Source organism: Actinoplanes sp. NPDC049598 (genome assembly GCF_040675435.1).
In the GTDB taxonomy this organism is placed as follows: domain Bacteria; phylum Actinomycetota; class Actinomycetes; order Mycobacteriales; family Micromonosporaceae; genus Actinoplanes.
In genome coordinates this window covers 1-110,200 of the sequence record NZ_JBFAOX010000003.1, presented here as the reverse complement: position 1 = coordinate 110,200, position 110,200 = coordinate 1, and the positions used below count along the sequence as shown (strand labels likewise).

General features: G+C 70.7%; 117 protein-coding genes and 1 tRNA gene (1 of these 118 cut by a window edge). 62 read left to right on the top strand and 56 right to left on the bottom strand.

Annotated elements, in window-relative coordinates; all coding sequences use genetic code 11:
- On the bottom strand, positions 1-982 hold the 5' portion of the coding sequence (locus tag AB0J66_RS09155) for a HAMP domain-containing sensor histidine kinase (protein WP_364657649.1). Its footprint begins 776 nt before the window's first position; 982 of the gene's 1,758 nt are visible here — the first part of the coding sequence; the start codon lies at positions 980-982; its stop codon lies off the left edge, out of view.
- Positions 983-1,085: 103 nt separating this feature from the next.
- Here AB0J66_RS09155 and AB0J66_RS09150 point away from each other — a divergent pair.
- The 6 genes from AB0J66_RS09150 (at position 1,086) to AB0J66_RS09125 (ending at position 4,264) form a co-directional block, all read left to right on the top strand.
- Positions 1,086-1,159 (top strand) — tRNA-Met (locus tag AB0J66_RS09150).
- Between the two features lie 383 nt (positions 1,160-1,542).
- A complete protein-coding gene (locus tag AB0J66_RS09145) occupies positions 1,543-2,694 on the top strand; it encodes a histidine kinase (protein WP_364657646.1) in 1,152 nt (383 codons plus the stop codon).
- Positions 2,691-3,362: a response regulator transcription factor gene (locus AB0J66_RS09140; protein ID WP_364657643.1), complete on the top strand. Its 672-nt coding sequence runs from the start codon at positions 2,691-2,693 to the stop codon at positions 3,360-3,362. Before AB0J66_RS09145 ends, AB0J66_RS09140 begins: the two co-directional genes overlap by 4 nt.
- Positions 3,355-3,582 (top strand): hypothetical protein, encoded by a 228-nt coding sequence (locus AB0J66_RS09135; RefSeq protein WP_364657640.1) that lies wholly within the window; start codon positions 3,355-3,357, stop codon positions 3,580-3,582. Before AB0J66_RS09140 ends, AB0J66_RS09135 begins: the two co-directional genes overlap by 8 nt.
- Before the next feature lie 156 nt (positions 3,583-3,738).
- Positions 3,739-3,939 carry a DUF5708 family protein gene (locus AB0J66_RS09130; protein WP_364657638.1) on the top strand — a complete coding sequence of 67 codons (201 nt, stop codon included), beginning with the start codon at positions 3,739-3,741 and terminating at the stop codon, positions 3,937-3,939.
- A 13-nt stretch (positions 3,940-3,952) separates the two neighbouring features.
- A complete protein-coding gene (locus AB0J66_RS09125; protein ID WP_364657636.1) occupies positions 3,953-4,264 on the top strand; it encodes an SDR family NAD(P)-dependent oxidoreductase in 312 nt (103 codons plus the stop codon).
- A 98-nt stretch (positions 4,265-4,362) separates the two neighbouring features.
- On the opposite strand, the gene AB0J66_RS09120 is transcribed toward AB0J66_RS09125, so the two are convergent.
- The gene (locus AB0J66_RS09120) at positions 4,363-5,064 is read right to left on the bottom strand and encodes an SDR family oxidoreductase (RefSeq protein ID WP_364657634.1); all 702 of its coding nucleotides are present in this window, start codon (positions 5,062-5,064) and stop codon (positions 4,363-4,365) included.
- 124 nt (positions 5,065-5,188) lie between these two features.
- On the opposite strand from AB0J66_RS09120, the gene AB0J66_RS09115 reads away from it, so the two are divergent.
- Positions 5,189-5,740: a TetR/AcrR family transcriptional regulator gene (locus tag AB0J66_RS09115; RefSeq protein ID WP_364657632.1), complete on the top strand. Its 552-nt coding sequence runs from the start codon at positions 5,189-5,191 to the stop codon at positions 5,738-5,740.
- Positions 5,741-5,796: 56 nt separating this feature from the next.
- Here the strand turns inward: AB0J66_RS09115 and AB0J66_RS09110 are convergent, their stop codons facing one another.
- From AB0J66_RS09110 to AB0J66_RS09100, 3 genes are all read right to left on the bottom strand, one after another.
- The gene (locus tag AB0J66_RS09110; RefSeq protein ID WP_364657630.1) at positions 5,797-6,861 is read right to left on the bottom strand and encodes a lamin tail domain-containing protein; all 1,065 of its coding nucleotides are present in this window, start codon (positions 6,859-6,861) and stop codon (positions 5,797-5,799) included.
- 64 nt (positions 6,862-6,925) lie between these two features.
- Positions 6,926-8,485: a signal peptidase I gene (locus tag AB0J66_RS09105; RefSeq protein WP_364657627.1), complete on the bottom strand. Its 1,560-nt coding sequence runs from the start codon at positions 8,483-8,485 to the stop codon at positions 6,926-6,928.
- Positions 8,486-8,575: 90 nt separating this feature from the next.
- A complete protein-coding gene (locus tag AB0J66_RS09100; RefSeq protein ID WP_364657625.1) occupies positions 8,576-9,046 on the bottom strand; it encodes a hypothetical protein in 471 nt (156 codons plus the stop codon).
- A gap of 383 nt (positions 9,047-9,429) precedes the next feature.
- Between AB0J66_RS09100 and AB0J66_RS09095 the strand changes: the two genes are divergently transcribed.
- Together AB0J66_RS09095 and AB0J66_RS09090 are read left to right on the top strand one after the other, a co-directional pair.
- Positions 9,430-9,987 (top strand): pentapeptide repeat-containing protein, encoded by a 558-nt coding sequence (locus AB0J66_RS09095; protein WP_364657622.1) that lies wholly within the window; start codon positions 9,430-9,432, stop codon positions 9,985-9,987.
- An 18-nt stretch (positions 9,988-10,005) separates the two neighbouring features.
- A complete protein-coding gene (locus tag AB0J66_RS09090) occupies positions 10,006-11,241 on the top strand; it encodes a TerC family protein (protein WP_364657621.1) in 1,236 nt (411 codons plus the stop codon).
- Positions 11,242-11,278: 37 nt separating this feature from the next.
- Here AB0J66_RS09090 and AB0J66_RS09085 read toward each other — a convergent pair whose 3' ends face one another.
- A complete protein-coding gene (locus AB0J66_RS09085; RefSeq protein ID WP_364657618.1) occupies positions 11,279-12,469 on the bottom strand; it encodes a translation initiation factor 2 in 1,191 nt (396 codons plus the stop codon).
- 272 nt (positions 12,470-12,741) lie between these two features.
- On the bottom strand, positions 12,742-13,593 hold the full coding sequence (locus tag AB0J66_RS09080; RefSeq protein WP_364657616.1) for a fused MFS/spermidine synthase: 852 nt from the start codon (positions 13,591-13,593) through the stop codon (positions 12,742-12,744).
- Positions 13,594-13,701: 108 nt separating this feature from the next.
- Between AB0J66_RS09080 and AB0J66_RS09075 the strand changes: the two genes are divergently transcribed.
- The gene (locus tag AB0J66_RS09075) at positions 13,702-14,082 is read left to right on the top strand and encodes a hypothetical protein (RefSeq protein ID WP_364657613.1); all 381 of its coding nucleotides are present in this window, start codon (positions 13,702-13,704) and stop codon (positions 14,080-14,082) included.
- A 7-nt stretch (positions 14,083-14,089) separates the two neighbouring features.
- Here AB0J66_RS09075 and AB0J66_RS09070 read toward each other — a convergent pair whose 3' ends face one another.
- From AB0J66_RS09070 to malQ, 3 genes are all read right to left on the bottom strand, one after another.
- Complete coding sequence (locus AB0J66_RS09070; RefSeq protein ID WP_364657610.1) at positions 14,090-14,269, bottom strand: antitoxin; 180 nt, start codon at positions 14,267-14,269, stop codon at positions 14,090-14,092.
- Between the two features lie 61 nt (positions 14,270-14,330).
- Complete coding sequence (locus tag AB0J66_RS09065) at positions 14,331-14,510, bottom strand: antitoxin (protein WP_364657608.1); 180 nt, start codon at positions 14,508-14,510, stop codon at positions 14,331-14,333.
- Complete coding sequence (gene malQ / locus AB0J66_RS09060; protein WP_364657605.1) at positions 14,507-16,438, bottom strand: 4-alpha-glucanotransferase; 1,932 nt, start codon at positions 16,436-16,438, stop codon at positions 14,507-14,509. The genes AB0J66_RS09065 and malQ overlap by 4 nt, the downstream gene beginning before the upstream one ends.
- A gap of 105 nt (positions 16,439-16,543) precedes the next feature.
- Here malQ and AB0J66_RS09055 point away from each other — a divergent pair, with 105 nt between their 5' ends.
- Positions 16,544-16,798 carry a hypothetical protein gene (locus AB0J66_RS09055; RefSeq protein WP_364657603.1) on the top strand — a complete coding sequence of 85 codons (255 nt, stop codon included), beginning with the start codon at positions 16,544-16,546 and terminating at the stop codon, positions 16,796-16,798.
- Between the two features lie 54 nt (positions 16,799-16,852).
- Positions 16,853-18,094, top strand: coding sequence for a chitosanase (locus AB0J66_RS09050; RefSeq protein WP_364657600.1), 1,242 nt, complete (start codon positions 16,853-16,855; stop codon positions 18,092-18,094).
- Here AB0J66_RS09050 and AB0J66_RS09045 read toward each other — a convergent pair.
- Together AB0J66_RS09045 and AB0J66_RS09040 are read right to left on the bottom strand one after the other, a co-directional pair.
- Positions 18,084-18,944: a carbohydrate-binding protein gene (locus tag AB0J66_RS09045; RefSeq protein ID WP_364657597.1), complete on the bottom strand. Its 861-nt coding sequence runs from the start codon at positions 18,942-18,944 to the stop codon at positions 18,084-18,086. The genes AB0J66_RS09050 and AB0J66_RS09045 overlap by 11 nt on opposite strands.
- A 173-nt stretch (positions 18,945-19,117) precedes the next feature.
- Positions 19,118-19,522 carry an ATP-binding protein gene (locus AB0J66_RS09040; protein WP_364658657.1) on the bottom strand — a complete coding sequence of 135 codons (405 nt, stop codon included), beginning with the start codon at positions 19,520-19,522 and terminating at the stop codon, positions 19,118-19,120.
- A 77-nt stretch (positions 19,523-19,599) separates the two neighbouring features.
- Here AB0J66_RS09040 and AB0J66_RS09035 point away from each other — a divergent pair, with 77 nt between their 5' ends.
- Together AB0J66_RS09035 and AB0J66_RS09030 are read left to right on the top strand one after the other, a co-directional pair.
- Positions 19,600-20,733 carry a DUF5931 domain-containing protein gene (locus AB0J66_RS09035; protein ID WP_364657594.1) on the top strand — a complete coding sequence of 378 codons (1,134 nt, stop codon included), beginning with the start codon at positions 19,600-19,602 and terminating at the stop codon, positions 20,731-20,733.
- A gap of 25 nt (positions 20,734-20,758) precedes the next feature.
- Positions 20,759-21,400, top strand: coding sequence for a response regulator transcription factor (locus AB0J66_RS09030; RefSeq protein WP_364658654.1), 642 nt, complete (start codon positions 20,759-20,761; stop codon positions 21,398-21,400).
- On the opposite strand, the gene AB0J66_RS09025 is transcribed toward AB0J66_RS09030, so the two are convergent.
- From AB0J66_RS09025 to aroA, 6 genes are all read right to left on the bottom strand, one after another.
- On the bottom strand, positions 21,391-21,948 hold the full coding sequence (locus AB0J66_RS09025; RefSeq protein WP_364657591.1) for a DUF5709 domain-containing protein: 558 nt from the start codon (positions 21,946-21,948) through the stop codon (positions 21,391-21,393). The two genes, AB0J66_RS09030 and AB0J66_RS09025, sit on opposite strands and share 10 nt — an antisense overlap.
- A gap of 9 nt (positions 21,949-21,957) precedes the next feature.
- Complete coding sequence (locus tag AB0J66_RS09020) at positions 21,958-22,737, bottom strand: ATP-binding protein (RefSeq protein ID WP_364657588.1); 780 nt, start codon at positions 22,735-22,737, stop codon at positions 21,958-21,960.
- 690 nt (positions 22,738-23,427) lie between these two features.
- The gene (locus AB0J66_RS09015) at positions 23,428-24,294 is read right to left on the bottom strand and encodes a hypothetical protein (protein WP_364658651.1); all 867 of its coding nucleotides are present in this window, start codon (positions 24,292-24,294) and stop codon (positions 23,428-23,430) included.
- A 125-nt stretch (positions 24,295-24,419) separates the two neighbouring features.
- On the bottom strand, positions 24,420-25,223 hold the full coding sequence (gene hisN, locus AB0J66_RS09010; RefSeq protein ID WP_364657586.1) for a histidinol-phosphatase: 804 nt from the start codon (positions 25,221-25,223) through the stop codon (positions 24,420-24,422).
- A gap of 9 nt (positions 25,224-25,232) precedes the next feature.
- The gene (gene rsgA / locus AB0J66_RS09005) at positions 25,233-26,309 is read right to left on the bottom strand and encodes a ribosome small subunit-dependent GTPase A (RefSeq protein ID WP_364658648.1); all 1,077 of its coding nucleotides are present in this window, start codon (positions 26,307-26,309) and stop codon (positions 25,233-25,235) included.
- Positions 26,310-26,311: 2 nt separating this feature from the next.
- Complete coding sequence (gene aroA / locus AB0J66_RS09000) at positions 26,312-27,604, bottom strand: 3-phosphoshikimate 1-carboxyvinyltransferase (protein WP_364658645.1); 1,293 nt, start codon at positions 27,602-27,604, stop codon at positions 26,312-26,314.
- Positions 27,605-27,690: 86 nt separating this feature from the next.
- Here aroA and AB0J66_RS08995 point away from each other — a divergent pair, with 86 nt between their 5' ends.
- From AB0J66_RS08995 to AB0J66_RS08970, 6 genes are all read left to right on the top strand, one after another.
- Positions 27,691-28,368: an SOS response-associated peptidase gene (locus tag AB0J66_RS08995; RefSeq protein WP_364657583.1), complete on the top strand. Its 678-nt coding sequence runs from the start codon at positions 27,691-27,693 to the stop codon at positions 28,366-28,368.
- 246 nt (positions 28,369-28,614) lie between these two features.
- Complete coding sequence (locus AB0J66_RS08990; protein WP_364657580.1) at positions 28,615-29,010, top strand: WhiB family transcriptional regulator; 396 nt, start codon at positions 28,615-28,617, stop codon at positions 29,008-29,010.
- Between the two features lie 4 nt (positions 29,011-29,014).
- Positions 29,015-29,635 (top strand): alpha/beta family hydrolase, encoded by a 621-nt coding sequence (locus AB0J66_RS08985; protein WP_364658643.1) that lies wholly within the window; start codon positions 29,015-29,017, stop codon positions 29,633-29,635.
- Between the two features lie 204 nt (positions 29,636-29,839).
- Positions 29,840-30,634, top strand: coding sequence for a sigma-70 family RNA polymerase sigma factor (locus AB0J66_RS08980; protein WP_364657577.1), 795 nt, complete (start codon positions 29,840-29,842; stop codon positions 30,632-30,634).
- 4 nt (positions 30,635-30,638) lie between these two features.
- Positions 30,639-30,929 carry a mycothiol system anti-sigma-R factor gene (rsrA, locus tag AB0J66_RS08975; protein ID WP_364657575.1) on the top strand — a complete coding sequence of 97 codons (291 nt, stop codon included), beginning with the start codon at positions 30,639-30,641 and terminating at the stop codon, positions 30,927-30,929.
- Positions 30,930-31,151: 222 nt separating this feature from the next.
- Complete coding sequence (locus tag AB0J66_RS08970) at positions 31,152-31,370, top strand: biotin/lipoyl-binding carrier protein (RefSeq protein WP_364657572.1); 219 nt, start codon at positions 31,152-31,154, stop codon at positions 31,368-31,370.
- Here AB0J66_RS08970 and AB0J66_RS08965 read toward each other — a convergent pair.
- Positions 31,357-32,880, bottom strand: a complete 1,524-nt coding sequence (locus AB0J66_RS08965) for a tetratricopeptide repeat protein (protein WP_364657570.1) — start codon at positions 32,878-32,880, stop codon at positions 31,357-31,359. The two genes, AB0J66_RS08970 and AB0J66_RS08965, sit on opposite strands and share 14 nt — an antisense overlap.
- A gap of 153 nt (positions 32,881-33,033) precedes the next feature.
- On the opposite strand from AB0J66_RS08965, the gene AB0J66_RS08960 reads away from it, so the two are divergent.
- The 5 genes from AB0J66_RS08960 to AB0J66_RS08940 all read left to right on the top strand — a co-directional run bounded on the left by AB0J66_RS08960 (position 33,034) and on the right by AB0J66_RS08940 (position 39,453).
- Entirely contained in the window at positions 33,034-34,071 is a 1,038-nt protein-coding gene (locus tag AB0J66_RS08960; RefSeq protein WP_364658640.1) for an SIS domain-containing protein, read from the top strand.
- 34 nt (positions 34,072-34,105) lie between these two features.
- Positions 34,106-35,653, top strand: a complete 1,548-nt coding sequence (locus AB0J66_RS08955; protein WP_364657567.1) for a histidine kinase N-terminal domain-containing protein — start codon at positions 34,106-34,108, stop codon at positions 35,651-35,653.
- A gap of 284 nt (positions 35,654-35,937) precedes the next feature.
- Complete coding sequence (locus tag AB0J66_RS08950) at positions 35,938-37,632, top strand: nitrite/sulfite reductase (RefSeq protein WP_364657564.1); 1,695 nt, start codon at positions 35,938-35,940, stop codon at positions 37,630-37,632.
- A 151-nt stretch (positions 37,633-37,783) separates the two neighbouring features.
- Positions 37,784-38,548, top strand: a complete 765-nt coding sequence (locus tag AB0J66_RS08945) for a phosphoadenylyl-sulfate reductase (protein ID WP_364657562.1) — start codon at positions 37,784-37,786, stop codon at positions 38,546-38,548.
- Positions 38,530-39,453, top strand: a complete 924-nt coding sequence (locus tag AB0J66_RS08940; protein WP_364657560.1) for a CbiX/SirB N-terminal domain-containing protein — start codon at positions 38,530-38,532, stop codon at positions 39,451-39,453. Before AB0J66_RS08945 ends, AB0J66_RS08940 begins: the two co-directional genes overlap by 19 nt.
- A gap of 222 nt (positions 39,454-39,675) precedes the next feature.
- On the opposite strand, the gene AB0J66_RS08935 is transcribed toward AB0J66_RS08940, so the two are convergent.
- Together AB0J66_RS08935 and AB0J66_RS08930 are read right to left on the bottom strand one after the other, a co-directional pair.
- On the bottom strand, positions 39,676-39,930 hold the full coding sequence (locus AB0J66_RS08935) for a WhiB family transcriptional regulator (protein WP_364657558.1): 255 nt from the start codon (positions 39,928-39,930) through the stop codon (positions 39,676-39,678).
- A 402-nt stretch (positions 39,931-40,332) separates the two neighbouring features.
- Entirely contained in the window at positions 40,333-41,280 is a 948-nt protein-coding gene (locus tag AB0J66_RS08930; RefSeq protein ID WP_364657556.1) for a diacylglycerol kinase family protein, read from the bottom strand.
- 52 nt (positions 41,281-41,332) lie between these two features.
- Here AB0J66_RS08930 and AB0J66_RS08925 point away from each other — a divergent pair, with 52 nt between their 5' ends.
- Together AB0J66_RS08925 and AB0J66_RS08920 are read left to right on the top strand one after the other, a co-directional pair.
- The gene (locus AB0J66_RS08925; protein WP_364657553.1) at positions 41,333-41,728 is read left to right on the top strand and encodes a hypothetical protein; all 396 of its coding nucleotides are present in this window, start codon (positions 41,333-41,335) and stop codon (positions 41,726-41,728) included.
- Between the two features lie 38 nt (positions 41,729-41,766).
- Positions 41,767-42,459, top strand: coding sequence for a FadR/GntR family transcriptional regulator (locus AB0J66_RS08920; RefSeq protein WP_364657551.1), 693 nt, complete (start codon positions 41,767-41,769; stop codon positions 42,457-42,459).
- Here AB0J66_RS08920 and AB0J66_RS08915 read toward each other — a convergent pair.
- Entirely contained in the window at positions 42,456-42,851 is a 396-nt protein-coding gene (locus tag AB0J66_RS08915; RefSeq protein WP_364658637.1) for an ATP-binding protein, read from the bottom strand. The genes AB0J66_RS08920 and AB0J66_RS08915 overlap by 4 nt on opposite strands.
- Positions 42,852-42,968: 117 nt before the next feature.
- Entirely contained in the window at positions 42,969-43,373 is a 405-nt protein-coding gene (sodN, locus tag AB0J66_RS08910) for a superoxide dismutase, Ni (protein WP_364657548.1), read from the bottom strand.
- 81 nt (positions 43,374-43,454) lie between these two features.
- Between sodN and AB0J66_RS08905 the strand changes: the two genes are divergently transcribed.
- The 3 genes from AB0J66_RS08905 to AB0J66_RS08895 all read left to right on the top strand — a co-directional run bounded on the left by AB0J66_RS08905 (position 43,455) and on the right by AB0J66_RS08895 (position 46,174).
- Complete coding sequence (locus AB0J66_RS08905) at positions 43,455-43,760, top strand: S24/S26 family peptidase (protein ID WP_364657545.1); 306 nt, start codon at positions 43,455-43,457, stop codon at positions 43,758-43,760.
- 121 nt (positions 43,761-43,881) lie between these two features.
- Positions 43,882-45,138 (top strand): NADP-dependent malic enzyme, encoded by a 1,257-nt coding sequence (locus AB0J66_RS08900; protein WP_364657542.1) that lies wholly within the window; start codon positions 43,882-43,884, stop codon positions 45,136-45,138.
- A gap of 85 nt (positions 45,139-45,223) precedes the next feature.
- The gene (locus tag AB0J66_RS08895) at positions 45,224-46,174 is read left to right on the top strand and encodes a zinc-binding dehydrogenase (protein ID WP_364657540.1); all 951 of its coding nucleotides are present in this window, start codon (positions 45,224-45,226) and stop codon (positions 46,172-46,174) included.
- On the opposite strand, the gene AB0J66_RS08890 is transcribed toward AB0J66_RS08895, so the two are convergent.
- Both AB0J66_RS08890 and AB0J66_RS08885 read right to left on the bottom strand, forming a co-directional pair.
- A complete protein-coding gene (locus AB0J66_RS08890; protein ID WP_364657537.1) occupies positions 46,171-46,770 on the bottom strand; it encodes a lipoprotein in 600 nt (199 codons plus the stop codon). The genes AB0J66_RS08895 and AB0J66_RS08890 overlap by 4 nt on opposite strands.
- Positions 46,771-46,991: 221 nt before the next feature.
- Positions 46,992-47,708, bottom strand: a complete 717-nt coding sequence (locus AB0J66_RS08885; RefSeq protein ID WP_364657534.1) for a chlorophyllase — start codon at positions 47,706-47,708, stop codon at positions 46,992-46,994.
- A 532-nt stretch (positions 47,709-48,240) separates the two neighbouring features.
- Here AB0J66_RS08885 and AB0J66_RS08880 point away from each other — a divergent pair.
- On the top strand, positions 48,241-48,408 hold the full coding sequence (locus tag AB0J66_RS08880; protein ID WP_364657532.1) for a hypothetical protein: 168 nt from the start codon (positions 48,241-48,243) through the stop codon (positions 48,406-48,408).
- 117 nt (positions 48,409-48,525) lie between these two features.
- Here AB0J66_RS08880 and AB0J66_RS08875 read toward each other — a convergent pair whose 3' ends face one another.
- From AB0J66_RS08875 to AB0J66_RS08840, 8 genes are all read right to left on the bottom strand, one after another.
- Positions 48,526-49,641, bottom strand: a complete 1,116-nt coding sequence (locus tag AB0J66_RS08875; protein ID WP_364657529.1) for an acetate kinase — start codon at positions 49,639-49,641, stop codon at positions 48,526-48,528.
- Positions 49,638-51,746 carry a phosphate acetyltransferase gene (gene pta, locus AB0J66_RS08870; protein ID WP_364657526.1) on the bottom strand — a complete coding sequence of 703 codons (2,109 nt, stop codon included), beginning with the start codon at positions 51,744-51,746 and terminating at the stop codon, positions 49,638-49,640. The genes AB0J66_RS08875 and pta overlap by 4 nt, the downstream gene beginning before the upstream one ends.
- A gap of 82 nt (positions 51,747-51,828) precedes the next feature.
- The gene (locus AB0J66_RS08865) at positions 51,829-52,572 is read right to left on the bottom strand and encodes an AAA family ATPase (protein WP_364657523.1); all 744 of its coding nucleotides are present in this window, start codon (positions 52,570-52,572) and stop codon (positions 51,829-51,831) included.
- Positions 52,547-52,726 (bottom strand): DUF6104 family protein, encoded by a 180-nt coding sequence (locus AB0J66_RS08860; RefSeq protein WP_364657521.1) that lies wholly within the window; start codon positions 52,724-52,726, stop codon positions 52,547-52,549. Before AB0J66_RS08860 ends, AB0J66_RS08865 begins: the two co-directional genes overlap by 26 nt.
- A gap of 58 nt (positions 52,727-52,784) precedes the next feature.
- Positions 52,785-56,501, bottom strand: a complete 3,717-nt coding sequence (locus tag AB0J66_RS08855) for a multifunctional oxoglutarate decarboxylase/oxoglutarate dehydrogenase thiamine pyrophosphate-binding subunit/dihydrolipoyllysine-residue succinyltransferase subunit (protein ID WP_364658635.1) — start codon at positions 56,499-56,501, stop codon at positions 52,785-52,787.
- A gap of 135 nt (positions 56,502-56,636) precedes the next feature.
- Positions 56,637-57,467 (bottom strand): ABC transporter permease, encoded by an 831-nt coding sequence (locus AB0J66_RS08850; RefSeq protein WP_364657519.1) that lies wholly within the window; start codon positions 57,465-57,467, stop codon positions 56,637-56,639.
- Positions 57,464-58,375, bottom strand: coding sequence for an ABC transporter ATP-binding protein (locus tag AB0J66_RS08845; RefSeq protein WP_364657517.1), 912 nt, complete (start codon positions 58,373-58,375; stop codon positions 57,464-57,466). The genes AB0J66_RS08850 and AB0J66_RS08845 overlap by 4 nt, the downstream gene beginning before the upstream one ends.
- Positions 58,376-58,410: 35 nt before the next feature.
- Entirely contained in the window at positions 58,411-59,067 is a 657-nt protein-coding gene (locus tag AB0J66_RS08840) for a hypothetical protein (protein ID WP_364657514.1), read from the bottom strand.
- 94 nt (positions 59,068-59,161) lie between these two features.
- On the opposite strand from AB0J66_RS08840, the gene AB0J66_RS08835 reads away from it, so the two are divergent.
- The 8 genes from AB0J66_RS08835 (at position 59,162) to AB0J66_RS08800 (ending at position 68,830) form a co-directional block, all read left to right on the top strand.
- Entirely contained in the window at positions 59,162-59,923 is a 762-nt protein-coding gene (locus tag AB0J66_RS08835) for a GNAT family N-acyltransferase (protein WP_364657512.1), read from the top strand.
- Positions 59,920-60,687: a lysophospholipid acyltransferase family protein gene (locus AB0J66_RS08830; protein ID WP_364657509.1), complete on the top strand. Its 768-nt coding sequence runs from the start codon at positions 59,920-59,922 to the stop codon at positions 60,685-60,687. The genes AB0J66_RS08835 and AB0J66_RS08830 overlap by 4 nt, the downstream gene beginning before the upstream one ends.
- A gap of 68 nt (positions 60,688-60,755) precedes the next feature.
- Entirely contained in the window at positions 60,756-61,469 is a 714-nt protein-coding gene (locus AB0J66_RS08825) for a response regulator transcription factor (protein ID WP_360242911.1), read from the top strand.
- An 8-nt stretch (positions 61,470-61,477) separates the two neighbouring features.
- Complete coding sequence (locus tag AB0J66_RS08820; RefSeq protein ID WP_364657505.1) at positions 61,478-63,061, top strand: HAMP domain-containing sensor histidine kinase; 1,584 nt, start codon at positions 61,478-61,480, stop codon at positions 63,059-63,061.
- Positions 63,062-63,100: 39 nt separating this feature from the next.
- On the top strand, positions 63,101-64,702 hold the full coding sequence (locus tag AB0J66_RS08815) for a trypsin-like peptidase domain-containing protein (RefSeq protein WP_364657503.1): 1,602 nt from the start codon (positions 63,101-63,103) through the stop codon (positions 64,700-64,702).
- A 208-nt stretch (positions 64,703-64,910) separates the two neighbouring features.
- Entirely contained in the window at positions 64,911-68,054 is a 3,144-nt protein-coding gene (locus AB0J66_RS08810; protein WP_364657500.1) for a cyclic nucleotide-binding protein, read from the top strand.
- 35 nt (positions 68,055-68,089) lie between these two features.
- Positions 68,090-68,305 (top strand): hypothetical protein, encoded by a 216-nt coding sequence (locus AB0J66_RS08805; RefSeq protein ID WP_364657497.1) that lies wholly within the window; start codon positions 68,090-68,092, stop codon positions 68,303-68,305.
- 18 nt (positions 68,306-68,323) lie between these two features.
- Complete coding sequence (locus tag AB0J66_RS08800; protein ID WP_364657494.1) at positions 68,324-68,830, top strand: hypothetical protein; 507 nt, start codon at positions 68,324-68,326, stop codon at positions 68,828-68,830.
- Between the two features lie 25 nt (positions 68,831-68,855).
- Here AB0J66_RS08800 and AB0J66_RS08795 read toward each other — a convergent pair whose 3' ends face one another.
- Complete coding sequence (locus AB0J66_RS08795; RefSeq protein ID WP_364657491.1) at positions 68,856-69,038, bottom strand: hypothetical protein; 183 nt, start codon at positions 69,036-69,038, stop codon at positions 68,856-68,858.
- Between the two features lie 131 nt (positions 69,039-69,169).
- Here AB0J66_RS08795 and AB0J66_RS08790 point away from each other — a divergent pair, with 131 nt between their 5' ends.
- A complete protein-coding gene (locus AB0J66_RS08790; protein ID WP_364657489.1) occupies positions 69,170-70,345 on the top strand; it encodes a hypothetical protein in 1,176 nt (391 codons plus the stop codon).
- 201 nt (positions 70,346-70,546) lie between these two features.
- Complete coding sequence (locus AB0J66_RS08785) at positions 70,547-70,999, top strand: lamin tail domain-containing protein (protein WP_364657487.1); 453 nt, start codon at positions 70,547-70,549, stop codon at positions 70,997-70,999.
- Between the two features lie 50 nt (positions 71,000-71,049).
- Here AB0J66_RS08785 and AB0J66_RS08780 read toward each other — a convergent pair whose 3' ends face one another.
- Entirely contained in the window at positions 71,050-71,274 is a 225-nt protein-coding gene (locus AB0J66_RS08780; RefSeq protein ID WP_364657484.1) for a hypothetical protein, read from the bottom strand.
- 364 nt (positions 71,275-71,638) lie between these two features.
- Here AB0J66_RS08780 and AB0J66_RS08775 point away from each other — a divergent pair, with 364 nt between their 5' ends.
- The 4 genes from AB0J66_RS08775 to AB0J66_RS08760 all read left to right on the top strand — a co-directional run bounded on the left by AB0J66_RS08775 (position 71,639) and on the right by AB0J66_RS08760 (position 75,755).
- Positions 71,639-72,259, top strand: coding sequence for a VOC family protein (locus AB0J66_RS08775; protein ID WP_364657482.1), 621 nt, complete (start codon positions 71,639-71,641; stop codon positions 72,257-72,259).
- 42 nt (positions 72,260-72,301) lie between these two features.
- Positions 72,302-73,714, top strand: a complete 1,413-nt coding sequence (locus tag AB0J66_RS08770) for a glycosyl hydrolase family 18 protein (RefSeq protein ID WP_364657480.1) — start codon at positions 72,302-72,304, stop codon at positions 73,712-73,714.
- 101 nt (positions 73,715-73,815) lie between these two features.
- Positions 73,816-74,691 (top strand): patatin-like phospholipase family protein, encoded by an 876-nt coding sequence (locus AB0J66_RS08765; RefSeq protein ID WP_364657477.1) that lies wholly within the window; start codon positions 73,816-73,818, stop codon positions 74,689-74,691.
- Positions 74,691-75,755: a 1-acyl-sn-glycerol-3-phosphate acyltransferase gene (locus AB0J66_RS08760; RefSeq protein WP_364657474.1), complete on the top strand. Its 1,065-nt coding sequence runs from the start codon at positions 74,691-74,693 to the stop codon at positions 75,753-75,755. Before AB0J66_RS08765 ends, AB0J66_RS08760 begins: the two co-directional genes overlap by 1 nt.
- On the opposite strand, the gene AB0J66_RS08755 is transcribed toward AB0J66_RS08760, so the two are convergent.
- The gene (locus tag AB0J66_RS08755) at positions 75,741-76,529 is read right to left on the bottom strand and encodes a hypothetical protein (RefSeq protein ID WP_364657471.1); all 789 of its coding nucleotides are present in this window, start codon (positions 76,527-76,529) and stop codon (positions 75,741-75,743) included. The two genes, AB0J66_RS08760 and AB0J66_RS08755, sit on opposite strands and share 15 nt — an antisense overlap.
- Positions 76,530-76,616: 87 nt before the next feature.
- Positions 76,617-77,402, bottom strand: coding sequence for a hypothetical protein (locus AB0J66_RS08750; protein ID WP_364657469.1), 786 nt, complete (start codon positions 77,400-77,402; stop codon positions 76,617-76,619).
- Between the two features lie 148 nt (positions 77,403-77,550).
- On the opposite strand from AB0J66_RS08750, the gene AB0J66_RS08745 reads away from it, so the two are divergent.
- Complete coding sequence (locus AB0J66_RS08745) at positions 77,551-78,702, top strand: FHA domain-containing protein (protein WP_364657466.1); 1,152 nt, start codon at positions 77,551-77,553, stop codon at positions 78,700-78,702.
- Here AB0J66_RS08745 and rocD read toward each other — a convergent pair.
- The 4 genes from rocD to AB0J66_RS08725 all read right to left on the bottom strand — a co-directional run bounded on the left by rocD (position 78,699) and on the right by AB0J66_RS08725 (position 82,434).
- Complete coding sequence (rocD, locus tag AB0J66_RS08740; RefSeq protein WP_364657463.1) at positions 78,699-79,919, bottom strand: ornithine--oxo-acid transaminase; 1,221 nt, start codon at positions 79,917-79,919, stop codon at positions 78,699-78,701. The two genes, AB0J66_RS08745 and rocD, sit on opposite strands and share 4 nt — an antisense overlap.
- Before the next feature lie 46 nt (positions 79,920-79,965).
- Positions 79,966-80,772 (bottom strand): dimethylargininase, encoded by an 807-nt coding sequence (gene ddaH, locus AB0J66_RS08735; RefSeq protein WP_364657460.1) that lies wholly within the window; start codon positions 80,770-80,772, stop codon positions 79,966-79,968.
- Positions 80,773-81,040: 268 nt separating this feature from the next.
- The gene (locus tag AB0J66_RS08730) at positions 81,041-81,715 is read right to left on the bottom strand and encodes a thrombospondin (RefSeq protein ID WP_364657458.1); all 675 of its coding nucleotides are present in this window, start codon (positions 81,713-81,715) and stop codon (positions 81,041-81,043) included.
- Between the two features lie 107 nt (positions 81,716-81,822).
- Complete coding sequence (locus AB0J66_RS08725) at positions 81,823-82,434, bottom strand: ATP-dependent Clp protease proteolytic subunit (protein ID WP_364657456.1); 612 nt, start codon at positions 82,432-82,434, stop codon at positions 81,823-81,825.
- Positions 82,435-82,720: 286 nt separating this feature from the next.
- On the opposite strand from AB0J66_RS08725, the gene AB0J66_RS08720 reads away from it, so the two are divergent.
- Positions 82,721-83,146, top strand: coding sequence for a hypothetical protein (locus AB0J66_RS08720; RefSeq protein ID WP_364657454.1), 426 nt, complete (start codon positions 82,721-82,723; stop codon positions 83,144-83,146).
- Here AB0J66_RS08720 and AB0J66_RS08715 read toward each other — a convergent pair.
- Both AB0J66_RS08715 and AB0J66_RS08710 read right to left on the bottom strand, forming a co-directional pair.
- Positions 83,118-83,351, bottom strand: a complete 234-nt coding sequence (locus tag AB0J66_RS08715; RefSeq protein WP_364657451.1) for a hypothetical protein — start codon at positions 83,349-83,351, stop codon at positions 83,118-83,120. The two genes, AB0J66_RS08720 and AB0J66_RS08715, sit on opposite strands and share 29 nt — an antisense overlap.
- A gap of 19 nt (positions 83,352-83,370) precedes the next feature.
- A complete protein-coding gene (locus AB0J66_RS08710; RefSeq protein WP_364657448.1) occupies positions 83,371-84,216 on the bottom strand; it encodes a helix-turn-helix transcriptional regulator in 846 nt (281 codons plus the stop codon).
- Between the two features lie 103 nt (positions 84,217-84,319).
- Here AB0J66_RS08710 and AB0J66_RS08705 point away from each other — a divergent pair, with 103 nt between their 5' ends.
- Both AB0J66_RS08705 and AB0J66_RS08700 read left to right on the top strand, forming a co-directional pair.
- Positions 84,320-85,120: an NAD(P)H-binding protein gene (locus AB0J66_RS08705; protein ID WP_364657446.1), complete on the top strand. Its 801-nt coding sequence runs from the start codon at positions 84,320-84,322 to the stop codon at positions 85,118-85,120.
- A gap of 18 nt (positions 85,121-85,138) precedes the next feature.
- Entirely contained in the window at positions 85,139-85,957 is an 819-nt protein-coding gene (locus AB0J66_RS08700) for a DNA-formamidopyrimidine glycosylase family protein (RefSeq protein WP_364657443.1), read from the top strand.
- On the opposite strand, the gene AB0J66_RS08695 is transcribed toward AB0J66_RS08700, so the two are convergent.
- From AB0J66_RS08695 to AB0J66_RS08685, 3 genes are all read right to left on the bottom strand, one after another.
- Entirely contained in the window at positions 85,929-87,404 is a 1,476-nt protein-coding gene (locus AB0J66_RS08695) for a polysaccharide deacetylase family protein (protein WP_364657437.1), read from the bottom strand. The two genes, AB0J66_RS08700 and AB0J66_RS08695, sit on opposite strands and share 29 nt — an antisense overlap.
- Before the next feature lie 109 nt (positions 87,405-87,513).
- Positions 87,514-88,875 carry an FAD-dependent oxidoreductase gene (locus AB0J66_RS08690; RefSeq protein ID WP_364657434.1) on the bottom strand — a complete coding sequence of 454 codons (1,362 nt, stop codon included), beginning with the start codon at positions 88,873-88,875 and terminating at the stop codon, positions 87,514-87,516.
- 9 nt (positions 88,876-88,884) lie between these two features.
- A complete protein-coding gene (locus tag AB0J66_RS08685; RefSeq protein WP_364657431.1) occupies positions 88,885-90,045 on the bottom strand; it encodes a glutamate--cysteine ligase in 1,161 nt (386 codons plus the stop codon).
- A 138-nt stretch (positions 90,046-90,183) separates the two neighbouring features.
- Between AB0J66_RS08685 and AB0J66_RS08680 the strand changes: the two genes are divergently transcribed.
- From AB0J66_RS08680 to AB0J66_RS08670, 3 genes are all read left to right on the top strand, one after another.
- Positions 90,184-91,557, top strand: coding sequence for a carbohydrate-binding protein (locus AB0J66_RS08680; RefSeq protein WP_364657428.1), 1,374 nt, complete (start codon positions 90,184-90,186; stop codon positions 91,555-91,557).
- A gap of 95 nt (positions 91,558-91,652) precedes the next feature.
- Positions 91,653-92,897, top strand: coding sequence for a glycosyl hydrolase family 18 protein (locus tag AB0J66_RS08675; RefSeq protein ID WP_364657425.1), 1,245 nt, complete (start codon positions 91,653-91,655; stop codon positions 92,895-92,897).
- A gap of 23 nt (positions 92,898-92,920) precedes the next feature.
- A complete protein-coding gene (locus tag AB0J66_RS08670) occupies positions 92,921-94,114 on the top strand; it encodes a carbohydrate-binding protein (protein WP_364657422.1) in 1,194 nt (397 codons plus the stop codon).
- A 10-nt stretch (positions 94,115-94,124) separates the two neighbouring features.
- Here the strand turns inward: AB0J66_RS08670 and AB0J66_RS08665 are convergent, their stop codons facing one another.
- On the bottom strand, positions 94,125-94,778 hold the full coding sequence (locus AB0J66_RS08665; protein ID WP_364657419.1) for a DedA family protein: 654 nt from the start codon (positions 94,776-94,778) through the stop codon (positions 94,125-94,127).
- Between the two features lie 78 nt (positions 94,779-94,856).
- Between AB0J66_RS08665 and AB0J66_RS08660 the strand changes: the two genes are divergently transcribed.
- Genes AB0J66_RS08660 through AB0J66_RS08645 form a run of 4 tightly spaced genes read left to right on the top strand, consistent with a single transcriptional unit; the run spans position 94,857 to position 99,228 of the window.
- On the top strand, positions 94,857-96,503 hold the full coding sequence (locus AB0J66_RS08660) for an alpha-amylase family protein (protein ID WP_364657416.1): 1,647 nt from the start codon (positions 94,857-94,859) through the stop codon (positions 96,501-96,503).
- A 42-nt stretch (positions 96,504-96,545) separates the two neighbouring features.
- Positions 96,546-97,310, top strand: coding sequence for a 3-oxoacyl-ACP reductase FabG (gene fabG, locus AB0J66_RS08655; protein ID WP_364657413.1), 765 nt, complete (start codon positions 96,546-96,548; stop codon positions 97,308-97,310).
- 44 nt (positions 97,311-97,354) lie between these two features.
- Entirely contained in the window at positions 97,355-97,762 is a 408-nt protein-coding gene (locus AB0J66_RS08650) for a hypothetical protein (RefSeq protein ID WP_364657410.1), read from the top strand.
- Between the two features lie 2 nt (positions 97,763-97,764).
- The gene (locus AB0J66_RS08645) at positions 97,765-99,228 is read left to right on the top strand and encodes a glutathionylspermidine synthase family protein (RefSeq protein WP_364657407.1); all 1,464 of its coding nucleotides are present in this window, start codon (positions 97,765-97,767) and stop codon (positions 99,226-99,228) included.
- Here AB0J66_RS08645 and AB0J66_RS08640 read toward each other — a convergent pair.
- Both AB0J66_RS08640 and AB0J66_RS08635 read right to left on the bottom strand, forming a co-directional pair.
- Positions 99,209-99,640, bottom strand: coding sequence for a hypothetical protein (locus tag AB0J66_RS08640; protein ID WP_364657404.1), 432 nt, complete (start codon positions 99,638-99,640; stop codon positions 99,209-99,211). The genes AB0J66_RS08645 and AB0J66_RS08640 overlap by 20 nt on opposite strands.
- Positions 99,633-100,001: a hypothetical protein gene (locus AB0J66_RS08635; RefSeq protein ID WP_364657401.1), complete on the bottom strand. Its 369-nt coding sequence runs from the start codon at positions 99,999-100,001 to the stop codon at positions 99,633-99,635. The genes AB0J66_RS08640 and AB0J66_RS08635 overlap by 8 nt, the downstream gene beginning before the upstream one ends.
- Positions 100,002-100,072: 71 nt before the next feature.
- Here AB0J66_RS08635 and AB0J66_RS08630 point away from each other — a divergent pair, with 71 nt between their 5' ends.
- The gene (locus AB0J66_RS08630; RefSeq protein WP_364657398.1) at positions 100,073-100,978 is read left to right on the top strand and encodes a Gfo/Idh/MocA family oxidoreductase; all 906 of its coding nucleotides are present in this window, start codon (positions 100,073-100,075) and stop codon (positions 100,976-100,978) included.
- Here AB0J66_RS08630 and AB0J66_RS08625 read toward each other — a convergent pair.
- Positions 100,959-102,227 carry a hypothetical protein gene (locus tag AB0J66_RS08625; RefSeq protein ID WP_364657395.1) on the bottom strand — a complete coding sequence of 423 codons (1,269 nt, stop codon included), beginning with the start codon at positions 102,225-102,227 and terminating at the stop codon, positions 100,959-100,961. The genes AB0J66_RS08630 and AB0J66_RS08625 overlap by 20 nt on opposite strands.
- Positions 102,224-102,724, bottom strand: a complete 501-nt coding sequence (locus AB0J66_RS08620; RefSeq protein ID WP_364657393.1) for a SigE family RNA polymerase sigma factor — start codon at positions 102,722-102,724, stop codon at positions 102,224-102,226. Before AB0J66_RS08620 ends, AB0J66_RS08625 begins: the two co-directional genes overlap by 4 nt.
- A gap of 108 nt (positions 102,725-102,832) precedes the next feature.
- Between AB0J66_RS08620 and sigK the strand changes: the two genes are divergently transcribed.
- Positions 102,833-103,474: an ECF RNA polymerase sigma factor SigK gene (sigK, locus tag AB0J66_RS08615; protein ID WP_364657391.1), complete on the top strand. Its 642-nt coding sequence runs from the start codon at positions 102,833-102,835 to the stop codon at positions 103,472-103,474.
- The gene (locus tag AB0J66_RS08610; RefSeq protein WP_364657389.1) at positions 103,471-104,199 is read left to right on the top strand and encodes an anti-sigma factor; all 729 of its coding nucleotides are present in this window, start codon (positions 103,471-103,473) and stop codon (positions 104,197-104,199) included. The genes sigK and AB0J66_RS08610 overlap by 4 nt, the downstream gene beginning before the upstream one ends.
- A 10-nt stretch (positions 104,200-104,209) precedes the next feature.
- Here the strand turns inward: AB0J66_RS08610 and AB0J66_RS08605 are convergent, their stop codons facing one another.
- Complete coding sequence (locus AB0J66_RS08605) at positions 104,210-104,500, bottom strand: hypothetical protein (protein ID WP_364657387.1); 291 nt, start codon at positions 104,498-104,500, stop codon at positions 104,210-104,212.
- 247 nt (positions 104,501-104,747) lie between these two features.
- Here AB0J66_RS08605 and AB0J66_RS08600 point away from each other — a divergent pair, with 247 nt between their 5' ends.
- Entirely contained in the window at positions 104,748-105,116 is a 369-nt protein-coding gene (locus AB0J66_RS08600; protein ID WP_364657385.1) for a hypothetical protein, read from the top strand.
- A gap of 3 nt (positions 105,117-105,119) precedes the next feature.
- On the opposite strand, the gene AB0J66_RS08595 is transcribed toward AB0J66_RS08600, so the two are convergent.
- A complete protein-coding gene (locus AB0J66_RS08595) occupies positions 105,120-106,049 on the bottom strand; it encodes an AraC family transcriptional regulator (RefSeq protein ID WP_364657383.1) in 930 nt (309 codons plus the stop codon).
- 365 nt (positions 106,050-106,414) lie between these two features.
- On the opposite strand from AB0J66_RS08595, the gene AB0J66_RS08590 reads away from it, so the two are divergent.
- Positions 106,415-106,771 carry an STAS domain-containing protein gene (locus AB0J66_RS08590; RefSeq protein WP_097318103.1) on the top strand — a complete coding sequence of 119 codons (357 nt, stop codon included), beginning with the start codon at positions 106,415-106,417 and terminating at the stop codon, positions 106,769-106,771.
- Between the two features lie 23 nt (positions 106,772-106,794).
- Positions 106,795-107,124, top strand: coding sequence for a YnfA family protein (locus AB0J66_RS08585; protein ID WP_364657380.1), 330 nt, complete (start codon positions 106,795-106,797; stop codon positions 107,122-107,124).
- Between the two features lie 4 nt (positions 107,125-107,128).
- On the opposite strand, the gene AB0J66_RS08580 is transcribed toward AB0J66_RS08585, so the two are convergent.
- The 3 genes from AB0J66_RS08580 to AB0J66_RS08570 all read right to left on the bottom strand — a co-directional run bounded on the left by AB0J66_RS08580 (position 107,129) and on the right by AB0J66_RS08570 (position 109,940).
- Positions 107,129-108,691: an MDR family MFS transporter gene (locus AB0J66_RS08580; RefSeq protein WP_364657377.1), complete on the bottom strand. Its 1,563-nt coding sequence runs from the start codon at positions 108,689-108,691 to the stop codon at positions 107,129-107,131.
- Positions 108,691-109,305: a TetR family transcriptional regulator gene (locus AB0J66_RS08575; RefSeq protein WP_364657375.1), complete on the bottom strand. Its 615-nt coding sequence runs from the start codon at positions 109,303-109,305 to the stop codon at positions 108,691-108,693. The genes AB0J66_RS08580 and AB0J66_RS08575 overlap by 1 nt, the downstream gene beginning before the upstream one ends.
- A gap of 68 nt (positions 109,306-109,373) precedes the next feature.
- The gene (locus tag AB0J66_RS08570; RefSeq protein WP_364657373.1) at positions 109,374-109,940 is read right to left on the bottom strand and encodes a dienelactone hydrolase family protein; all 567 of its coding nucleotides are present in this window, start codon (positions 109,938-109,940) and stop codon (positions 109,374-109,376) included.
- Positions 109,941-110,200: the final 260 nt, after the last annotated feature.

The window sequence follows — 110,200 nt, the reverse complement described above, 5'->3', positions numbered from 1 at the left end:
AGGTCACCACGATGGCGGTCAGCAGCGCCAACAGCAGCGTGATCACGCTACCTATGGCCGCCGCGGCCCGGGCCAGCCAGGACTCCGACGCCGGCAGCAGCCGGACCGTGGGGCGGACGGTGACCTGCCACTGTTTCTCCGGAAGCGGGATCGCGACCACCCGGGCCGGCATACTCCCGTCGACCTTGGCGTCCGGCTGCCAGGTGGCGATCGTCACCGGCGGCCCGCCCGAAACGTCGGCGAAGTCGATGCTGACCTGATCGCCGCCGACCACCCCCGGCGTCGGGCCGAGAAAATCACGCCCGTTGAAGGTCATCGCGATCCAGCCCCGGAACCGGCCGGCGTCGGCCGCCGGCGCGGACGCGACCACCGGCGCGGTCATGATGAAGAACCGGCCGTCGAAGCCGGGCGCCTCGAAAGTGGGGCTGGTCGACACCCCGCCCATGGTCCGGGCGGATTGCAGCGCCCTGACCGCCTCGGCCGTACCCCGCAGATCGGCCCCTACCGTCGCGGTCCCACCGATCAGTGACCGGTCGAGCACGGCGAAGTAGTGCTCCCCACTGCCGGCCGCCCCAGTGCCCAAGGTCAAACCGGTGCTTCCCCGCCGGCGCCACTCGGCCTGGGTGGCGGCCGTCGTGGCATCCGTGGCGCTGACGATGAAAGACAGTTCGGCCGCGCCCGGAAGCCGCTGCCCGTTGATCGGCGCGGTGATCGCCCCGAACGAGCCGGCCGTGAGCTCGGCCTGCGCCCCGAGCGCAGCCGACAGGTCGGACAGGGCCAGCCCGTACTGGATCAGCTCGGCCGTGACGACCTCGACGACCACGGCCTGGCGCTGCTCGAAAGCGCGCTTGCTCCAGCTCTGCGCCGTGCTGTGCAAGGCGAAGGTCGCCAGGCCGGTACCGAGCACCCCGAGCAACACGACCACGCCGACGACCAGGCCGGAACGCCGCCCCAGCCGGCGGTCGCCAACGGCAGCGGTCATGAACACGACGCTAGCCCGGCGGCGGGAAATACAGGGCGGTTTGCCCGGTGCGTACCCCGGATTGGGCAAGCCGGCCGCCCTCAGGGTAGGGTTAAGGAGCCGACGCGGGGTGGAGCAGCTCGGTAGCTCGCTGGGCTCATAACCCAGAGGTCGCAGGTTCAAATCCTGTCCCCGCTACAAATTGGGAATCCCCTGTCCGCAGAGTGCGCGGACAGGGGATTTTTCGCATGCCTGCCTGGGGGCCGAGCCCCCAGACCCCCACGGTGCGGTCGGTTGCGGTGGGTGGGTGGTTGCGGTGGGTGGGTGGTTGCGGTGGGTGGGTGGGTGCGGTGGGGCTGGAGCCACTCGCCGGACTTCTGGCACTTCGAGCATCTAGGGCTTTGAGGCGGTTGATGCCGCCGGTTCCCGCGGATCAGCCCGGCCGGCCCGGTCGTGCGGCGCGACCGCTTGAGGTTGCGGGGGTTGTCGTCACTGCCGATCACTGTCGCCTGAGCGGCCCGCCCGGGCTCCTGCCTCACGGCGGGACGCCGGCGGAACGGGACATCCCGCATGATGAGGGGATGATCCCGGCCGGCCTGAACCGCCGCGACCTGCTCGTCGCCGCCGCGTGCATCAGCGGCGCGGCGGTCCTGACCGTGCTCGGCGCCAACGACAACCACGACAACTCCGGGTGGCTGCTGTGCACCGGGATCGCCGCCGGGATCGCCGCCGGGCTGACTCGCAGCCGGCCGATCGCCGGTCTCGGGCTGGGCACCGTCGCGGCGATGACCGACGTGGCTCTGGGACCGTCGCTGGCGACCGTGGTGATCTTCAGCCAGATTTTGCACGACGCCGCGGTGCACGGGCCCCGGCGGTTGCCCAAGCTGCTGCTGTGGATCGGCGGCATGCTCACCATCGGCGTGATGATCGCGTCGATGCTGACCTACCAGACGACGGGCGCGGCGGTAACCGGGGTGTTGCTGGCCATCGTGCTGGTACTCCCGGTGTGGAGCGGCATCTCGATCCGTGAGCACCGCGAGGAGTCCGAGGCCGAGCGGCGCAACGCCGAGCAGGTGGCCCGGCTCGCCGAGCTGGACAACCGGCAGGCGGTGGCGTCCGAACGCACCCGGATGGCCCGCGAGTTGCACGACGTGGTCGCCAACCACATGGGCATCATCGCCATTCATTCCACCGGCGCCCTGTCGCTGTCCGAGGAGCGGCACGAGCAGATGCGCCAGGCGCTGACGGTCATCCGGGAGAGTGCGGTGCGCGGGCTGGCTGAGCTGCGCGAGTCGATCAACCTGTTGCGGATGAACGACACCGGCGTGCTGACCGGCGCGCTCGGTATCGACGACGTGCCGGCCCTGGTCCGGCAGGTGGAGCAGACCGGTGTGACGGTACGGATGACGACGTTGGGAGTGCCGCGGCTGTTGCCGGTGGCCGTGGACATGGCGGCGTACCGGATCGCCCAGGAGAGTCTCACCAATGTGATCAAACACGGCGACGGTGAGGTGGACATGCGCATCAAGTACGAGGCGGAGCAATTGGTGATCGCGGTGTCCAATCCGGTACGGACGGCGTCCGGTGGTGGCCTCGAGACCTACGGTGCCAAAGCGGGTCTGATCGGGATGCGCGAACGCGCGTCGCTGCTGGGCGGAACGTTCTCCGCCGAGGCGGCCGGTGGCGTGTTCCGGGTCCGGGTCAGCCTGCCGGTGGAGGAGACGAGTCAGTGACGACGAAGGTCCTGGTAGCCGATGACCACGGGGCGGTCCGGGCCGGACTGGTGCTGGTGCTCAGCGCCGCGCCGGACATCGAGGTGGTCGGCGAGGCCAGCAACGGCGAGGAGGCCATCGCACTGGCCCGCAGCCTGCAACCGGACGTGGTGCTGATGGACATCCGGATGCCCCGGATGGACGGCATCGCGGCCACTCGGCAGCTGGCGGAGTTCACCGACGTGCTGATCCTGACCACCTTCGACCTCGACGAGTACGTGTACGGCGCGCTGCGGGCCGGTGCGGCCGGTTTCCTGCTCAAGGACACTGACGCCGACATGCTGATCGAGGGAGTCCGGGTGATCGCCCGGGGGGAGGGGATGATCTCCCCCGAGGTGACCCGCCGGGTGATCACCGCGTTCGCTCAGCAGCACGTCCCACCAGCTGCCGGCTCGGCGGCCGGGGTGGACGAACTGACCACCCGCGAGCGTGAGGTGCTGGCCCACATCGGGGCCGGACTGTCCAATCGGGAGATCGCCGAAGTGCTCGGGATGGCCAGCACCACCACCAAGACCCACGTGAGCCGGATCCTGACCAAGCTGAACCTGCGCAGCCGGGTGGAGGCGGCGGTGCTGGCCCGGGAACTGCGACTGCACACCGACCAGCCGGAGCCGTGGAACCGTGACTGAACCGGAACGCGGTGGCGGCGCGCCGCTGCCGGCGCCGCGCCGCGGCTTTCCGCGAGGCGACCGGAAACCCCTTCTCGACGGGTACGTCAGCACCGAACTCGGCAACGTCGCCCTGGCCGTCGGTGACCAGCCGGTGGGGTGCGGCCGTCCGCTGCCCCGGGTCGAGGTCCGCATCATCGGTGCGGACGGCACGCCGGTGCCGGACGGCGTGGTCAGGTGAGGTCCTGGTGCGCTCGCCCGGGCAGCCCGACACGCTACTTCCTTTGGAGTACCGGCTGCTGCAACTTCCGCCGGACGCCCCGGCGCGCATTTCTGGATAGCTTCGAGGAAAGGCCCTGGAATGCATCTGAATCCCGCCGATCCAAAGGTGAAAGCAATGGGTGCGATGAGCAAGAACCTCGTGATCGGCTCCGCCACATTCGTGGTCGGACTGCTGTTGTGGATGTTCGCCGGGGACATCGAGATCCCGGTGTTCACGCTGACGAAGGTCGGCGTGGTACTGATGGTGATCGGGGCCCTGGAGTTCTGCTACGGCCTCTACCTGGCGATGCGCGGGCGCGACGCCACGAGACACTGAGGACGGCGTACAGGTGGTGGTGACCTACCGGAAGGACCCGCCACCGCCCGGCCTGCTCGCCGTCACCTGCGACGTCCGCGACTCCGAATCGGTCGACAACTGTTTCACAGCCGCCGAGGAACTGCTCGGCGGACCGGTCGGAATTCTGATCTCCAATGCCGGTGCGGTGGCCGACTCATTGTTGTTGCCAATGACTGAGGAATGTTTTCTCGAGGTCGTCGACGCCAATTTGGCCGGCGCCTACCGGGTGGCCCGGCGGGCGACCTGGGGGATGCTGCGAGCCCGCGGGGACGGTTGGTGTTCGTCTCCTCGGTGGTGGCGATGACCGGCGCGATCGGCCAGTCGAACTCCCGGACTGATCCCGGACAGCGGCCGTGGGCGTGCACCTGCCATCACAGTGCGCCGCCCCGGACCGCCGGGCCCTCAGGCCGCGATCTGCGGGTAGAGGGCGGTCAGGTCGCCGGCGAGGGCCGCCTTGACGTTGCGGCTGATCTCGTCGACGAGGACCTCGGAGGCGTCGGACTCGATGCCGTCGAGGGCGGCGACGGCCACGTCGCGGGGCGCGGTCTTCGGCGCGTCGATCGTGGCCGCCATGTCGGTGTCGACGTAGCCGACGTGCAGGCCGGTGACGCTGATGCCGCGCGGCTTGAGCAGCAGGCGCAGGGAGTTGGACTGCGACCACAGGGCGGCCTTGGAGGCGCTGTACGGGCCGCCGTCGGCGAACCAGGAGAGCGCCGAGTGGACGTTGAGGAGGTGGCCGCCGCCGTTGCGCTCGATGATCGGGACGAAGGCGCGGGTCAGCAGGAGCGGGCCGTAGAAGTTGGCCTCCATGTCGCGGCGGACCTCACTCAGAGGAGAGTCCAGGTACGAGGCGCCGGACGACAGGCCGGCGTTGTTGATCAGGATGGTGACGTCAGGGGCCTGGGCGGCCGCGGCGGCGATCGAGGCCTCGTCGGTGACTTCCAGGGCCAGGGGTACGGCGTGGGGGGTGGTCACGGTGCGCGGATCGCGGGCCGTGGCGTAGACCTTGGCCGCGCCTCGGGCGTACAGCTCCTCGACCAGGGCCTTGCCGATGCCGCGGCTGCCGCCGGTGACTAGCACTACCGAGTTCTTGATGTCGGTCATGTCGTGTCCCCTCGAAGAAAACTGATCGGTTTCCACCACCGTAAACCGATCGGTTTCCGATGGGCAAGGTCGTCGTGTGTGATGTAGGAAACCGATCGGTTTTTAGGCGAGGTACAGTGGCGCCATGACTGGGGAAGCCACGCGGGACAGGTTGCTCGACGCTGCGGCGGATCTCTTCTACCGCGAGGGCGTCGGCGTCGGGGTCGAGGCGCTCAGCCGGGCCGCCGGCGTGTCCAAGCGCTCCATGTACCAGCTGTTCGGCAGCAAGGACGAGATCCTCGCGGCCGGGCTCGAACGCGTCGGGCCGGCCTTCACCGCGTACCTCCTGCCGGAGGACGACGACGGTGAGACGCCCCGCGAGCGGATGTTGCACGTCTTCCGGCGGCTCGAAGAGACGGCGACCGAGCCGGGGTTTCAGGGCTGCCCGTTCGTCGCCGTCTCGGTCGAGGTCAAGAGCCCGGAGCATCCCGCGCGGCTGGTCGCCCGGCGCTACAAGGACATGCTGACCGCGTTCTTCCGCGAGGAGGCCGAGAAGGCCGGCGCCGCCGACCCGGCCAAGCTGGCCCGGCAGCTCACGATGACCTTCGACGGGGCCAGCGCCTGGGCCGTGATGCACGGCGAGGCGCCGGACGCGGTCGACATGGCGGCGGCGCTGATCGGCGCCGCCGGGGTCTGAGAACGCGAAAAGGCCCGGTTCCGTACGGAACCGGGCCCCTCAAGAAGCCGTACAGGTCAGCAGTTGGTCTCGCCCGTGCCGACGATCGCCCACTTGCAGGCGTCGATCGTCAGACCCGTGGGGGTACGCAGCTGGGCCGTGTCCCCGCCGTTGTTCCAGACGTAGCCGTTCTTGCCGGCGCGGCCCCAGAACCGGTGGGTCGCGGTGTTGGTGCCCTTGCCGGTCTGCACGAAGATCGAGGCGCCGGCGTTCAGGTAGATGTTGCCGTTGAACTTGTAGATGATGCTCTGCGCGTCCCGGACGTGCCAGCCGTTCAGGTTCACCCGGGTCTTGGTCTTGTTGGTGAGCTTGACCCACTCCGAGTTCAGGCTCGCGTTGGTGCCGGTGTCGGCGCCCGTCGAGTCGTACCGGATCTTGGTGAACTGCACCGAGCCGACACCGGGTCCGGTCGGCTTGGCCGCCGCCTTCACGGTGACCTTCAGCTCCTTGGAGTAGTTGCCCTGCAGGCCCTGGCTCGTGTCGCCGCCGACGTACGCCCGGAACGTCTGCACGCTGCCCGGAGCGAGCCCGCTGATCTTCGCGTCGAGGAAGGCGCCCTCGTCGTCGCTCGAACCCTTGCCGGTGGCGACGGTCTTCCAGGTGCCGTTCGACTGCTTCAGCTGGAACTGGTACGGCAGTTTGCCCTGCCCGGGAACGTTCCAGGCGGTCAGGTCGGCCCGGCCGGCGACCGTGGACGAGCCGTCGAGACCGACCTCCAGCTTCGAGTAGACGGTCACCTTGTTGGAGACGACGGTGCCCTGGTGCACCTCGAAGTAGAAGCCCGAGTCGATGTACCGGCTGAACTCGTACCGGCCCTGAGCGTCGGCCGTGGCCACGACCGGGCCCTCACCGGCGGTCCAGTCCTTGGCCGGCTGCATGTCGTTCCAGCCGATGGCGGTCTCGTACAGCTGCACCTGCGCGCCCGGGTCGGCCGTGCCCGACAGGGTGACGGGGTTGTAGCCGACGATGACCGAGGCGCTGGCCTTCAGAACGGGGGTGCCGGCCGCGGACGCCGGAGCCGCAACGGCCAACGCCGCGGCGATCCCGACGACGGCGGCCGTGGACGTAAGCCTGGAGATCATTTGCAGCAGTGTAGTGATCAATAGCCACTCCGGCATGGCCCGCCAGGACAATTACCGGCGACCGTCAGGTCACCGGCGACGAGGCCTTCCGACGATGATTCCCGGCCGTTGTGGGCCGATTTTGGTGCTCGATATCCAAAAGCTCCGGTTGACCGATGGGCACGCGATAGCGGTACGTGATTCCTTCGTCACGCACAACGAAGTCGTCCGAGTCCTCACGCCGCCACGTCAGGATCATCTGCCCATACTTTTCGGCCAGTTTGACCAGTGCCGGGAAGTTGTCGACGTTGACGACGGGCTTACCCGGAGGGCTGGGCATCGGCTCGACGTGGACGAGAAGCTGGGGGTATCGGCGCTCGATTTGTGCTCGTGTCCGCAGCGGCATGGCGCGCCGAGACAACAAGAACACAATGGCCGTTATCGCGCCCGCTGCGATCAACGAGAGAATTGCGTAGGACCGGGCTTGTGATGCCGTTAGACCAAGAATTCCGATTTCTCGCGGTACGACGGCCGTGCTCGCCGACCCGGAGCTGCTCGTCGTCAACTTTGAATTTCCGCTGAGCATCATCTGCATCGGGGTCACCTCGAAGGTGAGCGGCGCCGCGATGCTTCCGATGCCGGGAGAGACGACCCGTGCGGTGAGGGCGACGGAGACCGTACCGGTACTCGCCATGCCGATCGCCTTGGACGCGGCGTCGGCTCGTGCTACCAGGGACTTGAGGTCGAACTTCGCCGTCGCTTCATAGACCGAGTCGGTGAAGGCTCGCTTATCAACCAGCTGGAGGGTTGTGTGCCAGCCGGTGCCGTTGGTGAGCCGGGCGCTCAGGTCGAAGATGCCGGCAGGGCCCTTGTACGTGGTGAGCAGATCGACGTTGTCGGCCAGTCGGCGGAAGACGGGCTCGGGCGATGTGACGGTGGTGTCGTCATAGGCTGCCGACTTAGGCACTTTCGCCGAGTACGAGTAGGTGATTGATTGGCTGGGCGGAGCAGCGATCCGTCGATTTTCAACGATCGGCTTCATCCAGCCCAGGATGCCGAGAAGGAGTGCCAGGAGGGTCAGGGCGGCCGCGATGTATGAGGCTCCGCGCAGGAGCGGCGAAAGGCGATGCACTGCTTTGAGGACCGCCGCGGCGGTCTCCAGCGAGCCTCCCTGCCGCGACATCGCCTTCACCTTCTTCTTCCGGCGACCTCGCGGGATCTCCCGCCGGTTTCGCGCCGCGGCGGCTCCGCCGCTGATGACCAGAAAGCTGAGCGTCCCGAGCCCGCTGGGGCTGAGAAGGGGTTTCAACCAGATGCCGCCGTGGGGCACGTGCAGGGCGGCGCGGCCGATCATCTCCTCCGTGGTAGGGGTCGGAGTGTCGACCGACTGGTTGTTATCCCCTTTCAGAACGAATCCGGAGGAACCGTCGCCACCGATGATGCGGTGGAGCACGCGCTGCCCCGGACTGGATCCATGATAAGCGGCAATTTCCCCAACATGGTACGAATCGGCCTTCGTGACGAAGACTAGATCACCCTGGTAGTAGACCGGGTTCATGCTGATGCCTTCGGTAACCACGTAGGTCAATCGCTCAGTGATGACCGCCCAAGCACCGATGGCCGCCATCCCGAGGATGACGGCCACGACGGCGGTGCGAAGAGGCTTCTGGATCGGTGCTCCCGGGGATACGCGACTACAGGTAGCCTCGCACCCCGGATAGCCATGCGGAGCGGATTAGGAGACCGTGACCTCGAGGCTGCTGAGGTTGTTCTGATAACCAGCGGCCAGGTGGCCGGAGTCAGCGGTGATGCATGCGAGCGTTCCGGTGCCGACGCCACCCACAACGGTGATGGTCTTGGCGGTGCCGTCCCACGTCGAGGATCCGACGCCGGTGCCCGTGCAGACCCACTCGACCGCGGTGGTGAGCGTGCCCGGCGTTCCGACGGGCTTGAGCACGATGGTCTTGCTCGCCGCGCCGGTCAGAGTAAGGTTGAAACCGGTCAGCTGCTGCTTGGCGTCGTCCTGGAAGGTGTAGGTGACGGCGTCCAACGACGCGCCGTTCACGGCCTGGACGACCTTACCGCCGATCCACTGGTCAGCGCCGGTGCCGGTCCGGACCAGACCTGCGCCGGTCAGGGCGGTGGCACTGGCAGCGATGACACCAGCAGCGGCGACGCCGCCGACGACCTGAAGCATGTTCCGCATCTATTGACTCCCCTGGTTTCGGTTATCCGTGGCTTCCCGGTTTCGGTCCGGGGTGTCTGTCGTCAGCTGCTTGCTGTCTCGGACACAAGATGTTTCGACTGGGGGAGCGGCCCTCATGAAGAGGAAGGGGTTGCATCTCGGGTGCCGCTGACTCCGGGAAACGGGCGCGCGGGACTGTCTGCGACAGTTAGGGCCGTATGACTGATCGAGAGCTTCACGCCGACTGCGCCAACTGCGCGGGTCTCTGCTGCGTCGCGCCCGCGTTCGTCAAATCCTCAGACTTTGCCGTGACCAAAGCGGCCGGCCAAGCCTGTCTCAACCTCGCCGATGACTTCCGGTGCAAGATTCATGACCGGTTGGAGCCGAGCGGCTTTCACGGGTGTGTGGTCTTCGACTGTTTCGGGGCCGGGCAGCGGATCACGCAGGAGACCTTCGGCGGGCGGACGTGGCGGGACGACCCGGCGCTGTCCGGGCCGATGTTCGCCAGCCTGCCGGTGATGCGGCAGCTGCACGAGATCATGTGGTATCTGAGTGAGGCTCGGAAGCTGGACGAGGCTCGGCGCGTACATCTCAAGCTGGATCAGGCCCTGGCCGAGACCGATCGGCTGGCCGGCGGGACGCCGGCGGAACTGAGGAAGCTGGACCTCGACGCGCATCGGGGCCGGGTCAACCCGCTTCTGCGGAAGGCGAGCGAGCTGGCCCGGGGGCGTAACCGGCCCGATCACAGCGGGGCCGACCTGATCGGGCGGCGGCTGCGTAAGGCCGATCTGCGCGGGGCGAGCTTCCGGGGGGCGCTGCTGATCGGCGCCGATCTGCGGGAGGCCGATCTGCGCCGGGCCGATTTCACCGGGGCCGACCTGCGCGGTACGGATCTTCGGGGGGCCGATCTGACCGGCGTGCTCTTCCTCACCGCCTCGCAACGTCGCGCCGCGGTCACATAGTCGCCCTAGGATGTGCCCATGCAGGATGTGTCGGGTGTGGTGTGGGTGGCGACCGTGCTCGGCATCGTCGGGCTGTTGCTCTTCGACTTCTTCTTCCACGTGCGTAAGGCGCACATCCCGACGATCGGCGAGGCGGCCCGCTGGACGTCGATCTACGTGTCGATCGCGATCCTCTTCGGGCTCGGGGTGTGGGTCTTCGGCGGCAGCCAGATGGGCGCGGAGTACTTCGCCGGCTACGTGACCGAGGAGGCGCTGTCGGTCGACAACCTCTTCGTCTTCCTGTTGTTGCTGGGCAGTTTCAAGGTGCCCCGGGCCGACCAGCAGAAGGTGCTGCTCGTCGGCATCGTGGTGTCGCTGATCGCGCGGACCGGGTTCATCTTCCTGGGCTCGGCGCTGATCAACTCGTTCGCCTGGATCTTCTATCTGTTCGGCCTGATCCTGCTGATCACCTCGGGCAACCTGTTGCGGGAGCAGCGCGGCGAGCAGGAGGAGAAGCCGGACAACTTCGTGATCCGCATCGCCCGGCGGGTCCTGCGCACCTCCGACGAGTACGACGGCGACAAGCTGTTCACCGTCCAGGACGGCAAGCGGGTCCTGACGCCGATGGTGCTGGTCATGGTGGCCATCGGCGGCACCGACATCCTGTTCGCGCTCGACTCGATCCCGGCCATCTTCGGCCTGACCCAGAACGTGTACCTGGTCTTCACCGCGACCGCGTTCTCCCTGCTCGGCCTGCGCCAGCTGTACTTCCTGATCGACGGCCTGCTCGACCGGCTCGTCTACCTGTCGTACGGGCTGGCCGCGATCCTGGCCCTGATCGGGGTGAAGCTGATCCTGCACGCCATGCACGAGAACAACGTGCCGTTCATCAACGACGGCGAGTCGATCCACGTCGTGGAGATCTCGACCGCGCTGTCGCTGGCGCTGATCGTCTCGATCCTGCTGATCACCGTGGTGGCGTCGCTGCTGAGCCCCAAGGGCCGGGCCCAGACGTACGTGGCGGCGGCCCGCCGGCACGCGACGGAGTTCCTCGACATCGAGACCGACCCCGCCTACTGCGACGAGATCTTCCACAAGCTGCTCGTCGAGGAGGCCCGGCTCAAGGGGCTGCCCGAGAAGTACCGGGCCCGGATCCGCTCCGAGGACGAGCTGATGGAGCTGCTCCGGCGGGCCCACCGGCTGCACGACGAGCGCGTCGCCGCCGGAACGTGTTACGTCCCGGCGGCGACGCAGGCCGGCCCGGCCCGGAGCTGATCCGGGGGCCGGCTCGGCCCGGCGGGGCCCGGGTGACTCAGCCCTGGCGGTGGCTACCCGGGCTGGGCACGTCGCCGGTGTCCTGACGGGGGATCGAGCCGCGGCTGCGGGCCGCGTTGCCGGCGAAGCGGGCGGCCGTGCGGCGCACCGACTCGGCCCGCTCGGACGTGTCCCACCCGGCGCCCGAGGTCGGGCTGGGGGTCGGGGTGTCCCAGCCGGCGCCCGAGGTCGGGGCGGAGGCGCCACCGTACGGCGGCGGCTCGGGGGAGCGCGGCACCGGCCTCTCGAGGAAGGCCGACAGGTTGGTCTCGCCGGTCGGGCGGGTGCTGCTCGTCTCGGCCCCGCCGGCCACGAGGTCGGCCACCCGCGCGGCCAGGCTGGCGGCGCGGGAGTCGAGGTCGTCGCGGCCGCGCTGGTCGGTGTCGTCGGCCATCGCGGGGCGCCGGCCCTCGGCGGTCGACCGCCCACGGGCGACCGGCACCTGGGGCGGTGTCATGGGCACCGCGGGCGGCCGGGGCGCGGGGGCGGGCACGATCGGCGCCGCCGGGGCGGGGGACGCCGGGCGGATCACGGCCGCCGAGCCGGCCGCGGGCGGGCCGGAGACGACGGGCGGCGTGGACGCATAGCCGTACGAGGAGGAGCGCGCGGGCCGCGCGTAGGTGTCGGCCGCGGGCGGGGCGTAGGCGGCGGCGACCCAGGGGTTCTGCGGGGCCTGGGGCTCGGCCGCCAGCTGCTGCACCGACACCGCGCCGATCAACGTCACCGTCTGGCCGTCGCCGCCCTGGAAGTTGTTGAACTCCGGGCCGATGACCAGGCGCGACAGCATGCGGGTCTGCAGTACCGGGATGCCGAGCTCTCCGGCGTGCTCGACCCGGTAGCGGGCGATGGCCTGGCGCAGCGTGTTGGCCAGGCGGTCGGCGTCGCTGACGGCGGTCAGGTCGCCGCCGGCGAAGACCAGGGCCGGGAACGACCCGTGCGGCCCGGCGCAGACGAGCTGGATCTGGGTGACGGTGGCCGAGCGGCCGGCGTCGCGGTTGCCGGGCTGCACCCGCAGGTGCTGCGGCCAGGGCCAGCGCAGCTCGCCGGTGCTCTGGGTGACCGGGTCGCGGTAGACCACCCGCTCCTCGGTGACCACGACCTCGGTCTCCTCGGGCAGCGTCCAGCGCGGCATCGAGGCCGGCTCGTCGAACGCGTACTCGGCGACGGCGCACTGTCCGCTCCAGAGCACTCGCTCCGTTGCGCTCTGTATCGAGTCACGCAGTGACGATGAGGCGGGGGCCGCGCTTGTCGGCGCGGCGCCCGGCCCTGTATCTGCGGACGCGAAGTACTTGTCCGGCATGCGCGGCTATCCCCCCAGTCGTGCCGCGCCCCCACACGCGGCCGTAACCGATTACAGCGGGGCGCCGAGAGTCAAACAAGTGGGCAAGCGCGAATCACACCGGATTTCCTGACGAGTACACGACAGGCCGGAAAACCTTCAACCCTTTGGCCGGAAAGTGGTTACTTACGGTTACCGAAGAGGCCCGCTGGCGGAAGCGGTGACGCTACGGCGACACCGTCCGTCACGGCCGGCGCTCCACCGGTGAACCGGTCGAGGTCGGTCTCGACCCGGCCGGGGAACCAGTCGCCGGCCGCCCTTCGGGACAGTTCGGCGATCGGGGGCGGAGTCCGGCCGGCCAGCAGCACCAGATTGCCGAAGCGGCGGCCGCGCAGCACGGCCGCGTCGGCCACCAGGCACGCCTCGGGCAGCGCGGCCCGGATCGTGGCGACCTGGGCCTTGGCGTGGCGCAGGGGTGGGCCGTCGGCGATGTTCGCGATCAGCCAGCCGGCCGGGTCGAGCACGCGGGCCACCTCCCGCATGAACTCCAGCGAGGCGAGGTGGGCCGGCGTGCGGGCGCCGGCGAAGACGTCCAGCACGATCAGGTCGTACCCGCCGTCACGCATGCCCTCCAGGGCGGCCCGGGCGTCGGCGACCCGGACCCGGATGTTCGCCTTGGCCGGCAACGGCAGGACCCGGCGGACGAGCTCGACCAGCGGCCCGTCGATCTCGACCACCCGCTGGGCCGAGCCGGGCCGGGTGACCGCGAGGTAGCGGGGCAGGGTCAGCGCCCCGCCGCCGAGGTGCAGCGCGCGTAGCGGCTGACCGGGCGGGGCGATCAGGTCGATCGCCGCGGCCATCCGCCGGATGTACTCGAACTCGAGGTGGGCCGGGTCGGCCAGATCGACGTGTGACTGCGGTGCGCCGTCGAGCACCAGCGTGAAGGCGCTGTCGCGGTCGGGGTCCGGAATCACCTCGGCCACACCGGAGGCGACCGTCTCGACGATCCGCTCCGATTTTCTGCGCTGTGCCACGCAGCAAGTATCCCGATCGGGTCAGCCATTCCGAAATCACGCCCAAAAGCGCCCTTTTATGGCCAGACTTCTCGGCGTCGTCTCTCTTTTTCTGTACGGAGGTGAGCCGTGTCGACTAGCAATGTGCTGGCGCAGATCATCGGCGAGCAAGCGCGCCGCCCCGCGGGCCCGCCCCCGGCCGGCTCCATGCCCGCCATCCTCGCCGCGGCCCAGGAGGAAGCCGGCCCACCGCTGAAGATCCGGCGGTACCCGTCGGACGAGGGGCCCGCGTTCTGGCGCTGGGACTGCGGCAACTGCGGCGAGTACGGCGGCGGGCGGCACCACAGCGACGCGGTGACCCGGGCCATGCGGCATTGTGCCGAGCACCCGGAGCACCGCTCGTCGCTGCTGCCGCCGCTGTTGTGCCGGCAGCGGGACAATTTCGTCCCGCTGCACCCGATGCTGCACGCGGTCGACGACGATCCGCCGCCTCCGCCGCTGGCGGTCTGAGGCTCGCTCAGCCGTTGGTGTCGCCGTCGCCGGTGCGCTTCTGCGCCTCGTCCACGCCCTTGTCGATCTGGGACGAGTACTTGTCACCGGTGCGGCTGTCGACCTGGTCGCCGGCCTTCTCGAGGCCCTGGTCGACCTGCTTGTCGTGGTCGTCCGCGAAGTCCTTGGCCTTGTCCAGGAAGCTCATCGCCTTCTCCTTCTTGCTCGGGGAACGTCTTAGTGCTTCCCGAGCAAGAAGGAGGGAAACGTCAGGGACGGGTGTCGCCGTCGCCGGTGCGCTTCTGGGCCTCGTTGACGCCCTTGTCGATCTGCGACGAGTACTTGCCCTTGGTGCGCTTGTCGACCTGCTCGCCGACCTTCTCGAGGGCCTGGTCGACCTGCTTGTCGTGCTTGTCGAGGAAGTCCTTGGCCTTGTTCAGGAAACTCATCGGCTTGCCTTTCTCTCTCCGAGGATCCGTGCGATCGCGGCGACCCGCGGGTCCTCGGCTATTTTCTCCAGCCCCGTCTTGAGCGGCATCCGCCAGTTCGGGTACTCGTCCATCGTGCCGGGCAGGTTCGGCTGGTCGAGCTCGCCCAGCACGTCGTAGAGCGAGGCCGTCACGAACCGGCACGGCGTCCGGGCCAGGAACTCGTGCATGGCCACGACGACCTCGTCGTCGGTGCTGTCCGCGGTGATCAGACCCTCGGCCCGCAGCGCGGCCAGCAGCTGGCCGCGGTCCTTGTCGGCGTTCTTCCGCTCCTGCTCGACCGGCCCGGCCAGCTGGCCCAGCTCGGCCCGCACCTTCACCTGTTCGCCGGCCAGGAAACCGGCCGCGGTGGGCAGGTCGTGGGTCGAGATGGAGGCCAGGGCGTTGCGCGGGTACTTCGCGGCGGGCAGGTAACCGCCGTCCGGATCGTCGTCGTCGCGGGTGAACCACAGCACGGCCGAGCCGAGCATGTTCATCCGCTCCAGGCCCTCGGTGACCTCGGGCAGCACGGTTCCCAGGTCCTCGCCGATCACCACGGCGCCGGCCCGCTGGGCCTCCAGGGCCAGGATGCCCAGCATCGCGGCCGGGTCGTAGTGCACGTACGTGCCGCCGTCGGCCCCCATGCCCGGCGGCACCCACCAGAGCCGCCAGAGCCCGGCCACGTGGTCGACCCGCAGCCCACCGGCGTACCGGAAGATCCGCCGCAGCATGTCCCGGTAGGCCGCGTAGCCGGTCTCGATGAGCCGGTCGGGCCGCCAGGCGGCCAGGCCCCAGTCCTGGCCGAGCTGGTTGAACGCGTCCGGCGGGGCCCCCGCGTGGACACCGGCCGCGAGCACGTCCTGCAGCAGCCAGCCGTCGGCCCCGCTCGGGTCGATGCCGACCGCGAGGTCGTGCACCACCCCGGCCGGCATGCCCCGGCGCCGGGCCTCGTCGTTGGCCGCCTCCAGCTGCGCCAGCAGCAGCCGTTGGAGCCAGGCGTGGAAGGCGATCCGGTCGCTCTCGAAGGCCTTCACGGCGGGCGCGTCCGGCCGCTGGTACTCCGACGGCCAGGCCTGCCAGTTCGGGCCGTGCACCTCGGCCAGGGCGCAGAACCGGGCGAAGTCGATCAGGCCCTCGTCGGGCTCGTCCACCTTGTCGGCCAGCGGCCAGAGCAGCTCCAGGGCGGCCCGCTTGGCCGTCCAGACGGCGCTGTAGTCGATCAGATCGGTCGTCTCCGGCCGCAGCGCGTCGATCCGCTCGCGCAGCGCGGGCTCGGCCCGCTGGTACTCCGGGATGTCCTCGATGCGCAGGTAGAGCGGGTTGACGAAGCGGCGGCTGGACGGCGAGTACGGCGAGGCCGGCACCGGCAGCGTCGGGGTGATCGCGTGCAGCGGGTTGAGCAGCACCAGACCCGGCGAGCCGGAGACGCCGAGGAACTCCCGCAGGTCGCCCAGGTCGCCCATGCCCCACGAACGGGCCGAGTGCAGCGCGTACAGCTGCAGCATCCAGCCCCAGGTCTGCGGCGGCTCGGGCAGCTCGGTCGGCACCACGACCAGCGTGACGGTCTGCCCGCCGACGGCCAGTCGATGCCAGCCCAGGGGCAGATCGGCCGGCACCTCGCGCACGTCGCGGGTGGCGCCGTCCTCGAGCTCGATCGTGGCCGGGCCGGGCAGCTCGCGGCCCTCGCCCTCCCGGACGACCACGGTGCCGGGCATCCGGCCGAGCCGGTCGCGCTCGCGCACCGCGGCGAGCCCGGCGCTGATCGCGGCCGGTGTGGTGGCGTCCACCCCCAGCAGGCCGAGCACCCCGACGACGGATTCGGCGGAGACGTCCTTGCGCTCGCGGTGCCAGTCCTCGTACCAGGTGGCCACCCCGTGAGCCGTCGCCAATGCCGCCAGGTCGGCGTCCATCCGCACCCCTTTCAGTTCGGTCCTGCTGGTCATACCCTGCCGGATCGGGCGTAGTCCGTCTCCCGCTGTCCCACCTTCTTGCGGATGTGAGTCAAGATGGGTGGCATGTCTGCTGTGGTGAAGTGGTGGTCCCGGATGGCCGCGGCGGTGACCGGCGCGGTGCTGACGCTGGTCGTGCCGGTGCACGCGTGGGCGGCGAGCAACGGGGTGGCCGATCTCGCCATCGAGGCGGCCAAGGCCCGGCGCGGTCGTCGTGGCTTCGGATTCTTCGGCATCTTCGGCGCCCTGTGCTGCCTTTTCGTGGTCGCGGCGATCGTTCTGGTGATTGTTCTGGTGTCCCGGAACCGCAAGCGGAAGTAGTCGTTTTTGGCCGAACCCCAGGGATCATGACGAATCCCGGCCTAGCGTTGAAGGATGCGTTTCCGAGCAGGATCGATCAGATCGGTGGCGCTGGGCTCAGGGGTGGCGGTGGTCGCCTGCGTCCCGTTGGCCATCTCCGTCACGGCCGGCGCCGACAACAACGTGCTCATCTCCCGTGGCCGCCCCGCCACCGCCTCGTCGGTGGAACGGGGCGCGACCGCGGGCCAGGCGACGGACACGAGCACGGTCACGCGGTGGGCCAGCGCCAACGGCCCGGGTAGCCAGTGGCTGCGGATCGACCTCGGCGCGGTCAAGCGGATCGAGCGGGTCTCGCTGCGCTGGGCCGCCACGTACGCCAAGACCTACCGTGTGCAGACGTCGACCGACGGCGCGAACTGGACGTCGGTCTACGCGACGGTGGCCGGCAACGGCGGCACGGACGATTTGAAGCGCCTCAACGGCGTGGGGCGGTTCGTCCGGGTGCTGGCGACGCAGCGGGCGGTGCGGTCCGGCGGCTACTCGCTCGGCGACGTCCGGGTCTACGGGCCGGCGTCGAAGGTGCTGCCGGCGGCCGCCCCGCCGACCGGCTCGCTCGCCTCCGGGCTGGAGGACGGCCGGAAGAAGGAGGCCGCGCTGCAGCTGGTCTCGAGCGCCGAGAACTCGACCGTGAGCTGGCGCAACTCGTTCGCCTACATCGAGGACATCGACGACGGCCGGGGGTACACGGCGGGCATCGTGGGCTTCTGCTCGGGCACGTCCGACATGCTCGAGGTGGTCCGCGAGTACACCAGGCGCAAGCCGGTCAATGTGCTCGCCCGCTACCTGCCGGCGCTGCGCACGGTGGACGGCTCCGACTCGCACGCGGGTCTCGACCCGGGGTTCCCGGCGGCCTGGCGCACGGCGGCCAAGGACCCGATCTTCCAGAAGGTCCAGGAGGACGCCCGCGACTGGATGTACTTCAACCCGTCGGTCCGCATGGCCCGCCTCGACGGTCTACGGGCGCTGGGGCAGTTCGCGTACTTCGACGCTGCCGTCATGCACGGGGTGTCCGGGCTGCAGGGCATCCGGGCGGCCGCGATGCGTACGGTCAAGACCCCGGCCCAGGGCGGCGACGAGCTGGCCTATCTCAACGCATTCCTCAATGCCCGCGTCGCGGAGATGCGCTCCGAGCAGGCGCACAGCGACACGACCCGGATCGATACCGCCCAGCGCCGGTTCCTCGGCCGTAGCAACCTCGACCTGACGGCCCCGCTGAGCTGGAGCGTCTACGGCGACACCTATCAGATCAGCCGCTGACCTTCTGGAACAGGTTGGGCAGGGCCGTCGGCTCCCAGCCGGGCAGGGAGGTGTGCGCCTCCTTGACCCGGTAGGTGGCGCCGCCGTACGTCACCAGGTCACCGGCCTTGTAATCGGTGAACGTCTTCCATGCCGGCGCGGCCGGCGGCTTGCTGGTGGGCGCCTTGCTGGTGGGCGCCTTGCTGGTGGGCGCCGAACTGGCCGGGGCCGAGCTCGGAGGCGCCGAACTGGTCGGAGCGGCGCTCGGCGGCTCGGAAGTGGCGGAGACGGACGGCGTCGGCACGGGCTTCGAGCCGGCTGTCACCGTCACGAAGTCGACGACCATCCGGCCGGGGCGGCGGCCGTCGGTGGCCAGGTTGAGCACCAGCGCGATGGGCAGGCCGGGCTCGTCCGGCACGAGCCGCAGGGCCGGCTTGCCGTCCACGGACCAGACGATCGCCTCCGGCGACCAGTCGATGACGTACGTGTGGAAGTCGTCGCCCGAGGTCGGATCCGCGTCTTCGTCGAGGGTCTCGAGCGTGCCGCGCAGCACCCGGCCGTACTTGTCGACCACGCCGAAGGCCCGCCACGGGCCGCTCTCGCGGTCCACCTTGATCCGCGCCTCGGCGTGCCCGAACGGCTGGGCGAAGGCCTTGCGGGTGCTCATCAGGCGGTCGACGACGAGCTGACCGTCGCGCTGGCGGCCGTTCTCCCGGTCATCGCCGTCGATCAGCCACTTCGCGGCGTCGAGCCGGTGGCCGTCGAAGTTGTCGGAGAAGCTGGAGCGCCGTTCCGAGGCGTCGGCCACGTCGTTGCGGCCGGGCAGGTAGATCGCCGCCGCGAGCCCGACGCCGGCCACCGCGAGGGCCACGACCGCGCGCGGACGGATCGGCCATCTCGACGTGTCAGTACGGTGACGTGCCCCCACCACTAACCCCCGGTCCAACCGCCCCGCCGCCGCCCTTGAGCGGACTGAAGGCCCTCCATAACAGCGAGCACGACATTAAACGTGAGTAGGGCTCACGCAAGCTCAGGGGGCGCGGTTTAAGGTTCTCTTAAGGATGATCGGCTGGATATCCGGACAGTCGTACCGCCCCGGCCGGTCCGGAGATCGAAAGTGTCCGTCAGCTCCTCGGCCAGCCACAGGCCCCATCCGCCGGGCTGATCGGCCGCGGGGCGTACGGCCGGCTCCGCCCGATGGGCCGACAGGCCCCCGCCGGTGTCACTCACCTCGCACACGACCGAGCCGTCGGCATGCCACACGGCGACCCGGCCCAGACCGCCGCCGTGCCGGACCGCGTTGGTGAGCAGCTCGTTGACCGCCACCACGAAGTCGTCCAGGCGGTCGCCGCGCAGACCGGCCTCGGCGGCGCAGGACGCGACGGCGTGCCGCAGCGCGGTGATCGAGCTGTGGTCGAAGGTTTCGGAGAGCAGAATCTCGGTGCTGATCCTTCGACGTTAGGCCACGCCCGATCTTCCCGCATCGCCGCCTGCCGGTCACCGGTGTCATATGGGAGGGTCGGCGCATGCCGGACGGACGCACGAGCGGGTTCGCGGCCCCCCTGTGGCGGGCCATCGCGGTCTACCGGATCGCCGCCCTGACGTACGCGACGATCCTGGTGATCAGCAACGTGGGCGACTACCGGCGGCCGGTGCTGGCCTGGCCGGTGCTGGCCGTGATGGCGGCGTGGACCGTCGTCACCACCTACGCGTACGCCGACCCGGCCCGCCGCCGTCCACCGCTGCTGGCCACCGACCTGGTGATCACCATGGCCGCGCTGGCCGCCAGCATCGTGGTCGTCGGCCGCGGCGGGCTCGAGGCCGGCCTGCCCACGCTGGCCGTCGCCTGGCACGTCGCACCCGTGCTGTGCTGGGCGGTCGCCGGTGGGCGCCGGGCCGGCATCGCGGCCGCCCTCGCCATGGGGGCCACCGACCTGATCGTGCGGGCCCACTACGACCAGGCGGCGCTGACCGGCGCGGTGCTGATGCTGCTGGCCGCGATCGCGGTCGGCTACCTGGTCCGGATCGCCGAGGTGGCCCAGGAACGGCTCGAACGGGCGGTCGAGCTGGAGGCGGCCACCCGTGAGCGGGAGCGGCTGGCCCGGGAGGTGCACGACTCCGTGCTGCAAGTGCTCGCCCTGGTCAAGCGGCGCGGCGTGGGCCTCGACGGGGAGGCCGGTGAGCTGGCCCGGCTGGCCGGGGAGCAGGAGACGGCGCTGCGCAGCCTGATGGCGGGCCGGGCGCTGAGCGACCCGCAGGGGGAGGACCTCGACCTGATGGCGCTGCTGGAGGCGTACGCCTCGCCCGTCGTGACGATCTCCGGACCGGCCGGGCCCGTCCGGCTGCCGGCGGCCACGGCGCGCGAACTGCGGCTGGCCGTGGCGGCGGCGCTGGACAACGTGGCCAAGCACTGTGCCCCCGGCACCAAGGCGTACGTCTTCGTGGAGGACGAGCCGGGCGAGGTCGTCGTCAGCGTCCGCGACGACGGCTGCGGCATCGCCCCCGACCGGTTGGCCCAGGCGCAGGCGCAGGGGCGGCTCGGGGTGGCCCAGTCGATCCGGGGCCGGGTGGAGGACCTGGGCGGCCGGGTCGAGATCGGCTCGGCGGCCCGTCAGGGAACCGAGGTGGAGATGGCCGTGCCACGGGCCCCGATATCGTGAGCCGGTGAGCGCTGCGATCCGGGTGATGGTGGTCGACGACCACCCGATGTGGCGCGAAGGCGTCAGCCGTGACCTGACCACCGCCGGCTACGACGTGGTGGCGGCGAGCGGGGAGGGGCGTCAGGCGGTACGCATCGCCGCCGCGGCCCGCCCCGACGTCGTCGTGCTCGACCTGCAGCTGCCGGACATCTCCGGCGTCGAGGTCATCAACGGCCTGCTGGGTGCGGTCCCGGGCGTACGGATCCTCATGCTCTCGGCCAGCGGCGAGCAGCAGGACGTGCTCGACGCGATGAAGGCCGGCGCCACCGGATATCTGCTCAAGTCGGCCGGCCTGCAAGAGTTCCTCGACGCGGTGAGCCGCACGGCGGCCGGCGACACCGTCTTCACTCCCGGCCTGGCCGGGCTGGTGCTCGGCGAGTTCCGCCGGCTCGCGGTCAGCGGCGAGCCGGCCGGCCCAGGAGAGGGCGCGCCGAAGCTCACCGAGCGCGAGACCGAGGTGCTGCGCCTGGTGGCGAAGGGCCTGTCGTACCGGCAGATCGCCGAGCGGCTGGTGCTGAGCCACCGCACGGTGCAGAACCACGTCCAGAACACGCTCGGCAAGCTCCAGCTGCACAACCGCGTGGAGCTCACCCGTTACGTGATCGAGCAGGGCCTCGATCAGTCGTAGTCGGGGGCGTTGGTCTCGTGCATGGCCAGCTCCTCGGCCGACGCGCCACCGCCCGAGGCGCCCGCGTCGTAGGCCACGCTGTCGGTCTCGTTGTCGAAGCCGTAGCCCTCGTCCGGGGCGACCAGGCGGCCGACCGGCTGCGGGTCGTCGTCGTCGAGCTGACCGTCGTCGTAGAGCGACACCTGCGACTTCGGGTCCGAGGTCGGGCTCGCGCCCCACACGTCGGCGTCGAAGTCACGCTGCTCGGAGCTGTCCACGGTCTCGTCGACCGGGTCGCGGCGCTGCGGGATGGCCTCCTCGGCGCCGAAGTCCGGCTCCTCCTGGCTCAGCCGGTAGTCGAGGGACTCGCCCTCGCGCTGCTCCTCCGCGGTGTCGCCGAAGCGGTTGGAGCCGCCCGGGCCGACACCCGCCAGCGCGGCCGGGTCGGCGCCGTCGGCCCAGCGGCCGCTCTCGACCTCGTCGTACGCGGTCGAATCGTCATCCGCGGTGTCCGGCAGGCCCGAAGCCTCCGGGTCGGACACCTCGGCGGGGTAGTCGTTGTCTCGCATGAGCGCAATCTACCCGCGTGCGGGGTCCGTCATGCTCGCGCCGTTCGGTTTCCGCGGCGTGGCCTTGGCCGCTTCCTCATCACTGAGCAGCGCCCACACGACCTTGCCGGCATCCAGCTGAAGACTGCCCCACCGGCTCGACACCGAATCGATCAAAAGCATTCCCCGCCCGCCGTACGCGGTGACGGGCACCGGGGCGCCGTCGAAGCTCGGAATATGAGCGGAACGATCGCGCACCGCCACACTCATTCCCTCGCTGTGCGTGGCCAGCAGCACGTTCATCGGCGTACGGGCGTGCGCCACCACGTTGTTGACCATCTCGGTGACCACGATGCACGCCGGCCCCGCCAGCTCCGGGCACTCCCAGCGCCCACATGACTCGGTGATCAGCTCCCGCGAGCGCCGGGCCGCCCCCGGGGCCGGCTCCAGCTCCAGGCTCACCCGGTGACCGTGATCGGGCTCGCCCAGCGCGGCGAACGCCTGCGCGCTGTCCGGCCAGACCGGCCAGCCGGCGTCCTGCCAGGCCGCGGCCTCGGAGGCGGAGAGCACCAGATGGGCGCTGGGCCAGTCGGCGGTCTCCCGGCGCAGCTCACGCAGCATGCCGGTGGCCTTCGGCCCCTCCGCCCGCAGCCCCGCCACATCGACGACGACCGCCTCCGGCTGCTCGGCCAGCAGGTCGAGAATCAGGGACCGGACGGTGGGAGCGCTCCCGGCGTCCAGCACCCCGGACAGTTGGACCAGGGGGTAAGCCTGCCCCCGGTCCACAAGGTGCCGCACCTCGCTCGCCATGATCGCTCCATTGTGCCTAACGCAAGCCCGTTTCGCATTTCAGCGCCACCCCGACCCAAGATCCGCCGGCCGGCCACCCCACAAGCCAGGTCAATCGGGACATAAGCCCCGCCGGGTCGATCTGAGCTTTTTACCCGCGCCGCGCTGTCTCATGCACAGCCACCTCACAGACCCTGCCTACCCACCTCGGCCCACCTCGGCCCGCATCGGCCCACGCTGGCCCACCCGGCCAACCCCGACGTGCCACCGCCGTGACCTCCCGCGGCAACCGTTGGCTCCCTATGGCGACCGTTGGCGGGTCCTAGCGGTGACCAGTGGCGTCCCGCGGGAACCGGCAATACCTCTGCGTGGGGACTAGCGGTACCTCTGCGCGGCGAGCAGCGGTACCTCCACGGGCAGCAGCGACACCTCTGTGGGGGGAGCGGCGCGCTACCTCTGTGCGGGGACGGGTGCTACCTCGGCGGGGAGCGGGGATACCTCTGCGCGGGGACGGGCGCTTCCTCGGTGGGGAGCGGCGACATCTCCGTGCGGGGGTAGCGCTACCTCCGCGGGGCCAGCGTCACTTCTGCGCGGCTAACAGCGCCACCCCTTTGCCCAACTGCCGCGACCGGAGGCGTTCCTGCGGAGCCGGCTGATCGCTTGAGCCAACAGAGCCCGCTGAGCGCCTGAGCCAGCGGGACCCCTCGGCGGCTAGCGGCTGGGCGCTGGGGTGCGCAGCGGAGCCTTCTTCGGGCGGGGCGCTTCCGGAGTGCTGTGGTGATGATGCTGGGGCTCGGCGTAGCGGGTCAGGCCGATCACGGCGATCAGGGTGACCACGAAGCCGAGGGCGCCCAGCCAGCCGCGGCCGGGGTGGATCTGGTCGCCCAGCAGGAGGAGGCCGACTACTGCGGCCGGGATGGCGCCGCCGGCGTCCATGGCGGCGACGGCGGCGGTGGTGGAGCCGCGCTGCATGGCCAGGCCCAGCAGCAACTGGCCGACCAGGGAGTGCACGACCAGCAGGTAGAGCAGGGGGTTGGCGAAGAAGCCGGCCACCGAGTGTTCGTTGGCCAGCGGCCGGGCGGCGATCGCGGCGGCCGAGAAGCCCACGCCGGCCAGTGAGCCCAGCACGACGGAGCCGAGCGCCCCTTGCAGGCGTACGGCATAGAAGCCCAACCCTGCGATGACCAGGACCGACAGGGCCAGCATGCAGACGGCGAAAGCGCCCAGGGGGCGCGCCGGCGCCGGTTTGGCCGAGTGCACGAGGCCGGCGATGCCGATCAGCAGGAGGGCGAGCAGGCCGATCTCGGCCACCGGGAGGGACCACTTCAGGACCACCACGCCGAGCAGGGCCGTCACGCCCAGGCCGGCGGCGACGCTGGCCTGCACCAGGAAGAGCGGGAGGTCTTCGCGGGCCAGGAAGGCCAGGACGAAGCCGAGGACCTGGCAGCCGAGGCCGATCAGGTAGGTCCGCTGACCGGCGAGCCGCACGAGCAGGCCCGGGTCGAAGGTGTGGTGCACGGTCGTCTTGGCCGCAGCCGCCGACTGCAGCAGGTTAGCGACCCCGTACGCCAGAATCATGGCGGCGAGGAAGAGCCAGCCCGAGGACACCACCTGACGCACGATAGACCAGGAGCGGGCCGGGTTCAGCGCTTCGGGGAGCATTGTCCGGCTCGGTGCCCGGCCTGTCACGCAGTGCTACAGGTTTACCGCATTTTCGGGGTGAGGGCGGTCAGCACGGTCTCGTGCAGGGGGCCGTTGGTGGCGATCACCGAGGACTTGTCGGCCGGCGGGCGGCCGGCCAGGTCGGTGATCGTGCCGCCGGCCTCGGTGATGATCGGGATGAGGGCGGCCATGTCCCACAGCGACAGCTCGGGCTCGACCATGATGTCGAGTGCGCCCTCGGCCAGCAGCATGTATCCGTAGAAGTCGCCGTAGGCCCGGCTGCGCCACGAGGCCAGGCTCAGATCGACGACGTTCTGCAGCAGGCCGACGTCGGACCAGCCGGAGAGGCTCGCGAAGCAGAAGCTGGCGTCGGCCACCCGGCGCACCCCCGAGACTTTGATCGGGGTGGCCGCGTGCTGGTGCTTGCCGGCGTACGCCCCGAGGCCGCGCCCGCCCCACCAGCGGCGGCCGAGCGCCGGGGCCGAGACGAGCCCGGCGACCGGCGTGTCGCCCTCGAGCAGTGCGATCAGCGTGCCCCAGATGGGCACGCCGCGCACGAAGTTCTTGGTGCCGTCGATCGGGTCGATCACCCAGCGGCGGGTGCCGGGGCCGGCGGCCGCCTCCGTACGCCCGAACTCCTCACCCAGCACCGAGTCGCGCGGCCGGGCCCGGGCCAGCGTGGATCGGATCGCCTGCTCGACCGCGGTGTCGGCGTCGGACACCGGGGTCAGGTCGGGCTTCGACTCGACCCGCAGATCGAGGGCCCGGAAGCGGCCCATCGAGATCGAGTCGGCGGTGTCCGCCAGCATGTGGGCGAGGGAGAGGTCGTCGGCGTAGCCAGCCATGCTGGCACGCTAGCCGATCCCCGGTTCTTCGTCCGGCGGGGCGTCACGGGAGTCGGTGTCGCCGGCCCGGGAGGCCAGCAGGCGGCGGTAGGAGGCCAGCCGGCGGGGGTCGGCCTTGCCCTCGGCGACCCACGCGTCCAGCCGGCAGTCGACGTCGTTCGCCGTGTGGCCGCAGTTGGGCTGGTCGTCGAGGGTGCCCTCGACCAGGTCGGGGAAGCCGTGCAGGAGGCTCTCGGCGCTGACGTGGGCCAGCCCGAAGCTGCGGATGCCGGGGGTGTCGATGATCCAGCCCGGGTCCTGGCGTGACTTGCCGACCGGGGGGAGGCGCAGCGCGACGGCGCTGGTCGAGGTGTGCCGGCCCTTGCCGATGGCGCTGACCACCCCGACGGCGCGCAACGCCTCCGGGACGAGGCGGTTGACCAGGGTGGATTTGCCCACCCCGGAGTGGCCGACCAGGACCGAGATGGTCCCGGCGAGCCGCTGGCGGACCTCGGTGAGGTCGCTGTCCGGGCGGACCAGGACGTACGGGAGGTCGAGCTCGGCGTAGTAGTCGAGCACCGCCTCCGGCCCGGCCAGGTCGGCCTTGGTCAGGCAGAGCAGCGGCTCGATGTCGGCGTCGTACGCGGCCACCAGGCACCGGTCGATGAAGCCGGTCCGCGGCGGCGGGTCGGACAGCGCGCTGACGATCACGAGTTGATCGGCGTTGGCCACCACGACCCGTTCCAGACGGCCCTCGGGCGTGGTGTCGTCGTCGTCCGCGGTGCGGCGCAGCACGGAGGTGCGCTCCTCGATGCGGACGATGCGGGCCAGCGCGCCCGCCGCCCCGGTGACGTCGCCGACCAGGGCCACCCGGTCGCCGACGACCACGGATTTGCGGCCCAGCTCGCGGGCGCGCATCGCGGTGATGACGGGGCTTTCCGGGGTGGCGTCGGTGAGCACGCAGCCGTAGCGGCCACGGTCCACCGTGATCACCAGCGCCTCGATGGCGTCGTCGTGTTTGGGCCGGGTCCGGGTACGCGGGCGCGACGAACGGCCCGGACGGATCCGGACGTCGTCCTCGTCGTACTCCCGCTTGCGCGCAGGCAGATTCAGCTCCTCGCCACGAGTCCCGCCCAGAGTTCGGGGAACTCGGGCAACGTCTTCGACGTACACGCTACGTCGGTGAGGGCTATGCCCGGCACAGCGAGACCCATAACCGCCGCGGCGTGCGCCATTCGGTGATCCGCGTAGGTTTCGAAGCTCGCGGAGCGCGGCGCGCCGGGCACGATGCGCAGACCGTCGGGGAACTCGGTGACCTCGGCCCCGGTCTTGCCCAGCTCGGTGGCGAGCGCGGCCAGGCGGTCGGTCTCGTGGCCGCGGATGTGGGCCACCCCGCGCAGCTCGGACGGGCTGCCGGCCAGCGTGGCCAGGGCCGCGACGACCGGGGTGAGCTCGCTGACCTCGGACAGGTCGGCCGTGATGCCGTGCAGCGAGCCGGTGCCACGCACGGTCAGGCCCTCGGCCGACTGGGTCACCTCGGCCCCGAGCGAGACGAGCAGCGCGGTCACGGCGCCGACGGGCTGCCAGCTCTCGGCCGGCCAGCCGGCCAGCGTGACCTCGCCGCCGGTGACCATGGCGGCGGCGAAGAACGGCGCCGCGCCGGACAGGTCGGGCTCGATCACCCAGGTACGCCCGTGGAGCGGGCCGGGCTCGACCGTCCACACGTCGGCCACGCTCTCGTCGACCACGGCCCCGGCCGCGCGCAGCATGTGGGTCGTCATGCGCAGGTGGGGCGCGGACGGCACCGGCGGGCCCTCGTGGCGCAGCCGCAGGCCCTTGGTGAAGCGCGGCGCGGAGAGCAACAGGCCGGAGACGAACTGACTGGAGGCGGACGCGTCGATCACGGCCTCGCCGCCCTCGACCAGGCCGGCCCCGTGCACGGTCAGCGGCAGCCCGCCCGCCGGGGACGCGTCGATCGACGCGCCGAGCGCCCGCAGCGCCTCGATGATCGGCCGCAGCGGCCGGTTGCGCGCGTGCGGGTCGCCGTCGAACTCGACCGTCCCCTCGGCCAGCGCGGCCGCCGGCGGCAGGAACCGCATGATCGTGCCGGCCAGGCCGACGTCGACCCGGGCCGGACCGCGCAGCGGCCCCGGCTCGACCACCCACCGCTCGTCGGCGCTCGTGTCGACCCCCACGCCGAGCGCGCGCAGGCCCGCGGCCATCAGCTCGGTGTCGCGGGCGCGCAACGGCCGCTCGATCACCGACGGCTCGCCGGCCAGCGCGGCCAGCACCAGCGCCCGGGCCGTCATCGACTTGGAACCGGGCAGGCGGACGACACCGCGGACCGGGCCGGACGCGGTCGGGGCGAGCCAGGGGCGAGCTTCTGCTGTCACACCCGCCATTCTGCCCGGCGCCACTGGCATTCCCCGGGAGGCTTCCCGCCCGCCGGGACACATCTGGACGGCCGACGGGCGTACCGTTGCCCCTCATGTGCGGGCGGTACGCGACGACGCGGAGCGAGGCCGACCTCAGCGATCTCTTCGAGGCCGTCACCGTGGCCGAGACGCCGGGGCCGAGCTGGAACGTCGCCCCGACCGACCCGGTGCCGGTCGTCCGGGTCTCGCAGAGTCACGCGGCCCGGGTGGTCGACACGGCGCGCTGGGGCTTCGTGCCGCCCTGGGCGCCCGACCTGCGGGCCGGCTCGCGGATGATCAACGCTCGGTCCGAGACGGTGGCCACCTCCCCCGCCTTCGCCTCGTCGTTCGCCAAGCGGCGGTGTCTGGTGCCGGCCGACGGCTGGTTCGAGTGGGTCCGCGACGGCAAGCAGCGCCGGGCTTTCTACATGACCCCGGCCGACTCCTCGCCGCTCGCCTTCGCCGGCATCTGGACCGCGTGGGGCCCGGAGTCGATCGTGACCTGCAGCGTTCTGACGACGGCGGCGCTCGGTGGCCTGGCTCAGGTGCATGACCGGATGCCGCTGATCCTGCCCCGTGAGCGCTGGGGCGACTGGCTGGCCGGTGGTGGTGACGCGGCCGCGCTTCTGACGCCGCTGCCGCTGAGCGAGCTGGACGCGATCGACGTCCGGCCGGTGCGCCCAGATGTCGGGAATGTCCGCAACAACGGCCCCCATCTGCTCGAGCCGCCGGCGGAGACGACGCTCTTCTGACGGCGGCGGCAGGACCGTGGGAGCGCTCCCGAATCAGATAACGATTGCCTGAGAGCAAGCAAGATCAACAGAGTGTTTGATCAGGGATTGTCAGCATTTTTTACTGGCAACTTTGTTTCAAGATAGATAAGCCCCTTGTTCTGATCTCTTCCGCTGCGATACAAAACTGCGCCGGAGTGGTGCTGGTTCGCACGGTGCGGACGAGTTCGCCACATGCACGACCGGTCCCACGGGGGAGGTGGGCTCATGACACGGGCACGTATGCCGCGTCCACATGAGGTAGCCATCGCGCGCCGCGATCCGCGGCTGCTCGAAGCTATCCAGGAGCGACGCACCGACGAAGCCTGGCGGACACGCGGCGCATGCCGTTCCGTCGATCCGGAGACGTTTTTTCCAGCGCCGAACGAACCGTCGGAGGGCGCCGTCTCGCTCTGCGGCACCTGCACGGTCCAGGGCCCTTGCCTGGCCTGGGCGCTGCAGGTCGGCGACTGTCACGGCGTCTGGGGCGGCACCACGCCGCGCGAGCGCCGGGCCATGCTGGTGGCCTGGCGGGAGCGGGTCGGGCCGAACGGCGAGACCGTCGACGACGAGACGGATGAGGAAGACCGCCGGTTGCTCACCCTCTTACCGGTGAGCCGCTGATTTCATAGGAGCCGTGACCAGCTCCGAGACACAGATCGAGACACCGCGCGGGCCGGCCGGCCTTCGGATCACCGAACCGGCCGGTCCGCCGGTCAGTCTGCTCGTCCTGGGCCATGGCGCGGGCGGCGGCGTCGACGCGCCCGACCTGCGGGCCGTGCACGATGCGGCTGTCACTTCGGGCGTACGGGTGGCGCTCGTCACCCAGCCCTACCGGGTGGCCGGCCGTCGCGCGCCCGCACCCGCCGGCCACCTCGACGAGGCGTGGACGGCCGTCGTGCGGAAGCTGCGCGCTGACGAAGGCGTACCTCTGGTGGTCGGCGGTCGTTCCAGCGGAGCGCGAGTCGCCTGCCGCACCGCAACCGACCTCGGCGCCGCGGCCGTACTGTGCCTGGCCTTTCCCCTGCACCCACCCGGCAAGCCCGAGAAGACCCGCGCCGACGAACTGCCCATCGGCCTGCCCACTCTGATCCTCAACGGCGACCGCGACCCCTTCGGCGTTCCCCGGCCCACCGCCGACGTCGAGGTCATCGTCCGCTCCGGCGCCACCCACGACCTCCGCAAAGACGTCCAAACTACAGCCGCCCTGGCCGTCGCCTGGCTAAGGGCCCACGGCTGGTGCCACTAACCGCGACCAAAGTCGCGTTGCGCCCGTCGGTGTCGAGGGCGCCGAAAACGGCAAGGCGCAGCCGAGGGCGTTTTCGGTGACCTCGACACGGACCCCTTGGGGCGCATCGCCCGCCGAGCGGAGCGAGGCCATCAGGCAGGGAATGCAAGTTGCGGGTTGGTGGTTGTACCGGCCGGAGCTTGTACGTCGGAAGGGGTAAATGAGGTGCGAGCCGGGACCGACTTCCTCGAGCGCGAGGGCCCGGAGGTCACGAGGGTGCGGGATCTTCTCGATTCCCCCGAGTGGCCGGCCGTGGAGTCCGCGCCACCATCGGTGAGTGTCAGCACACCGGCGGTTTTCGAAGCCGCTAGTGGGGCACTACCCGTATCCTCGGCGGGGCGGTCGAGGGGAGAGCAAAGGGTGGCCCAGACAGAACGGACAGAGGAGCGCCGTGCGCGCTTCGAGCGGGATGCGTTGCCTTTCGTGGACCAGCTGTACGCAGCCGGTCTGCGGATGACGCGTAACCCCGCGGACGCCGAGGACCTCGTTCAGGAAACGTACCTGAAGGCGTTCTCCGCGTTCCACCAGTTCGAGGAGGGGACCAACCTCAAGGCTTGGCTGTACCGCATCCTCACGAACACGTATATCAACTCGTATCGGCGCAAGCAGCGTCAGCCTGTGCAGGCGCCGACCGAGGAGATCACCGACTGGCAGCTCGCCTCGTCGGAGTCGCACACGTCGGCGGGCCTGCGGTCGGCCGAGACCGAGGCGCTGGACCGGCTGCCGGACAGCGACATCAAGGAGGCCCTCCAGGCGCTGCCGGAGGATTTCCGACTGGCCGTCTACCTCGCTGATGTCGAGGGTTTCTCGTACAAGGAGATCGCCGACATCATGGGCACGCCGATCGGCACCGTCATGTCGCGTCTGCACCGTGGGCGCCGCAACCTGCGCAAGACCCTGGAGTCGTACGCCGTCGACCGTGGCATCACCCGGTCCGCTTCGGAACCGCAGGAGGCGTGAGGCGATGAGCGGCCACGACGACGAGCACGAGCACGACACCGATTGCGGGATCGTTCTGTCCGAGGTGTACCTCTACCTCGACCTGGAGTGCAGCGAGGACCGGCGGACGCTGATCCAGAAGCACCTGGACGACTGCGACGGCTGCCTGCGTGAGTACGGCATCGAGCACGAGGTGAAGGCCCTGGTCTCGCGCTGCTGCGGCGACGAGAAGGCGCCGCGCGAGCTGCGCGACCGCCTGCGGGTCAAGCTCGACCAGCTCGAGGTGCAGGTGGAGACCCGGGAGTACCTTCCGTAGAGCCCCACGAAAAGCCCGGCGGATTTCCGCCGGGCTTTTTGCGTTTCAGCTGTTGGGGCGCTTGCCGTGGTTCGCGCTGCTCTTCTTGCGGGCCTTCTTCTTACGGGCCTTCTTCGCCATGATCGACTCCTGTTCGTGCGGTGTTTCCCGCGTCGATCGTAGTCGGGCCGCATCCGTGGTTTGATGACGGCACCTAAGCCCACGAAGCGAGGAGGATTACCGATGGCCGACGAGATCCGGGCCGAGATGGTGGCGAACGTGTGGAAGGTCGTGGCCTCCGCCGGTGACACCGTGGCCGAGGGTGACACCCTGGTGATCCTCGAGTCGATGAAGATGGAGATCCCGGTCGTGGCCGAGTCCGAGGGCACGGTGGCGGAGCTCGCCGTCCACGAGGGTGACGTCGTTCAGGAAGGCGATCTGATCGCGGTTATCGCTGCCTGAACGACCATCGGAGAAGCAGGCGGTTGCGGCCGCGGGGGCGCGGCACCACCGGTACGCGGGTCATCGCGGCCGCCAGCTGACGCGTCGGCCGGTCGAGGGCCGGCGTGGCCAGGGCCAGCTCGGCCACCGAGCGCGCGCCGGGCCGGGAGGCGACCTCGCTGAGCCGGGCGGTGACGATCTCGGCCACGTCTTCGCGCGCGGCCGGGTCGACCCAGGCCGCCACGATCATCGCGAACAAAGCGGCCTCGGTCACCCGGTCGAGGCCGCCGTCGAGCAGCTCGAGCAGCCGCCGGCGGCGGGCCGAGTCGAGCCAGGGCTCCTCGGTGCCGTGGTGCAGCAGGCCGAGGCAGGCCCAGATCTCGGCCGCGGCGACGTCGGCCGGCGGGTGGGCCAGCAGCGCGGTCAGGTCGGCCGGGGTCAGCATGATCAGCGGGACGGCCGCGTCGTAGGCCGCCGACGGGTGGCTCCAGGAGAGGGTGGCCACCTGGCGCAGGCGGCGGACCGCCTCGGCCGAGGGTTCGCCGGCCGACGGCGCGTGCCCCCGCGGCAGCGGGGCGGTGGCCGGGGCGCCGCCCAGCCATGGGGTGTCGCGGCAGCAGTCGCCGAGGTCGGTGTGCTCGTGCGACTCGTCGGGGTGGTCGCGGATGTAGTCGGCCAGCCGGACCAGGTGCATCAGGTCGCCGTCGGCGCGGTAGCGCAGCCGGTGAGCAGTGTGCACCGCGCAGTCGTACTCGGGGTCGCGTTCGAGGGCCCGGTCGACCCAGCTCAGCGCGTCCTCCAGGCGGCCGTTGTCGGCCAGGGTGCCGGCGATGTCGGCGTAGATCGAGAGGTCGTCGGGGTCGTGGGCGACCGCGCGGCGCAGGGCGGCCAGCGCCTCGGGCAGGCGGCCGGCGCTGCGGTGGGCGTACCCGAGCCAGATCTCGCCGAGCTTGGACGGGCGCACCCGGGCCCCGCGGGCGGCCCAGTCGACGGCCAGCTCGTGCTCGCCGACCCGGCGGGCCAGGGCGGAGCCCGCGCCGAGCAGCATCGCGTGCTCGGGGTGGGCGGCGATGGCGTGCCGGACGACGGTCAGGTAGGGGCGCAGGGTGGGCGGGGCCGGTTCGCCCACCCGGGTGCAGAGACGCATGAGAATCTGGGCGAGCAGGCCGGGCTCGATGCGCACGCCGAGGGCGGGCTCGGCCACCCACGGCACACCGGCCCAGTCGGCCGCGGGCGCGTGCCCGCTCGCGGCGGTCAGCAGGGGCAGGCCGTCCTCGGGGCGGCCGGCGGCGGCGAGCAGGTGGGCGCGGGCGGCGAGCCGGCCGGCGGACGCGTGCGGCCCGACCTGGAAGAGGTCCAGTCCGCCGCCGGGCCGGGCGGCCAGCTTGCTGAGTAGCTCGTGCGCCTCGGGGAGGACCGGCGCGTGGGCCAGCGCCCCGGCGAGGTGATCGGCGGCTTTCTCTGGCTCCTCGCGCGCTAGAGCGGATCTTGCCTGCTCAAGTGCGCGGTCGGCGGCGCGGCGTACATCCACGGTGCAGAACAGTAGGCGATATGGGCGAGGATGTCAGCAGGCGTTTGCTGCGCATTAGTGCTCGAAACCTTGACTATCTAAGCTGTTTCTTGCAAAACTGCGCAGCAAATGCGCGAAGATGGGGAGGAACACGTGACACAGCGAGGCCAGGGCATGGCGGCGGACATCGCGGAACAACCGGGCGGATTCGCTCGGCTGCTCGACGCCGGCCACGCCGACGGGATCGCCGCGGTCGCCGCCGAGGTGGCCCGCCGCAAGCCGCGCAACGTGGTGTTCGTGGGCCGCGGCACCTCCGACCACGCGGCGCTCTACGGGGCGTACCTCACCGAGATCCGCCTCGGCCTGCCCGTGGCGAGCGCCTCACCGAGCGCGATCACTCTCTACGGCGCCCGGCCCGACTTCGCCGGCACGCTCGTGATCGGCGTGAGCCAGAGCGGTGGGTCGCCCGACCTCACCGGCGTGCTGAAGACCGCCCGCGAAACCGGTGGGCTGACCCTCGCGGTGACCAACAACCCGGAGTCGCCGCTGGCCCAGGCGGCCGAGCTGTCGATCGACGTCGCGGCCGGGCACGAGCGGGCGGTCGCGGCCACCAAGACCTACACGGCCGAGCTGCTGGCCCTGCTGATGCTGATCGAGGGGATCCGGGCCGGTGACGGCCGGCTGCCCGACGAGGAGCGGGCCGCCCTGGACAAGCTGCCCCAGCTGGCCGAGGACGCGCTGAGCGACCCGGCCGCGGACGACCTGGCCCAGCGCTACCGGTTCGCGTCCCGGATGGTCACGACCGCGCGGGGGTACGCGTACCCGACCGCCCGCGAGGCCGCGCTGAAGCTGATGGAGACGTCGTACCTGCCGGCGCTCGCGTTCTCGGGGGCCGACCTGCTGCACGGCCCACTGGCCATGACCGACCCCGACGTGCCGGTGCTGGCCGTGGTCGGCGACGGCCCGGGCGGCCGGTCGATGCGTGACGTGGTCACCCGGCTGGCCGAGCGCCGGGCCGACGTGGTGACGGTCGGCGCGACCGACGTGACCGGCGCCGCGGGGCGGCTGGCGGTACCGGCGGTGGCCGACGAGCGCTACAGCGCCCTGCTCGACATCCTGCCGCTGCAGAAGCTCGCTCTCGCTCTGGCCCTGGCCCGCGGCGAGGACCCGGACGCGCCCCGCGGCTTAAAGAAGGTCACCACCACTCTTTAGGCGGGAGGAAACACGAACGTGGAAAGCTTGCTGCGTGTCCACGTTGCGTGAACTGGCCGAAGAGCACACCTCTCTCGGCGCGGCCGACATCGACCACCTGCACCGGCTGGCCGGCGACTGGCAGCTGCTGTCCGACCTCTCCTTCGCCGACCTGCTCCTCTGGGTGCCGGTGAAGCGGGAGGACGGGCAGCCGCGGGAGTACCTGTGCGTGGCCCAGGTGCGGCCGAACAGCGCGCCCACCGCGTACCAGGACGACCAGGTCGGCAAGATCGTCGGCGGGCCCGAGGTGGCCCACCTGGACATCGCCTTCACCCAGGAGCGGATCTGGCGCGAGGGCGATCCGGTCTGGTACGGCGACACCCCGGCCCGGCACGAGGCGATTCCCGTCCGGCTGCGTGACGAGGACGGCCGGGAGGAGGGCTGGAGCCAGGTCATCGCGGTGATCGGCCGGGACACCAACCTCTCCACCGCCCGCACGCCCAGCCAGCTCGAGCTCAACTACCTGACCACCGCCGACGACCTGGCCCAGATGGTGGCCGACGGCACGTTCCCGCCGCCGCGGCACCCGGGGGAGACCACTTCGGCTCCGCGCGTCGGTGACGGCTTGGCGCGGCTCGACGCCGGGGGCAAGGTGACGTACGCGTCGCCCAACGCGCAGTCGGCCTTCCGGCGCCTCGGCTTCAACGCCCACCTGGTCGGCGAGGAGCTCTCGATGCTGATCAGCCGGCTCGCGGCCGATCCGCTGGAGGGCAACGACGTGGCCGAGCGGATCCTGTCCGCCCTGCGCGGCGAGTTCCCGCCCCGGCAGGAGGTGGAGGCGCGCGGCGCGACCGTGCTCACCCGGGCCCTGCCGCTGCTGCCGGCCGGCGTGCCGATCGGCGCGCTGGTGCTGGTGCGCGACGTGACCGAGGTGCGCCGCCGGGACCGGGCGCTGATGACCAAGGACGCGACCATCCGCGAGATCCACCACCGGGTCAAGAACAACCTGCAGACGGTGGCCGCCCTGCTGCGCCTGCAGGCCCGCCGGGTGGACGCGCCGGAGGCCAAGATGGCGCTGCAGGAGTCGGTGCGCCGGGTCGCCTCGATCGCCCTGGTACACGAGACGCTGTCGATGTCGAGCGACGAGGCGGTCGAGTTCGACGGCATCGTCGACCGGGTGGCGACCGCCGCGGCCGAGGTGGCGGCGACCAGCATCCAGGTCAAGATGCGCCGCGAGGGCACGTTCGGCGTGCTCCCCGCCGAGATCGCCACGTCGCTGGTCATGGTGCTCAACGAGTTGCTGATCAACGCGGTCGAGCACGGCTTCCCGGCCGACGAGGACGAGAACGGCGAGCCCGAGCCGCCCTCGCCGAGCGAGGTCGGCGAGGTGGTTGTGTCGGCCCACCGCTTCCGCAAGCAGCTGCATGTCACGGTGGCCGACAACGGGCAGGGCCTGCCCGAGGGCTTCGACGCCGGGGGCCGGCTCGGCCTGCAGATCGTCCGGGCGCTGGCCACGGGCGAGCTACGCGGCAGCATTGAGCTGCGCAATCGGGCCGGCGGGGGCACCGAGGCGGTGCTCGTGGTGCCGCTCGGCAAGAGGTGATCTATGCGGCGTGACACATTCTCGAAATCTGGACCACACTGGCCGAGAATGGTCGGGCGTGAGAGGCTAACCCACATGACCGCTGCAGTTGACCGCCGCTTCGTGGCTCGCCGCCACGTTGATTACGGGCGTGTCCGCAGCGCGATGTGTCCGGGTTCCTGACGCCGCCCGATTCTGTGTACCGGGTGCGCGAGACGCCCGGCCACTCCTGACACTGAAGTCGCGAGTCCGCTAAACGGCCGAAGCGTCCTCCCGCGCCCACCCTAGCCCGGAGGACCGCCGACATGGCGCCCAGCAGCACACCCGCAGGCCCGGCCGCTCGCCCCCGCAAGGCGCGTGGCGAGGGCCAGTGGGCGCTCGGACACCGTGAGCCGCTCAACCCCAACGAGCGGATCAAGAAGGACGACAACCCGCTCAACGTTCGCGCCCGCATCGAGAACATCTACGCCCACAGCGGCTTCGCCTCGATCGACCCGCAGGACCTGCGCGGCCGTTTTCGCTGGTGGGGGCTGTACACCCAGCGCAAGGCGGGCATCGACGGCGGCCGTACGGCCGTGCTCGAGCCGCACGAGCTGGAGGACGAGTTCTTCATGCTCCGGGTCCGGGTCGACGGCGGCGCGCTGAGCCTGGCCCAGCTGCGGGTCATCGCCGACATCTCCCGCGAGTTCGGCCGCGACAGCGCCGACATCACCGACCGGCAGAACATCCAGCTGCACTGGATCCGGGTCGAGGACGTGCCGGAGATCTGGCGCCGGCTCGAGGCGGTCGGCCTGCAGACCACCGAGGCCTGCGGCGACTGCCCGCGCGTGGTGCTCGGCTCGCCGGTCGCCGGCATCGCCCGCGACGAGGTCATCGACGGCACGCCGGCGATCGACGAGATCCTCGAGCGCTACATCGGCGACCCGCAATACTCCAACCTGCCGCGCAAGTTCAAGTCGCAGATCTCGTGGCTGGCCGACGGGCCGTACGAGACCAACGACATCTCCTTCGTCGGCGTCGTCCACCCGCAGCACGGCCCCGGCTTCGACCTCTGGGTCGGCGGCGGCCTGTCCACCAACCCGCGGCTGGCCGAGCGCCTCGGCGTCTGGGTCCCGCTGGCTGAGATCCCGGACGTCTGGGAGGGCGTGGTCGGCATCTTCCGCGACTACGGCTACCGGCGGCTGCGCAACCGCGCCCGGCTGAAGTTCCTGCTGGCCGACTGGGGTGTGGCCAAGTTCCGCGAGATCCTCGAGAAGGAATACCTGGGCCGGGCCCTGATCGACGGCCCGCCGCCGGAGCTGCCGGCCAAGCCGATCGACCACATCGGCGTGCACAAGCAGAACGACGGGCTCAACTACATCGGCGCCGCCCCCGTGGTGGGCCGTACGTCCGGGACTCAGCTCGCCCGGCTGGCCGACGCCGCCGAGGAGCACGGCTCGGACCGGGTGCGCCTCACCGCGTACCAGAAGCTTCTGGTCCTTGACGTGGCCGACGACAAGGTCGAGTCGCTGATCGAGAAGCTGCGCGCGATCGGGCTGGAAGCCCGCCCCTCGGCCTGGCGGCGCGGCACGATGGCCTGCACCGGCATCGAGTACTGCAAGCTCGCCATCGTCGAGACCAAGGCCCGCGGCGAGGAGCTGGTGGCCCGGCTCGAGGAGCGGCTCAAGGACTTCGACGCCGACATCTCGATCCACATCAACGGCTGCCCCAACGCCTGCGCCCGTACCCAGGTGGCCGACATCGGCCTCAAGGGCCAGCTCGTCATGAACGCCCACGGCGAGCAGGTCGAGGGCTTCCAGGTGCACCTCGGCGGCGGCCTCGGCATGGCCCAGGGCCAGACCTCCGGTTTCGGCCGCAAGCTGCGCGGCCTCAAGGCCACGGCCGAGGAGCTCCCGCTGTACGTGGAGAAGCTCGCCCGCAACTACCTCGGTGACCGGTCGTCGTCCGACGAGACGTTCGCCCACTGGGTGCTCCGCGCCGACGAGGAGCTCCTGAAATGAGTGACGCCCGATCCACCCCGCTGTACTGCCCCTACTGCGGCGATGAGGACCTTTACCCCAACGAGGCTTCGCACGGCGCCTGGGAGTGCCACTCCTGCGCCCGAGTTTTCACGGTGAAGTTCAACGGCTTGCTATCCCGGGGAGTCAAGAAATGACCATCGTGGCCGCCACCTCTCTCAACCTGGTCACCCTCGGCGCGCCCGCCGCGCCCCAGGACCCGACCCGCCACACCCGCGACGAGCTCGAGGCGCTCGCCCGCGACGCCGGCCGCGAGCTCGAGGGCGCGCCGGCCGAGGTGATCGCCAAGTGGGCGACCGACACCTTCGGCGACCGCTTCTGCGTGACCAGCTCGATGGCCGACGCGGTGGTGGCGAGCCTCTTCTCCCGGGTCTCGCCCGGCGTCGACGTGGTCTTCCTCGACACCGGCCTGCACTTCCCGGAGACGCTCAAGGTGCGCGACATCGTCGCCGCCACCATGAACGTCAACGTCCGCTCGATCCGCCCGCGGATGACGGTCGGCCAGCAGGACGGCGAGTACGGTCCGCGGCTGTTCGCCCGCAGCCCCGACGAGTGCTGCTTCCTGCGCAAGGTCGAGCCGCTGGAGCGCGCCCTGTCCGACTACGACGCCTGGGCCACCGGGCTGCGCCGCGACGAGTCGCCGACCCGGGCCAACACGCCGGTGGTGGCCTTCGACGCCAAGAAGGGCAAGGTCAAGGTCAACCCGATCGCGGCCTGGACCCAGGCCGACGTGGACCGCTACATCAGCCGGTGGAACGTGCCGGTGAACGAGCTCTTCAAGAAGGGCTACGGCTCGATCGGCTGCTGGCCCTGCACCCGGCGCACCAAGGCCGGCGAGGACCCGCGCGCGGGCCGCTGGGCGATGTTCGAGAAGACCGAATGCGGTCTGCACGTCTGACCGTCCTGCTGGTCGCGCACGGCAGCCGGGACCCACGGGCCGCCGCCTCGACCGAGGCGCTGGCCCGGGCCGTGGGCCGGGCCCGCCCCGGCTGGAGCGTGCGCGCGTCCTATCTGGACCACGCCGGGCCGCGGCCGCTGGACGTCCTCGCCTCCCTCCCGGCCGGCTCCGACGTCGTCGTGGTGCCGCTGCTGCTCACCGCGGCCTACCACGGCCGCGTCGACCTGCCGGCGGTCATCTCGGCGGCGGCCGCCCTCCCGATCCGGGTGTCGCTGGCCGACGTCCTGGGCCCGGCCTCGCGAGCGGATCTCGGCCTTCCCGCCCGCGCCGATCTCAGCCCCGCCCGCGCCGATCTCAGCCCTGCGCGCGCTGACCTCAGCCCTGCGCGCGCCGATCTCAGCCCTGCGCGCGCCGATCTCAGCCCTGCGCGCGCTGACCCCAGCCCTGCGCGCGCCGATCTTGGCCCTTCCGCGTTCGGAGGCTTCAGCCGCCTCTCTCGCGCGGACATTTCGGGCGGGTTGCTGGATGGGCTCGTCCGGCGGCTGCCGACGCTGGACCTCGACGGGGTCGTGCTGGCCGCGGCGGGCACGCGGGACGCGGCCGCGCGGGAAACGATCACGTGGGTCGGCGAGGCCCTCAGCGCCCGCCTGAGCCTGCCGTGCGCCGTCGCCTATGCCTCGGGTGCCCTGCCGCGTCCCGGCGACGCTGTGAGCGGTCTGCGGGGCAAGGTCGGGATGTCGGCCTACTTCCTGGCGCCCGGTTTCCTCTACGACCTCGCGGTGCGCTCGGCGCTCGACGCGGGGGCGGTGGCGATCGCCGAACCGCTGGGCGACGCATCGGATCTTGTACGCGTCGTGACCGCCCGTGTCGCCCTGACGCAGAGTCACTATCCCGTTGCGGCATAAGGCCGTCACGCGCCGGATGGAGAATGTGGACCATTGGTGATCGCGGCCCGCAATTTCGAGATCATTTCGTGGATTCTCGATGGAACCCAACGTGATCGAATTAGCGCGGTGGGCGAACCCCCAAGGAACCTCTCAGGAATCGACGCGGTGAGTAATCGACCGGAAACAGCAAGACGCCCCGGTGCCGATAGGCCCGGGGCGCAAATGCTGTGGGGGATTGGTTCAGGCGGTGGGAGCGCCGACCCGCAGGCCGCCGCGACGCTTCACGGCGCGCCGCTCGTCTTCGCTCATCCCGCCCCAAACGCCGGCATCCTGACCGGACTCGAGGGCCCACGCGAGGCAGCTCTCGGTCACCGGACACCGCCGGCACACGGCCTTGGCCTGCTCGACCTGCAGGAGCGCGGGGCCGGACGTCCCGATCGGGAAGAACAGCTCCGGGTCCTCGTCGCGGCAGATCGCATCGTGACGCCAGTCCATGGCGGCAACACTCCTTGTTTCGGATGGGGTAATGAATCGCGTTACTGGTTTACCTATGCATGCGCGTCGGCGGCCGGTGGGGCAGAGCCCTCCGCTCGCCATGCGTAGCAAGCTTTTGTGTTTCTGGCGGGCTGTTCGGCGCTTCTGAATTAGGAACGCGCACAAGCAGCAGCCGGTTACTTCATATCGCTTGTGAATGCTTTCACGAACTCTGGCGATGTCAAGGGTAGCGCCAGAAGTTTCTCCCGGCGGGTGAGCTGGCTCACGACCCCTTTGTCCGGTTCTGGGGTGACTGCCAGGACCCGGTGACGAACGCTCCCATCAATGTAGTACGGTCACGGCCCTTCTGCCGACCTTTTGACCGAGTTTCTGTAACGGATCGTGAGGTTCACTACCCCGTGATCAGCAGATCACACGTAGTGCCTCGGGAACGGACACGAAGTGCACCTTCTGACGTTCCCCTAAGTAATCGCCGTCCAGCTGGAAAGGCTGCGGACGGGAGGCCACCACGGTGAACTCGTCCTGATCGTGCAGCTGCAGCACCTGCTTGCCGCTGGGGTCGCTTTTACGGGTGGCGAGCTGGGCCATGGTCCGGGTCGTGCTGGTGATCGCGAGACCACGCAGCGCCAGCACATCGAGGCCGCGGTCGAAGGAGGCGTTCGGGTTCGGGTTGATGGCGCGGTCACCCAGATAGGTCCAGGGCGCAGTGTTCTGCACGATCACCGTGCCGAGGTCGGCCTCGGCCGGCTCGCCGGGGCGCTCGATGCTCAGCGGCGGGGTCTTGCGGTCATCGCCGAAGAACTGGCCGACGATCGAGCGGAAGTAGAGACCGGGAGTGGAGGTACGCCCGCGCAGGCGGGCCTGCTCGACACGGCGTACCACCGCGGCGTCGAAGCCCACGCCGGCCGCGAAGGTGAAGTAGCGGTCGTCGGCCCGGCCGAGCCCGATCACCCGGTGCCGGCCGTCGCGCAGTCCGTCGAGGATGACGCTGGTGCCCTCGGCCCAGTCGCGGGGCAGGCCGAGCGCGCGGGCGAAGACGTTGGTCGAGCCGCCGGGCACCACCGCGAGGGCGGGCAGCGCGTCGCAGCGCGAACCGGTCACGCCGCTCAGCGCGGCCTCGGCGGTCATCAGCCCGTTGACCGCCTCGTTCACCGTCCCGTCGCCGCCGAGCGTGACCACCACATCGACGCCGCTCTCGGCGGCGGTGCGCGCCAGCGCCGAGGCGTGCCCGCGGCGGGTCGTGTACTCCACCGTCAGGTCAACCGCGCTGCGCAGAGCGCGGACAAGCACATCTCGGCTGCGCTCGCTGGTGGTCGTAGCCTTGGGGTTGACCAGCAGTAACGCTCGCATGCGCGGCACTGTACCCAACAACGGCCCGAAACACTGTCGGTATGGTGCTGCTGTGACCGGTGAGAAGTCAGTCGTTGACAACCCCGCGACGCTGGTTTGGGCGGTGCGGCTGCTCTACCTGGAGAGCGCGGCGCTGGCCGCGCTCACGGTGTGGCTGCTCGTCCTCGATCTGACCAGTGATGAGGTGAACGTCGGCGTGGCCGCCGCGCTCACCGTCCTCGCCCTGATCGGCGTCGTCCTCATCTTCTTCGTGGCCCGCTTCCTGGGTCAGCGCCGGCGCGGCAGCCGGGGCCCGGCGATCGGCGTCCAGCTGTTCGTCATCGCCACCGGCGGCTTCCTCATCCAGGTGAATCCACTCTGGCTGGGTGTTGTGCTGATGGCCCTCGGTGTGCTGGTGGGGCTGCTGATCGTCCTTCCGGCCAGCACGAAAGCTCTCGGCATCGATTAACCGGACTTATTCCGAGCAAGAGGGCCTACCCTGTGGGAGTGACCGGATCAACGGTGCGGCCGCCCGCATACCAACTGCTGGCGGACGAGTTACGGGCTGACATCACTTCGGGGCGCCTGCAACCCGGCGAGCGGCTGCCTCCCGAACCGGAGCTGTGCGTCAAGACCGGCGTCAGCCGTAGCACGGTCCGCGAGGCCTTACGCCTGCTGGCCAGCCAGCATCTGATCGTGACGACCCGCGGGGTGACCGGCGGCAGCTTCGTCGCCCACCCCGACGCCGAGCAGTTGGCCGACGGCCTGGCCACCGGCTTCACGCTGCTGACCAACTCGGCCGACGTCGGGCTGGCCGACCTGCTCGAGCTGCGGCGGGCGCTGGAGGTGCCGGCGGCCGGGCTGGCCGCGGTGCGCCGCGACGACGAGCACCTCATCGAGATCCACGGCGCGCTCTTCGACCCGGCGGTCGACGACCTCGACACCATGCTGGCCGCGCACGCGGCGTTCCACATGGCGGTGGCCAAGGCGACCGGCAATCCGCTGTTCGAGCTGGTGGTGCGGCCGCTTTACCACGCGTCGTTCGGTGAGGACGTCACCGCCGACCTGCCGCCCAACTACTGGCGCCAGATCGACGCGGACCACCGCCTGCTGCTGGACTGCCTGACCATGCGGGACGCGGAGTCGGCGACCAAGGCCGCGGCGCGCCACCTCGATTACATCGCGGCGGTCGTGCGCTAGAAATTGACGCGGCGCGTCACGAGGCGGATCGTGGCGCGCTGACCAGTCGCCTCGGCGGTGGCCGACGTGGTCAGGGCGGTCAGCACCTTCCACGCGAAGGACGACTCGGCCGGCAGCTTGGCGCCGCGCACGGTCGTCACGGTGACCTCGACAGTCAGCGCATCCTCGGTGACGGCGAAGCGGCAGTCGAGCTCGGCGCCGCGGGTCGCGATGGCCAGCAGCATCGCGCACGCCTCGTCGACGGCGATGCGCAGATCCTCGATCTCGTCGAGGGCGAAATGGAGCCGGGCGGCCAGGCCGGCCGTCGCCGTGCGGAGCACACCGAGGTAGCCGCCGTCGGCGGGCACGGTGAGCATGACGACGTCGTCGCCGATCGCCGGGTCCGGGTGCATGTCCGTCAGAGTCACCGTGTCATCCTCCCAACGCCAGGCACTCTAGCCGCCGGCCGGTGGTAACGCGACGACGGCAGGCCCCGTCCGATGGACGCCGCCTGCCGTCGAACGCGGAACTCATGCCTGCTTGGTCTCCCAGAAGATCTTCGAGATCTCCTCGATCTTGCCGAGCAGCTGGTCGGCCACGGCCGGGTCGACCGAGCCCTTGGCGCCGGAGGCGCCGGCCAGCTTGGTGGCCTCGTTGAACAGGCCGTGCAGCTGCGGGTACTTCTCGAAGTGCGGGGCCTTGAAGTAGTCGGTCCACAGCACCCACAGGTGGTGCTTGACCAGCTCGGCCCGCTGCTCCTTGATCAGGATGGCGCGGGTGCGGAACTCCGGGTCGGTGTTCGCCTGGTACTTCTCGGCGATGGCCTTGACCGACTCGGCCTCGATCCGGGCCTGGGCCGGGTCGTAGACGCCACAAGGCAGGTCGCAGTGGGCGCTGACCTCGGTCTTAGGCATGAGGAAACGCGGAAGTCGCATCAGGACTCCTCCATACGGGTTTGCGATGATCCGTGGTTGACACTACCCCTTACACCTGGCCGGTAACGCGACGGAGGACGGATGCCTTCACCACTGTTCGCAGTTCTGGTCCGTGGGCCCTCGATGGCGCCGACTCTGCGCTCCGGTGACGCGCTGATCGTGCGGCGTGGAGCCCGGGGCGTACGGCCGGGCCGGATCGTCGTCGCCCGCTTCCGCTCCCGCCCCGACCTGCTCGTGATCAAGCGGGCGGTCCGTGAGCAGGACGGCGGCTGGTGGATCGAGGGGGACAACTCCCTGGTGGAGGACGATTCACGAGCGTACGGGGTGGCGGATGTCATCGGCCGTGCCTTAATTCGCTACTACCCGCGCCCAGGTCGGCTACGTTAGGGTCCTCGGTGTGGCAGCGCACACTCGCGCTGCCTCATTCTGTTACGGGTGATCCCCGCATCGCGTCCCGGTCCGGCGCACAACTCGCCGTGCGATCGGTGAGCGCCACGACAACGTCCTGATGCCGGTTGGAGTCACCGTGTCCTACTTCAGTTTCGAGCTCGATCCCGCCCTCGCCGCCGACCCCGTCTTCGACCTGCATCAGCGGGGCAAGATGGAGATCAAGGCGACGGTCCCCCTGACGAGCCGGGACCATCTCTCGCTCGCGTACACCCCCGGGGTGGCCCGGGTCTGCGAGGCCATCGCCGACGACGAGTCGCTCTACTCCGACTACACATGGACGGCCAACACGGTCGCCGTCGTCACCGACGGCTCGGCCGTGCTCGGCCTCGGCAACATCGGGCCCAAGGCCGCGATGCCGGTCATGGAGGGCAAGGCGATCCTGTTCAAGCAGTTCGGCGGGGTCGACTCGATCCCGATCTGCCTGGACACGCAGGACGTCGAGGGCATCATCACGGCGGTCAAGGCGATCGCCCCGTCCTTCGGCGGCATCAACCTCGAGGACATCAGCGCCCCGCGCTGCTTCGAGATCGAGCGCCGCCTCGACGCCGAGCTCGACATCCCGGTCTTCCACGACGACCAGCACGGCACCGCGGTCGTCACGCTGGCCGCCCTGCGCAACGCCACCAAGCTGCTCGGCCGCCGCTTCGCGGACCTGCGCGTCGTGATCAGCGGCGCCGGCGCGGCCGGGGTCGCGATCACCCAGACCCTGATCGCGGCCGGCGTCACCGGGGCCAACGTCATCGTCTGCGACTCGCGCGGCATCATCCACGCCGAGCGCGGCGACCTCACCCCGGTCAAGGCCGAGCTGGCCGCCACCACCAACCAGTCGGGCCGTACGGGCGGGATCAAAGAGGCCCTGATCGGGGCCGACGTGCTGATCGGGGTCTCCGGCGGGGCGATCGCCGAGAGCGCGCTCGAGGGCATGGCGCCCGGCGGCATCATCTTCGCCCTGGCCAACCCGACGCCCGAGGTGGCGCCGGAGATCGCCCACAAGTACGCGGCGATCGTGGCCACCGGCCGCAGCGACTTCCCCAACCAGATCAACAACGTGCTGGCCTTCCCGGGCATCTTCCGCGGCACGCTCGACGTGCGGGCGTCCACGGTCACCGAGCGGATGAAGGTGGCCGCGGCCGACGCGATCGCCGAGGTGGTCTCGGACGACCTGCGACCCGAGGCGATCGTGCCGTCGCCGCTCGACCCGCGGGTCGCCCCCGCCGTCGCGTCAGCGGTGGCCGCCGCCGCGATCGCCGACGGCGTGGCCCGTCGTACCGCGCCGGTCCCGGCCCCGGAAGCCCGCCCGATCGCCGCTTCCTGACGGTCTGCAGCTCTCGCCTCCTGGCGTCCTACACGGTGGCCCGCTGTGCTCGACAAAGCGCCGCGGGCCACTACTGTTTTCGGCTATGCGCGCCGCCTACGCCATCGCCGCCGATCCCGACGACCCCCGCTCCGCGCTCCGCGTGGGCGACCGGCCCGAGCCGACCCCGCCCGACGGCTGGGTGACGGTCGACGTGCGGGCCGCCTCGCTCAACCAGCACGACCTCTGGTCGTTGCGCGGGGTGGGGCTGCCCGCCGACCGCCTCCCGATGATCCTGGGCTGCGACGCGGCCGGCGTCGACCCGGACGGCAACGAGGTCGTCATCTACCCGGTCGTGGCCGACGAGCGCGATCCGCGCGGTCTGTCGCTGCTCTCCGAGCGGCACCCGGGCACGCTGGCCGAGCGGGTCGCCGTGCCGCCGGAGAGCCTGGTCGCCAAGCCCGCCGGGCTGTCCTTCGTGGACGCGGCCTGCCTGCCCACGGCCTGGCTGACCGCCTACCACATGCTGACCACGCGGGGCCGGGTCGAGGAAGCTTCCTCCGTCCTTGTCCAGGGCGCCGGCGGTGGGGTGGCCACGGCCGCGGTCGCCCTGGCGGTGGCGATGGGCAAGCGGGTGTACGCGACCAGCCGCGACCCGGAGAAACGGGCCCGCATCGCCGAGCTCGGGGCGACGGCGGTCGAGCCCGGCGCGCGGCTGCCCGAGCGGGTCGAGGTGGTGATCGAGTCGGTCGGCGCGCCCACCTTCGACCACTCGATGAAATGCTGCAGCCCCGGCGCCCGGATCGTCGTCTGCGGGGCCACCGGCGGCCATCTGGCCACCGTGGACCTGCGACGCCTGTTCGCCATGCGGCTCGACGTGCTGGGCAGCACCATGGGCACCCGGGACGACCTCGAGTCGCTGCTGGAACTGTTGGTGACCACGGGGGTACGGCCGGTGGTCGACTCCACGTACGGCTTCAGCGCGGTCGGCGACGCCTTCGCCCGCCTCGAGTCGGGCGAGATCTTCGGCAAGGTCGTGGTCGACCTCCTGCACTAACTCTTGCTGATCGTCTGCCGGGCCAGGACGTACGCGGGAAGCATGGCCTTGTGCTCGCCGGTGTCCACGCCGGCGAGCGTGAGGATGACGATGCCGTCCCCGGCCGCGACGGCCAGGACGCGCTCGGGGCGCTCGTTCTCGGTGTCGAGGTAGGTCGTCTCCACGGCCGGCAGGTCACCGAGCCGGGTCGTCCGGGTGCGGCGGTCGGTGATCGGCGCCGTACCGGCCTCGGCCTTGACGAAGGTCTCCAGGGCGGCCGCCGGGTCGGTGCCCGGACCGGTCCAGACCCGCAGGAAGCCGAGGTGGCCGGCCGGCTTGGCGTCGATCTCGCAGCGCAGGTCGAAGCCACCCTGGTCGAACAGGCCGTCCTCGACACCCTCGGGCGCCCACTCGCCGGCCAGGTCGAAGGTGACCGGCAGCGGGCAGGCGGCCCCGATCTTCCCGGCCGACGCCGCCGCCGGCGGATCACCCCAGGCGTCGGCCTCGGCGGCCTGCTGGGCGCCCTTCGAGTCGTCCGCGTCCTTCGCCGCCGAACATCCGCCGGTCAGCGCCGCGAGGACGACCGCGACGGTCACTACGTGCTTCCCCGTTCTCACGCGGCATATTGGATCTTCCACAGCCACGCCTGTCAATGCGCATCCGGTCGGGCCACGCGCGCCCTGCCGGTTCCGGCCGGGCATGGCGCTTGCCCCGGTCCCCTTCTGGCAAGCATGCCGGTCAGCACTGGTCCCCTGTTGGAAGGCATGCCGGTCAGCGCCGGTCCCGTCTTGGGAGGCACGTCGATCAGCGCCGGTCCCCATTTCAGCAGCCGCGCCGCTCAGCGCAGTTTGTCGTCCAAAGTGGCCACGCCGCCCCGCTTGGCGTCCGCGGCCAGCCGCCGGCGGGCGGTGGGGTCGCCGTACAGGCTCCACCGCCAGAAGTCGGTGGTCGTCGCCGCCACCACGTCGAACGCCGGGCCGGTGGCGATGTGCCCGCCCCGGGTGACGCTGAGGAACGCCTTGGGCCACGGCACCGCGTCGTAGGCCGCGCGCCCGTCGCTGTAGCCCACCACCCGGTCCTGCCGCCCGTGCACGAACAGCAGCGGCGCCTCGGCCCCACCGAACGGCGAGGCGAGCACCTGCCGCCCGGCCAGCACCACGCCGGAGATCAGCCGCTCGTCCCGGGCCGAGCTGAACATCCCGATCGTGGTGATCCCACCCGCCGAATGCCCCGCCGCAGCCACCCGCCCGGCGTCCACGCGACCCTTGAGCCGGCTCAGAACCTCGGTGACGACGTACGAGGCGTCGGCCGGCTGATTGAGCACGTCGAGCACGTTCACCTGCCCCGACTCGGCCGACGTGTGCGGATAGGCCGGCGCCGCCACCACAAACCCGGCCCGCGCCCAGGAACTCAGCAGGTCGGCATAAGTGTTCGGGCTCGCCGTCAGCCCATGACTGAACAGAATGAGGGGAAAGACGCCATCCCCTTCAGGAACCCACACCGTCGTCGGCAGTGGCCGATCCGCCCCGCGTTCGAGCGCCAGCCGCCGAGTCACCACCCGAAACCGCTGACCCGGCGCACTTTTCGCCACCGGCTTGCTCGCCGCCGGCGCCGGACTGCTCGCGCTGGGCGCCCGCGTAGCACTCGGCAGGCTGCCCACCGGCCCCGGCTCGGCTTGATCGGCCCCCGGAGAGCACCCCGCAAGCACCGCAGACCCGAGACCCAGAAGAACAGTTCGCCGACGCATCCCACCCATTGTGACGCGCCGTCTCGCCCCACCGATCAACCCGCACCCGCAGCGGCGGTCCGGGCGTTGTGGGGCGGGGGCCACCGGGACGGGGGTTCAGCGCCGCGGCCGGCGTGGGGGTTCGGGACGCTCGGGCTCGGGGCGCGACCCGGTCGGCCGGAATCCCGCCGCGTCGCGCTACCCCGATGGGGTGAACCCGATGTAACCCTGCCCGTGCTGCGCCCCTGCCTGTTCGACCTGCCGATCGGGCACCCCGAGCGCAGGTGTTTGTCCTGCTGGGTACGCCGCGCGACGGGCGGGTGACTCGGCGGGCGTGCGTTGTTTCGCTAAGGTCTTCCGCATGTCTGACAACAGAGTCGACCCGAGCGGCAACACCGAGGCGTTCCGCGCCTTCACCAAGGACACTCCGCAGGAGCAGCCGGCCGCGGCGTCCAAGACCCCGCTGATCATCGGCGGCGTCGCCGTCGCCGTGGTCCTCATCGCCCTGATCGTCTGGCTCGTGGCCTGACATCCGGCCCGGCGCGGGGGCATCCCCGCGCCACCGCCGGCCCGGCCTCGCGCCGCCGGCCCGGCCTCGCGCCGCCAGCCCGACCTCGCGCCGCCGGACTGAGTGCGCGGGTGCCGGTCAGCGGGGCAGGGACAGGGCCGTGCGGGACTGGTCGGCGATTTCGAGCTCCTCGTCGGTGGGGACTACGCAGACCGGGATGCGGGTGCCGTCGGGGGAGATGAGCTGGTCGTTGGCCTGGTTGCGGGTGGGGTCGATCTCGATGCCGAGGGGCTCCAGGCCGGAGAGTGAGGCGGCCCGGACGGGGGCCGAGTTCTCGCCGACGCCGGCGGTGAAGGTGATGGCGTCGACGCGGCCCAGGACGGCCAGGTAGGCGCCCACGTACTCGCGGATGCGGCGGCAGTAGACGTCGAAGGCGAGGGTGGCCGCCTCGTCGCCGGCGTCGCGTTTCTTGATGACCGAGCGCAGGTCGTTCTCGCCGGTCAGGCCGAGCAGGCCGGCGTGGCGGGTCAGCGAGTTCTCGATCTCGTCGAGGGGCAGGCCGGCCTCGCGGTGCAGGTGGAAGACCACGGTGGGGTCGATGTCGCCGCTGCGGGTGCCCATCACCAGGCCGCCCTGCGGTGACATGCCCATCGAGGTGGCCACGCTCCGGCCGCCGCGGACCGCGCAGGCGCTGGCGCCGTTGCCGAGATGCAGCGTGATCACGTTGGTGTCCTCGGGGGCGCGGCCCAGCAGCGACGCCGTCCGGCGGGCCACATAGGCGTGTGAGGTGCCGTGGAACCCGTACCGCCGGATCTGCCACCGCGAAGCCAGGGACGCGTCGATGGCCCAGGTGACGCCCTCGGGCGGGATGGTGGCGTGGAAGGCCGTGTCGAAGACCGCCACCTGGGGCACGTCGGGCAGCAGCTTGCGGGCCACCTCGATTCCGGTCAGGGCGGCCGGGTTGTGCAGCGGCGCGAGCGGCACCAAGGCGTCGATGCGGGCGACGACCTCGTCGTCGACGACCGTGGGCTCGCTGAACTCGGGGCCGCCGTGCACCACCCGGTGGCCGACCGCGGCCAGGCCGGACAGGTCGACCGAATCCATGATGTGCTGCAGCGCCGCCCGATGGTCGGCGGTGTCGCCGCCGGCCTCGCCGATCCGCTCGATCAGGCCCTTGGCCACGGTGTCGGGGCCGTCGAAGAGCCGGTACTTCACCGAGGAGGAGCCGGAGTTGAGAACGAGAACCCGGGTCATGGAGTCACCGCCGCCTGGATCGCTGTGATCGCCACCGTGTTGACGATGTCTTTGACGGTCGCGCCGCGGGACAGGTCGTTGACCGGGCGCCGCAGGCCCTGCATGACCGGGCCGACCGCGACCGCGCCGGCCGAGCGCTGAACCGCTTTGTACGTGTTGTTGCCGGTGTTGAGGTCGGGGAAGATGAAGACCGTCGCCTTGCCCGCGACCGTGCTGTCGGGCAGCTTGGTCGCCGCCACGGCCGGGTCGATGGCCGCGTCGTACTGGATCGGGCCCTCGACCGGCAGCTCGGGTGAGCGTTCCCGCACGAGCGCGGTGGCCGCCGCGACCTTCTCCACGTCGGCGCCGGCCCCGGAGCTGCCGGTGGAGTACGACAGCATGGCCACCCGCGGCTCGATGCCGAACGCGGCCGCCGTCCGGGCCGAGGAGAGCGCGATGTCGGCCAGCTGGGGCGCGTCGGGGTCGGGGTTGACCGCGCAGTCGCCGTAGACCAGCACCCGGTCGGCCAGCAGCATGAAGAAGACGCTGGAGGCGACCGACACGTCCGGCACCGTCTTGATGATCTCGAAGGCGGGCCGGATGGTGGCCGCCGTCGTGTGGTTGGCCCCGGAGACCATGCCGTCGGCCTTGCCGGTCTGCACCATCAGGGTGCCGAAGTAGTTGACGTCGCGCACCACGTCATACGCCAGGTCGAGCGGGACGTTCTTGTGTTTGCGCAGCTCCGCATAGGTCGCGGCGAACTCGTCGCGCCACTCGCTGGTTTCCGGGTCGACCAGCTGGGCCCCGCCGATCTCGAGCCCCAGCTCGCGGGCCCGGCGGGTGATCTCGCCGGGGTCGCCGAGCAGGGTCAGGTCGGCCACGCCGCGGCGCAGCAGCGTCTCGGTGGCCCGCAGGATGCGCTCCTCGGCGCCCTCGGGCAGCACGAGGTGGCGGCGCTCGGCCCGGGCCCGGTCGATCAGATCGTTCTCGAACATCAGCGGGGTGACCCGGCTGGAGCGGGCCACGTCGAGCAGCCGGGTCAGCTCGGCGGTGTCGACGCTCTCCTCGAAGGCGCCCAGGGCGGCCTCGATCTTGCGGGGCGTGCCCGTGCCGAGGCGGGCCTCGATCCGGCCGGCGGCCGAGATCGTGTGGTAGCTGTCGGAGTCGACCACCAGCATGGCCAGGCCGGTGTTGAGCCGCTCGATGACCCGGACCGCGCGCTCGTCGGGCCGCTCGCCCAGGGTCAGCACCAGGCCGGAGAGGGTCACGTTGCCCGCGGCGTGGGCGGCGCTGGCCGCCACCAGCAGGTCGGCCCGGTCGCCGGGGGTGATCAGCAGCGCCCCGTCGGTCAGGTGGTCGAGCAGGGCCGGCACGTGGGCGGCGCCGACCACATAGTCGAGCACGTCCCGGTCGAGCGCGCCGCTCGAGCCGGAGATGACCGTCGCTTCGAGCGCCGCGGCCACCTCGGCCACTGTCGGCGCGGCCACCGCGGCCACCTCGGGGATGGCCCAGAACGGCACCGGCAGCCCGCTGTCGGGCACGCTGCCGGAGGTGGCAACCGTAGCTGTCGTCGTGCGGGCTTCGGCCGGCACGCGGTTGGCGATCACGGCGAGAACGGTCGCGTCGAGGTCGGTCAACGAGTGATAGGCGCTGCGGGCGGCGGCAGTCAGCGACTCCGCCCCACGCCCGGCGCCGCTGATCACCGGGATCACGACGCTGCCGAACTCGGTGGCCAGCCGGGCGTTGAAGCCGAGCTCCCGCGGGATCTCGTCGCGCTCCTTGGCGGGGCCGGCGAAGTCGCTGCCGATCACCACCACCGAGCCGGCCAGCCGCTCGACCTCGCGGTAGCGCTCGACGATGCGGGAGATGAGCTCCTCCCACTTGCCGTCGGCGACCAGCGCGCTCGCCTCGGCGGTGGTCACGCCGTAGGACTCGGCATAAGGAGCGACGACCGGGTAGCGCTTGGTCAGCAGGGTGAGCAGCGGATCGTCCTCGGGGCCGGCGACCAGCGGCCGGAACACCCCGATCCGCGCGACCTGCCGGGAGAGCAGCTCGACCAGCCCGAGCGCGACGGTGCCCTTGCCGACGCTCGGCCCCAGACCGGTCACATAAACGCTTCTTGCCACGGGCCAAACCTACCGGCCGGGCCGTCCGGTCGCCGGGCCGAAAGTCCTAACTGTGGATGACGAGAGTCTCTGTGGATAACTGTCACGTTCTCAGGTGACGGAGGTATGCGGCGGGGGAGGACAGGAAGCCCCGCCAGTTCGCCACGATCTCCAGGTCGTCCCACTTGATCTTGCGCAGGCCAAAGGGCCCGAGTTCGAGAATGGTCGCCCCCGGTAGCGCCGTCAGCAGCGGCGAATGCGTGGCGATCACGACCTGGCCCCCGTCCGCCCGCAGGTCCTCCAGCTTGGCCAGCAGCCCCAGCGTCGACGTGAAGGAGAGCGGCGCCTCCGGCTCGTCCATCAGATAGAACCCGTACCCCCGGAACTTGCGGGTCAGGAGCTCGAGGAACCCCTCGCCGTGGGACTGCTCGTGGAGCCTGGTGTCGGGGTTGCCCGACAGATCCGGCAGCGATTCGAGATACGTGTACAGGCCGTGGGTGGTCTCGGCCCGCAGGAAGTACGAGTTCACCCGCTTGCCCGGCGTGCGAATCAGGCGAAGCGCCGCCCCGAGCGGCGATTCCGTCTCCCGGGTCGAGTGGCGGGCCGAGCGCGACCCGCCCTCCGGGTTGAGCCCGGTCGCCACGGCCAGCGCCTCGATCAGCGTGGACTTGCCCGACCCGTTCTCGCCGACCAGGAACGTCACCCCGGCCGGGATGTTCAGCCCATGCTCGAGCACGGCGCGGACCGCCGGGATCCGCGCCCACCACTGCGTACGGTCGATCTCGGCGTCGGCGGCCAGCTCCACCCGCCGGATCGGCGGATTATTCGTCGTCTTCCTCGTCGTCACGGGCCAGCCAGGTGGCCAGGCGCTCGATCGGGGTCTCGAACTCCGGGTTCAGGTCGACGAAGGTCCGCAGCTGCTCGCCCAGCCACTCCAGCGTGACGGTCTCCTGGCCACGCCGTTCGACCAGCTCCTCGATGCCGCGATCAGTGAAGTACATGCCCGGATAGTAAGAGGGGGCGCCCCGCCGCAGCGGAGCGCCCCCTCTCAAGCAACCGTCACGGGCGAGGCAGCGAGGCCTCGATCAGCGCCGTCTGCTCGGCGTCGTGCATCTTGGCCGAGCCGACCGCGGGGGCGGCGGCGGCCGGGCGGGAGATCCGCCGCAGCCGGACGCCCTCGAGGTGCTCGAGCAGGTTGAGCGCGACGAACGACCAGGCGCCCTGGTTGGCCGGCTCCTCCTGCACCCAGGCGTAGTCCTCGGCGTTGGGGAACTGGGCCAGGATCGCCTTGAGCTCGGCCACCGGCAGCGGGTAGATCTGCTCCATCCGGATGATCGCCGTGTCGGTGATCCCGCGCTCGGCCCGGGCCTGGAACAGGTCGTAGTAGACCTTGCCCGAGCAGAGCAGCACGCGCTTGACCGAGCCCGCGTCGAGCGGCGTGCCGTTGACGCCGGCGTCGCCGATGACCGGCTGGAACGTGCCCTGGGTGAAGTCGGCGACCGACGACACCGCGAGCTTGTGGCGCAGCAGCGATTTCGGCGAGAAGACCACCAGCGGCTTGCGCTTGCTGGACAGGGCCTGCCGGCGCAGCAGGTGGAAGTAGTTGGCCGGGGTGGTCGGGTTGGCCACCCGCATGTTGTCCTGCGCGCACAGCTGCAGGAACCGCTCGGGACGGCCGGACGAGTGGTCCGGGCCCTGGCCCTCCTGGCCGTGTGGCAGCAGCAGCACCAGCGACGACTTCTGGCCCCACTTCACCTCGCCGGACGAGATGAACTCGTCGACGATCGACTGGGCGCCGTTGACGAAGTCACCGAACTGGGCCTCCCAGAGGACCAGCGCCTCCGGGTTCTCCACCGAGTAGCCGTACTCGAAGCCCATCGCCGCGTACTCGCTGAGCAGCGAGTCGTGCACGAAGAAGCGGGCGTTGCCGGTGGCCAGCGTGGACAGCGGCAGGAAGTCCTTGCCGGTCTTGGCGTCGACGACCGAGGCGTGCCGGGAGACGAACGTGCCACGGCGCGAGTCCTGACCGGCCAGCCGAACGGTGACGCCCTGGCTGAGCAGCGAGCCGAACGCGACCAGCTCGCCGAAGCCCCAGTCGATGCCGCCGTCGTTGCCCATCTTGGCCCGGCGCTCCAGCAGCTGCTGGACCCGCTTGTGCGGGGTGAAGCCCTCGGGCAGCTCGATGTGGGCCTGGCCGACCGAGCGGACCACGGCCGCGTCGACCGCGGTCTCGACCTCGGGCTCGGCCTCCTCGGAGATCACCCGGGGCCGCGGCGGCGAGCCGGCCGAGTCGCGGGTGGCCTTGAAGACCTGCTCGAGCTGGGACTGGTAGTCGCGCAGCTGCTCCTGGGCGCCGTCCACGGTGATGTCACCCCGGCCGATCAGCTCCTCGGTGTACAGCTTGCGCACCGAGCGCTTGGTGTCGATGATCTCGTACATCCGGGGGTTGGTCATCGACGGGTCGTCGCCCTCGTTGTGACCGCGGCGGCGGTAGCAGACCAGGTCGATCACGACGTCCTTGTTGAACGCCTGGCGGTACTCGAAGGCCAGCTTGGCCACCCGGACGACGGCCTCGGGGTCGTCGCCGTTCACGTGGAAGATCGGAGCCTGGATCATCCGGGCGACGTCGGTCGAGTAGAGCGACGAGCGGCTGTACTCCGGCGCGGTGGTGAAGCCGACCTGGTTGTTGACGACCACGTGGACCGTGCCACCGGTGCGGTAGCCGCGCAGCTGGGAGAGGTTGAGCGTCTCGGCCACCACGCCCTGGCCGGCGAACGCGGCGTCGCCGTGCACCAGCACCGGCAGCACCGTATAGCCGTGCAGGCCGAGGTCGAGCCGGTCCTGCTTGGCCCGGACGATGCCCTCCAGCACCGGGTCGACCGCCTCCAGGTGGGAGGGGTTGGCGACCACGCTGACGGTGGTCGCGTGCTCGCCGTCGGGCGTGGAGTACTTGCCGGTCTGGCCCAGGTGGTACTTGACGTCACCGGAGCCGTGGGCCGACTTCGGGTCCATCTGACCCTCGAACTCGTTGAAGATCTTCTCGTACGGCTTGCCGACGATGTTGGCCAGCACGTTCAGCCGGCCGCGGTGGGCCATGCCGATGACCATCTCGTCCAGGCCGGCCTCGGCCGACGACTCGAGCACGGCGTCGAGCAGCGGGATCAGCGACTCGCCGCCCTCGAGGGAGAACCGCTTCTGCCCGACGAACTTGGTCTGCAGGAAGGTCTCGAAGGCCTCGGCCGCGTTCAGCCGGTTGAGGATGTGCTTCTGCTCGTCCGCGTCGGGCTTGGTGTACTTGATCTCGATGCGGTCCTGGATCCAGCGCCGCTCCTCGGGCCCCTGGATGTGCATGTACTCGATGCCGACCCGGCGGCAGTAGGTGTCACGCAGGACGCCGAGGACGTCGCGCAGCTTCATCTTCTGCTTGCCGGCGAAGCCGCCGACCGGGAAGGTCCGGTCGAGGTCCCACAGGGTCAGGCCGTGCTGCAGCACGTCGAGGTCGGGGTGGCGGCGGATCTCGAACTCGAGCGGGTCGGTGTCGGCCATCAGGTGGCCGCGCACGCGGTACGCGTGGATCAGCTCGACGACCCGGGCCGCCTTGTCGATCTGGCCCTCGGAGGTGTGCGCGACGTCGCGGACCCAGCGGACCGGCTCGTACGGGATGCGCAGCGAGGTGAAGATCTCGTCGTAGAAGCCGTGCTCGCCGAGCAGGAACTCGTGCATGGCCTTGAGGAACTCGCCGGACTGTGCGCCCTGGATCACCCGGTGGTCGTACGTGCTGGTCAGCGTGGTGACCTTGCTGACGCCGAGGTCGGTCAGGGTCTCGTCGCTCATGCCGGAGTAGGGCGCGGGGTACTCCATGGCGCCGACGCCGATGATCGCGCTCTGGCCGGTCATCAGGCGGGGGATGGAGTGCACCGTGCCGATGCCGCCCGGGTTGGTCAGCGAGATCGTCGTGCCGGCGTAGTCGTCCATGGTCAGCTCGTTGCGGCGGGCGCGCCGGACCACGTCCTCGTACGCCTGCCAGAACTTGCGGAAGTCCATCTGCTCGCAGTTCTTGATGGACGGCACGACCAGCGTGCGGGAGCCGTCCTTCTTCGCGAGGTCGATGGCGATGCCGAGGTTGATGTGCTCCGGCTGCACCAGGGCGGGCTTGCCGTCGACCTCGGCGAACGAGTTGTTCATCTCCGGGTGCTTCACGACCGCCTGGACCAGCGCCCAGCCGATCAGATGGGTGAAGCTGACCTTGCCGCCCCGGCCGCGCTGGAGGTGGTTGTTGACGACGATGCGGTTGTCGACCATGAGCTTGGCCGGGACCGTACGCACGGATGTGGCGGTCGGCACCTCCAGGGAGGCCGACATGTTCTGTACGATCTTGGCAGCGACACCGCGCAGCGGAGTGGTCTTGGGACCCTCGGAGGCCTTGCCGTTGGTCTCCGGCTTGGGCGCGGGCTTCGGGGCCGGCTTGGGGGCCGGCTTCTCCTGAGCCGGAGCGGCGGCGGGAACAGTCGGCTTGACAGGCGCCACGGTGGTCGCGGCGGGCGCATCCGTGCCGGCGCGCTTCGCGCTGGCGGTGGCGTTCGCCGCGGTCGCCTCGTCGGGCGTCACGATCGAACCGGTCGCCATCGCCGGCTTGTAGTCGGCGAAGAAGTCGTGCCAGGCGGGGTCGACGCTGGTGGGGTCGGCCAGGTATCGCTGGTACATCTCGTCGACGATCCACTCGTTGGGACCGAAGTCCGCGAGTGGGTTCTCATGCGAAGTCTGCTGGGTCGACACTTTCGTGTTCGCCTCTTTCACCATGTTGTCAGCACGCGACTGTTTCCGTCACATGGGACGGGACGGATTCGGCATCCAGGTTACGCCGTCCAATGGGGCGAACTCTCCGCACGTCGGTTGTGTGACGCCCGGGGATCAGGAGATGTCGCGGCGCTTGGTGATCAATGTGCCGAGGATGCCGCAGATCGCCGCGTAGCCGATCAGCACGGCGGCGCCGACCCATCGCGGAGGGTTACCGGGGAGTTCGGTGCCCGAGACCATCAGCTGCGACGCGGTGGTCGGCACGATGACCTGGAGCTTGTTGAACCACTCGGCCACCCACTGGCTGAGCAGGAAGAAGATCAGCCCGATGGCCTGGGTGCCGACCACGTAGGTGATCGCCAGGACCAGCGTCGCCGCGATCTGGCTGCGGATCAGCACGCCCACGCCGACGCCGAGGATCGCCCACAGCACGAAGGCCAGCGCGTTGAGCGCGATCGCCCGCCACACGTGGCCCGTGCCGAGCTGCACCGCCACGTCGAGCTGATTCATGATCAGCGGCACCACGATCAGGTTGATCAGCGTGGTCAGCAGCCAGACGATCAGGCTGATGACGATGGCGGCGCCGAACTTGGCCAGGATGACCGATTCCCGCCGTGGCGTGGTCAGGAATGTGGTAGTGGCCGTCAGGTGGAAGAACTCGCTGGTCACGATGATCGCGCTGAGCAGCACCACGATCAGGACGCCGAAGTACTGACCGCTGGTGTACATCGTGGTGGCCACGTTGACCGGATCCAGCGCGGCCTGGATCTGCTGGGTCTGCGTGTCGGTCGCGCCCTCGGTGGTGCCCGGGTCGGTGACCGCGAACTGGGCCCAGTTGGCCAGCACGCTCGCCGCGTACAGCGGGACCAGGACGATCCCGAGGATCCACCAGATCGAGGTGGTACGGACCTTGAACAGCTCCGCGTTGACCAGGCTCAGACTCATCGGATGCCCGCCTTTCCGGCCGTCAGCTGCAGGAAGACCTGTTCGAGATCGCCGCGCTCGGTGGTCAGCTCGTGCAGCTCGACCGAGGCGGTGAAGGCGGCGTGGCCGATCGCCGCGGCCTCCACCCCGATGATCAGCAGCGAGCCGTCGCTCTGCTCGGTCGCGGTCGCCTCCAGCTCCGACAGCGCGGCCTTGAGCTCGGCCGGCTGCGGGGTGCGGACCCGGACGTGGGCGCCGGTGCCCATCGAGCCCAGCACCTCGTCGACCGGGCCCTGCCGGATCAGTTTGCCGGCCGCCACGATCACGACGTCGTCGGCCAGCAGCTGCATCTCGCCCAGCAGGTGGCTGGAGACCAGCACCGTGCGCCCCTCGGCGGCGAGCGCCTTGAGCAGATCGCGCATCCAGCGGATGCCCTCGGGGTCGAGGCCGTTGGCCGGCTCGTCCAGGATCAGCACCCGCGGGTCGCCCAGCAGCGCCGCCGCGATGCCGAGCCGCTGCCGCATGCCGAGCGAGTAGCCCTTGAACTTGCGGTTGGCGGCCGGGGTGAGCCCGACGATGTTGAGCACCTCGTCGGCCCGGGTGTCCGGCAGGCCGGCCGCGCGGCAGATCATCCGCAGGTGGTTGCGGCCGGTGCGGCCCCGGTGGGCGCTGGACGCCTCGAGCACGGCGCCCACCTGGCGGATCGGGTCGGGCAGGTCGACGTACTTCGTACCGCCGAAGGTGGCCTGACCCCCGGTGGGCGTGACCAGGCCGAGCAGCATCCGCAGGGTGGTGGTCTTGCCGGCGCCGTTGGGGCCGAGGAATCCGGTCACCGCTCCAGTGCGCACGCTGAACGACAGGTCGTCCACCGCCCGCAGACGTTTGTATTGCTTCGTGAGGTGCTCGACGACGATCTCGTCGGTGCTCATCGAAGATCCTTTCCGAGGCCTGGGAGGTCAACCTACTAAACGGCGGCTATCCATGTGGCCCGTGCCGTCGCGAGCCGCTCCCCACCCGGGGCGTACACCGTGGAGTTGACCTTGGCCTTGCGGCCGCTGAACTCCACCGCCTCACCCATGACCACGCAGGTGGTGCCGGGTTCGGGCAGGTGGGCGACGTCCGCCGCGATCCGGCCGAGCACGTACGTACGCCCGTTGATCAGAGCCGCCCATCCGCCGGGACAGTCGAGCGCGGCCCACACCACGGCCAGATCCACCCCTTCGGGCACAACCCAGGGAGCGGCCGTACGCCCGTCCGGCAGCGGCCCGGAGAAGATGCGCAACCCGTCCGGCCGTTCCGGACCGCATACGTAACAGGTGGGGAAGGGGTGCGCCGTGAAACCGGGGTACGCCCGCGCGGCCTCCACCGCTTTCCCGATCCCGACTCCCTCCACCGCCGGCAGCGCCTCCTCCACCCCGGTCAGGGTGGCGACCAGCGTGTCACCGTCGAGCACCGAGCCGCCGTCGAGCCGCAGCTCCGTCTCCAGGGGCGGGGGCACCCGCAGGGTCACCTCGTACGCCGGGCCGCCCGGCCGCGCACCCGCCTCGACGGCGAACGCGCCCGCCGACCAACCGCCGTTCCCCGTGCCCGGAGGACCGTTGAAACGCGCATGAACAAACATGGGAGGAAGGCTCGCACAAGCCGTTCATTTTGCGGCCATGAATCGCCTCCTGCGGCGACATTCCATCGGCAGCTGTCACCCTTACACAAGTGCCATGGCCGTATTACTGACCGCCGCCGCCCCCACCGGGACCAGCGGCTACTCCCTGCTCATCGCCGATGATCCCGAGCAGGTCGCCGCCGCCCAGCGGCTGCGACGCGATGTTTTCGCGGGCGAGCTCGGCGCCCGTCTCCCCGAGTCGCCCGACGGGCGCGACGTCGACGAGTTCGACGAGTTCTGCGACCACCTGATCGTGCGCGACGACGCGACCGGCGCGGTGGTCGGGACGTACCGGATGCTTCCGCCCAAGGCCGCCGAGCGCGCCGGTCGCCGGTACGGCGACAGCGAGTTCAACCTGGCCGGCCTGGCGCCCCTCCGGGACCAGCTGGTCGAGACGGGCCGCTCGTGTGTGCACCCCGATCACCGCAGCGGCGCGGTGGTGAACCTGATGTGGGCCGGTCTCGCCCGCTACCTGCACCTGAACAACCTGCGCTGGCTGGGCGGCTGCGCCTCGGTCCCGCTCGGCGACGGCGGCGTCACGGCGGCCGGTGTCTGGGCCCGCGTCCAGGGCAGGCATCTCTCCCCGCCGGCGATGCGGGTGACCCCGCGTCGCAGCTGGCTGGCCGGGAACGACGTCCCCGGCGATCCCAAGGTGCAGCCGCCGGCCCTGCTCAAGGGCTATCTGCGGCTCGGCAGCTGGGTGTGCGGGGAGCCGGCCTACGACCCCGATTTCGACTGCGCCGACTTCTACGTGCTGTTCTCCCTGGACCGGATGGACCCGCGGTACCGCCGCCACTTCCTCGGGGCGACCCGATGATCGCGCTCTGGCAGCCGGTGTCCGGGTGCTCCGCGGTGTGCCGTGACGGGCTCGACCGGCGGGTGCGGCCCGGGGCCGGATTCCTGCGGATGGTGTCGCTCGCGGGCGTACTGCTCGGTGGTCTTCTCCTGGTGCCGCTCCTGCGGGGAGTCGCCCTGCGGACCCTGGCCCGCACCATGCTCGCGGTCCTGGGCATCAAGGTCCGCCGGCAGGGCCCGCTCGTGCGGCCGGGCAGCCTGCTGGTGGCCAACCACGTCTCCTGGCTGGACATCCTGGTGCTGACGGCGTTCGCGCCGGTCCGCCTGGTGGCCAAGGGCGAGGTGGGCTCGTGGCCGGGGATCGGCGTGCTGGCCGGCCTCTCCGGGGCGATCTTCATCGACCGCTCGCGGCCCAAGGCGCTGCCGGGCACGGTGGCCGAGGTGGCGGCGGCGCTGCGTGCGGGCCGGACGGTCGCGGCGTTCCCCGAGGGCACCACCTACTGCGGGGCCAACCAGGGAACGTTCCGGCCGGCGCTGTTCCAGGCGGCGATCGACGCGGGCGCGCCGGTGGTCCCGGCCTCGATCGTCTACGACTCGACCGCGGCGGCCTTCATCGGCGATGACACCCTCTGGGACTCGGTACGCCGAGTGGCGGCGCTCCGGAGGCTGAGCGTTACCCTCGTGACCGCGCCCGCGCTGCGACCGGCGGACGGCGCCGACCGCAGGACGCTGGCCCGGGCCGCGCAGTCCTCGCTCCGCGTCACCGGCTACCGCCTGGCGGCCTAAGCCGTCTTTCAGAAAACTTTCAGCCACCGTGCAGGCCAGTCGCAGCGGACTGATAAATACTGGCTGTCATGGCCGTCCAGACCCAGCCCAAGCAGGCCGAGGCGAAACTCCTAGTCGTCGAGGACGACGCGAACATCCTCGAGCTGCTTTCCGCCAGCCTTCGATTCGCCGGCTTCGACGTGAGCACCGCGACGAGCGGCAGCGCGGCGGTCTCCGCGGCGAAGAACTCCACCCCCGACCTCGTCGTGCTCGACGTGATGCTGCCCGACCTCGACGGCTTCGAGGTCATCCGGCTCATGCGCGAGGGCGGCCAGCGCACCCCCGTGGTCTTCCTGACCGCCCGGGACGGCACGGATGACAAGATCCGCGGCCTCACCCTGGGCGGCGACGACTACGTGACCAAGCCGTTCAGCCTCGAGGAGCTCACCGCCCGCATCCGGGCGGTGCTGCGCCGCACCACGCAGGGCGACGAGGAGCCGTCGCGCCTGGTCTTCGCCGATCTCGAGCTCGACGAGGAGACCCACGAGGTCTACCGGGCCGGCCAGCGCGTGCAGCTGTCGCCGACCGAGTTCAAGCTGCTGCGCTACCTGATGCTCAACGCGAACCGCGTGCTCTCCAAGGCGCAGATCCTCGACCACGTCTGGAAATACGACTTCCGCGGCGACGACAACATCGTGGAGTCCTACATCTCGTACCTCCGCCGCAAGGTCGACAACGTGCAGCCGCGGCTGATCCACACCCTGCGCGGCGTGGGTTACGTGCTTCGCAAACCCGCCGTCTGAGTCGCGCCGTGACCCTCACCGAGCGGGTGCGCACGACGCTTCCTCTGCAGGGAAGCCTGCGCACGGTGCCGCTACGGGTCAAGCTCGTGGCCTCCGTGCTGACACTGGTGTTCGCCGCGCTCGTCGCGATAAGCGCCGCGAGCACTTATGCGCTGCACAACTATCTGCTCAAGCGCGTCGACGCGTCGATCGGTGTCTACGCGGACACCATCTTGAAGCTCCGGTACACCACCAAGATCCCGCTGCCGGAGGACTTCTTCGTCGCGTTCAGCTCGGTCAGCGGCGTGCGCGCCCCCGACGAGGTCGTGGCCGGCGATCAGGACCTGAGCGATCAGGACTTCCCGCCCGCACCCCAGGGCGTCGACAACATCAACGCTGTGCTCGGCCGGCCGTACACGGTGAAGTCGCCGAATGGCAAGGTGGCGTGGCGGTCGCTCGTAGTGGTCGACAACAGCGGCGCGGTGCTCCAGGTGGCCGAGAAGCTGTCGGTGATCGAGCAGGCCGTCGGCCAGCTGCTCTGGGTCGACCTGCTGGTCGGCGTGGGTGTTCTCATCGCGCTCGCCTCGGTCGGCGCCGCCCTCGTGCGGCAGAGCCTGATCCCGCTGCATCAGATCGAGCGCACTGCGGCCGCGATCGGCGCCGGCGATCTCACCCAGCGGGTGCCCGACCCGGAGGGGCACGGCGGCCCGCCCACGACCGAGCTGGGGAGGCTCTCCCGCGCCCTGAACGCGATGCTGGCCCAGATCGAGGCGGCCTTCACCGCCCGCGCCGAGTCCGAGGGGGCGGCCCGGGCCGCCGAGGCGGTCGCGCGCGAGGCGGCCGAGGCGGCCCAGCACTCCGAGGCCCGAGCCGTGCGCTCCGAGGGCAAGATGCGGCAGTTCGTGGCGGACGCGTCGCACGAGCTGCGGACGCCGTTGACCACCATCCGCGGCTTCGCCGAGCTCTACCGCCAGGGCGCCGTGACCGACCCCGAGGACGTCGCCAAACTGGTCCGCCGGATCGAGGACGAGGCGGCCCGGATGGGCCTGCTCGTCGAGGACCTGCTGCTGCTGGCCCGCCTCGACCGGGAACGGCCGCTCAACCTGGCCCCGGTCGAGCTGCCCGTGCTGGCGCTCGACGCGGTCGAAGCGGCCCAGGCGACCGCCCCCGACCGCACGATCGAGCTCGAGGTGCGCGACAGCGCGGAGAGCCTCGTGGTCAACGGCGACGACGCCCGGCTGCGCCAGGTGATCGGCAACCTGATGACCAACGCCCTGGTGCACACGCCGCCGGAGGCCACGGTGACCCTGCGGGTGTACGCCGAGCCGGGCGACCGGGCCGTCTTCGAGGTGGCCGACACCGGGCCGGGGCTGTCCGACGCGCAGAAATCCCATATCTTCGAGCGGTTCTACCGGGTGGACGAGGCCCGCACCCGCAACACGCAACGGGCGGCCACCGGCACCGGTCTGGGGCTCGCAATCGTGGCGGCGATCGTCCGGTCGCACCAAGGAACCGTCGAGGTGATCTCGGAACCGGGGCAGGGGGCGACGTTCCGCGTGTCTTTGCCTACCCTAAATCCGGATAAAGGCTTCACAGAAAACATCCAGGGCTAACACAGGTCAGTACGAGCGCGACGGGGCAAGGTTGTGGGCATGAACGAGAACGAGACCGACCCGCGACCCGCGGACGCCTCCTCTGAGAGCAGCAGCCCGGAGCGGGGACAGTCTGAGGAGCCGACGGCCGCGCAGCCCGTCGTTCCCCCGGCCGCGCCGCACGCCCCGCAGTGGGGCCCGCCGGCTTCCACGGCTGCCCCGCAGTCGGGCGTTCCCCAGTCCGGCGTTCCCCAGTCCGGTGCGCCGCAGTCCGCCGCTCCCCATTCCGGTGCTCCCCAGTGGCAGCAGCCTTCGCCCTGGCAGCAGCACGCCGGCCACCCCGGCTACCACCAGCCGCAGTACCCGTACGGGCCGCCGCAGCAGCCCCAGTCGCCGTACGCGCCGCAGCAGCCCGCCTATGCCGCGGGCTGGGCGCCCGCCGGCAGCACCACCCAGACGCAGCCCCAGATCGGCGCCGCCGAGGGTCAGACCTGGGGCGAGGGCCAGGCCTGGGCCACCGACGGCCAGCCCGCCTGGGCCGCCCCGGTCGAGGGGCAGCAGCCGCCGCGCAACCCGCGGGGTCGCAAGATCCTGATCGCCGGGGCCGCGGCCGTGCTGATCGCGCTCGGCGCCGGCGGCGTCGGGGCCGCGACCGCGCTGGCCTTCGACGACGACAATTCGTCGCCGTCCGTGCAGACGGCCAACTCGTCGGTCACCCGCGTGGTCGACCGGTCGTCGCTGGCCTCGATCGCCTCCGCCGTGCAGGACAGCGTCGTCTCGATCACCACCGGGACCGGCGAGGGCTCCGGCGTGGTGCTCAACAAGGACGGCTACATCGTCACGAACAACCACGTGGTCGCCACCGCCCAGGGCGACACGGTCACCGTGATCTTCCGGGACGGCAACAAGGCGTCGGCCTCGATCGTCGGCACCGACGAGCGCACCGACCTGGCCGTGATCAAGGTGTCCGGCGTGTCCGACCTCAAGCCGGCCACCTTCGGCAGCAGCGCCAAGATGCAGGTCGGCGACACCGTGCTGGCCATCGGCAGCCCGCTCGGCCTGGAGGGCTCGGTCACCGCCGGCATCATCAGCGCCAAGGACCGCACCATCCAGTCCAGCAGCGAGGACGACCAGCAGCAGCAGAGCCCGTTCGGCAGCAACCCGCAGCAACAGCAGTCCGGCTCCAGCACCACGATGTCGGGCCTGCTGCAGACCGACGCGCCGATCAACCCCGGCAACTCCGGCGGCGCCCTGGTCAACACCAACGGCGAGATCATCGGCATCAACTCGGCGATCGCCACCCAGGGCAGCAGCAGCGGCAACATCGGCCTGGGCTTCGCCATCCCGAGCGACAAGGCCAACCAGGTCGCCCAGGACCTGATGGCCGGCAAGAAGGTCAGCCACCCGGCGCTCGGCGTCAGCGTGGCCGACGCCGAGAACGGCGGCGCGCTGGTCAACCAGGTCACCGCGGACAGCGCGGCGGCCAAGGCCGGCCTCCAGCAGGGCGACGTGATCACCTCGGCCGACGGCAAGAACATCGGCGACTCCGACGACCTGGTGGCCGCGGTGCAGGGCGGCGCGGTCGGCCAGCAGATGACGATCGAGTACACCCGGGACGGCGCCAAGAAGACGGTCACGGTCACCTTGACCGAGTCCAAGTAAGGCCGGCAGTCCCTCCCCGCTGCGGCGGGCGGTGCGACGAGGGGGTCGTCGCACCGCCCGCCGTACGTTTGTACGGCGTCATTCTCCGAAATCGGGGGAACCGGCACAAAAGGGCACGGTGCTCTCGCCATCGGCCACGTCGACGGCCTAATCTGCCATTCGCCATCGCCCATGGGCGACACCGAGGCAGTGAGAGGCGCGCCCTTCCGTGACGTCCTACGTCGAAAGCCGGACCAATGTCTGGGAGGCCGTGGCCGGTCGCGCTCCGGGCGAGTCCGGCGACCCGGGCCTCTGGGGCGCCGTCGTCGACCGCCTCAACCCGGCCCGGGCCCGCCCGGTGCTCCGGGCCGGCATCGAGGCAGTGCAGCTCGCCAACGCCCGCGGCGCCGAGTACATCCTGCTCCGCTCGCCCGACGACGGCGCCCGCGCCGGCTACCTGCGGCTGACCGTCGAGGAGTGGCAGCTCGCCCTGCTCATGGACGGCGAGAACACGGTCACCCGGCTCGTCGCCGAGTTCGCCCGCATCGCCGGGCGGCTCGCCCCCGACCAGGTCCGCCGGGTCGTGGCCGACCTGGCCGCCCACCGCATGCTCGACGAGCTGCCGATGGACGCCTTCCGGCCGCTCGAGGAGATCGGGCGCAAGCCGCTGCCGTCGCCGGCCGCCACCGGGCCCCGGCGGCTCGCCTTCGACGCCGACGGCCTGTTCCTCACCCTCTACCGGGCCGGCGGCCGCTTCTTCTTCGGCCGGGGCGCCGGGATCGCCATCGGTGTGCTGGCCGCGATCGGCCTGATCCTGTTCGGCGTCACCTGGGCCCGCGGCAGCCGGTCGCTGTTCCTGGCCGGCGACTCGTACCTGCTCGGCGCGATCGTGCTCCTGCTGCTTCACCTGGTCGTCGCCGGTTTCCGCGAGCTCGCCCGGGCCATGGCGGTCAAGGCCACCGGGCGCGAGGTGCCGGCCGCCGGCCTGCTCGTCGCGCCGGGCCTGCCCTCGTTCTTCGTCGAGACCAGCGACGTGTGGATGGCCGGGCGCCGCGCCCGTCTGCTGGTCGCCGTGGCCGGCCCGGCCGGCACGCTGCTGCTGGCCGCGGTGGCCCAGCTGGCCGGCCTGGCCGCGCCCCCGCTGGCCGGTCTCGCCTTCAAGCTGGCCTTCCTCTGCTACCTGAGCCTGTTCTTCCAGCTCAGCCCGCTGCTGCGGCTCGACGGCCAGCAACTGCTGACCGACTGGACCGAGATCCCGCAGCTGCGCGACCGGGCCCTGGCCTGGCTCGGCAGCCGGCTGCGCGGGCGCGCGCCGGGGTGGAAGACGCTCGACCGGGAAGGCCGGCTGATCGCCCTCTACGGGTACCTCGCCGCCGCGTGGATCCTGCTCGCGCTCGTCCTGGCGTACCGCCTCTGGATCGACCGGATCTCCGGGGCCGCCACCGGGCTGTGGCACTCGGGGCCGCTCGGCCCCGTCCTGCTCCTGCTGATCATGCTGGGCGTCGCCGCGCCGGTCGTGCTTCCCCTGGCCGGCAGGGCGGCCCGATGGCTGGCCGATTCCCGGCTGCGCCGGGCCGAGAACGACCGCGAGGCCGACAGCCCGCGCCGGCTGGCCGCCCTGCGCGCCTCCGAGCTCGGCGGCCTGCCCGAGCCGGCGCTGCAGGGCCTGGCCGCCCGCGCCCGCTGGATCCACCCGCCGAAGGGGCGCCAGGTGGTGCTCTCCGGCGGCTCCCAGCAAGCCGTGCTCGTCGTGGTCGAGGGCGCCCTGGAAGCCCGCATGCCCGGCGACCCGCCCGGCACCATCCGCCACCACGTCGGCCCCGGCGCCGTCGTCGGCCTGGTCAACGCGTTGACCGGCCGCTCCACCCAGCTCGACTGGCACACCGCCGGCACCACCCTGCTGTCCATCCCGACCGCCACCGTGGCCACCGTCGTCGGGCCGCTGCCGGGCCCGCCGCCGCAGGACCGCGGCGAGGCCGAGGCGCTGTTCGCCGACACCCCGGCCCTGGCCGGCCTCGCCGTCGACCAGCGGCTCGCCCTGATCGCCTCGGCCCACCCGGTCGACCTCGACCCCGGGGCGCCGGTCATCCTGCCCGGGCCGACCCACGCGGTGGTCGTCGACTCCGGCGTGATCGCCCTGCCCGACGGCGTCGAGCTGCGCCGCGGCACCCTGGTCGGCCCGGTCGGCGAGGGCAGCCCCGGCATGGTGGCCCAGGCCCGGACCCCGGTCCGGCTCTGGGTGCTGCCCGACGCGTCCGACCTGCCGCCCCTGGTCGGGGCCACCCACCGGCCCGGCTCGGAGATGCCGGTGGTGGCGGTGAAGGGCTTGTTCGGCGCCCGCGGCCGCGGCTCGTACCCGCCGCTCGCTGTTCCGCCCGGCCCGCCCGAGGACGCCGAGAACCCGGCGGCCGACCACCGCTTCGAGCGCGGGCTGCGCTGGGCCGGCGTGCTCGTGCTGACCGGCGCCCTGTTCTTCGCCGGGCTCAACTTCAAGGCCGGCCCGGCCTGGGCCGAGATGCCCGCCGACCGGGTGCTGCTCACGGTCCGGACCGGGCCGGTGGCGGCCACCTTCGACGGCGAGCCGGCCACCCTCGCGGCCGGTGCGTCCCGCTACATCGACCAGGGCGAGGTGCTCGACGTGCCGGCCGGCGCGTCGGCCGAGCTCGTCTTCCCCGGCGGGGCGTCCGCCCGGATCTGCGGCGGCAGCAAGGTCGGCCTCGGCGGCCTGCACGTCGACGGCGGCCGGCACCGTGGGCCGGTGGCCATGCTCTCCCTCCAGAGCGGGAAGCTGCTGGCCGGCACCGGCAGCACCAGCGGGGCGTTCAAGCCGCTCGCCCTCACCGTCGACCGCAGCGCGGGCCGGGTCACCAACCAGGGTGTCGCCTGGTTCTCGGTCGAACCGGTGGCCGTCACGGTCTCCTCCGGCCGGGTCGCGCTGGACGGCGCGGCCGCGGCCCCGACCGGCGCCCAGCTGGCCTGCGCCGGCGGCGCGCCGGTGGCGCCACCGGAGGAGAGCACCCCGGAACCCTCCCTTTCGGAGGAGCCGCCGCCGTCCGTCGTCCCGAGCGCCACCACGCCGTCGAGCGCTACTGTAGTCACACCGTCACAGACGGATGATCCGGTCGAGACCACCGAGCCCGAGACCCCCGGCGAGCCGACGTCGACGGGCACCACCGCGCCCACGACGACCCCGCCGCGGACCACCACCGCGCCCCCACCGACCCGGCCCACGACCACGCCGCCGACCACACGGCCGACGGCCACCCTGCCCACGACGACCCGGACACCCACCGTCGCGCCGACCCCCACTCCGACGCCCACGCCCACGCCCGAGGTGACCGAGAGCACCGGGTCGTCCGGCGCGGCCGACTGAGCCTGTGGGGGCGTACGTCCCCCACAGGAGGCTTGATGCTCTGCTGGTTCTGTGCCGAGCCCGCCCGCGCCACCTGCCGCTTCTGCGGCCGCGGCGTCTGCGCGGAGCACGCCCGGTTCGGGCCGTACATCCTGCAGGTCAGCCGCTCGGAGAACCGGCGCCGGGTCGAGGCGCTGGTGGTCGACGACGCCGTGCAGTGCGGCTCCTGCCGGCCACGACCACACGCGGTGGCGATGCCGGAACTCGACTGATGGCCCTATGGTGCAGTCATGGCGAAGTTCGGCGGTGACGACCTGGGCGTGTGGTCCGAGTTCGGCACGGTGGCGGGCATGGTCACCACCAAGAGCGGCGAGGACCTGTCGGTCACGACCGGTCTGGGCGACAATCCGGACCTGGACGGGCTGCCCGCGGTCACCGGGTTCGGGCCGGCCCCGCTTTCGCTGAGCGACGATCTCGGCGAGGCCGTCCGGGAGACAGCCGCGGCGGTACGCGAACTGACGCCCCCCGACGGCTACGACAACCAGGTCGACGCGGACGGCGACGGCACCCTCGACGACGCCACCTACCGCGGCCGCGCCGACGGCGGCGCCGACATCCTGGTCGACCTCAACCATGACGGCCACACCGACTTCATCGGCGTCGACCTCGACCTCGACAACCGCGTCGACTTCGCCGGCTACGACAACGACCACGACGGCCACTTCGAAAAGCGGATGTACGACGACAACGGCGACGGCTTCCTCGACCGCACCGTCTGGACCGACGAGGGCAGCTGACGCTGGGGCACGCCCAGGTGGAGTGTCATCGCTGGAGAAGCTCACGAATCGCGGCGAACAGGGCCGCCGCGGTGCCCACGCCGACCGCCCAGGCTGGACTGTGCGCGGCCAGTACCCCGGCCACCGCGGCTCCGCCGGCCGCCGCGATCGTGGTCCACCGTCGTGATGCCCGCAGATCCGGGGTCGAAGAACTGTTTCCGCTGGTCATGAATCGTTCGCTCCTTCGTGGTCGAGGGGCCTGTCGCCTCCTGCCACACCAGCAGACCAGCGGGCCACCGTCCGGTTCCCGACAAGCTCGCGGGGTTCCAAACTCGCCGCCGGTTGGTACGGTCGCAGCTCGTGGTCCGCACACAGCCCAGCCCCGCCGACACCGCCCTGCTCGAGGCCGCCGGCGAACGAGGAGCCAAAGCCACCGTCACCCAGCTTGAACGGTGGCGGACAGCGGGATTGCTGGTTCGCAACGACCAGCGCGGTGCCGGACAGGGACGAGGCAGCGTTTCGATCGCCCCGGCCGAGGCAGTCGACCTGGTGGTGTGGCTCAGCGCCCACGCCCGTCCCGGCCGCCGCCCCGAGAATTTGGCTCTGCAAGCATTCGGCGCCGGCTTGCCGATCCCGGAACCAACCGTGCGCAGGGCTTGGCTTACCGCCGCCACCGACTTGCAGCAAGACGTGTTCCTCGGGCCAAACGGAGACGGCGATCGCAGCGCCTGGATAGGCGAAGTCGCGGACGAACTGGCCGGCAAGCACGGCGGCAAGATCGTGCTGCTGCCCCGGCGCCTGCGCGACATCGATGCTCGCATTGCCGCGTCCGGCATCTCTTTCACGATGCCGGAATTGGCCGCGTTCGACAAAGGCCCCACCGAGACCGAGCCGTACACCACTCGGGACTTTCTCACCACGGCCGTTTCCGCGGTGCTGGGTGGTACCAGTGAGTTCGTGGACGCCGACCTCGCCGCGGTCTCCCGGGCCCTGGCCCCTCCCGGCGCGGCAGTCCCGGTCGCCTCCATGCTCGAGTACCCAGACGGTGGGCCCGCCTTGGCCGACATCAACGACGGCAGCGGTCTGAACCTGCTCCCGGCCGGCGACGCTCGCGACGAATTGACTCGGATTGTCACTGATGCTTCTCTCGCTCAACTGAGATCGGCTTGGCAGGCCGTCGACGAGATGCACCGCTGGGCGGCGTCGCTGTGCGACACCGTGGAAGCCGAACTGGACGCGATGGCGGCCGGCGATCCCCCGGCCGAATGCCCGGGCCTGATGCAGTGGTTTTACGGCGTCGCCTTCGGGCTCAACCGGCTGCTGTTACGCCAGGCCCTGCTCGAGCCGGCCCCGCCGCCCAAGGCCCAAGCGAGTACCGCGGTGATGTTGTTGTTTCTGGCCACCGGCGTGAGCCGGCTTCGGGTGTTGGTGCCCGACGGGCAGTTCGAGCTCCTGCCGGTGCTCCTACCGCCATTCCTTTACCAACTGGTCGCCGTCGACCTGCCGGCAGGTCCGCGCCGCGACGACCCGGTCTGACCGCGGAGACCGGCCAAGGCTGCATTTCAGCGCTGCGAGCGGGTGGGCCGCCTTCCCGGGTTGGGGTCGGCGACGTCCGGGTTGCGGGGGAGGGCTGAGCGGCGTGTTGTTGTGGCCGAGTGGCCGAATGGTCGTTGTGGCTTGGGCTCGTTGGGCAGGGCAGCATCGGCTGGCTCCGTTCTTCGAGGGAAGGCACACAGGGTGAAGAAGAAGTTCTTCGTCGCGGCGGCGGCCGCGGCGTCCATGCTGGGGTTCGCGGTGGCCACGCCGGCCCAGGCGGCTGAGGCGCCGGTCTACTTCAGCCGGATCTACTACGACTCGCCGGGCAGCGACACCCGCAGCAACGCCAGCCTGAACGCGGAATGGTTCCGGCTGACCAACAGCACCAAGAAGACGATCCAGCTGCAGAACTTCACCGTCCGCGACGCCTCGAACCACGTCTACAAGTTCGGCGCCTACGCGCTGCTCCCGGGTAATTCGGTGACCGTCCACACCGGTAAGGGCACGGCGGGCAAGCCGGCCAAGAACGACCGCTACTGGGGCTCCGGCAACTACATCTGGAACAACACCGGCGACACCGCGACTCTGCGCAACCCCGCCGGCAAAACCATCAACACCTGCAAGTTCGGCAAGGGCGTAGCCACGAACTGCTGATCGTCGTGACAGACCCGGACCGCGTGGTCCGGGTCTGTTGTTGATTACGGTCAGCGGCCGATGAGGCCTACATCGGCCAGGGCGGACACCGAGGTGACGACCAAGCCGATGATCGGAACCCAGAAGAGGACGCGCTGACGCCAGCGTTCGCGCTGCTTCTTACGGGTGGCGAGCGATTCCGGAGACGACGACTCGACTGATGTCCGAAACGGACACCGTCGAGTCGTCATCCACCGAAACAGGATGACCGCGATGGCGATGACACGCCCGAACATGACCCCACACCCCTGACCGACTCGCGCCGGGCCGCGCATCAATAGGCATGTGACAACTACTGGGCAAATTCTCATGTGGGGCAGATCAGGTTGGACAAGCCCGCTCCCGGGAGCCTGCTGCCTAATGGCGCAACCTGCGCAGTGGTCGAGCCGCTGCGGGAATCGGCGGCCGAGCCGCTCAGTCCTCAAGAGGGCTTCAAGCCCCGGGCTGTAGGTCATCAATTGTTCGAGCATCGCAAAGACGCTCGAGGTAGCCCAAGGTTCTTCCATTGCAGGCGCGAGCGCAAGAGAAGCAGTGTGTCACCTTCCGGCCGAAGTCGACGGGCAGAGACGCTGATGGATTCTTCTGGCAGGCTCGCGCGGTATGACGGAGCAGATCACGGCCGCGGAGTTCCATGGCTCGGAGGGTGTTGAGGACTGGCGGGTGCTCTACCACGTGGTGGCGGCGCATTTTCGGACCGCGTCGTTCGGGGAGGGTGTGGCGCTGGTCGAGGAGATCGGGCGGATTGTCGAGGCCGGCCGGGCGCCGCGGGTTGATCTGCGCGGGGATGGTGTGACGGTCACGTTGACGGCGCGGGATGTGGGGTTGGCGCGGCGGATTTCGGAGGCGGCCCGGGGGCTGGGTCTTACGGCTGATCCGTCGGTGGTGCAGCTGGTCAATGTCACGATCGACGCGCTGGTGGGGGCCGAGGTGCTGCCGTTCTGGCGGGCGGTGCTCGGTTATCAAGCTGTCGGCGACGACTACCTGGGTGATCCGCGCGGGCGTGGGCCGGGGGTCGGGTTCCAGGTCATGGAGGTGGCTCGGCCGCAGCGTAACCGGGTTCATCTGGATGTGGCGGTGCCGCACGATCAGGCCGAGGCGCGGGTGGCCGCGGCGCTGGCGGCCGGTGGTCGTCTCGTCTCGGCGGCGGATGCGCCGAAGTGGTGGGTCCTGGCCGACGCCGAGGGGAACGAGGCGTGCGTGGCCACGTGGCGCGGGCGCTGACAAACTATTTACAAACAAAGTTAACAGTATTCATACTGAGCCATGCGCCGATCGATGATCTTCGCCATGACGGCCGCGTTGGCGGCCACGGGTGGCACTGTCTACCTGGCCTCGTCGGCCGGGACAGCCAGTGCCGCGGCCGCGTGTGCGCCGGCCTGGAGCGCCACCGCCGTCTATGTGAAGGACAATTCCGCCTCGCAGAACGGCCACAACTACACCGCCAAGTGGTGGACGCAGAACGAGGCGCCCGCCACGCACAGCAGCCAATGGGACGTCTGGGTCGACAACGGGGTGTGTGGTGGCACGACACCGCCGACAACCGCCCCGCCCACTACGGCGCCACCCACAACGACACCGCCACCCACAACGACACCGCCGACCACCCCGCCGCCGACCACGCCACCCCCGACCACTCAGCCGCCGGTCACGGGAATCCCCAAGCGCGCCCTCATCGGCTACCTGCACGCGAGTTTCGCGAACGGCTCCGGTTATCTGCGGATGGCCGACGTCCCCGGCAACTGGGACATCATCAATCTCGCTTTCGGCGAGCCGACCAGCGCCACCTCCGGCGACATCCGGTTCACGCTCTGCCCGGCCACCGAATGCCCGGGGGTCGAGTCCGAGGCCGATTTCATCACCGCCATCCGGAACAAGCGGGCGGCCGGCAAGAAGGTGCTCCTGTCCATCGGCGGCGCCAACGGCCAGGTGCAGCTCACCACGACCGCGGCCCGGGACAAGTTCGTCAGCTCGGTCAGCGCGATCATCGACAAATACGGACTGGACGGCGTCGATGTCGATTTCGAGGGGCATTCGCTCTCGCTGAACACCGGCGACACCGATTTCAAGAACCCGACGACCCCGGTCATCGTCAACCTGATCTCGGCCCTGAAGAGCCTGAAGGCCCGGTACGGGGCGAACTTCGTGCTCACCATGGCCCCCGAGACCTTCTTCGTGCAGCTCGGCTACCAGTACTACGGATCGGGCCCGTGGGGCGGGCAGGACCCGCGCGCCGGCTCGTACCTCCCGGTCATTTACGCGCTGCGCAATGATTTGACGATCCTGCACGTCCAGGACTACAACTCGGGCTCCATCATGGGCCTGGACAACCAGTACCACTCGATGGGCGGCGCCGATTTCCACATCGCCATGACCGACATGCTGCTGGCCGGATTCCCGGTGGCCGGGAACACCGCCAACGTCTTCCCGGCGCTGCGTGAGGACCAGGTCGGTTTCGGCGCCCCGGCGTCCGTCAACGCCGGCAACGGATATGTCGCCCCGGCCGCCGTCCAGCAGGCCGTCGGCTGTCTCGTCAAGGGCACGAACTGTGGCTCGTACACCCCGCGCAGCAGCACCAATCCGAATCTCCGCGGCCTGATGACGTGGTCCATCAACTGGGACAAGTTCGCGGGCTACGAATTCCAGAACCAGAACGGCGCCTACTTCAAAAACCAATGAGGTACGCAATCTAGAGGCGCAACCCGGTGCCGTCGGCTCCGGGTTGCGCCGCAACTCGGGCTTGCGGCAGAGCCCGGCGGGCCGCGTGCCACCATGAACGCATGGTCGACGGTCCGGTGGCGTTCGTGCTCGGTGGCGGTGGCGTGCTCGGCGCGGTCGAGGTGGGCATGCTGCGCGCGCTGTTCCGGGCCGGGTTCCGGCCCGACACGGTGATCGGCACGTCGATCGGCGCGGTCAACGGCGCCCTGGTCGCCTCCGACCCGAGCGAGGCCGTGACCGACCGGCTGGTCCGGCTCTGGACGTCGCCCGAGGCGGCCACCGTCTACGGCGACTCGATCGGGCGGCAGCTGCGCCGGTTCGCCGCCCGCACCCACCTGCACTCGCCGCTGCCGCTGCGCCGGCTGCTGGAGAGCGAGCTCGGTGACACCGCGAGCTTCGGCGACCTCAAGGTGCCGTTCCGGTGCTGCGCGGCCAGCATCGAGCGGGCGGCCGAGCACTGGTTCGACAGCGGCCCGCTGGTCGACGCGGTGCTCGCCTCCTCGGCCGTACCGGGCCTGCTGCCCCCGATGGAGATCGCGGGGGAGCACTATGTGGACGGTGGGATCGTCAATTCGATCCCGATCAGCGAGGCGGTCCGGGTCGGGGCCAAACTGATCTTCGTACTGCAGGTCGGCCGGGTCGAGCGCCCGCTCACCGTGCCCCGCCGGCCGTGGGAGGTGGCCCAGGTGGCTTTTGAGATCGCCCGGCGGCATCGGTTCGCCCGGGACCTTGCCTTCCTGCCGGACGATGTACGGGTGCACGTCTTACCCAGCGGCGGCGGCGAGGGCCGGGACGACAGCCCGTGGGCGTACCGGGACATGGCCGCGGTCGGCCGCCGGATCAGCCGCGCCTACACCGCCTCCCGGCGTTACCTGGCCGCAAACGTCCATCCCCATCCCCATCCCACCGCCCCGCCCGCCACCCCTGACGAGGCCTGATGCCACCCGTCTGGATCCGCCGTCTGGTCTTCGCCCCCGCCGTCATCCTGCTGGCCCTCGCGCTGGTCACCACCCTGCCGCTCTGGCTCTTCCTCGGCCTGGTGGCGTCGCCGCTGGTTCCGGGTCATCTGCGGGTGCCCCGCCTGGTGCTGCTCGGCATCCTCTATCTGTGCTGGGACGCGGCGGCGCTGATCGTGCTGGCCGTGCTCTGGGTGTGGTCCGGGTTCGGCCGCAACATCCGTACGCCCGAATTTCAGCTCCGCCACTACCAGGTGACCGGGACCTTCCTGCGGGTGCTGTTCTGGATCGCGCGCTGGGCGCTGCATCTCACTGTCGACGTCGTCGGCACCGACCCCGACACGGCCGTCCCCGGCCGCCCCGAGGTCGTGGTGAGCCGGCACGCCGGACCGGGCGACTCCTTCATCCTGATCCACGCGCTGGTCAACTGGTTCGACCGTGAGCCCCGGATCGTGCTCAAGGCCACCCTGCAGTGGGACCCGGCGGTCGACGTGCTGCTCAACCGCCTGCCCAACCGCTTCATCTCGCCCGGCCGCACCGGCACGGACACGCTGGAGTCGCAGATCAGCGACCTGGCCACCGGTCTCGACGAGAACGACGCCTTCGTGATCTTCCCGGAGGGCGGCAACTTCACCCCGCGCCGGCGCACCAGCGCGATCGCCCGGCTCCGGGCCCGTGGCCTGGCCGAGGTGGCCGACCGGGCCGAGCATCTGCGGCACGTGCTGCCGCCCAAGCCGGGCGGTCTGTTCGCGGCGATCGACGCCGCGCCGGACGCCGGGGTCATCTTCGTGGCCCACACCGGCCTGGACCGGATGGTGACGATCTCCGACGTGTGGCGCGAACTGCCCATGGACAAGCGGCTCGTGATGCGTTTCTGGAGCGTCCCGCCCGAGGAGGTCCCGACGGGCGAGGAAGAGCGGGTGGCCTGGCTGTACGACTGGTGGGAGAAGATCGACGCCTGGATCGACGAGAACCGCCCCGCGTTCCGCCCGTTGAGCACGGACTGGAGCGCGAGGCGGGCCCCGGCGTCGTCAGCTCCCGAGTGACTTGTACAGGCTGTCCGGCGCCTCGGTGATCTCCGAGGCCGCGGGCCGGGCCGCCGTCACCGGAACGCCGTAATCGGTGTAGAGCACCTCGAGCGGCTGCGCGTTCGGGATCTGGATGGTCAGCACCGACAGGCGGCCCTGGGCGTCCAGGCCCGCGGTGAACGGCACGTTCTGGGCCTGCGTGCTGTCCACGGTCACCTGGGAGACGCCGGCCAGGCCGGCCGCCTTGGTCAGGTCGAGCGTGCCGGCGTAGCTGTTGGAGCCGGTCGCGTGCACGTCGGTGGCCGAGCCGAGCAGGTTCGACGTGTTCACCGGGTCGATCTCGCCGGGCCGCAGGCCGACGTTGGCCCCCTCGGGCAGCCGGGCCACGTCGACGTGGGTCCACGTGCCGGCCTTGGTGAAGCCGGGAACCTGCAGGTACAGGTCCTTCTCGATCAGCAGGGTCTTGAGGCTGACGTCGGCGTTGGTGCCGGTGGCCTTGAGGTCGGCCGTGCCGACGCCCTTGCCCGGGTCGATGGCGCCGGTCAGCTTGAAGCCGCTGCCCGAGGTTGCGGTGATCTTGAAGCTGGTCGTGCCGAGCTGCGACGTCGCCTTGGTCAGCGCGTCGACGGCGGCGGGGTCGGCCGCGCCCACGCTCGCCGACGCGGTTGCACTGGCGGTGGGCGCCGGTGCGCTCGCGGCGGGTGTCGCGTCGCCGTTCGCGCAACCGGCGAGCGCGAGCGCCGCCGTGGCCGTCGTCGCGAGCCCCAGCCCGGCGAGCCGTGGTGTCCGCATGTCCGTCCCTCCTGCCCGTCCCGGCCTCCGAGTGACGCCGGCAACACCGACATCAATGCCCGAAGGCCGTGGCGGGCCAAACCCTTTCTACGCACCCATGGCTTTGCGGAACTTCTGCGGCATTTCGGTGACCTCGCCCGCGGCGGGCTGGACGATGTCGACCGGGACGCCCCAGCCGGAGTAGGTGGCGACCATCTTCCCGGCCCCCTTCATGAGCGACTCCAGGTCGACCGAGAGCTCGGTCAACCGGCCCTCGGCGTCGGTCTGGGCGGTGAAGGGCACGGCCGCCGCCTTATCGCCCAGGGACTTCAGCATGGCCGCGTTGGCCGTGGCCGCCTTGGTCATGTCGAGCGTGCCCTTGAACGCGTGGTCGCCGGTCCTCGTCACCTCGGTCGCCGTGGTGATCAGCTTGGCCGTGTTGGCCGGGTCGGTGTTCTTGATGCTGATGGGGCTGCTCTCCGGCACCTGCGACACGTCGATGTGCATCCACTTGCCCTCGGTCGCGCCGGTTGCCGTACCGACCTGGCCCTTGGTCTTGACGTAGAGGTCCTTGCCGATCTGGCGGGTGATCATGGAGCCGGCCGGGCCGAGGTCGGTGCTCATCTCGGACGCCTTGGCCTTGGCGTCGATCGCGCCGGTGCCACCCACGCCACCCGAGGCGGTCAGCTTGAACTTGACCGGGGTGTCGCTGAATTTCGCGTACGCCGCCGTCAGCTCCTCCGACGCCGAAGCGGGAGCCGTAGTGGGCGCGGTAGTGGGCGCGGTGGTTTCCGGCGCGGCCGGGTCCGGCTTGTCGGAGCTGCCGCAACCGCCTGCAACCAAGGCCGCGGCCAGGGCGAGACCGGCGATGGCCGGGCGTCGAAGACTCTTCATCGAGCTCCCCCGTCAATGTGTCAATATCATCTTTTGTCGATGTCCGGGTGGACGGCCCACACGGTAGCTCAGGGGGTGTGACGCCCGCCTCCGAAGCGCACGCGGCATGATTGCCGTGGCAGAAACCGTGTACCCCTGGGGAGGACCCGTGAGATTCGAGATCAGCAAGGTCCTCGACGCCATCGAGGCCCGGCTCACCACCGACCCCGCGCTGGCCCGCGCCGTGGTCGACATGTCGGAGATCATCCGATATGCGGACCTGGATGGCGGCCGTCCGGCCAGCTCGGTGCGGCTGGGCCTGGTCCTCGACGCGCTCGGCGTGCGCTTCGCCGAGGAGAACGTCCCGGTCTACGTGGTGGTGCCCCGCGGTCTGCTATCCGACACCGATCTGACCTCGAACGAGCGAATGGTCATCCGCCGTTGGGCGGACGACGGCAAGGTCGAGGTCGTCCCCCAGCTCGACGGCCGCGTCTTCGAGGCGGCCGACCTGCTCGGCGTGCCGGTGCTGACCCGCAGCCGGGCCGACCGGGAGCGCGAGCGCTACCCCTGGGTCGACGAGCCGGGCCGCCTGCTGGCCGCGGTGGCCGGCGAGGGCGGCACCACCGTGCTGGTGCCCCGCGTGGGCCGCAACGACCCGCCGCGGCCGCCCGAGCGCTCGGCGATGGGCGAGCGTCTGCTGGCCCGCGTCTGGAGCTGCCCCGAGCCCAACTGCGCGAGCTACGGCAGCGGCGGCGACGCGGACAGCTTCTTCGCCGACATGCGCACCTTCACCAGCCCGGTCTCCCAGCCGCCACCGGCGCTGCGGGGCGGGGTGCCGACCTGTCCCCGGCACGGCGAGCGGCTGAAGGACGCGGGCCAGCGGGCGGCGGTCGAGGTTCTTTCGGTACGCATCGACGGCGTCATCCGCCGCCGGTTCGTGGTCTCGACCGACGAGCCCGTGGTCGTCGGCCGCGCCCCCGAGGGCACCGGGATCATGCTCGGCCAGTGGCTCACCGACGACGCCCGCAAGTGGATCAGCCGTGGCCACGTCAAGTTCACGCTGCGCCCCGACGGCACGCTGACCGTGCAGGACGTGAGCACCAACGGCAGCGGCGTGCGCCCGGCCGGCTCGGCCGACGACGACGCCCGGCTCACCCTGCGCCGCGGCGAGACCCGCACGCTGGGCCCGGAGGACGTGGTCGAGCTCTACGCCAACGTCAACGTGGGCCGGGCCAGCATGTGGGCCACCGGCGGCGTCGCCCAGCCCCAGTCGGTGATGGCCGAGGCGCCGACGATGGCCCTGCGCAAGTTCGAGCGCTAGCTCGCCTCGGTAAGGATCGCCGCCAGCTGGTCCACCGCGTGGTCGATCTCGTCCGCGGTGACGACCAGCGGCGGCGCCAGCCGGATCGTCGAGCCGTGCGTGTCCTTGGCCAGCACGCCCCGCTCGGCCAGCAGCTCGCAGGCCCGGCGGCCGGTCATCAGGGCCGGGTCGATGTCGACCCCGGCCCACAGGCCCCGGCCGCGCACGGCGATCAGGCCCCGGCCGACCAGCTCACCCAGCCGCGCGTGCAGCCGCGCGCCCAGCTCGGCCGAGCGCCGCTGGAATTCGCCGGTCGCCAGCAGGCGTACCACCTCGGCCCCGACCGCGCAGGCCAGCGGGTTGCCGCCGAAGGTCGAGCCGTGCTCGCCCGGCTTGAGCACGCCGAGCACGTCCCGGTCGGCGGCCACGGCCGAGACGGGCACGATGCCACCGCCGAGGGCCTTGCCCAGCACGTACATGTCCGGGACGACGCCCTCGTGCTCGATGGCGAAGGTGCGGCCGGTACGCCCGAGACCCGACTGGATCTCGTCGGCGATCATCAGCACGTTGGTGGCCGTGCAGAGCTCACGCACACCGGCGAAGTAGCCGGTCGGCGGCACCAGCACGCCGGCTTCACCCTGGATCGGCTCCAGGAGCACGCCCACCGTGTTCGGGGTGACGGCGGCGGCGAGCGCCGCCAGATCCCCGTACGGCACCACGACGAAGCCCGGGGTGTAGGGCCCGAAGTCGGCCCGCGCGTCCGGGTCGGTGGAGAAGCTGACAATCGTGGTCGTACGGCCATGGAAGTTGTCCGCGGCGACGATGATCTCCGCCCGCTCGTCCTCGACGCCCTTGACCCGGTAACCCCACTTGCGGGCCACCTTGATCGCGGTCTCCACGGCCTCGGCGCCGGTGTTCATCGGCAGCACGAGCTCCTTGCCGCACAGCTCGGCCAGCGACCGGCAGAAGACGGCGAACTGGTCGTGCACGAACGCCCGGCTGGTCAGCGTGACCCGGTCGAGCTGCGCGTGCGCGGCGGCGATCAGCTCCGGGTGCCGGTGGCCGAAGTTCAGCGCCGAGTAGCCGGCCAGGAAGTCCAGATAGCGACGGCCGTCGACGTCGGTCACCCAGGCGCCCTCGGCCTCGGCGACCACCACGGGCAGCGGGTGGTAGTTGTGCGCGGTGTAGCGCTCGGCCTCGGCGAGCTCGCCGGGCGTGCGCTGGTCAACGGTCGTCACGAACGGTGCCTTCCTTTGCTTCGGCTGCTCACTGCGGTGCGGGCGGTCATGACCTGACCTCCAGGGTGCAGCACTTCGGGCCGCCGCCGGCCTTGCGGAGCTCGGAGACGTCGACCCCGACGGTCCGGTAGCCCGCGGCGCGCAACTCGGCGGCGAGGTGGGTGGCTTGTTCCGGCAGGACCACCGTACGGCCGTCGCTGACCGCGTTGAGGCCGAGAACGGCGGCGTCCTCCGCGTTGGCGATCACCGCGTTCGGGTAGAGCTGCCGCAGCACGGCCTGCGAGCCGGGCGAGAAGGCCGACGGCAGGTACGCGACGTTGGTCTCGTCGAGCACGCAGAGCGCGGTGTCGAGGTGGTAGTACGCCGGGTCGACGAGCTGGAGCGTGATCACCGGGCGGTGCAGCGCCTCCTGCGTCTCGGCGTGCGAGGCGTGCGACGTGCGGAAACCGGTGCCGGCCAGCAGCACGTCCCCGGCGAGCAGGATGTCGCCCTCGCCCTCGTTGGTGAACTTGGGCTCGACGACGGTGAAGCCGCGCTCGCGGAACCAGGCCGCGTAGGCCGGCGCCTCGTCGGCCCGCTCGGCGTCGCGGAACTGCACGGCCAGCACCCGGCCGTCGACCACGGTGGCGCCGTTGGCCGAGAACACCATGTCGGGCAGGCCGGGCAGCGGGTCGATCAGCTCGACGGTGTGACCCAGGTCGAGGTACGTCTGCCGGAGGGTCTCCCACTGGCGGACGGCGAGAGCGTTGTCGTAGGGCGCCGTGGGATCCATCCACGGATTGATCCGGTACGTGACGGCGAAGTGGGTGGGCCGGCACATGAGGTAGCGACGCGGCGAGGCCGTGGTGGTCATGGCAGAAACGCTAGAGCCGCCAAGCCGTACGAAGCCCCTGCTCAACCATGCGAGTGGCTTTCGATCATTGCGTCATCCGGCCGTTCGGCGGTGATTCATTGCGCGGGGCGGAAAACACCTCGGGGGCGGCCTGAACCAGGCCGCCCCCGGAGGGTGAATTGAGTGCCGGCGAACCGCCGGGTTTTTCGGGGCGGGATCGGTGGTGACCGATCCCGGTTCCGAGAGGTGCGCCCGACTCCGTCGTCGTCCGCTGAACTGTTACTACCCGTCAGAACCGGTCGACAAACTGTGCATCAAGCCACTCGCGAAGATTGTTCACGGGCTGCACGTCGGTGCCGAGCCAGTTGAGCGAGCCGGTGAGGGCCAGCACGCCGAGCACGATGGCGGCCAGGGAAAGGATCATGCCGAGCAGGGCGTCGGTCTTGCCCGCCACGTGGCGCTTGCCGGTGGCGTGGATGCCGCTCAGCGACAGGATCAGGGCCACCGCGGCGACGCCGATGCCGTAGCCGAGCAGCGGGCCCGAGAGGACCAGCAGCACCGACGCGACACCGAGGATGAGGCCGAGGGTGGCCAGCAGGCTCGCCCGCGGCTTGGGGCCGGCCGGGGCTTTCTCGGCCTCGACGACGGGCTGGGCCACCGTCTTCTGCTCGAGGGTGGGCGGCTCATCACGATCGACGCGGCGCGGCTGCTCGTCACGCTCGACGCGACGTGGGGGCGTCTTGTCGACGACGGCGCTGCCGGTCGGGCGGCCGACCGAAGGCGGGGGCGGCGGCGGGGCGAGCTTGCGCTCCGGCTTGGTCGCGGACGCCGGCGCGGCCGGAAGATCGGCCGTGGCGTCCGGGTCACGCCGCGCCCGCACCGGGGAGGTGTCGGTCGTGGCCGCCGGGGTGGGGTTCTCCGTGGTATCGGTTTCGGTCTGGCGGGAGAACGTCGGGATCCTCACGTCAGCACCTCCTTGACGGTTTGGGGGATGACAGTCCTCTACCCCGAACCCTCAGAAAACACACAACGGGCACGCGGCGAGACGCCGCGTGCCCGTGTTTCAGCAGGTCAGCTGATCGGAGCGCCGCTCGCGTTGACCTGGTTGGCCTTGGTGATCACGTGGTCGATCAGGCCGTACTCCCGGGCCTGCTCGGCGGTGAACCAGCGGTCACGGTCCGAGTCGCGCTCGATCTCCTCCGGGGTGTGGCCCGAGTGGAAGGCGATGCGCTCGTTCATGACCTGCTTGATGTGCAGCATGCTCTCGGCCTGGATGGCGATGTCGGCCGCGGTGCCGCCGATGCCGCCGGAGAGCTGGTGCATCATGATCCGGGCGTGGGGCAGCGCGTACCGCTTGCCGGGGGTGCCGGCCGCGAGCAGGAACTGGCCCATCGAGGCCGCCATGCCCATCGCGATCGTGGCCACGTCGTTCTTGATGTACTGCATCGTGTCGTACACCGCCATGCCGGCGCTGATGGAACCGCCCGGCGAGTTGATGTAGAGCGCGATGTCCCGCTCACTGTCGGCCGAGGCCAGCAGGAGCAGCTGGGCGCAGATGCGGTTGGTCACCTCGTCGTTGACCTCGCTGCCCAGGAAGATGATCCGCTCGCGCAGGAGCCGCTCGAACACCTGGTCGTCGAAGGATGCGCCGCCGCCCCGCATAGTCAACTCGTCAACACTCATGACAACACCCTCTCGCATCCGTCTGGGGGCCCGTCACTCGACCGGCCGTTCGACGCCTTAAAGCTTTACCCAGGACAGCCCGGCCGCCCAGCGATTCCCCTGTCGGCGAATCCGCTCTCGGCATAACCTCGCCGTCTCCCCGGCACCCGGCATCCCGGCTGGCCCGCGCCCTTCATCGAAGCATGACCACTCCCCACCGCCGCCGCACCGTCACCCTCGTCACGTCCGCCACCCTTGCCGCAAGCCCGCGTCCCCAACAGGAGCGCGAACTGGCACGCTGACAGGTATGCGATCGAGCGCCTGGCTGAAGAACGACAACGAGTTTCCGCCCGGCGGGAAGCTGTTCCGATCGGAGCGGCGCTTCTCGGTCTGGGCGTACAGCGTGAGCCACAGCCAGCTGCTGCTGCGGGCCACGCGGTCCGGAGACGAGCGGCGGATCGATCTTCTGTTCAAGCCCGTCGAGGCGGTGAAGACGCGGATGGACTACGACGGGCTGGTCGTGCGGTGTGCCACCGCCGGCGAGCGTGAATTCGTCCTGCGGGAGACCGGCGCCGCCGCGCACAACCGGGTCTTCTTCCTGGAGACAGACGACGCGTGCGACTACGTGGTCGCGTCGGCGATGGGCTGGCAGGCGGACGATCTGGGGGACCGCGATCCCAGTGCCTTGGCTTCTTTCCCGCCGGCTAGCGATCCGGCTCGGCTTTTGTCCTGAGCATGTCGCCGTCGGAGGCGGGGGCTTCCATGCGCTGGTCCTGGATGGTCAGTTGCTGGCGGGACCGGTGGGCGCCCGGGTTGTAGAGCTCGTCGATCGGGCCCATCAGGCCGGTGCCGGCGCCGCTGCGGCGGACGCGGCGGGTGAGCCAGGTCAGCGCGAGCAGGACGGCGACGAGGGCGCCGAGGAAGATGAGCGGGGCCACGAGGGTCAGCATAGGGACGTCAGGTGGGGGCGGTCAGGTCCTGGCGGCCGACGACCTTCAGGAGGGCCAGCTGGCCGGGGGCGTCGGTGCCGGGGCGGGGGGTGAAGACGAGCAGGTGCTGGTCCTGGCGGGCGGTGGCGAGGACCTCGCAGTCGATGTCGATGAGGCCGACGGTGGGGTGGACGATGCGTTTGCGGTCGCTGCGGCGTACGGCCACGTCGTGGCGGTCCCAGAGCTCGGCGAATTCGGGGCTTTGGGTGTGCAGGGTGCGGACGAGCCGGACCGCGAGCGGGTCGTGGGGGCGCATGGCGACGGCGGCGCGCAGGTCGGCGACCTGGATCTCGGCCTGGCGTTGCTGGTCCTCCGGCGGGTAGAGCTCGCGGGTGCGGGGGTCGGTGAACCAGCGGTAAACGAAGCTGCGGGCCAGGCCGGCGAACGTGGTCTGCTCGCCGAGCAGGGCGACGGCCAGCGGGTTCTGCACGAGGATGACGCCGAGGTCGGAGATGACCATGGCCGGGAGGTCGGTCAGGGCGTCGAGGAGCCGGAGCAGGCCGGGGCTGACGTGCTCGTCGATGCCGTACGAGGGCGGTGCGGGGTGACCGGCCAGGTGGAACAGGTGGTTGCGTTCGTCGACGGTCAGGCGCAGGGCGCGGGCCAGGGCGGCGAGCATCTGCGGCGAGGGCTGCGGGCCGCGGGCCTGTTCGAGCCGGATGTAGTAGTCGGGTGACATGCCGGCGAGCTGGGCGACCTCGTGCCGGCGCAGGCCGGGGGTGCGGCGGCGGGCGCCCGCGGGCAGGCCGACCTCGGTGGGCTGGAGCAGCTCCCGGCGCCGGCGGAGGAAGCCGGCGAGCTCCTTCTGGTCCATGCCTGCAGCATGGCGCGCCGCCGGGGTGGTCAGGGAGGGACCGCCGATACCAGTCTCGACGGGTCTCTCCCGGCCGGCGGCGGCCCGGCGGAGGGTAGGAGCCATGAAGATTCTTGTCACCGGGGCCACCGGCACCGTCGGCGGCCACGTCGCCCGTCAGCTTTCCGGTCGCGGCCACGAGGTGGTCGCCCTGGTCCGCGACCCGGCCAAGGCGGATCTGCCGGCCGAGGTCACGCTCGTCCAGGGCGATCTGACCGACGCCGAGGCCGTCCGCCGGGCCCTGGACGGCGTCGACCGGGCCTACCTGACCATGGCCGACGACAACGGCGCGGTGTTCGCCGAAGAAGCCGGCCGGAAGGGCCTGGAACACGTCGTACTGCTGTCCTCGTTCACCGCGGTCACCGAGCTGCCCTCCGGCGCGGCCAACTTCGTCACCGCCCGGCACCGGGCCGGCGAGCGCGCCCTGACCGGGGCCGGGGTGCCGTCGACGTTTCTGCGGGCGGCCGGCTTCGACTACAACATCCTGCTGTGGCTGGGCGACGACGATGTGGTCCGGGCCCCGTACGCCGACGTGAAGCTCCCGATCGTCGATCCCGCCGACATCGCCGCGTCGGCCGTCGCCCAGCTGACCGCCGACCACCCGAAGCCCGGCGCCTACCTGATCACGGGCCCGGCCGTGCTGTCGGTCCGTGACCAGATCGACGTCATCAACAAGACCTTGACCAGGATGTACGCCGTACAGCAGATCCCCGAGGCGGAGACCGGTCTCCCCGCCTCGATCCTGGAGACCATGGGCCCGGCCGCCGCGGTCGTCGCCCCCACCGGCGACGTGGAGCTGCTGACCGGCCGCCCGCCTCGCCCCTTCGAGGCCTGGGTGGTCGACAACCGGTTGGCCTTCAAATAGCCGGGTACCGTTGCGGCCGTGCCAGAGGGACACACCATTCATCGGCTCGCAAGCCGGCATCGGGAGCTCTTCGCGGGGCAGGTTCTGCGGGTCGCCAGCCCGCAGGGGCGGTTCGCGGGTGGGGCTCAGGCCGTCGACGGGCGGCGGCTGACCGACACCGAGGCGTACGGGAAGCATCTGTTCCACCACTACGAGGGCGACCTGAGCGTGCATGTGCATCTCGGGCTGTACGGGAAGTTCGCCGACGGTGCGGCGCCCGTGCCGGAGCCGGTGGGGCAGGTACGGATGCGGGTGGTGGGGGAGTCGCACTGGCTCGAGCTGCGCGGGCCGACCGCGTGTGAGGTGTTCGACCCGGGGCAGGCGCAGCAGTTGCGGGACCGGCTGGGCGCCGACCCGTTGCGCGACGACGCCGATCCGCGGGCCGCGTTCGCCCGGGTGCGGTCCAGCACCAAGCCGCTGTTCGCCCTGCTGCTGGACCAGTCGGTCGTCGCCGGGTGCGGGCTGATCTACGCCAACGAGGTGCTTTTCCGGGCCGGGCTGGCCCCGACCACGCCGGGGCGGCTGATCGGGGCCGAGTTGTGGGACGAGATCTGGACCGATCTGCGCGCCCTGATGAAGGAGGGCGTGGCCCGGGGCCGGATCGACACGGTGCACACCGAGCACACGCCGGAGGCGATGCAGCGGGCGCCACGCGTGGACCGGCACGGCGGTGAGGTCTACGTCTACCGCCGTCCCGGTCAGGCGTGCCTAGTCTGCGGCACCGCGATCGCGCGGGGTCCGCTGGCCGGGCGCAACCTTTACTGGTGTCCTACTTGCCAGCCGGCGGGGTCGCCGTAGGGGTGGCGGCCGGGGCCGACGGGGTCTCGGTGGGCAGCGCCGACGGCGGCGGGCCCGGGATCTGCGGCAGGCCGAGGGTGAACTTCGCCTTGAGCCAGGGGATCAGCTTCTCGTAGGCGGCGATCGTGTCGGGCTGGCCGAAGTCGTGGGAGAGCACGATCGAGCCGGGCTTGACGTGCTTCTGCACCGCGGCGATCACCCGGTCGACGTGCTGAGCGTCGGTCTCGCCCTCGGGGTGGTCCCAGTCGCGCGGGTCGACCTGCCAGTAGATCGAGGTCATCCCGGCCCCGCCGGCGACCGCGACCAGCCGGTCGGTGAAGTTGCCGCCGGGGGCCCGGAAGAACGGGATCTCGGCCCCCGGGACGGCGGTGCGGATCTCCACGTTGGTCCGCTCGAGGTCCGCCTTGATCTGCTCGGGCTTGTCCTTGCCGATCTTCAGGCTGTGGTCCCACGTGTGGTTGCACAGGGTGTGACCGGCGTCGACGATCTGCCGCACGATCTCGGGGTGCTTCTTGACCTGCGACCCGACGAGGCAGAAGACGGCCTTGACGTCGTTCTGCTTCAGCAGGGCGAGGATCTTCGGCGTCTGCACCGGGTCGGGGCCGTCGTCGAAGGTCAGCGCGACCGCCTGGGTGCCGGTGGTGAGCAGCGAGGCGCCCGGGCCGGTGACCGGCGCCTTGGGTGCGCTCTCGCCGGTCTGCTGGGCCGACGGCGTGGCGCTCGGAGCCGCCGTGGGCGCCGTCGCGGCGGGCGGGGGCGCCGCCGCATTGTCGTCAGTGGACGATCGGTCGTCATCTTTGCCGGTTTTGTCGCCGCTGTCGGCCGGCTTGGACTTGGCCGGCTCGTCATCCTCAGCCGGCTGGGGCGCCGGGGCCGGCTTCTTGACCGACTGAACCCCCACCACGGCCTGGGCGGCGGCGTTGACCGCGTCGACGCTCTCGCGGCGTTGCTCGGCCGGCATGGCCAGCAGCAGGATGCCGATCGCGACCAGCGAGGCCAGTAGAGCCTGTTGCCGCGCCTTGCCCATCAGCAGCCAGGACTCGATCGGCAGGGTGCCGGGGGCGCGGTGGCTGCCCGTCGTCGGCGGGCGCTGCGCGGACGGTTTGGCCACGGCGTGGCGGCCGCCGCGGGTAGGCCGCTGGCCGCGGGTCGCGTTACGCGGGCGCGGCACGTAAGCCTCGTCGCCGACGAAGCTTACAACCGGCTTGCCCCGGCGGTACCGCGTCTCGGGCTGATCGACGGCGAGGGCAGGGTCGAGGCCGGCGACGGCACGATCGAGGCCGGCGGCAGAAGGATCGAGGACGGCGACGGAACCTTGATCCCGGACGGCCACGGAGGCGTCCGAAGTGGGCACGAACACGTCGGCCAGGGACTCCGGTCGTTGATGATGCCGCCCGCCGATCGCTTGTCCGGCCGGGGTCGGATAACGAGGAGATTGCGGCGACATGCTGCATGCCTACCGTGCCGCATGATCAAGCGCGAGACCGGATCGGTGGTTGTCACGCTACCGAGCGCGATATCACCTGGTAGTCGCCTGTGAGCCGAATCCGGTTAAATCAGCCCGCGTGCACCGCGTCCGTCGCCTTTCGGGCAGCGATCAGCACCGGGTCCCACACCGGCGCGAACGGCGGCGCGTAGCTGAGATCGAGCGCCGTCATCTCCTCCACCGTCATCTTGTTCCACAGCGCGACGGCGAGGGCATCGATCCGCTTCGCGGCCTCGGAACGGCCGACGATCTGGGCGCCCAGGAGCAGGCCGGTACGCCGCTCGGCGATCAGCTTGACCGTCATCGGGGACGCGCCGGGGTAGTAGCCGGCCCGGCTGGTCGACTCCACGGTCGCCGTCACGAACTCGTACCCCGCCTGCTCGGCCTCGTGGGAGGTCAGGCCGGTGCGGGCCACCTCGAGGTCGCAGACCTTGGTGACCGCGGTGCCGATCACCCCGGGGAACGTGGCGTAGCCGCCGCCGATGTTGATGCCGGCGACCCGGCCCTGCTTGTTGGCGTGGGTGCCGAGCGGGACGTGGACCGGCCGCCCGGTGATCAGGTGGCGGGTCTCCACGCAGTCGCCGGCGGCCCAGATGTTCTCGGCGCCCTCGACGCGCATCCGCAGATCGGTGAGCAGCCCACCGGTCGCGCCGACGGGCAGGCCGGCGTCGCGGGCGATCGCGGTGTTCGGGCGTACGCCCAGGCCCATGACCACGACGTCGGCCGGCAGCGAGCCGCCCGGGGTGACCACCGCGGTGACCCGGCCGCCCTCGGTCTCGAGGCCTTCCACGTGGGCGTCGGTGACGATGTCGATGCCGAGCCCGCGGATCGCGTCCTGGACCATCCGGCCGATCTCGGGGTCGGCGGTCTTGGCCATGGGCTGCGGCGATTTCTCGAGCAGGGTCACCTCGAGGCCGCGCTGGATCATCGCCTCGGCCATCTCGACCCCGATGTAGCCGCCGCCGATCACCACCGCGCGCCGGGGTTTCTCCGTGCTGTCGAGCCAGGCATGGATGGCGTCCGCGTCTTCCAGGGTCTGAACGCCGAACACCCCGGCCTCGCGCACGCGGGCCCACTCGGGCACGACCGGGGAGGCGCCGGTCGCGTAGACGAGGTGGTCGAAGCTCTCGCGGACCTCGCCGGACGCGGAGTGGGCGACGACCTGCTGACGGGCCAGATCAACGGCGACGACGTCGTGCTGGAGGCGGACGTCGATGCCGTTGGCCCGGTGCTCGTCCGGGCTGCGCGCGATCAGCGCGTCCCGCGAGGAGACCGCGCCACCGATCCAGTACGGGATGCCGCAGGCCGAGTAGGACGTGAAGCGCCCGCGCTCGAAGACGACGATCTCCAGCTCGGCCGGGCCCAGGCGCTTGCGGGCCTGGGACGCGGCCGACATGCCGGCCGCGTCCCCGCCGATCACGACGAGCTTCATCAGGCCAGCCTACTGACCTCCGCGATCGCCCCGGGTCGCCTTGGCTATCTGGTCCACCACATCGGCCACCGTGCCCTGCTGGGCCAGGATCGCGCGCTGGCGGGCGGCGCCGGTGCCGTGCGAGCGCAACTGTCCGAGTAGGACGGTGACCCGCTCCAGGTCGCCGTGGCGCTCCAGCTCGGGGCGTACGTAGTCGAACAACTGCCGCATCAGCTTCCACGCGGGCCGGGGCTCGCGGGTGGCCATGTCGATGTTGACGCCCTCGAGCCCGTCGTGCGCGGCCCGCCAGTGTGCGGCCACGAGCAGCGTGTCCGGCACCTCGGGGGCCGGCTTGCCGTCGCGGACCTCGTTGAGCAGCGTGGCGACCAGGGCCCGGGCCAGCGCGGCGAGCAGCACCGCGTCGTCGGTGGTGGGCATCACGTCGCCCATCCGCAGCTCGACGGTCGGGTAGTTCGCCGCGAGCCGGGCGTACCAGTAGAGCATGCCCTCGTCGAGCATGGCGCCGCTCGCCTCGAGATCCGAGATCAGCGTCAGGTAGTGGTCGTGGGAGTGCAGGTAGGGCGCCGGGCCGACGGTGGGCCAGCGCTCCCACATCATGTAGCGCCAGCTCGCGTACGTCGTGTCGCGCCCCTTGAACAGCGGCGAGTTGACGGTCGCGGCCTGGAAGATCGGCAACCACGGGCGGAGGTGGTTGAGGATCTGCACGCCGGTCTCCGGGTCCGGGATGCTGACGTGCACGTGGGTGCCGCACATGCCGGCGCCGGGGGAGAGGTCGCCGAAGCGCTCGCGCATGCGGTGGTACCGGGGGTTGTCGACCACCCGGACGTGCGGGCCGGCGACCGGGCCGGTGCCCATGGCCAGCAGGCGGGCGCCGGCCTTGTCGGCGGCCTGGGCGACCTCGGCCCGCAGCCGGACCAGGGACTCGCCGAGGGCGCTCAGCTCGAGCTGGGGCGGGCTGGCGATCTCGATCTGGCTGCGCATGTACTCGTGCTGCACCGAGCCGCGGATGCCCTCACCGAGGTGGTCGAAGACCTCCTCGACCGCCTCCACGGGCCGGGGCTCGACCGCGTCGACCAGGAGGAACTCCTCCTCGACGCCGAGCGTGTGCAGATCGTGGGCCTCGGCCTGCTCGGCCAGTTCGGGGTCGAGGATCGTGCCGCCCGTGTCCATGACCTCGGATTACCCGATCTTTCCGGAAGAGAAACGGTATCAACGGGCAATCGACGTCAGTCCATATTGACAGCACGTTCGTAACAAGCGTGAAATCCGCTGAGAGCGCTCTCACACCCCCAACGGAAGGCGCGTCCCATGAGATTTCGCGTTGCGACCGCGGCGGTAGCGGCGGTACTGGCAGTGAGCTCGAGTGCGATCTTCGCGATGAACGCCGAGGCGGCCGTGCCCGCTGCCCCGTCCGGCATGACCACCGTCTTCAGCGACGACTTCACCGGGGCCGCGGGCACCGGGCTCAACCGGTCCAACTGGCTCTACGCGACCGGCACGGGCTACCCGGGCGGCGCCGCCAACTGGGGCACCGGCGAGGTCGAGACGATGACCGACTCGACCAGCAACGTCTATCAGGACGGCAACGGCAACCTGGTGATCAAGCCGCTGCGGGACTCGTCCGGCCGCTGGACGTCGGGCCGGGTCGAAACGCAGCGCACCGACTTCGCGGCGCCGGCCGGCGGCAAGCTCCGCATCGAGGCGCGGCTGCAGCAGCCCAACGTCAGCGGGGCCGCCGCGGCCGGCTACTGGCCGGCGTTCTGGGCCCTCGGCGGGGCGGCCCGCCCGGTCGGCGCCACGAACTGGCCCGGCATCGGCGAGTGGGACATCATGGAGAACATCAACGGGCGCGAGTCCGTCTTCGCGGCGCTGCACTGCGGCACCAACCCGGGCGGGCCGTGCAACGAGACCACCGGCATCACCAGCGGTGAGCGGGCCTGCAGCGGCTGCAAGACCGGCTTCCACACGTACGCCATCGAGTACGACCGGACGACGTCGAACGAGCAGCTGCGCTGGTACCTCGACGGCAACAACTACTTCACCTTCAGCAAGAACCAGCTCGACGCGACCACCTGGAACAACGCCACCCAGCACGGCTTCTTCGTCATCCTGAACGTGGCCATGGGCGGCGGCTTCCCGGCCGCGTTCGGCGGTGGCCCGACCGCCTCGACCCAGCCCGGCGTCCCGATGATCGTCGACTACGTCGCGGTGTACCAGTCGTCCGGCGGTGGCTCGACCACGCCGCCGCCCACCACCACGCCGCCGCCGAGCGGCACCCGGGACGCCTTCTCCCGCATCGAGGCCGAGTCGTTCAACGCGAGCGCGGGCGTGCAGGTCGAGACGTGCTCCGAGGGCGGGCAGGACGTCGGCTACATCGCCAACGGCGACTGGCTGCAGTTCAACAACGTCAACTTCGGCTCGGGCGGGGTGCGCGACTTCGTCGCCCGGGTGGCTTCCGGCGCCGGCTCGGGGGTCAGCGGTCTGGTCGAGGTACGCCTCGACAGCCGCTCCAACGCGCCGATCGGCAGCTTCGCGCTCGGCAGCACGGGCGGCTGGCAGACCTGGCAGTCGATCCCCGGCAACGTCTCCGGCGTGACCGGCACGCACACCGTCTACGTGACCTTCACCAGCGGCCAGCCGGCCGACTTCGTGAACCTGAACTGGATCCAGTTCCGCAAGTAGGCGATCGACAGATTTAAGAATATTTAAGGCGCTCTCCCTCTGGACTGTTCTGTTAACAAGCCTTAATGATTAACGGACATGAAGGAGGGAGGGCCATGAAGCGCTCCAGGTCTGTCGTCATGGCTACCGTCGCCGCGCTGGTCGCGGGCGGGGCGGCCACGTATTTCACCAGTTCCGCCTCGGCCGCCACGGCCTGCGCGCCGGCGTGGTCGTCGTCGGCCGTCTATGTCGGCGGCAACGCGGCCTCGCAGAACGGGCACAACTACTCGGCCAAGTGGTGGACGCAGAACGAGTCCCCGGCCACGCACAGCGGCCAGTGGGACGTGTGGGCCGACCAGGGGGCCTGTGGAGGCACGACGCCTCCGACAACGCCGCCCACCACGCCGCCGACGACACCGCCCACGACGCCTCCGACAACTACCCCGCCGCCGAGCAACGGCGTGCTTCCGGCGCACTTCCTCACCGGCTACTGGCAGAACTTCGACAACGGCGCGGCCCCGCTCAAGCTGGCCGCCGTCCCCACCACGTACGACCTGATCGCGGTGGCCTTCGCGGACGCCACCTCGACCCCCGGCGCGGTCTCGTTCACCCTTGACCCGGGCCTGGCGAGCGCGGTCGGCGGTTACACCGACGCCCAGTTCAAGGCGGACATCGCGACCCTGCACGCGCGGGGCAAGAAGGTCATCATCTCGGTCGGCGGCGAGAAGGGCACGGTCAGCGTGGCCAGCGCGACCGCGGCCACCAACTTCGCCAACTCCGTCTACTCGCTGATGACGACCTACGGCTTCGACGGCGTCGACATCGACCTGGAGAACGGGCTCAACCCGACCTACATGGCGCAGGCGCTGCGCAGCCTGCGGGCCAAGGCCGGCAGCAACCTGATCATCACGATGGCCCCGCAGACCATCGACATGCAGAGCACCGGCTCGTCGTACTTCGCCCTGGCGCTGTCCATCAAGGACATCCTCACCGTCGTCTACACCCAGTTCTACAACTCGGGCGCGATGCTCGGCTGCGACCAGAACGCCGCCTACAGCCAGGGCACGGTGAACTTCCTGACCGCGCTGGCCTGCATCCAGACCCAGAACGGCCTGCGCCCCGACCAGGTCGCGCTCGGCCTGCCGGCCAGCACCCGGGCCGCCGGTGGCGGCTACGTCGCGCCCTCGGTGGTCAACGCCGCCCTCGACTGCCTGGCCCGCGGCACCAACTGCGGCAGCTTCAAGCCGCCGGCGACCTACCCCGGTATCCGCGGCGCGATGACCTGGTCCATCAACTGGGACGTCACCAACGGCAACGGCTTCGCCAACACCGTCAAGCCGCACCTCTCCACCCTCCCCTGACCCCCTCAGGAGCACCCACCCCCATGAAGAAGATCCTCATCCTGGGCTCGGTCGCCGTGGCCGCCACGGCCGCCGCGATCCTGCCCATGGCGACCTCGAACGCGGCCGCGGCCTGCGCCCCCGCGTGGTCCTCCTCGGCCGTCTACGTCGGCGGCAACACCGCCTCGCAGAACGGGCACAACTACTCGGCCAAGTGGTGGACGCAGAACGAATCCCCCGCCACCCACAGCGGCCAGTGGGACGTCTGGGCCGACCAGGGCACCTGCGGCGGCACGACGCCACCGACCACCCCGCCCACGACGCCGCCGACCACCCCGCCCACCACTCCGCCGCCGTCGACCGGCACCAAGATGGCCTCGGCGCCCTACATCTACCCCGGCTGGGGCAACCCGCCCGCGCCGGCCACCGTGGTCAACGCGACCGGCATCAAGGCCTTCACGATGGCCTTCGTCCTCGCCAACAACGGCTGCAACCCGGCCTGGGACGGCGAGAGCGGCCTGACCGGCGGCGTGCACGCCAGCACCATCGCGGCCATCCGGGCCGCCGGGGCCGACGTGGTCCCGTCGATCGGCGGCTGGAGCGGCAACAAGCTCGGCCCGAACTGCTCGACGCCGGAGGCGCTGGCCGGCGCGTACCAGAAGGTGATCGACGCCTTCCAGCTCAAGTCGATCGACATCGACATTGAGAACAGCGACGAGTTCGAGAACACGGTCGTGCAGGACCGCATCCTGGGCGCCCTGAAGATCGTCAAGCAGAAGAACCCGTCGGTGAAGACGATCCTCACCTTCGGCACCACCACGACCGGCCCGAACTACTACGGCACGCGGCTGGTGCAGCAGGCCAAGGCGCTCGGCGCCAACATCGACATCTTCACCCAGATGCCGTTCGACTTCGGCGCCGGCGACATCTACACCGCGACGGTGAACACCTCCGAGGGTCTGAAGAACCTGCTCAAGACGACGTTCGGCTACACCGACGCGCAGGCGTACTCGCACCTGGGCATCTCCGGCATGAACGGGCTCTCCGACCAGCAGGAGCTGACCACCACCGAGACGTGGACGAAGATCCGCGATTACGCCCGCAACAACAACCTTGCCCGCTTCACCTTCTGGGCGGTCAACCGGGACCGCGGCTGCGCCGGTGGCGGCGTGGTCTCCGACTGCTCCGGCATCGCGCAGGCCGACTGGGCCTTCACGAAGATCAGCGCCGGGTTCTAGAGAGGCGCAGCTAGTCGCGACTGGAAACGGACGCGCGGTCGCTCTGACGAGCGGCCGCGCGTCGCCGTTTGCGCACCTTCTTGACGACCCAGCTGCCGATCGCGATGACGATCGCGGCCCAGATGGCGTAGTCGAGCCAGTGCGAGTACTTCTCGATGTCCTGGTATTGCGAGCCGAGCGCGTAGCCGCCGCCGATGAAGATCGCGTTCCAGACGCCGCTGCCGATCGCGGTGAAGAGCGTGAACAGCCCGACGTGCATCTTGTTGGCGCCGGCCGGGATCGAGACCAGACTGCGGACGACCGGGGCGCAGCGGCCGAACAGCACGGCCGCCTTCTCGTGCTTCTCGAACCACCGGTCGGCGGTGTCGAGATCGTCCGCGTCGACCAGCGGGATCTTGTCGAGCCAGCGGCGCAACCTGTCCTCACCGAGGGCGTAGCCGAGCCAGTAGAGGGCCAGGGCGCCGAGCACCGAACCGGCCGTGGCGGCCAGGAACACCAGGACGAGGTTGACCCGGCTCTCACTGGCGAGGTAACCCGCCAGGGACAGCACGATCTCGCTCGGGATCGGCGGAATCAGATTTTCCAGGGCCACCAACAGGCCCACGCCGAGCTCACCGAGTGATTCGATGACAGAGGTCACCCACGCTGTCAGTCCGCCGCCCATTCGTAGTTTGTACCCAACGAACCTGCGCCCAACCTGAGTGCTGTTTCGGGCGGCGTGACGACGGTGAAGTAAAGGGACATGACCGACCGGTGGTACCAGAAGGCCGTCATCTACTGCTGTGACATCGACACTTTCGCCGACTCGAACGGCGACGGCTGCGGGGACATCCGCGGCCTGATCGGGCGTCTCGACTATCTGGCCCGGCTCGGGGTCACCTGTCTGTGGCTCAACCCGATCCACCCGTCGCCGGACAAGGACGACGGCTACGACGTGTCCGACTTCTACAACGTCGACCCGCGCTTCGGCAATCTGGGCGACTTCGCCGAGCTGTTGCATCAGGCGGGCAACCTCGGCATCAAGGTGATCATCGATCTGGTCGTGAACCACACCTCGGACAAGCACCCGTGGTTCCAGTCGGCCCGATCGTCACCCGATTCTCCGTACCGCGACTGGTATGTCTGGTCCGACACCGAGCCGGCGGACCGCAAGCAGGGCATGGTCTTTCCCGGGGAACAGGACGAGACCTGGACGTACGACCGGACGGCGAAGCGCTGGTACTACCACCGCTTCTACAAGTTCCAGCCGGACCTCAACATCAACAATCCCGAGGTCCGCGAGGAGATCAAGAAGATCTGCGCGTTCTGGCTGCAGCTGGGCGTGGCCGGGTTCCGGATGGACGCGGTGCCGTTCATCATCGAGGAGACCCAGCCCGGCAACCCGAACTCGCCCAAGGACATGGACTTCATCACCGAGCTGCGGCAGTACGTGCAGTGGCGCAAGGGCGACGCGGTCCTGCTGGCCGAGGCCAACGTGGAGCCCGACGAGCTCAAGCGCTACTTCGGTGACACCGGCGGCTCGGCCAACCGCATCCACATGCTGTTCGACTTCATGCTCAACACCCGGATGATCCTGGCCCTGGCCCGGGAGAGCGCCGAGCCGATCATCGACGGCCTGCGGGACACCCCGCAGCTGCCGGAGGGCGGCCAGTGGGCCACCTTCCTGCGCAACCACGACGAGATCGACCTGTCGCGGCTCACCGCCGAGCAGCGCAACGAGGTGTTCGAGCGGTTCGGGCCGGACGAGAGCATGCAGCTCTACGGCCGGGGCATCCGGCGGCGGCTGGCCCCGATGCTCGGCAACGACCGGCGGCGCCTGGAGCTCGCCTACGCCCTGCAGTTCAGCCTGCGCGGCACCCCGGTGCTGCGCTACGGCGAGGAGATCGGCATGGGCGAGGACCTCACGCTCGAGGGCCGCGACTCGATCCGTACCCCGATGCAGTGGTCCGGCCTGCCCAACGGCGGGTTCTCCAAGGCCGCCCCGAAGGATCTGCTGCGCCCGGTCATCTCGGGCGGCGACTTCGGCTACGAGAAGGTCAACGTCACCCTCCAGCGGCACAACCCGAACTCGCTGCTGTCCTGGTTCGAGCGGATGATCCGGACGCTGCGCGAGGCCCCCGAGGTCGGCGCCGGCTCCTCCAAGCACGTCGACGTCCCCGTGCCCACCAATGTGCTGGTGCACCGGGCCGACGACGGCACCGGCACGATGGTCTTCGTGCACAACCTCGGCCCGGAGGCGGCGACCGTGGACCTCAGCACGCTGTACCCGGAGGCCGAGATGCCGAACGACGTGCTGGCCGATCAGGAATACCCGGACCTGGGCGAGTGTGACAAGGTCGACGTGGCCGGGTACGGATACCGCTGGATCCGACTCCGCCGAACCGTCTGACGGGCGTTAAAGTGCACTCTTAGTGCAAATAGAGGAGGCCGTATGTCGCAGTCCGCTCCCACCCGTACCGCCATCGTCACCGGCGCCGCCCGCGGCATCGGCGAGGCGACCGCCCGCCGGCTCGCCGCCGACGGCCTGGCCGTGGCCGTGGTCGACCTCGACGAGGGCGCCTGTGCCAACACGGTGACCGCCATCCACGACGCCGGCGGCACCGCCCTCGCGGTGGGGGCCGACGTCAGCGACCCGGCCCAGGTCACGGCGGCCGTCGAGAAGGTCTCGGCCGAGCTCGGCGCGCCGACCGTGCTGGTCAACAACGCCGGCGTGCTGCGCGACAACCTGCTGTTCAAGATGACCGACGACGACTGGGAGACCGTGATGGCGGTCCACCTGCGCGGCGCCTTCCTGTTCAGCCGGGCCGTGCAGAAGCACATGGTCGACGCCGGCTGGGGCCGCATCGTCAGCCTCTCCAGCACCTCCGCCCTCGGCAACCGCGGCCAGGCCAACTACGCCGCGGCCAAGGCCGGCCTGCAGGGCTTCACCAAGACCCTGGCCATCGAGCTGGGCCGGTTCGGCATCACCGCCAACGCGGTGGCGCCGGGCTTCATCGTCACCGACATGACCGCGGCCACCGCGGCCCGGGTCGGCGTCGATTTCGCCCAGTTCGAGAAGGCCGCGGTCGCTCAGATCCCGGTGGGCCGGGCCGGACGCCCCGAAGACGTCGCGAACACCGTATCCTTCCTCGTCAGTGAGGGCGCGGGGTTCGTCTCGGGCCAGGTCATCTACGTCGCCGGTGGGCCGCGCGCGTAGAGATCATTGCTGAGAGGCGTTACAAAGGAACTATGAAACGGCGCATGGCTTCCCGCAGCGTCTCGCTGACGAGCACCTTCCTGCTTCTGGCGGCGGGCGGCGCGGCGGCGTGCGACAACGACGACGACTACCAGGACGCGGGCTTCTACTGCGCCGACGCCAACGGTGTCGTCGTCGACGAGGACAACTGCGACGACGACGTCAACCGTTCGTACAGCGGCGGCAGCGCGTTGCCCTTCTTCATCTGGTACTCGTCGGGGTACCGGTCCGGCTACCCGGTCGGTTACCGGCTGCCCGCGGGCGGCAACAAGTTCGCCTACAACGACCGGGCGGCCCGGCAGTCGTTCGGACTACCGGCCACCGGCAAGATCGGCAACGGCACCGTGAAGACCAGCGTGGTCGGCAAGGGCGGCGCGGCCCGGGGCTCCTCGTCCGGCAAGTCGGGCGGCTGAGCGTGCGCCGAGTTCCGTACGGCCCGGTCCGCGAGGGCTGGCAGCTCACCAACTTCAGCCTCGGTCTGACGTACAACGACACCGAGCTGCCGGACGGGACGATGATCTCGTACTGGCAGGAGGGTCCGTACTACGACTTCACGGCGGCCGAGATCGAGGAGCTCGAGGCGGCCACCACGACCCTGCACGCGATGTGCCTGGAAGCCGGCGACTGGATCGTCCGGCAGTGCCCGCGGCACACCGTGCAGGGCCGCAAAGAGGGCTACTTCACCTCGGTCTGCAACCCCGAGACCTGCTTCATGGCCAAGATCGGCGTGCCCGAGTTCGCCCACGAGCAGATCATCCGGACCTGGTTCGACGGCGACGCCGAGACGTGGACGCACTACGACAAAGACCCGGACATGCGCCTGCCGATGGAGACGCCGGACTACTCGCCGAGCGTCTACGGCCGTTTCGACCTCTGGTACAACGGCGCCGGCAGCACGCCCAAGCTGCTCGAGTTCAACGCGCAGACGCCGACCGCGCTGGTCGAGAGCTCGGTCATCCAGTGGCACTGGATGGACCAGACCGGCGTCACCCAGCACGAGTGGCGGCAGTGGAACTCGATCCACGACCGCCTGGTCGGCTGGCCCGCCACCCCGGGCGAGGCGGGCGACCCGGGCGCCTGGCGCCGCAACATCAACAAGCTCCGCGAGGCCCGGACGTGGCTGCCGGAGAAGCCGAAGATCTTCTTCGCCTACGAGACGTCCGAGACCTCGGGCGAGGACCGGATGAACGTCGCCTACCTGATGGCGACGGCCGAGGAGGCCGGCTATCCGGTCGAGCTGATCGCGATGAGCCAGATCGGCTGGGACGTGGCCGGCGACCGGGTGGTCTTCGTGCCCTCACCGGGCCAGGAGCACAAAGCCGAGCCGATCGACATCATCTTCATGCTCTACCCGTGGGAGTGGTTCTGGACCGAGGAGGGCGGCAAGGCCTTCTTCCGGAACATGGCCGACCCCACCAAGCACGGCACGGTCTGGATCGAGCCGCCCTACACGGCCGCCCTGCTCGGCAACAAGGCGATCCTGCCGGTGCTGTGGAAGCTGTTCGGCGACGACCCCGAGCGGAGCAAGTACCTGCTCCCGGCGTACTTCGCCGACTCCTCGAAGGCGAAGACGCTGACCAGCTACGCCAAGAAACCGGTCTGGGGCCGCGAGGGGGGGTCGGTCACGCTGGTCCGCGACGGGGTCACCATCAGCGAGAACCCGTCGGAGTACGGCGTGGACGGGCGCTACGTCGTCCAGCAACTGTGCGAGCTGCCGTCCTTCGACGGGCTGGAGGGCACGGTCCACCCGGTGATCGGCTCGTGGCTGATCGACGGGGAACCGGCCGGCATGGGCATCCGCGAGGGGCTCGGCGACGACGGGCTCGTGACGAAGGACCGGTGTTATTTCGTCCCGCACGTCATCGAGGCGTCGTCGTAGGCCGGTGCCGCCAGATCCACCAGAGGCCGACGAACGGCAGCACCAGCGGGACGTAGCCGTAGCCGCTGCCGTAGTGCGACCACACGGTGTCGTCCGGGAACGCGACGGCGTCGGCGATGCTCAGCGTGCCCACCACGAGCACGCCGACCAGCTCGATGCTGCAGCTGACGAGCGCGATCAGCCGGCCCCGGGCGCCCCCGATCGCCAGGCCCACGGTGGCCGAGATGTAGACCAGGCCGGCGAAGGCCGACAGCAGGTAGGCCAGCGGGGCCTCCTTGAAGTGCGTGGAGATCTGCACCAGGGCGCGGGCGCTGGCCGAGAGCGCGAAGATGCCGTACACCAGCAGCAGCACCCGGCCGAGGCCGGTGCCGAGGGCGGCATCCTGGGGGCGGGTGGACGTTTTCTCAGGCACCGACGGTCACCTCCGCGATCTGCTGCAGGCGCAGCACGAGAACAGGCAGCACCAGGCAGGCGACGCCGAGGATGAGGCTGCCCCACCGCGTCGGCTCCAGCCGGGCCAGATAGAACGCGACCGGCCCGAAGGCGATCGTGGTGATCAGGTAGCCGGCGAAGGTGGGCGTGTCGCTCGGCCGGGAGCCGTCGAAAAGGCTCACCACCGCGACGATCACGAGCACCGCGACCAGCGCGCTGAGGGCCAGCGTGGCCCAGAGGTCGACGTTGCTGGGCGCGCGGTTGAGCGCCGCGCGGAGCAGGAACCATGCCGCCAGCACCAGAGCGGCGATGATCGTCGCCACCGAAAGGGGACCGTTCACCGGCACAGCGTACTGATCGAAGGTCGCCTGATAGCTTGCGGCTGGGCCACGAGAGAGGCAGGCAACTTCCGATGCGCTTCGGACTTTTCGGTACGGGACCATGGGCACACCTGGCGCACGCACCCGCGCTCGCCGCACACACTGATGTCGAGTTTGTCGGGGTCTGGGGGCGCAATTCCGACAAGGCAAGTGAGCTGGCGGCCGAACACGGCGCGAAGGCGTACGCCGAAGTGGACGATCTGCTGGCCGACGTCGACGCCGTGGCCATCGCGCTGCCGCCGGACGTGCAGGCGCCGCTGGCGCTGCGCGCCGCCCAGGCCGGCAAGCACCTGGTGCTCGACAAGCCGGTCGCGTTCACCTCCTCGGAGGCGACGGCCATCGCCGACGAGGTCGCCGCGCGCGGGCTGGCGTCGCTGGTCTTCTTCACCCGCCGGCTCTTCCCGGAGATCGAGGAATTCGTGGCCGGCGCGGTGGCCGACGGCGGCTGGGTCGAGGGCCGGGTCGTCCACCTCGGCCGCATCTTCACCGAGGACAACCCGTTCGGCGCGTCGCCGTGGCGCAAGGAGAGCGGCGGCCTGTGGGACGTCGGCCCGCACGCGCTGGCGCTGGCCCTGCCCATTCTGGGCCCGGTGACCGAGGTGGCCGCGATGACCGGTGACCCCGACATGACCCACCTGCTGCTGCGCCACGCGGGCGGGCCGATCAGCTCGCTCGTCCTCTCGCTGGACGCGCCCGGGGCGGCCGAGCGCGAGGAGGCCGTCTTCTCCGGCTCGGCCGGGGTCCGCGTCGTGCCCTCGGCCCCGTGGTCGCCGGTCGACGCCCTGAAGCGGGGCCTCGGCAAGCTGATCGCCGCGGCCGGCGGCGGCCCCGCGGTCGACCTCGACGTCCGCTTCGGCGCCGAGGTGACCGCCGTCCTGGCCGCGGCTCAGGAGGCGGCCGCCACGGGCCGGACGGTCGCTATCGACAGCGCCAGATGACCGGCCTGTCCCGGTGACTCGGATCGGCCCGGCCGCTGATCATGCTGCCGCCGACCGTCCGCGCGTCGTCGCCGATGCTGGTGAGGCTCATCCAGTTCTCGCCTTCCTTCGGCGACGCCGCCTCGGGCGGCAGAGGTAGCGTGAGCAGCGCCCGCCCCACGTAGGCGGCCGTCCGGTCGCCCGCGAACATCCCGTTGCCGCTGAGGTCCGCCTGCGTCGAGGCGTCGCCGAGCCGCTGCCAGGTGTCGCTGCGCGGGTCGTACCGGTAGGGGAGCGTGATCGACGACTCCGAGAGCAGGTGACCGTAGATCCAGCCGCGGGCGAAGGTCAGCGGCGTGAACTGGGGGTCGACGCCCGCCGAGGACGTGTCCGGGAAGGGCAGACGGGCCTCGACCGACGGCATTCCCGAGGGCAGGGGGATCGGGCTCATCGACGGCGCCGGGTAATGCCCCTTCGGCGGCTTGAGGAATCGACCGGTGCCGTCGGGCGACCACAGATATCCGCCCCGGCCGATCTCGGCGACGATGCTCCCGTCCTCGGCGATGTCACGGACCCTGACCTCGCCCGGCCGCACGCCGGCCGGGAGCGGCAGGGGTTCGGCCGGCGCCGTGAGTGAACGCCAGCGCACGGGACGGGTCTCGTTCTCGGTCGGGCCGACGTTCCCCACGATCACCCCGGCGTCGTTGATCGCGACCGGCTCACCGGCGCCGCCGGCCAGCTTGTGGAACGAGCCGTTCCGGTACGCGAAGGGCTGGTTGGCCCCGGTGTCGCTGAAACCGACGGCCACACCGGCGCCGTTGATGTCGCGGACGCCGAAGCTCGAGGCCGGCGCCTTGGCGTCGGTCACCAGCTGCCCGCCCCGCCAGATCAGCAGCGAGTTGAACACCGGCGGCTCGTGGTAGTTGGGCTCCGAGACCCCGGCGTGCCAGGTGCCGCTCGGGTCGCCGGCGGTCAGGTTGGCGTCGGGGTGGCCGCCGATCGGCAGCATGGCGGGCACGCAGGCGCCGGGCATCGGCGGATCGGGCGGCAGCACCTTCGGCTTCGGTGGGGTGCCCCCGCCGGTGGCCAGCACCCCGCCGACGGACGCCGCGGCGACGGCCGCGACCAGGGCGGACCCGCCGGCCCACCACCGGCGGCCGCGGCGGTGCCGCCCGTCGCGCATGGCCTTGGCCACGTCGATCTTCGACGGCGCGTCCGGTTCGCCGTCCAGCGGCCGCAGCAGCAGGGCGCCGTACTCTTCGTCCCTCACAGGGCACCTCCCACGCGATCGCCGAGGATCCGGCGCAGGGCGTTGAGCCCGTGCGACGTCTGGCTCTTGACGGTTCCCTCGGAGCATCCGAGGATCTGCGCCACGTCGGCGACCGATTGATCGCAGAGGAAGCGCAGCACCAGCACGGCCTGCTGGCGGGCGGGCACCCGGCGCAGGGCGGCCCGCAGCACGGTCCGTTCCTCGCTCGTCCCGGGCGGCGCGGCCGGTGGCTCCGGGGGCGCGCCGCGCAGGTTGACCCGCCACCACCCGCGGCGCTTCTCGTCGAGAAAGGCGCGCACGAGCATGGTGTGCACGTACGAGTCGACGTGCTCCACCCGCGAGATGCGCGACCACTGGGCGTACAGCTTGGTGATGGTCTCTTGCACCAGATCGTCGGCCTCGTCCGAGCTCCCGCTCAGCAGGAAGGCGACCCGGCGCAGGGCGGGTATCCGCCCGTGCACGTAATCCAGGTAACCGGCGTCCGATTCGTCAGTCATCCCCGCTCCCTTGTCCATCCATAGACGGGGACCGCCGCCCGGAGGTTGTAGGGAAATTCTCGCCGCGATGGCCCATCCGGCGGCCCGTCCGCTCCGAATGAGCGTTGAATGGCCGTACAGCGGAAGGCGGATCCCATGGCGGAGCGCGGCGTCGGGCGCCGGTCCGAGCATCTCTCGGCGGTGCCCGATCCTCAGGCCCCGGTCGACGTGGGCGAGCTGCTGCGGGTCGTGGCCCGCGGTGACGAGCGGGCCTTCGGGCAGCTGTACGACATCGTCTCGCCCCGGGTCTACGGTCTGATCCGGCGCGTGGTGCGTGATCCGGCGCAGGCCGAGGAGGTGGCGCAGGAGGTGCTGGTCGAGGTCTGGCGGACGGCCGCGCGGTTCGACGCCGGGCGCGGGTCGGCGACGTCGTGGATCTTCACGATCGCCCACCGCCGGGCGGTCGACCGGGTCCGGTCCGAGCAGGCGGCCACCGAGCGGAACGCCCGGATCGGCGCGGCGTCGGTCGACACGCCGTACGACGTGGTGGCCGACGAGGTCTCCGGGCGGCTCGAGCGCCAGCAGGTGCGACGTTGCCTGGAGGGTCTGACCACCCTGCAGCGGCAGGCGGTCACCCTCGCGTACTACCAGGGCCATTCCTATCCGCAGGTGGCCGAGCTGCTGGACGCGCCGCTGCCGACCATCAAGACCCGGATGCGGGACGGGCTGATCCGCCTCCGCGACTGCATCGCGACGGGGGCCACGGCATGACCACGGAGATTCACACCTTGCTCGGCCCGTACGTGCTGGACGCGGTCGACGACCTCGAGCGGGCGGCCTTCGACCGGCATCTGCGGGAGTGCGCCGAGTGCCGGGCCGAGGTCGACGAGCTGCGTGAGGCGACGGCCCGCCTGGGCGGCGCGACTTGGTCGGTTCCGCCGCCGCGGCTGCGGGAGAACGTCCTGGCCGAGATCGGGCGTACGCGTCAGCTGCCGCCGGTCGCCGAGAAACCGCCCACCGCTTTCCGCTGGCGGCGCCTGACTGCCGCGGCCGCCGTCGTGGTCGCCGTGGCCGGGGCCGGCGCGGTGGCCTACGAGGTCCAGGACCAGCGCGTACGTACGGAGCGCGCGACGGCCGAGGCCGCGCGGGCCGGCGAGGCCCGGGTGCGGGCCATCCTGACCGCGCCCGACCTCACCGTCCGGGAGGAGGCGCTGACCACCGGCGGCCGGCTCACGGTGGCGTCGTCCGGGATGTACGGCGCCGGCGTGGTGATGCTGGCCGCCGACGGCTCGGCCCCGGACGGCAAGGTCTACCAGCTGTGGACGCTGCGGCCGAACACCGCGCCGGCTTCGGCGGGCGTGCTGGAGCCCGGCCAGGCGGCCACGGTGCAGCTGGTCGAGGGCCTGGCCGGGGTGACCGGGGTCGCGGTCACGGTCGAGCCGCCGAAGGGCTCGACCGCGCCGACCACGACGCCGATCGGCGACGTCACGCTCTAGCCGGACAGCTTTACGGGACGGTGCGCTCGATGGCGGCGGCGCCGTCCCGCTCCAGCTCCTCGCGGGCCTTCTCGACGTTCTCGGGCGTCGGGTCCTTGCCCTCGGCCACGGCCAGGTCCTCCGGGTCCCAGGGCTGGTCGGCCCCGGTGCGCACGTTCGGCTCCTGGCCGGGCTCGAGGAACTCGGGGGTGTCGCTGTCGGCGCCGCCGCCGGTGATGAACGCGTCGACCGCGACGTCGTCCTCGACGGCGTCCGCGACCTCCTGCGTCTCCTCCAGCGGCTGGCGGATCTCGTCGGTCATGGTGTCCTCCCAGGGATGCTCAATCGGTTCTTACCCCGTCGGATGGCTTCTCGACCATGGGGTGGAATCGGACGATCATGCCGACGGCGGTCAAACTGAGCGCTAACTGGACAGGGCCTGCGCGTTACGGATGGACGCTTAGTAGCGGGCCGAATACATTTTCGCCTTGGCGCCCGTTAACGGACCGCCGGTGTGGGCATGCGCCGGTCGGTGGTGATCCGACGGGTGCGGTAAGGGGGAGCGCGACGTGACCAGCCTGTCCGATGCCGAGCGGGACGCGTGTGACGTGATGCAGGCCCTGGCCGGCCTGGTGGCGCTGCTGCGCCGCTCGGCGGCCGACATACCCGGCCTCGACGCGGACGATCCGGCGGCGGACGACGCTCGCCGCCTGCTGCTCGGCCTGGCCGAGGACGGCGGCCAGGCGGCGGCCCGGGTGGTGGCCTATCTGCGCGAGCAGCGCGGCGCGGGCGACGGCGAGCTGGCCTCGGTGCCGCCGCGGCTGGGCCCGTGGCGCGAGTGGGCGCCCCCGCGCGGTCACCTGTTCGGGGTTGCTCCGAGCACCCGGCGCGCGCCCAATGAGGTGCCCCAGCCCCGGCGCTGCGACCCGGGGGAGTAACCCTTACGACCGCAGGGTCTCCGAGGGCGACTCGCCGAACTTGCCGCGGTAGGCCGAGGCGAACCGGCCCAGGTGCGCGAAGCCCCAGCGGTGGGCGACCGCGGCCACCGTCACCCGCAGCGGATCGGCCCGCCGCAGCGCCTCACGCGCCCGGTCGAGCCGGACCTGCTGGAGGTAGCTCATCGGGGCCACCCCGACGTGGCGCCGGAAGCCGTCCTGCAGCGAGCGCACGCTCATCCCCGCTATCCGGGCCAGGTCGGTCACCGTGAACGCGCGCTCGGGCTCGCCCTGGATCGCCTCCACCACCCGCCGGATGGCGCGCGGCGGTCCCGGTGTGGCCGGGCCGGTCAGTTCCCGGTGGTAGCGGTGCGGCATGCTCAGCAGCAGGCCGCTGAGCACCGCGCTGCGCAGCTGCTCGGCGATGATCGGCTGGTAGAACAGGCTCTGGCCGAACTCGAGCTCGTCCCGCAGCAGGCGCACCAGCCGGCTCCAGCTGTGCCCGGGCCCGCTCGACAGGTCGATCTCCGGCGGCAGGTCGATCGGTCCCTCGATCGGGCGACCCAGCAGACCGGCCAGCTCCTCCTCCAGCGCCTTGCGCTCGATCTTGACCGCGAGCTCGGCCGAGTTGGCCTCGCGGGAGGTGTAGACCGGGCTGCCGGGACCGAAGACCACGCCGGTCGACGGGGTGGCCACGATCTCCCGGCCGGCGTGCCGGGCGTGCAGCCGCCCGCTGGTCGGCATGCTGACGTGGTACGCGTCGAGCTCGGCCACGAGCAGGGTCACGGCGGTCGCGAAACTGAGCTGGCCGACCGTCAGCGGTCCGAGTTGGATCAGTTCCATCCCGAGACCGAAAGTGCCCGCACCCTCGGGCATGCCGACGGCCACGGGGTAGTAGAACCGATTTAGCACCGTACGGGCTTGATCGATATCCACGCTGGTGAGATGGACGACGTCCGCCGCCCCCGAAGATGCCTGGGCGGACCCCGGAAAGACGTCAGCCATACCGAGACGCGCTCCATCGCATACGGTGAGTATTCGGCCCCCGCACGTGGAACGTCAACGTTCCCGCCACGCGCTGACCGTTCCAGCACATTCAGGCCATATGAACTACTCTGGCGTTCCGCGCCTACGTGGCGTAACTTGCAGACCAGCGGATTGTTGTAGGAACGCGGTCGGAGAGCGGCACCGGGCGAGGTGCCCGACGACACCGAGACAGTTATTTTCAACGGGTCGAGCGTGTGCGTCCTTCGTGCGGCAAGTCGGCGTCGGCCCCGCTCGACGCCAGGAAGAGGGCAGCCGTGTATCTGCCGATCACCACCCGTCAGCTGGCCGACGGCACCGTCGAGATCGCGCCCAGCGGGGAGATCGACCTGGACAACGCCCACGTGATGCGGGACGCCGTCAACGACGTGCTGACCAGCTCCACGCCGGGCAAGATCTGTCTCGACCTGCAGCGGGTCATGTTGATCGACAGCATCGGCATCGGCATCCTGGTCGCCTGCTTCCACACGGCCGCCGCCAGCGGGGTCAAGCTGGTCGTGAGCCACCCCAGCCCCACGGTGTACCGCCAGCTCTGGGTGTCCGGGCTGGTCGGGCTCCTGGGCTGCGCGGAGCCGCCGTCGCCGCGGACGTCGGTGGGTCTCCGGCCGTCCTGATCTTCTTTGCTTAGATCGAGCGCATGATTGTCCTGCGCTCGATCGCCCTGTTCCTGCTGGCCGCGGTGGCCGAGATCGGCGGCGCCTGGCTCGTCTGGCAGGGCATCCGCGAGCACCGGGGTCTGCTCTTCGTGGGCGCCGGTGTGGTCGCGCTCGGGGCGTACGGCTTCGTGGCCACCCTGCAGCCCGACGCGAACTTCGGGCGCATCCTCGCCGCGTACGGCGGGGTCTTCGTGGCCGGCTCGCTGGCCTGGGGAATGCTGGTCGACGGCTTCCGGCCCGACCGGTACGACCTGATCGGCGCCGCCGTGTGCCTGGCCGGGGTGGGCATCATCATGTACCCACCCCGGTGAGACGTCAGTGGATCGACAGTGCGGCCGCTTCCTCCTGAGCGCGGCGCTCGTCACCGCTCAGCGTGGACAGCGGCTTCTCCTTGATGAAGACCACCGCGACGATCGCCAGGAAGGCGATCGGGGCCGCGACCAGGAACAGGTCGGAGGTGGCGGTGCCGTAGATGTCCTTGACCACGGACAGGACCTGCGGCGGCAGCGTGCTCACGTCCGGCACCTCGGCCGACCCGCCGGCGGTGGCGGCCGCGCCCAACTTCTCGGTGAACAGCGACGTCACCCGGCTCGCCAGCACCGCGCCGAGGGCGCTGACACCGATCGCGCCGCCCATGCTGCGGAAGAACGTCAGGGCCGAGGTGGCCGCGCCCAGCTCGGCCGCGGGCACGTCGTTCTGGGCGGCCAGCACCAGGTTCTGCATGAGCATGCCGACCCCGATGCCGAGCACCGCCATGTAGACCGAGAGCATCAGCACGCTGGTGTGCGCGTCGATCGTGCTCAGCAGCAGCATGCCCACCGTCATCACGATCGCGCCGACGACCAGGTACATCTTCCACTTGCCGAATTTCGTGATGAGCGCTCCGGCCACCGTCGAGGAGACCAGCAGACCGAAAATCATCGGGAGGCTCATCAGGCCGGCCACCGTCGGGGACTTACCGAGCGCGACCTGGAAGTACTGCGACAGGAAGACCGTGCCGCCGAACATGGCCACGCCGACGAGCACGCTGGCCACGATGGTCAGGGTGACCGTGCGGTTCCGGAAGATCTTCAGCGGCACCACCGGCTCCGGCGCCTTCGACTCGGCCCACACGGCCAAAGCCAGCAGGACGACGCCGCCGGCGACGAAGACCGCGGTCTCCCACGAGGCCCAGTCGAAGTGCTGACCGGCCAGCGTGGACCAGATCAGCAGGGTGCTCACACCGGCCGTGATCAGCCCGGCGCCCAGCCAGTCGATCTTCACCTCGCGGCGCGACGTCGGCAGGTGCAGCGTCTTCTGCAGCAGGAAGATGGCGGCGATCGAGAACGGCACGCCGATGAAGAAGCACCAGCGCCAGCCCAGCCAGGACGTGTCCACCATGACCCCGCCGATCAGCGGCCCGGCGATGGTGGCGACACCGAACACGGCGCCGAAGATGCCCGAGTACCGGCCCAGCTCCCGCGGCGGGATGATCGAGGCCATCACGATCGTGGCCAGCGCGGTCATGCCGCCGGCGCCGATGCCCTGCACGGCCCGGCTGACGATCAGGACACCCACGTCGGGGGTGAAGCCGGCGATCAGCGAACCGGCCACGAAGAGCAGCAGCGAGAGCTGCACCAGCAGCTTCTTGCTGTAGAGGTCGGCCAGCTTGCCCCAGAGCGGGACGGTGGCGGTCATCGCCAGCAGCTCGGTGGTGACGATCCACGTGTAGACGGACTGGCTGCCGCCGAGGTCGGCGATGATCCGGGGGAGCGCGTTGGAGACGACGGTCGAGGCCAGGATGGCCACGAACATGCCGAGCATCAGGCCGGACAGCGCCTGCACGACCTCGCCGCGCGACATCCGGCCGTTGACCTCGGCCGGGGTGGTGACTGTCATCAGTCGCCTTTCTTGATGGGGGTGTTCAGGCCTTCGGCCAGCACACCGAAGGCCTCGCGGACGAGCTCGAGGAGGTTCTGGTCGCCGGGGTTGTCATCGCTCCGGTCGGCCCAGCGCATCATCGCGGCGCGGACGGCCGTGCCGGTCAGCGTCGCCGCGAGCAGCGGGAAGTAGCCGCCCGCGGGCAGGCCGAGCCGGGTCGCGATCGCGCCCGCCCACTCCTGCTCGGCGATGGCGCCCTTGGCGACGAGGATCGGCAGCAGCGCGGAGTTGTCCTTGATGACGCGCATCCGGAGCAGCCAGATGTCGCGGTCGGCCTGGATCTGCTCGATCTCCGGGACCAGCGCCGTCAGCACCGCCGCGACCAGCGGCACCTCGGCCGGCACGGCGAGCAGCCGATCGCACACCGACGGCCCGTCGGCCACCGGCTCCCCGATGATCGCGTCATCCTTGGTCGCGAAGTAGTTGAAGAACGTCCGCGGCGACACGTCCGCCGCCTCGCTGATCTCCTCCACGGTCACGTGGTCGAGCCCGCGCTCCTCGGCCAGCCGCAGGGCCGCGCTCATCAGCGCCGCCCTGGTCTGCAGCTTCTTACGGTCCCGGCGATTGAGCACAGCCGAAGGCTAGGGCCGAACTTGCAGCCTCTGCAAACTTTTAGTTTGTGCAGTGACGCGGGTCTCCCTCAGGACAGCCGAAGGAACTCCGCACACCGCTGCCACATCCGGTCCGCCGCCGGACAGTCGTAGTCCGCGAGCCCCTCATCGACCCAGAGATGCCCCACCCCCGGATACCGGTAGACCTCGAAGACCGCCCCCGCCCGGGCCATCCCGTCGATCCACCGCCCCACCGCCGCCGCCGGCACGAACTCCGGATCCGGATCCGCCACGTGCAGCTGAGCCCGCAGCCCCTCCCGCGCGTGATCGACACCGCCCGCCGCCGCGACCATCACCACCCCATTGGTGTGCGGCCGCTCCGGCAGCAGCGCCTCCACCACCCCCGCCCCCATGGAGAACCCCATCAGAACCGCCTCCGGCGGCAGAGCCCGTACGGCCTCCCGCCCCCGCCCGACAACGGCCTCCCATCCCACCTTGCCGGCCAGCGCGAACCCTTCCTCCACGGTCCCCACCGCCGGCAGCCCATAGAGGTCCGGCGCGACCACCTCGTGCCCCAGCGTCCGCAGCCGCTCCGCCGCCCCCAGGACCGCCGGCCGAAGCCCATAAACCGAATGAAACAACGCAACCGACCCCATACGGCCAATGGTGCCCGACCCTGCCGAACCGAACCTCCGCAATAAAGCGAGTCAAGGGCTTACCCGCGTTGCTCTTCGTCGCCAAGGCGAGCAAGGATCCACCCGTGACTGAGGGCCTGTTGGGCGGATGGGACTGTGCCACGAGAGGTGTTTCCGGCCCGACACGCCAGGCTGAAGACCTGGCGGGATGGGCACCGTGAGTGATGACATCGAACGTTATGAGTCCACGGAAGAAGACCGAGGGTGACGGGCGGCAGCTG

Excerpts from the sequence above, each read along its gene's own strand:
- AB0J66_RS08970 (WP_364657572.1), top strand. The coding sequence starts at position 31,152 with ATGGCCGACGAGATCCGGGCCGAGATGGTGGCGAACGTGTGGAAGGTC.
- AB0J66_RS08800 (WP_364657494.1), top strand. The coding sequence starts at position 68,324 with ATGGCGAAGTTCGGCGGTGACGACCTGGGCGTGTGGTCCGAGTTCGGC.
- AB0J66_RS08580 (WP_364657377.1), bottom strand. The coding sequence starts at position 108,691 with ATGACAGTCACCACCCCGGCCGAGGTCAACGGCCGGATGTCGCGCGGC.
- AB0J66_RS08665 (WP_364657419.1), bottom strand. The coding sequence starts at position 94,778 with ATGGGCGGCGGACTGACAGCGTGGGTGACCTCTGTCATCGAATCACTC.
- AB0J66_RS08815 (WP_364657503.1), top strand. The coding sequence starts at position 63,101 with ATGAACGAGAACGAGACCGACCCGCGACCCGCGGACGCCTCCTCTGAG.
- AB0J66_RS09110 (WP_364657630.1), bottom strand. The coding sequence starts at position 6,861 with ATGATCTCCAGGCTTACGTCCACGGCCGCCGTCGTCGGGATCGCCGCG.
- AB0J66_RS08845 (WP_364657517.1), bottom strand. The coding sequence starts at position 58,375 with ATGAGCACCGACGAGATCGTCGTCGAGCACCTCACGAAGCAATACAAA.
- AB0J66_RS08725 (WP_364657456.1), bottom strand. The coding sequence starts at position 82,434 with ATGAGTGTTGACGAGTTGACTATGCGGGGCGGCGGCGCATCCTTCGAC.
- AB0J66_RS09120 (WP_364657634.1), bottom strand. The coding sequence starts at position 5,064 with ATGACCGACATCAAGAACTCGGTAGTGCTAGTCACCGGCGGCAGCCGC.
- AB0J66_RS08995 (WP_364657583.1), top strand. The coding sequence starts at position 27,691 with ATGTGCGGGCGGTACGCGACGACGCGGAGCGAGGCCGACCTCAGCGAT.
- AB0J66_RS08875 (WP_364657529.1), bottom strand. The coding sequence starts at position 49,641 with ATGACCCGGGTTCTCGTTCTCAACTCCGGCTCCTCCTCGGTGAAGTAC.
- AB0J66_RS09070 (WP_364657610.1), bottom strand. The coding sequence starts at position 14,269 with ATGAGCTTCCTGGACAAGGCCAAGGACTTCGCGGACGACCACGACAAG.
- AB0J66_RS08775 (WP_364657482.1), top strand. The coding sequence starts at position 71,639 with ATGACGGAGCAGATCACGGCCGCGGAGTTCCATGGCTCGGAGGGTGTT.
- AB0J66_RS09100 (WP_364657625.1), bottom strand. The coding sequence starts at position 9,046 with ATGCGGAACATGCTTCAGGTCGTCGGCGGCGTCGCCGCTGCTGGTGTC.
- AB0J66_RS09115 (WP_364657632.1), top strand. The coding sequence starts at position 5,189 with ATGACTGGGGAAGCCACGCGGGACAGGTTGCTCGACGCTGCGGCGGAT.
- AB0J66_RS08675 (WP_364657425.1), top strand. The coding sequence starts at position 91,653 with ATGAAGCGCTCCAGGTCTGTCGTCATGGCTACCGTCGCCGCGCTGGTC.
- hisN (WP_364657586.1), bottom strand. The coding sequence starts at position 25,223 with ATGGCTGGCTACGCCGACGACCTCTCCCTCGCCCACATGCTGGCGGAC.
- AB0J66_RS08695 (WP_364657437.1), bottom strand. The coding sequence starts at position 87,404 with ATGTCGCCGCAATCTCCTCGTTATCCGACCCCGGCCGGACAAGCGATC.
- aroA (WP_364658645.1), bottom strand. The coding sequence starts at position 27,604 with ATGGCGGGTGTGACAGCAGAAGCTCGCCCCTGGCTCGCCCCGACCGCG.
- AB0J66_RS08915 (WP_364658637.1), bottom strand. The coding sequence starts at position 42,851 with ATGCACCCGGACCCGGCGATCGGCGACGACGTCGTCATGCTCACCGTG.
- AB0J66_RS08585 (WP_364657380.1), top strand. The coding sequence starts at position 106,795 with ATGATTGTCCTGCGCTCGATCGCCCTGTTCCTGCTGGCCGCGGTGGCC.
- AB0J66_RS09030 (WP_364658654.1), top strand. The coding sequence starts at position 20,759 with ATGGTGGTCGACGACCACCCGATGTGGCGCGAAGGCGTCAGCCGTGAC.
- sigK (WP_364657391.1), top strand. The coding sequence starts at position 102,833 with ATGGCCGTACAGCGGAAGGCGGATCCCATGGCGGAGCGCGGCGTCGGG.
- AB0J66_RS08660 (WP_364657416.1), top strand. The coding sequence starts at position 94,857 with ATGACCGACCGGTGGTACCAGAAGGCCGTCATCTACTGCTGTGACATC.
- AB0J66_RS09090 (WP_364657621.1), top strand. The coding sequence starts at position 10,006 with ATGCAGGATGTGTCGGGTGTGGTGTGGGTGGCGACCGTGCTCGGCATC.
- rsrA (WP_364657575.1), top strand. The coding sequence starts at position 30,639 with ATGAGCGGCCACGACGACGAGCACGAGCACGACACCGATTGCGGGATC.
- AB0J66_RS08750 (WP_364657469.1), bottom strand. The coding sequence starts at position 77,402 with ATGAAGAGTCTTCGACGCCCGGCCATCGCCGGTCTCGCCCTGGCCGCG.
- AB0J66_RS08755 (WP_364657471.1), bottom strand. The coding sequence starts at position 76,529 with ATGCGGACACCACGGCTCGCCGGGCTGGGGCTCGCGACGACGGCCACG.
- AB0J66_RS09025 (WP_364657591.1), bottom strand. The coding sequence starts at position 21,948 with ATGCGAGACAACGACTACCCCGCCGAGGTGTCCGACCCGGAGGCTTCG.
- AB0J66_RS08930 (WP_364657556.1), bottom strand. The coding sequence starts at position 41,280 with ATGCGAGCGTTACTGCTGGTCAACCCCAAGGCTACGACCACCAGCGAG.
- AB0J66_RS08950 (WP_364657564.1), top strand. The coding sequence starts at position 35,938 with ATGGCGCCCAGCAGCACACCCGCAGGCCCGGCCGCTCGCCCCCGCAAG.
- AB0J66_RS08680 (WP_364657428.1), top strand. The coding sequence starts at position 90,184 with ATGAGATTTCGCGTTGCGACCGCGGCGGTAGCGGCGGTACTGGCAGTG.
- AB0J66_RS08900 (WP_364657542.1), top strand. The coding sequence starts at position 43,882 with ATGCCGGTTGGAGTCACCGTGTCCTACTTCAGTTTCGAGCTCGATCCC.
- ddaH (WP_364657460.1), bottom strand. The coding sequence starts at position 80,772 with ATGACCACCACGGCCTCGCCGCGTCGCTACCTCATGTGCCGGCCCACC.
- AB0J66_RS09035 (WP_364657594.1), top strand. The coding sequence starts at position 19,600 with ATGCCGGACGGACGCACGAGCGGGTTCGCGGCCCCCCTGTGGCGGGCC.
- AB0J66_RS08795 (WP_364657491.1), bottom strand. The coding sequence starts at position 69,038 with ATGACCAGCGGAAACAGTTCTTCGACCCCGGATCTGCGGGCATCACGA.
- AB0J66_RS08620 (WP_364657393.1), bottom strand. The coding sequence starts at position 102,724 with ATGACTGACGAATCGGACGCCGGTTACCTGGATTACGTGCACGGGCGG.
- AB0J66_RS08710 (WP_364657448.1), bottom strand. The coding sequence starts at position 84,216 with ATGGACCAGAAGGAGCTCGCCGGCTTCCTCCGCCGGCGCCGGGAGCTG.
- AB0J66_RS08840 (WP_364657514.1), bottom strand. The coding sequence starts at position 59,067 with ATGTTTGTTCATGCGCGTTTCAACGGTCCTCCGGGCACGGGGAACGGC.
- AB0J66_RS08935 (WP_364657558.1), bottom strand. The coding sequence starts at position 39,930 with ATGGACTGGCGTCACGATGCGATCTGCCGCGACGAGGACCCGGAGCTG.
- AB0J66_RS08765 (WP_364657477.1), top strand. The coding sequence starts at position 73,816 with ATGGTCGACGGTCCGGTGGCGTTCGTGCTCGGTGGCGGTGGCGTGCTC.
- AB0J66_RS08905 (WP_364657545.1), top strand. The coding sequence starts at position 43,455 with ATGCCTTCACCACTGTTCGCAGTTCTGGTCCGTGGGCCCTCGATGGCG.
- AB0J66_RS08850 (WP_364657519.1), bottom strand. The coding sequence starts at position 57,467 with ATGAGTCTGAGCCTGGTCAACGCGGAGCTGTTCAAGGTCCGTACCACC.
- AB0J66_RS08945 (WP_364657562.1), top strand. The coding sequence starts at position 37,784 with ATGACCATCGTGGCCGCCACCTCTCTCAACCTGGTCACCCTCGGCGCG.
- AB0J66_RS08940 (WP_364657560.1), top strand. The coding sequence starts at position 38,530 with ATGCGGTCTGCACGTCTGACCGTCCTGCTGGTCGCGCACGGCAGCCGG.
- AB0J66_RS08720 (WP_364657454.1), top strand. The coding sequence starts at position 82,721 with ATGCGATCGAGCGCCTGGCTGAAGAACGACAACGAGTTTCCGCCCGGC.
- AB0J66_RS09145 (WP_364657646.1), top strand. The coding sequence starts at position 1,543 with ATGATCCCGGCCGGCCTGAACCGCCGCGACCTGCTCGTCGCCGCCGCG.
- AB0J66_RS08690 (WP_364657434.1), bottom strand. The coding sequence starts at position 88,875 with ATGAAGCTCGTCGTGATCGGCGGGGACGCGGCCGGCATGTCGGCCGCG.
- AB0J66_RS08610 (WP_364657389.1), top strand. The coding sequence starts at position 103,471 with ATGACCACGGAGATTCACACCTTGCTCGGCCCGTACGTGCTGGACGCG.
- AB0J66_RS08770 (WP_364657480.1), top strand. The coding sequence starts at position 72,302 with ATGCGCCGATCGATGATCTTCGCCATGACGGCCGCGTTGGCGGCCACG.
- AB0J66_RS08630 (WP_364657398.1), top strand. The coding sequence starts at position 100,073 with ATGCGCTTCGGACTTTTCGGTACGGGACCATGGGCACACCTGGCGCAC.
- AB0J66_RS09130 (WP_364657638.1), top strand. The coding sequence starts at position 3,739 with ATGGGTGCGATGAGCAAGAACCTCGTGATCGGCTCCGCCACATTCGTG.
- AB0J66_RS08990 (WP_364657580.1), top strand. The coding sequence starts at position 28,615 with ATGACACGGGCACGTATGCCGCGTCCACATGAGGTAGCCATCGCGCGC.
- malQ (WP_364657605.1), bottom strand. The coding sequence starts at position 16,438 with ATGGACGCCGACCTGGCGGCATTGGCGACGGCTCACGGGGTGGCCACC.
- AB0J66_RS08825 (WP_360242911.1), top strand. The coding sequence starts at position 60,756 with ATGGCCGTCCAGACCCAGCCCAAGCAGGCCGAGGCGAAACTCCTAGTC.
- fabG (WP_364657413.1), top strand. The coding sequence starts at position 96,546 with ATGTCGCAGTCCGCTCCCACCCGTACCGCCATCGTCACCGGCGCCGCC.
- AB0J66_RS08760 (WP_364657474.1), top strand. The coding sequence starts at position 74,691 with ATGCCACCCGTCTGGATCCGCCGTCTGGTCTTCGCCCCCGCCGTCATC.
- AB0J66_RS08780 (WP_364657484.1), bottom strand. The coding sequence starts at position 71,274 with ATGTTCGGGCGTGTCATCGCCATCGCGGTCATCCTGTTTCGGTGGATG.
- AB0J66_RS09065 (WP_364657608.1), bottom strand. The coding sequence starts at position 14,510 with ATGAGTTTCCTGAACAAGGCCAAGGACTTCCTCGACAAGCACGACAAG.
- AB0J66_RS08605 (WP_364657387.1), bottom strand. The coding sequence starts at position 104,500 with ATGACCGACGAGATCCGCCAGCCGCTGGAGGAGACGCAGGAGGTCGCG.
- AB0J66_RS08960 (WP_364658640.1), top strand. The coding sequence starts at position 33,034 with ATGGCGGCGGACATCGCGGAACAACCGGGCGGATTCGCTCGGCTGCTC.
- AB0J66_RS09050 (WP_364657600.1), top strand. The coding sequence starts at position 16,853 with ATGCGTTTCCGAGCAGGATCGATCAGATCGGTGGCGCTGGGCTCAGGG.
- AB0J66_RS08880 (WP_364657532.1), top strand. The coding sequence starts at position 48,241 with ATGTCTGACAACAGAGTCGACCCGAGCGGCAACACCGAGGCGTTCCGC.
- AB0J66_RS08705 (WP_364657446.1), top strand. The coding sequence starts at position 84,320 with ATGAAGATTCTTGTCACCGGGGCCACCGGCACCGTCGGCGGCCACGTC.
- AB0J66_RS09055 (WP_364657603.1), top strand. The coding sequence starts at position 16,544 with ATGTCTGCTGTGGTGAAGTGGTGGTCCCGGATGGCCGCGGCGGTGACC.
- AB0J66_RS08895 (WP_364657540.1), top strand. The coding sequence starts at position 45,224 with ATGCGCGCCGCCTACGCCATCGCCGCCGATCCCGACGACCCCCGCTCC.
- AB0J66_RS08830 (WP_364657509.1), top strand. The coding sequence starts at position 59,920 with ATGATCGCGCTCTGGCAGCCGGTGTCCGGGTGCTCCGCGGTGTGCCGT.
- sodN (WP_364657548.1), bottom strand. The coding sequence starts at position 43,373 with ATGCGACTTCCGCGTTTCCTCATGCCTAAGACCGAGGTCAGCGCCCAC.
- AB0J66_RS08685 (WP_364657431.1), bottom strand. The coding sequence starts at position 90,045 with ATGGACACGGGCGGCACGATCCTCGACCCCGAACTGGCCGAGCAGGCC.
- AB0J66_RS08570 (WP_364657373.1), bottom strand. The coding sequence starts at position 109,940 with ATGGGGTCGGTTGCGTTGTTTCATTCGGTTTATGGGCTTCGGCCGGCG.
- AB0J66_RS09020 (WP_364657588.1), bottom strand. The coding sequence starts at position 22,737 with ATGGCGAGCGAGGTGCGGCACCTTGTGGACCGGGGGCAGGCTTACCCC.
- AB0J66_RS09015 (WP_364658651.1), bottom strand. The coding sequence starts at position 24,294 with ATGATTCTGGCGTACGGGGTCGCTAACCTGCTGCAGTCGGCGGCTGCG.
- AB0J66_RS08650 (WP_364657410.1), top strand. The coding sequence starts at position 97,355 with ATGGCTTCCCGCAGCGTCTCGCTGACGAGCACCTTCCTGCTTCTGGCG.
- AB0J66_RS08860 (WP_364657521.1), bottom strand. The coding sequence starts at position 52,726 with ATGTACTTCACTGATCGCGGCATCGAGGAGCTGGTCGAACGGCGTGGC.
- AB0J66_RS08835 (WP_364657512.1), top strand. The coding sequence starts at position 59,162 with ATGGCCGTATTACTGACCGCCGCCGCCCCCACCGGGACCAGCGGCTAC.
- AB0J66_RS08670 (WP_364657422.1), top strand. The coding sequence starts at position 92,921 with ATGAAGAAGATCCTCATCCTGGGCTCGGTCGCCGTGGCCGCCACGGCC.
- AB0J66_RS08805 (WP_364657497.1), top strand. The coding sequence starts at position 68,090 with ATGCTCTGCTGGTTCTGTGCCGAGCCCGCCCGCGCCACCTGCCGCTTC.